The 84,602-nt window shown below is 63.2% G+C and carries 75 protein-coding genes, 1 tRNA gene and 3 pseudogenes (1 of these 79 cut by a window edge); 36 read left to right on the forward strand and 43 right to left on the reverse strand.

The features are described from left to right. Window positions 1-196, reverse strand: partial view of a 30S ribosomal protein S4 gene (gene rpsD, locus FOY53_RS05410; RefSeq protein ID WP_146586499.1) — the beginning only. Its footprint begins 425 nt before the window's first position; 196 of the gene's 621 nt are visible here — the first part of the coding sequence; its start codon is at window positions 194-196; its stop codon lies beyond the left edge, outside the window. Between the two features lie 267 nt (window positions 197-463). Here rpsD and FOY53_RS05415 point away from each other — a divergent pair, with 267 nt between their 5' ends. The 5 genes from FOY53_RS05415 to FOY53_RS05435 all read left to right on the forward strand — a co-directional run bounded on the left by FOY53_RS05415 (window position 464) and on the right by FOY53_RS05435 (window position 5,174). Then, a complete protein-coding gene (locus tag FOY53_RS05415) occupies window positions 464-1,285 on the forward strand; it encodes an EAL domain-containing protein (protein ID WP_146586672.1) in 822 nt (273 codons plus the stop codon). A gap of 125 nt (window positions 1,286-1,410) precedes the next feature. Continuing rightward, a complete protein-coding gene (locus FOY53_RS05420) occupies window positions 1,411-2,586 on the forward strand; it encodes an acetyl-CoA C-acetyltransferase (RefSeq protein WP_146586501.1) in 1,176 nt (391 codons plus the stop codon). A 173-nt stretch (window positions 2,587-2,759) separates the two neighbouring features. Then, window positions 2,760-3,482 carry an acetoacetyl-CoA reductase gene (gene phbB / locus FOY53_RS05425; protein ID WP_146586503.1) on the forward strand — a complete coding sequence of 241 codons (723 nt, stop codon included), beginning with the start codon at window positions 2,760-2,762 and terminating at the stop codon, window positions 3,480-3,482. 164 nt (window positions 3,483-3,646) lie between these two features. Next, window positions 3,647-4,579: a VOC family protein gene (locus FOY53_RS05430; RefSeq protein WP_146586505.1), complete on the forward strand. Its 933-nt coding sequence runs from the start codon at window positions 3,647-3,649 to the stop codon at window positions 4,577-4,579. Next, window positions 4,572-5,174, forward strand: coding sequence for an alpha/beta hydrolase (locus FOY53_RS05435; protein WP_146586507.1), 603 nt, complete (start codon window positions 4,572-4,574; stop codon window positions 5,172-5,174). Before FOY53_RS05430 ends, FOY53_RS05435 begins: the two co-directional genes overlap by 8 nt. Window positions 5,175-5,288: 114 nt before the next feature. On the opposite strand, the gene FOY53_RS05440 is transcribed toward FOY53_RS05435, so the two are convergent. The 3 genes from FOY53_RS05440 to FOY53_RS05450 form a co-directional block, all read right to left on the reverse strand. After that, window positions 5,289-5,465, reverse strand: a complete 177-nt coding sequence (locus FOY53_RS05440) for a YdcH family protein (protein WP_146586509.1) — start codon at window positions 5,463-5,465, stop codon at window positions 5,289-5,291. Between the two features lie 117 nt (window positions 5,466-5,582). Next, the gene (locus tag FOY53_RS05445) at window positions 5,583-6,353 is read right to left on the reverse strand and encodes a tRNA1(Val) (adenine(37)-N6)-methyltransferase (protein ID WP_146586511.1); all 771 of its coding nucleotides are present in this window, start codon (window positions 6,351-6,353) and stop codon (window positions 5,583-5,585) included. A gap of 3 nt (window positions 6,354-6,356) precedes the next feature. After that, entirely contained in the window at window positions 6,357-6,575 is a 219-nt protein-coding gene (locus tag FOY53_RS05450; protein ID WP_146586513.1) for a putative signal transducing protein, read from the reverse strand. A gap of 54 nt (window positions 6,576-6,629) precedes the next feature. On the opposite strand from FOY53_RS05450, the gene FOY53_RS05455 reads away from it, so the two are divergent. After that, window positions 6,630-7,631 (forward strand): polyprenyl synthetase family protein, encoded by a 1,002-nt coding sequence (locus FOY53_RS05455; protein ID WP_146586515.1) that lies wholly within the window; start codon window positions 6,630-6,632, stop codon window positions 7,629-7,631. A 34-nt stretch (window positions 7,632-7,665) separates the two neighbouring features. Here FOY53_RS05455 and FOY53_RS05460 read toward each other — a convergent pair whose 3' ends face one another. From FOY53_RS05460 to FOY53_RS05470, 3 genes are all read right to left on the reverse strand, one after another. Further along, window positions 7,666-8,517, reverse strand: coding sequence for a 4-(cytidine 5'-diphospho)-2-C-methyl-D-erythritol kinase (locus FOY53_RS05460; protein WP_146586517.1), 852 nt, complete (start codon window positions 8,515-8,517; stop codon window positions 7,666-7,668). Further along, window positions 8,507-10,234: a tetratricopeptide repeat protein gene (locus FOY53_RS05465; protein ID WP_146586519.1), complete on the reverse strand. Its 1,728-nt coding sequence runs from the start codon at window positions 10,232-10,234 to the stop codon at window positions 8,507-8,509. Before FOY53_RS05465 ends, FOY53_RS05460 begins: the two co-directional genes overlap by 11 nt. 162 nt (window positions 10,235-10,396) lie before the next feature. Beyond that, entirely contained in the window at window positions 10,397-12,046 is a 1,650-nt protein-coding gene (locus FOY53_RS05470; RefSeq protein ID WP_146586521.1) for an electron transfer flavoprotein-ubiquinone oxidoreductase, read from the reverse strand. A gap of 319 nt (window positions 12,047-12,365) precedes the next feature. Between FOY53_RS05470 and greA the strand changes: the two genes are divergently transcribed. After that, on the forward strand, window positions 12,366-12,836 hold the full coding sequence (greA, locus tag FOY53_RS05475; protein WP_146586523.1) for a transcription elongation factor GreA: 471 nt from the start codon (window positions 12,366-12,368) through the stop codon (window positions 12,834-12,836). A 16-nt stretch (window positions 12,837-12,852) separates the two neighbouring features. Continuing rightward, window positions 12,853-13,863, forward strand: coding sequence for a hypothetical protein (locus FOY53_RS05480; protein WP_146586525.1), 1,011 nt, complete (start codon window positions 12,853-12,855; stop codon window positions 13,861-13,863). Between the two features lie 133 nt (window positions 13,864-13,996). On the opposite strand, the gene FOY53_RS05485 is transcribed toward FOY53_RS05480, so the two are convergent. From FOY53_RS05485 to FOY53_RS05500, 4 genes are all read right to left on the reverse strand, one after another. Further along, window positions 13,997-16,096, reverse strand: coding sequence for a molybdopterin-binding protein (locus FOY53_RS05485; protein ID WP_146586527.1), 2,100 nt, complete (start codon window positions 16,094-16,096; stop codon window positions 13,997-13,999). Continuing rightward, on the reverse strand, window positions 16,093-16,584 hold the full coding sequence (mobB, locus tag FOY53_RS05490) for a molybdopterin-guanine dinucleotide biosynthesis protein B (protein WP_146586529.1): 492 nt from the start codon (window positions 16,582-16,584) through the stop codon (window positions 16,093-16,095). Before mobB ends, FOY53_RS05485 begins: the two co-directional genes overlap by 4 nt. Then, window positions 16,581-17,192: a molybdenum cofactor guanylyltransferase MobA gene (gene mobA / locus FOY53_RS05495; protein WP_146586531.1), complete on the reverse strand. Its 612-nt coding sequence runs from the start codon at window positions 17,190-17,192 to the stop codon at window positions 16,581-16,583. The genes mobB and mobA overlap by 4 nt, the downstream gene beginning before the upstream one ends. Before the next feature lie 79 nt (window positions 17,193-17,271). Further along, window positions 17,272-18,162, reverse strand: coding sequence for a formate dehydrogenase accessory sulfurtransferase FdhD (locus FOY53_RS05500; protein WP_146586533.1), 891 nt, complete (start codon window positions 18,160-18,162; stop codon window positions 17,272-17,274). Between the two features lie 52 nt (window positions 18,163-18,214). Between FOY53_RS05500 and FOY53_RS05505 the strand changes: the two genes are divergently transcribed. Both FOY53_RS05505 and FOY53_RS05510 read left to right on the forward strand, forming a co-directional pair. Beyond that, on the forward strand, window positions 18,215-18,928 hold the full coding sequence (locus FOY53_RS05505; RefSeq protein ID WP_146586535.1) for an AzlC family ABC transporter permease: 714 nt from the start codon (window positions 18,215-18,217) through the stop codon (window positions 18,926-18,928). Then, on the forward strand, window positions 18,925-19,251 hold the full coding sequence (locus FOY53_RS05510) for an AzlD domain-containing protein (protein WP_146586537.1): 327 nt from the start codon (window positions 18,925-18,927) through the stop codon (window positions 19,249-19,251). Before FOY53_RS05505 ends, FOY53_RS05510 begins: the two co-directional genes overlap by 4 nt. Here the strand turns inward: FOY53_RS05510 and FOY53_RS05515 are convergent. The 4 genes from FOY53_RS05515 to FOY53_RS05530 form a co-directional block, all read right to left on the reverse strand. After that, window positions 19,244-19,900 carry a hypothetical protein gene (locus tag FOY53_RS05515; RefSeq protein ID WP_246107289.1) on the reverse strand — a complete coding sequence of 219 codons (657 nt, stop codon included), beginning with the start codon at window positions 19,898-19,900 and terminating at the stop codon, window positions 19,244-19,246. The two genes, FOY53_RS05510 and FOY53_RS05515, sit on opposite strands and share 8 nt — an antisense overlap. Window positions 19,901-19,917: 17 nt before the next feature. Further along, window positions 19,918-20,052: an aa3-type cytochrome c oxidase subunit IV gene (locus FOY53_RS05520; protein ID WP_146586539.1), complete on the reverse strand. Its 135-nt coding sequence runs from the start codon at window positions 20,050-20,052 to the stop codon at window positions 19,918-19,920. Window positions 20,053-20,154: 102 nt separating this feature from the next. Then, complete coding sequence (locus tag FOY53_RS05525) at window positions 20,155-20,604, reverse strand: DUF6173 family protein (protein ID WP_146586676.1); 450 nt, start codon at window positions 20,602-20,604, stop codon at window positions 20,155-20,157. Window positions 20,605-20,612: 8 nt separating this feature from the next. After that, window positions 20,613-21,074, reverse strand: coding sequence for an Lrp/AsnC family transcriptional regulator (locus FOY53_RS05530; RefSeq protein WP_146586541.1), 462 nt, complete (start codon window positions 21,072-21,074; stop codon window positions 20,613-20,615). A 102-nt stretch (window positions 21,075-21,176) separates the two neighbouring features. Here FOY53_RS05530 and FOY53_RS05535 point away from each other — a divergent pair, with 102 nt between their 5' ends. Then, the gene (locus tag FOY53_RS05535) at window positions 21,177-21,404 is read left to right on the forward strand and encodes a DUF6356 family protein (RefSeq protein ID WP_146586544.1); all 228 of its coding nucleotides are present in this window, start codon (window positions 21,177-21,179) and stop codon (window positions 21,402-21,404) included. Window positions 21,405-21,521: 117 nt separating this feature from the next. On the opposite strand, the gene FOY53_RS05540 is transcribed toward FOY53_RS05535, so the two are convergent. The 3 genes from FOY53_RS05540 to FOY53_RS05550 all read right to left on the reverse strand — a co-directional run bounded on the left by FOY53_RS05540 (window position 21,522) and on the right by FOY53_RS05550 (window position 24,981). Beyond that, the gene (locus FOY53_RS05540; protein ID WP_146586546.1) at window positions 21,522-22,562 is read right to left on the reverse strand and encodes an MBL fold metallo-hydrolase; all 1,041 of its coding nucleotides are present in this window, start codon (window positions 22,560-22,562) and stop codon (window positions 21,522-21,524) included. Next, on the reverse strand, window positions 22,559-24,274 hold the full coding sequence (locus FOY53_RS05545; RefSeq protein ID WP_146586547.1) for an acyl-CoA dehydrogenase: 1,716 nt from the start codon (window positions 24,272-24,274) through the stop codon (window positions 22,559-22,561). Before FOY53_RS05545 ends, FOY53_RS05540 begins: the two co-directional genes overlap by 4 nt. A 134-nt stretch (window positions 24,275-24,408) precedes the next feature. Continuing rightward, a complete protein-coding gene (locus FOY53_RS05550; RefSeq protein WP_146586549.1) occupies window positions 24,409-24,981 on the reverse strand; it encodes a YqgE/AlgH family protein in 573 nt (190 codons plus the stop codon). 141 nt (window positions 24,982-25,122) lie between these two features. Between FOY53_RS05550 and FOY53_RS05555 the strand changes: the two genes are divergently transcribed. The 3 genes from FOY53_RS05555 (at window position 25,123) to FOY53_RS05565 (ending at window position 28,646) form a co-directional block, all read left to right on the forward strand. After that, a complete protein-coding gene (locus tag FOY53_RS05555; RefSeq protein WP_146586551.1) occupies window positions 25,123-25,926 on the forward strand; it encodes a protein-disulfide reductase DsbD domain-containing protein in 804 nt (267 codons plus the stop codon). Between the two features lie 100 nt (window positions 25,927-26,026). After that, on the forward strand, window positions 26,027-27,415 hold the full coding sequence (locus FOY53_RS05560) for a DUF1800 domain-containing protein (protein ID WP_146586553.1): 1,389 nt from the start codon (window positions 26,027-26,029) through the stop codon (window positions 27,413-27,415). Window positions 27,416-27,419: 4 nt separating this feature from the next. Further along, entirely contained in the window at window positions 27,420-28,646 is a 1,227-nt protein-coding gene (locus FOY53_RS05565; protein WP_146586556.1) for a DUF1501 domain-containing protein, read from the forward strand. A 6-nt stretch (window positions 28,647-28,652) separates the two neighbouring features. Here the strand turns inward: FOY53_RS05565 and FOY53_RS05570 are convergent, their stop codons facing one another. Next, window positions 28,653-29,369 carry a response regulator gene (locus tag FOY53_RS05570; RefSeq protein ID WP_146586558.1) on the reverse strand — a complete coding sequence of 239 codons (717 nt, stop codon included), beginning with the start codon at window positions 29,367-29,369 and terminating at the stop codon, window positions 28,653-28,655. A gap of 133 nt (window positions 29,370-29,502) precedes the next feature. On the opposite strand from FOY53_RS05570, the gene mce reads away from it, so the two are divergent. Both mce and FOY53_RS05580 read left to right on the forward strand, forming a co-directional pair. Beyond that, the gene (mce, locus tag FOY53_RS05575) at window positions 29,503-29,907 is read left to right on the forward strand and encodes a methylmalonyl-CoA epimerase (protein ID WP_146586560.1); all 405 of its coding nucleotides are present in this window, start codon (window positions 29,503-29,505) and stop codon (window positions 29,905-29,907) included. A 41-nt stretch (window positions 29,908-29,948) separates the two neighbouring features. Next, the gene (locus FOY53_RS05580) at window positions 29,949-30,245 is read left to right on the forward strand and encodes a DUF1467 family protein (RefSeq protein ID WP_146586562.1); all 297 of its coding nucleotides are present in this window, start codon (window positions 29,949-29,951) and stop codon (window positions 30,243-30,245) included. Here the strand turns inward: FOY53_RS05580 and FOY53_RS05585 are convergent. The 3 genes from FOY53_RS05585 to FOY53_RS05595 all read right to left on the reverse strand — a co-directional run bounded on the left by FOY53_RS05585 (window position 30,199) and on the right by FOY53_RS05595 (window position 31,929). Continuing rightward, the gene (locus tag FOY53_RS05585) at window positions 30,199-30,900 is read right to left on the reverse strand and encodes an EI24 domain-containing protein (RefSeq protein WP_146586564.1); all 702 of its coding nucleotides are present in this window, start codon (window positions 30,898-30,900) and stop codon (window positions 30,199-30,201) included. The two genes, FOY53_RS05580 and FOY53_RS05585, sit on opposite strands and share 47 nt — an antisense overlap. Beyond that, window positions 30,897-31,475, reverse strand: coding sequence for a nitroreductase family protein (locus FOY53_RS05590; protein ID WP_146586566.1), 579 nt, complete (start codon window positions 31,473-31,475; stop codon window positions 30,897-30,899). Before FOY53_RS05590 ends, FOY53_RS05585 begins: the two co-directional genes overlap by 4 nt. A gap of 223 nt (window positions 31,476-31,698) precedes the next feature. Beyond that, window positions 31,699-31,929 carry a DUF8831 family protein gene (locus FOY53_RS05595; RefSeq protein WP_146586568.1) on the reverse strand — a complete coding sequence of 77 codons (231 nt, stop codon included), beginning with the start codon at window positions 31,927-31,929 and terminating at the stop codon, window positions 31,699-31,701. A 223-nt stretch (window positions 31,930-32,152) separates the two neighbouring features. On the opposite strand from FOY53_RS05595, the gene FOY53_RS05600 reads away from it, so the two are divergent. After that, on the forward strand, window positions 32,153-32,890 hold the full coding sequence (locus FOY53_RS05600) for a M48 family metallopeptidase (protein ID WP_146586570.1): 738 nt from the start codon (window positions 32,153-32,155) through the stop codon (window positions 32,888-32,890). Window positions 32,891-33,155: 265 nt separating this feature from the next. Continuing rightward, window positions 33,156-38,276, forward strand: a complete 5,121-nt coding sequence (locus FOY53_RS23955; protein WP_146586572.1) for a S8 family serine peptidase — start codon at window positions 33,156-33,158, stop codon at window positions 38,274-38,276. Window positions 38,277-38,528: 252 nt separating this feature from the next. On the opposite strand, the gene FOY53_RS05610 is transcribed toward FOY53_RS23955, so the two are convergent. Then, window positions 38,529-39,515 carry a complex I NDUFA9 subunit family protein gene (locus FOY53_RS05610; protein ID WP_186766519.1) on the reverse strand — a complete coding sequence of 329 codons (987 nt, stop codon included), beginning with the start codon at window positions 39,513-39,515 and terminating at the stop codon, window positions 38,529-38,531. Window positions 39,516-39,653: 138 nt separating this feature from the next. Here FOY53_RS05610 and FOY53_RS05615 point away from each other — a divergent pair. Further along, window positions 39,654-39,739: transfer RNA gene (locus FOY53_RS05615), tRNA-Leu, on the forward strand. Window positions 39,740-40,179: 440 nt separating this feature from the next. Further along, window positions 40,180-40,371 (forward strand): hypothetical protein, encoded by a 192-nt coding sequence (locus FOY53_RS05620; protein WP_146586577.1) that lies wholly within the window; start codon window positions 40,180-40,182, stop codon window positions 40,369-40,371. A gap of 163 nt (window positions 40,372-40,534) precedes the next feature. On the opposite strand, the gene FOY53_RS05625 is transcribed toward FOY53_RS05620, so the two are convergent. The 5 genes from FOY53_RS05625 to FOY53_RS05645 form a co-directional block, all read right to left on the reverse strand. Beyond that, the gene (locus FOY53_RS05625) at window positions 40,535-42,922 is read right to left on the reverse strand and encodes a trimethylamine N-oxide demethylase (protein WP_146586579.1); all 2,388 of its coding nucleotides are present in this window, start codon (window positions 42,920-42,922) and stop codon (window positions 40,535-40,537) included. After that, entirely contained in the window at window positions 42,904-43,302 is a 399-nt protein-coding gene (locus tag FOY53_RS05630) for a cupin domain-containing protein (RefSeq protein WP_186766520.1), read from the reverse strand. Before FOY53_RS05630 ends, FOY53_RS05625 begins: the two co-directional genes overlap by 19 nt. A gap of 4 nt (window positions 43,303-43,306) precedes the next feature. Then, complete coding sequence (locus FOY53_RS05635; protein WP_146586583.1) at window positions 43,307-45,277, reverse strand: ABC transporter permease; 1,971 nt, start codon at window positions 45,275-45,277, stop codon at window positions 43,307-43,309. Next, window positions 45,277-46,305: a quaternary amine ABC transporter ATP-binding protein gene (locus FOY53_RS05640; protein WP_146586585.1), complete on the reverse strand. Its 1,029-nt coding sequence runs from the start codon at window positions 46,303-46,305 to the stop codon at window positions 45,277-45,279. Before FOY53_RS05640 ends, FOY53_RS05635 begins: the two co-directional genes overlap by 1 nt. 78 nt (window positions 46,306-46,383) lie before the next feature. Beyond that, window positions 46,384-47,325, reverse strand: a complete 942-nt coding sequence (locus tag FOY53_RS05645; RefSeq protein WP_146586587.1) for an ABC transporter substrate-binding protein — start codon at window positions 47,323-47,325, stop codon at window positions 46,384-46,386. Between the two features lie 259 nt (window positions 47,326-47,584). Here FOY53_RS05645 and FOY53_RS05650 point away from each other — a divergent pair, with 259 nt between their 5' ends. The 5 genes from FOY53_RS05650 to FOY53_RS05670 all read left to right on the forward strand — a co-directional run bounded on the left by FOY53_RS05650 (window position 47,585) and on the right by FOY53_RS05670 (window position 53,642). After that, complete coding sequence (locus tag FOY53_RS05650; RefSeq protein WP_246107290.1) at window positions 47,585-48,478, forward strand: LysR substrate-binding domain-containing protein; 894 nt, start codon at window positions 47,585-47,587, stop codon at window positions 48,476-48,478. A 106-nt stretch (window positions 48,479-48,584) separates the two neighbouring features. Then, window positions 48,585-49,835 (forward strand): sarcosine oxidase subunit beta family protein, encoded by a 1,251-nt coding sequence (locus tag FOY53_RS05655; protein WP_146586591.1) that lies wholly within the window; start codon window positions 48,585-48,587, stop codon window positions 49,833-49,835. Window positions 49,836-49,847: 12 nt separating this feature from the next. Next, entirely contained in the window at window positions 49,848-50,135 is a 288-nt protein-coding gene (locus FOY53_RS05660; RefSeq protein WP_146586593.1) for a sarcosine oxidase subunit delta, read from the forward strand. Further along, window positions 50,132-53,086, forward strand: coding sequence for a sarcosine oxidase subunit alpha family protein (locus FOY53_RS05665; protein ID WP_146586595.1), 2,955 nt, complete (start codon window positions 50,132-50,134; stop codon window positions 53,084-53,086). Before FOY53_RS05660 ends, FOY53_RS05665 begins: the two co-directional genes overlap by 4 nt. 1 nt (window position 53,087) lies before the next feature. Beyond that, window positions 53,088-53,642, forward strand: a complete 555-nt coding sequence (locus tag FOY53_RS05670; RefSeq protein WP_146586597.1) for a sarcosine oxidase subunit gamma — start codon at window positions 53,088-53,090, stop codon at window positions 53,640-53,642. Between the two features lie 23 nt (window positions 53,643-53,665). On the opposite strand, the gene FOY53_RS05675 is transcribed toward FOY53_RS05670, so the two are convergent. Then, window positions 53,666-54,670 carry a GlxA family transcriptional regulator gene (locus FOY53_RS05675; protein ID WP_246107291.1) on the reverse strand — a complete coding sequence of 335 codons (1,005 nt, stop codon included), beginning with the start codon at window positions 54,668-54,670 and terminating at the stop codon, window positions 53,666-53,668. A 93-nt stretch (window positions 54,671-54,763) separates the two neighbouring features. On the opposite strand from FOY53_RS05675, the gene FOY53_RS05680 reads away from it, so the two are divergent. After that, window positions 54,764-55,417: a helix-turn-helix domain-containing protein gene (locus tag FOY53_RS05680; protein WP_146586680.1), complete on the forward strand. Its 654-nt coding sequence runs from the start codon at window positions 54,764-54,766 to the stop codon at window positions 55,415-55,417. On the opposite strand, the gene FOY53_RS05685 is transcribed toward FOY53_RS05680, so the two are convergent. From FOY53_RS05685 to FOY53_RS05700, 4 genes are all read right to left on the reverse strand, one after another. Next, a complete protein-coding gene (locus FOY53_RS05685; protein ID WP_146586599.1) occupies window positions 55,414-56,484 on the reverse strand; it encodes a heme-dependent oxidative N-demethylase family protein in 1,071 nt (356 codons plus the stop codon). The two genes, FOY53_RS05680 and FOY53_RS05685, sit on opposite strands and share 4 nt — an antisense overlap. 15 nt (window positions 56,485-56,499) lie before the next feature. Beyond that, window positions 56,500-57,465, reverse strand: a complete 966-nt coding sequence (locus FOY53_RS05690; RefSeq protein WP_146586601.1) for a PDR/VanB family oxidoreductase — start codon at window positions 57,463-57,465, stop codon at window positions 56,500-56,502. Continuing rightward, window positions 57,462-58,070 carry a dimethylamine monooxygenase subunit DmmA gene (dmmA, locus tag FOY53_RS05695; RefSeq protein WP_146586603.1) on the reverse strand — a complete coding sequence of 203 codons (609 nt, stop codon included), beginning with the start codon at window positions 58,068-58,070 and terminating at the stop codon, window positions 57,462-57,464. The genes FOY53_RS05690 and dmmA overlap by 4 nt, the downstream gene beginning before the upstream one ends. Before the next feature lie 66 nt (window positions 58,071-58,136). Next, a complete protein-coding gene (locus FOY53_RS05700; RefSeq protein ID WP_146586605.1) occupies window positions 58,137-59,273 on the reverse strand; it encodes an aminomethyl transferase family protein in 1,137 nt (378 codons plus the stop codon). Between the two features lie 279 nt (window positions 59,274-59,552). Here FOY53_RS05700 and FOY53_RS05705 point away from each other — a divergent pair, with 279 nt between their 5' ends. From FOY53_RS05705 to FOY53_RS05735, 7 genes are all read left to right on the forward strand, one after another. Next, window positions 59,553-60,911, forward strand: a complete 1,359-nt coding sequence (locus FOY53_RS05705) for an ammonium transporter (protein WP_146586607.1) — start codon at window positions 59,553-59,555, stop codon at window positions 60,909-60,911. A 14-nt stretch (window positions 60,912-60,925) separates the two neighbouring features. Further along, entirely contained in the window at window positions 60,926-61,141 is a 216-nt protein-coding gene (locus tag FOY53_RS05710) for a hypothetical protein (RefSeq protein ID WP_146586609.1), read from the forward strand. A gap of 152 nt (window positions 61,142-61,293) precedes the next feature. Continuing rightward, entirely contained in the window at window positions 61,294-62,190 is an 897-nt protein-coding gene (locus tag FOY53_RS05715; protein WP_146586611.1) for a class II glutamine amidotransferase, read from the forward strand. 1 nt (window position 62,191) lies between these two features. After that, window positions 62,192-62,875: a GltB/FmdC/FwdC-like GXGXG domain-containing protein gene (locus FOY53_RS05720; RefSeq protein WP_146586612.1), complete on the forward strand. Its 684-nt coding sequence runs from the start codon at window positions 62,192-62,194 to the stop codon at window positions 62,873-62,875. Window positions 62,876-62,885: 10 nt separating this feature from the next. Continuing rightward, entirely contained in the window at window positions 62,886-64,226 is a 1,341-nt protein-coding gene (locus FOY53_RS05725; protein WP_146586614.1) for an FMN-binding glutamate synthase family protein, read from the forward strand. Window positions 64,227-64,295: 69 nt separating this feature from the next. Further along, window positions 64,296-65,627 carry a type III glutamate--ammonia ligase gene (glnT, locus tag FOY53_RS05730; protein ID WP_146586616.1) on the forward strand — a complete coding sequence of 444 codons (1,332 nt, stop codon included), beginning with the start codon at window positions 64,296-64,298 and terminating at the stop codon, window positions 65,625-65,627. 205 nt (window positions 65,628-65,832) lie between these two features. Then, complete coding sequence (locus tag FOY53_RS05735; RefSeq protein WP_146586618.1) at window positions 65,833-66,672, forward strand: DMT family transporter; 840 nt, start codon at window positions 65,833-65,835, stop codon at window positions 66,670-66,672. On the opposite strand, the gene FOY53_RS05740 is transcribed toward FOY53_RS05735, so the two are convergent. The 6 genes and pseudogenes from FOY53_RS05740 to FOY53_RS05770 all read right to left on the reverse strand — a co-directional run. Continuing rightward, window positions 66,669-67,553 (reverse strand): bifunctional 5,10-methylenetetrahydrofolate dehydrogenase/5,10-methenyltetrahydrofolate cyclohydrolase, encoded by an 885-nt coding sequence (locus FOY53_RS05740; protein ID WP_146586620.1) that lies wholly within the window; start codon window positions 67,551-67,553, stop codon window positions 66,669-66,671. The two genes, FOY53_RS05735 and FOY53_RS05740, sit on opposite strands and share 4 nt — an antisense overlap. After that, window positions 67,550-68,440: a bifunctional methylenetetrahydrofolate dehydrogenase/methenyltetrahydrofolate cyclohydrolase FolD gene (gene folD, locus FOY53_RS05745; protein ID WP_146586622.1), complete on the reverse strand. Its 891-nt coding sequence runs from the start codon at window positions 68,438-68,440 to the stop codon at window positions 67,550-67,552. Before folD ends, FOY53_RS05740 begins: the two co-directional genes overlap by 4 nt. 161 nt (window positions 68,441-68,601) lie before the next feature. Then, window positions 68,602-70,278: a formate--tetrahydrofolate ligase gene (locus tag FOY53_RS05750; protein WP_146586624.1), complete on the reverse strand. Its 1,677-nt coding sequence runs from the start codon at window positions 70,276-70,278 to the stop codon at window positions 68,602-68,604. 48 nt (window positions 70,279-70,326) lie between these two features. Further along, the gene (fdhF, locus tag FOY53_RS05755; protein ID WP_281289551.1) at window positions 70,327-73,098 is read right to left on the reverse strand and encodes a formate dehydrogenase subunit alpha; all 2,772 of its coding nucleotides are present in this window, start codon (window positions 73,096-73,098) and stop codon (window positions 70,327-70,329) included. Between the two features lie 19 nt (window positions 73,099-73,117). After that, complete coding sequence (locus tag FOY53_RS05760; RefSeq protein ID WP_146586628.1) at window positions 73,118-74,875, reverse strand: NAD(P)H-dependent oxidoreductase subunit E; 1,758 nt, start codon at window positions 74,873-74,875, stop codon at window positions 73,118-73,120. Between the two features lie 407 nt (window positions 74,876-75,282). Beyond that, a pseudogene (locus FOY53_RS05770) lies at window positions 75,283-75,639 on the reverse strand (IS481 family transposase); the annotation flags it as partial. 205 nt (window positions 75,640-75,844) lie between these two features. Between FOY53_RS05770 and FOY53_RS05775 the strand changes: the two are divergent. After that, entirely contained in the window at window positions 75,845-77,635 is a 1,791-nt protein-coding gene (locus FOY53_RS05775) for an SLC13 family permease (protein WP_146586630.1), read from the forward strand. 70 nt (window positions 77,636-77,705) lie between these two features. On the opposite strand, the gene FOY53_RS05780 is transcribed toward FOY53_RS05775, so the two are convergent. Further along, a complete protein-coding gene (locus FOY53_RS05780; RefSeq protein WP_186766521.1) occupies window positions 77,706-78,848 on the reverse strand; it encodes a patatin-like phospholipase family protein in 1,143 nt (380 codons plus the stop codon). 347 nt (window positions 78,849-79,195) lie between these two features. On the opposite strand from FOY53_RS05780, the pseudogene FOY53_RS05785 reads away from it, so the two are divergent. Continuing rightward, a pseudogene (locus tag FOY53_RS05785) lies at window positions 79,196-80,234 on the forward strand (IS481 family transposase). 123 nt (window positions 80,235-80,357) lie between these two features. Next, window positions 80,358-81,081 (forward strand): annotated as a pseudogene (locus FOY53_RS05790) (IS5 family transposase). 2 nt (window positions 81,082-81,083) lie between these two features. Here FOY53_RS05790 and FOY53_RS05795 read toward each other — a convergent pair. From FOY53_RS05795 to FOY53_RS05805, 3 genes are read right to left on the reverse strand one after another with little or no spacing between them, the layout of a single operon-like run. After that, on the reverse strand, window positions 81,084-82,388 hold the full coding sequence (locus tag FOY53_RS05795) for a TRAP transporter large permease (RefSeq protein ID WP_146586635.1): 1,305 nt from the start codon (window positions 82,386-82,388) through the stop codon (window positions 81,084-81,086). Then, a complete protein-coding gene (locus FOY53_RS05800) occupies window positions 82,388-82,987 on the reverse strand; it encodes a TRAP transporter small permease subunit (protein WP_146586637.1) in 600 nt (199 codons plus the stop codon). The genes FOY53_RS05795 and FOY53_RS05800 overlap by 1 nt, the downstream gene beginning before the upstream one ends. Before the next feature lie 25 nt (window positions 82,988-83,012). Next, the gene (locus FOY53_RS05805; protein ID WP_146586640.1) at window positions 83,013-84,053 is read right to left on the reverse strand and encodes a TRAP transporter substrate-binding protein; all 1,041 of its coding nucleotides are present in this window, start codon (window positions 84,051-84,053) and stop codon (window positions 83,013-83,015) included. Between the last annotated feature and the right edge of the window lie 549 nt (window positions 84,054-84,602).

Here is an 84,602-nt window from a genome sequence, read left to right on the forward strand (position 1 = left end):
TCAGGTCGCCGTAATATCCCTTCAGTTTCTGCTTGGCGCGCAGCTGCAGGCCAAAGTCGGAAATCTTGCCTTTGCGGCGCTGACCGTGCTGGCCGGGGCCATATTCGCGGCGGTTAACCGGCGACTTCGGGCGGCCCCAGATGTTTTCGCCCATGCGGCGGTCAATTTTGTACTTGGCAGAGGTGCGTTTTGTCACCGTCTGATCTCCTTCAGTTGGGTGCCGGATACGCCCGGGTGGACGAGTTCGGCGCGGGAAGGGCGTTGTCCTCTGGGCCGGAGCCCTGACAGGTTCTCCCTTGCGGGAGCCACCAACACCAATGAAAGCGCGCTTATAGGCTTGCCTGCGGCAGAGTCAACCATTCCGCAAGCGCCCGGTCCGGACTTTGTGACCGGGGCGGAAGTTTACCGGACCTTAAAGACTCGCGCGCCAATGTATGACCGAGTTCTAGTGGGGCGACGAGCGATGCGAAGACCGATCCACACCGGCGGCGGGCCACGGAATGCACTGGATGCAGCGGTCGAGACCCGCGACAGGAATATCCTTAACATGGTGCAGGAAGCCGTGAGGCACCGGCAGGTCATGCTGGCCTACCAGCCCGTGGTTCAGGCGCGCCACCCGGAGCGCATCGCCTATTACGAGGGCTTGATTCGGGTGCTGGACGAAACCGGCCGGATCATTCCCGCAAACGAGTTCATCGGCGTTGTCGAAGACACCGAAACTGGACGAATCCTGGATTGCCTCGCGCTGGAAAAAGGGCTCGGCACCCTCGCCCGGCACCCCGGTCTGAGGCTGGCCGTAAACATGTCGGCCCGTTCGATCGGGTATCGGAAGTGGATGCGGATTCTGAACCGCGGGCTTGAGGGCAACCCGACGGTTGCGGAACGCCTCATCCTGGAAATCACTGAAAGTTCGGCCATGCTGGTGCCGGAACTGGTGGCGACATTCATGTCCGGCCTGCAGTCCAAGGGCATTTCCTTTGCCCTGGATGATTTCGGCGCCGGCTTCACGGCCTTCCGTCACTTCAAGCAGTTCAACTTTGACTTGTTGAAGATCGATGGCCAGTTCATCCGCGGCATCGCACAGGATGCTGACAATCAGGTCATTACCCGTGCGCTGCTGTCCGTCGCTCAGCAATTCGACATGTTCACCGTTGCCGAATTTGTCGAACGTGCGGACGACTCCGCATATCTGAGCGACATCGGCATCGACTGCCTGCAAGGTTATTATTACGGCGCACCGACCGTGGCACCATATTGGGAAAATGAATTGCGACATCGCGCCTGACAGGCACTCCCCCTTGTCCAACCGTGACGCAATGGCCTATTGACGGTAGGGAAGGGCAGAGGAATCTTGGGGCCGCAAGGCACGGCAACCAAGCCCTCTGCCAATGACCTGGTGGAGGACACATATTGACGAACGTAGTAATCGCATCCGCAGCCCGAACTGCCGTTGGCAGCTTTGGCGGCTCATTTGCAAACACTCCGGCACATGACCTGGGTGCTGCGGTGCTTGAAGCGCTGGTGGAGCGTGCCGGTATCGACAAGAGCGAAGTTTCCGAAACCATCCTCGGTCAGGTGCTGACCGCCGCCCAGGGCCAGAACCCGGCGCGTCAGGCACATATCAACGCCGGGCTGCCGCAGGAAAGCGCCGCCTGGAGCATCAACCAGGTCTGCGGGTCCGGCCTGCGCGCCGTCGCACTGGCGGCACAGCACATTCAACTGGGCGATGCGGCGATCATCTGCGCCGGCGGCCAGGAAAACATGTCGATGTCGCCACATGCCGCGAATCTGCGTCAGGGTCACAAGATGGGCGACATGACCTATATCGACACCATGATCCGCGACGGCCTCTGGGACGCGTTCAACGGCTACCACATGGGCCAGACGGCTGAAAATGTCGCCGAAAAGTGGCAGATCAGCCGCGAGATGCAGGACCAGTTCGCTGTCGCCAGCCAGAACAAGGCCGAAGCAGCGCAAAAGGCTGGCAAATTTGACGACGAGGTGATCGCCTTTACCATCAAGACCCGCAAGGGTGACATCGTGGTCGACAAGGATGAATACATCCGCCACGGCGCAACAATGGAAGCGATGCAGAAGCTGCGCCCCGCGTTCACCAAGGACGGATCCGTCACCGCGGCAAATGCCAGCGGCCTGAACGACGGCGCTGCCGGCACGCTGCTGATGACCGCGGCCGATGCCGAAAAGCGGGGAATCGACCCACTTGCGCGGATTGTGTCCTACGCAACTGCCGGTCTCGATCCGTCGATCATGGGTGTCGGGCCGATCTATGCCTCGCGCAAGGCGCTGGAAAAGGCCGGCTGGAAACCCGAAGACCTGGATCTGGTCGAAGCGAACGAAGCTTTTGCCGCACAGGCCTGTGCCGTGAACAAGGACATGGGCTGGGATCCGGCCATCGTGAATGTCAACGGCGGCGCCATCGCCATCGGCCACCCCATCGGGGCCTCCGGGGCCCGGGTTCTCAACACCCTGTTGTTCGAGATGAAGCGCCGGGGCGCGAAAAAGGGTCTCGCCACACTGTGCATCGGCGGCGGCATGGGTGTCGCCATGTGTGTCGAACGTCCGTAACTCATTGAACCACGGATCGTAATCGGGGCGCTTTTTGGGGCGCCCCGTTTCATGTCAGGCTGACAGCCCCGAGAAAAACCGGGACTTTCTGCAGCGCAGCGTTGTAATATTATTGCGCACGACACCCCAACCCGATAGCAAAGTTACCAAGAAGCACGCAACTGGAGGATAGAATGGCAAGAGTAGCACTGGTCACCGGCGGCAGCCGTGGCATTGGCGAAGCAATTTCCAAGGCCCTGAAGGCCGCTGGCTACAGCGTGGCAGCGACCTATGCCGGCAATGACGAGGCCGCTGCGGCCTTTACCGAGGCCACCGGAATCAAGACCTACAAGTGGAACGTCGCCGACTACGACTCCAGCGCCGAAGGCATTGCCAAGGTCGAAGCCGATCTAGGCCCGATTGACGTGGTTGTCGCCAACGCCGGCATCACCCGCGATGCCCCGTTTCACAAGATGACGCCGACACAGTGGAAGGAAGTCATCGACACCAACCTGACCGGCGTGTTCAACACCGTACACCCAATCTGGCCGGGAATGCGCGAGCGCAAGTTTGGCCGTGTCATCGTGATCAGTTCGATCAATGGCCAGAAAGGACAGTTCGCGCAGGTCAACTATGCCGCGACCAAGGCCGGTGATCTGGGCATCGTGAAAAGCCTCGCCCAGGAGGGCGCGCGCGCGGGCATTACCGCCAATGCGATCTGCCCCGGCTATATCGCGACTGAAATGGTCATGGCCGTTCCGGAAAAGGTCCGCGAGTCGATTATTTCTCAGATTCCCGCCGGTCGCCTGGGTGAGCCCGAGGAAATCGCCCGCTGTGTGGTGTTTCTCGCGTCGGACGACTCGGGCTTCGTCAACGGCTCGACCATCTCGGCCAACGGCGCGCAGTTTTTCGTCTGACGCACTCGCACGTCATGCGCTGAAACTCGACAGACACAGCCCCCGGCCCGCATTGGGTCGGGGGCTTTTATGTGCAACAACGCACCGATGCCGCGCAAATTCTGCGATTTGTGCACGCCCTCCGAAGCTCTATATCCATAAGCAACCGGATGGGAGTTTCCAAAATGCTCAATCAGATTCAAGGCCTGCACCACGTCACCTCGCTCGCGAGTGCCGCGCAGGAAAACAACGATTTCTTTACCAAGGTGCTGGGTCTGCGGCGGGTCAAAAAGACCGTCAACTTTGACGCACCCGAGGTCTATCATCTCTACTACGGTGACGAGACGGGCAGCCCCGGCACCGTGATGACCTACTTTCCGTTTCCACGCGCTGCCCGGGGCCGTCCGGGGACCGGTGAGGTCGGAACGACCGCGTTCAGCGTCCCCAAGGGTGCCCTGGACTGGTGGCAGGACCGCCTTCCCACGTTCGATGTGAAAGGCCTGCACCGGGAAACCCGTTTCGGCGACAGCCGACTGCGGTTTGACGGACCCGATGGCGACGGCTTTGCACTGGTCGAGGTTGATGGCGATGCCCGCACCCCCTGGACCGGCGGGGGCGTGCCCGAGGCGGTGGCAATCCGGGGGTTCCACTCGACTGACATGCGGCTGCGGGACATCGGGGCCAGCACCGAGCTGCTGCGCTTCATGGGCTATGAGACGCTGGAAACCGAGGGCAACATCACCCGCCTGCACGTTCCCGGCGGCAACCAGGCGAATGTGATCGATCTGACCGAGGTCAGTGCCGGTCCTGCCGCGCAGGGGGCCGGTTCTGTCCATCACGTCGCCTTTGCGGTGGAAAACCGGGCCAAGCAGCTTGAGGTCCGCAAGGCCCTGATGGACACCGGCTATCAGGTCACACCGGTGATTGACCGCGACTATTTCTGGGCGATCTACTTCCGCAGCCCCGGTGGCGTTCTTTTTGAAGTGGCGACAAACGAACCCGGCTTTGACCGTGACGAGGACACTGCACATCTTGGCCAGGCGCTCAGACTGCCAAGCCAGCACGAGCATCTGCGCGATGTTCTGGTCAAACAGTATCTGGAACCACTCGATGACTGACTACGTCACCGCAGAAACCCGTGGCACGCCCGGCGCGCCCCTGGTCTTTACGTTCCACGGTACGGGCGGATCCGAAACCCAGTTTCACGGGCTTGCCAGCCAGATTCTGCCGACCGCACATGTCATCTCGCCGCGCGGCGATGTGCTGGAAGGCGGCATGGCACGTTATTTCCGCCGCACCGGTGAAGGTGTGTACGACATGCCGGATCTGGCACGCCGCACCACCGCCATGGCCACGTTTCTGCGGGCGGCCAAAGACCGGGTCGGGGCGGATCGGGTGGTTGCGATCGGCTATTCCAACGGCGCGAATATCGCGGCGTCTGTCGCCCTCGCCCAGCCGGATATCTTTACTGACCTCGTGCTTTTGCACCCGCTGATTCCCTGGCAGCCCGCGGCCCAGCCCGGGCTCGCTCGTCGGCGCGTCCTGATCACGGCCGGTGAAAATGATCCGATCTGCCCGCCGACGCTGACCAGAGCGCTGGTCCGGTATCTTGGTGCTCAGGGTGCCGATGTGACGGAGCACTGGCATTCAGGTGGGCACGAGGTCGTGCAGAGTGAGCTTGAGGCGATGAAGACGTTCCTGACAACGGCCTGACCTGACCACGCCAATCCTCAAAGAAAAACGCCCGATCAGGTGAACGGGCGTTTCGAACGATCATTTAGCGTCGGTGTCGGGACCCCGTACATCAGCACGCAGGTCCCGGCGGGATCAGTGCATCGTCTGTGGCGACAAGCGCGTGATCTCTTCCTTCAGTCGCAATTTCTGTTTCTTCAGATCCGCTATTCGCAGGTCATCCACACCGGGGGATCGTTGCGCCGCCTCCACGGCCTCCGAAAGGGACTGGTGCTTTTTCTTCAGTTCCTGCAAGTGCGAACTCAAGCTCATGTGGACCTCCTGTGAGTGGTTGGATCTACAGTGCAGCACAGATTTTGCCGTCTGTCACGCATTCGTCGCGTCGAGTGCCTAACAGAGCGTTTATTTGCCGTCCCCGGGTCAACCACGTCAGGGAAAGGGCAATGCACCGGCGTTTCGCAGCACAGCGCGCACCTGTGGCTGGTAATGTTCCAGATCCCCCGGGTGCTGGTCACCCGTGTGCAGGATCAGCGGGGCGTGCAGCCGAAACACAGCCCTGCCCGCCTTGCGCCCGCGCATGAGAATCAGTCTCGGGTCACGCCCCGGACGCGGCGCCAGTGGCCAGAGTTGCACCGAACCGAGATGAGCGGTCATCGCGGCGGCCAGGTCGGGCAGACGCTCGGCACTTTGTACAAACGTGACCGTGCCGCCGGGGGCCGTGCGCCGCGCCGCGATTCGCACCCAGTCCGCCAGGTCCAGCCCGCCGGATAGGCCGGTCTCGCGTCCGGAATTGTTGGCCGAGGTGCGTCGCGCCGTTTCGAAATACGGCGGGTTGGCCATGACGTGCTGCATCTGCATCTGCGACAGCGGAGCCGGAAGCGACATCAGATCCGCCGTCACGATGTCAGCCGACAGATCATTCAAAGTCGCGTTGCGACGCGCCAGTTCGGCATAGCCGGGTTGCAGTTCGGCCCCCCACAGCCGCAGTCCCGGCACCCGCGCCCCAAGACAGAGCAACGCCACCCCGGCCCCACAGCCGAGATCGAGCACCGAATCGCCCGGTCGCGCAGGCACGGTGGCCGCGAGCAATACCGGATCAATGCCGGCGCGGTATCCCTGCCTGGGTTGAAACAGGCGCAGCCGCCCGCCCAAAAAGGCGTCGCAGCTCAGTGCTTCGTCGGGAAAGGACCGGATCTGCACGCCTCAACCCCTTTCGAAGGAGACTCCGTTGATCCGCAGGATGCGCATCGCATCGTTGAGATCGTCGCTGCGCACCATCAGTCGGCGCGGCAATATGCCGATGGATCCCTCGAGGACGCTCATGTTTACGTCCAATTCAAAGCTGTCTATACCCTCGTCTTCAAGAAGGGCGCGGGCGCGCGGGATCAGTGTGATGTCATTTGTGCGTAAGAGCTCTTCCATGAATCCGATGTAGTTGCGGCCCGGCGCGATGTCGAGCCTGTGCGGGAGAGATTGATGAGCCTGGATGATGCTGTCGCAAAGCCGCACGAACGGCTGGCCAAGGCCCTGGCCGGGGATCTGGATGCAGTCAATGCGCTGATTCGGACCCGGATGGCATCGAGGCATGCGCCGCGCATCCCGGAAGTCACCGCGCATCTGGTCGAAGCCGGGGGCAAGCGTCTGCGCCCGATGCTGACGCTCGCGGCAGCGCGGATGTGTGGCTATGACGGACCCTACCACGTACATCTGGCGGCGACCGTCGAATTCATCCACACCGCGACCCTGCTGCATGACGATGTGGTCGACGAATCGGGCCAGCGGCGCGGGCGCCCCACTGCGAACCTGCTCTGGGACAACAAATCCAGCGTTCTGGTGGGCGATTACCTGTTCGCCCGCTCGTTCCAGCTGATGACCGAGACCGGCAACATGCGTGTGCTGAGCATCCTGTCGGATGCGGCGGCGACCATTGCCGAAGGTGAGGTGTTGCAGCTGACGGCGGCGCAGGATCTGCGCACCACCGAAGCGGTTTACCTGCAGGTGGTGCGTGGCAAGACGGCAGCGTTGTTCTCGGCGGCCACGCAGGTGGGTGGCGTTATCGCCGGCATGGACGAAGACACGATCGCCGCGCTGCATGCCTATGGCGATGCGCTGGGAATTGCGTTTCAGATCGTCGATGACCTGCTGGATTATCAGGGTGACACCAAAGCGACGGGCAAGAATGTCGGCGATGATTTCCGCGAGCGCAAGCTGACCCTGCCGGTCATCAAGGCTGTCGCACTTGCCGATGCGACCGAACGGGCCTTCTGGGCCCGGGTGATCGAAAAGGGTGACCAGCGGGACGGCGATCTAGAACACGCCATAGACCTGCTCAATGGCCACGGCACCTTGGCGACGACACGCCAGGAGGCGCTGGACTGGGCTGCCACGGCACGTGCGGCAATGCAGCGGCTGCCCGCGTCGGACTTGCGCGACATGCTGACTGGCCTGTCAGACTACGTGGTGGCGCGGATCAACTGACGCCGCGGGCCCGTCGGGTGGGGCAATGGCCCCGCTACTGCGCCGGGCGCGAGAGCTGACCAAGAAGTCGGCCGGACCGCACCCACCATCCCGGGTACTGCGACTGTACCTTCGCCGCCGCCGCTGCGGCGCCGGTGTCCGGGGCGAACAGGGCAAAGCACGTTGCGCCGGAACCGGACATCGCGTGGTGCAGGGCGCCGGTTTGCGAAAGGGCCCTCAGCACCTCGGCGATCCGGGGCTGTAGGGACATCGCCGCCGCCTGCAGGTCGTTGCGCTGCCCGCTCAGCCAGGTTGTCAGGGCCTCGGTCGTGGGCCAGTCGGGAAACTCCGGCGGCATCGGCGGATTGCACGGATCCTGCAGCGCGCGGAACACCTGCGGCGTCGCGACAGAGACCCCGGGATTGACGAGAAGGATGTCACAGTCGGGCAGCCCTGGCACCGGGGTCAGGACGTCACCCACACCGGCCAGCCGCTGAGGCCCGGGCGCCATGCAGACCGGCAGATCCGCGCCCAGCGCCAGCACATCCCGTGGGACAGGAACGCCCCAAAGCTCGGACAGGGCGCGCAGTGTCGCCGCGGCATCGGAAGACCCGCCGCCAATGCCCGAGGCGGCAGGCAGGTGTTTGGTCAGCAGGATTGCGGCGCCCCGCTCCGGGTTCAGAAACCGCGCCGCCCGCAACACCAGGTTGCTGTCGTCCACCGGCACCCCGACCGCCATCGGACCGTCGACGGCCAGACTCAGCCGATCTGAGGCTTCGACCGAGACGGTATCGCCGATGTCGGCAAACACCACGAGAGAATCCAGCAGGTGGTAGCCATCCGCCCGGCGTCCGGTCACATGCAGCGTGAGATTGACCTTTGCCGGGGCAAAGACCTCAGTTGCCATCCGTTTCGGTCGCAACCTTCAGCGGCGGCGCACCCTCTTCTGACAGGACCAGATCAAGCCCGACCTCGAGCTTGCGGCGGATCCGTTTCGGGTCGGCCTCTTCGGTCATCTGTTCCAGATCGACAAAGGACAGTGCCCGGCGCCACTGGAACCGCGCTTCCAGCTTGCGCCCGACCGCCCAGTACACATCGCCCAGGTGATCGTTGACCACGGGATCCACCGCCATCAGCTCGGCCGCGTGTTCCATGTGGCCCACTGCCTCGTCGTAGCGGCCCAACCGGTACAATGCCCACCCCAGAGAATCGACAATATAGCCCTGGTCCGGCTGTGCCGCGACGGCCCGCTCGATCATGGTCAGCGCCTCGTCCAGCTTTTCCTGCTTTTCCACCAGTGAATAGCCCAGGTAGTTCAATACCTGCGGCTGTTCCGGGTTCAGCTCCAGCGCCTTGCGGAAATCCGCCTCGGAGAGCTCCCATCTGTCGAGCCGTTCGTGGGCGATCCCGCGGGCGTAATACAGGAACCACTGCGCCTGATCCGGAGTATCAAAGGTGTCAATGGCGGCGCTATAGGCTGTGACCGCATCATCAAACCGTTCAAGCTGGCGCATCACATCGCCCAGCGTCGACTGCACCACCGGCAGATCGCCGTGGGTCTCGGCCAGCTGTTCCAGCACTTCGACGGCGGCATCCACCTTGCCGCTCAGCCGCAGTGCCCCGGCGCGGCCCAGTTCTGCGGCGTAATAGGTCGGCACGTCGCGGGGCACTTTCTTGAAAGTCTGCACCGCCAGATCATACTGCTCCAGCTTTTCCAGCAGTTCCGCCGAAAGCAGAAGCGCGTCCACATGGTCCGGGCGCAGATACTCGGCCACCCGCGCGTACATCAGGGTGAAATCGTCGTTCTGTTCGTTGGATAGCGCCCCCGCCAGAGTATAGAACACCTCGGCCAACCCGTCGCGGGCGCTGCGCACGTGGGTAAAGGTCAGCGTCTCGCCCGCCACAAGCCTTGCGCGCATCTCGCTCAGACCGGGGTCGATATCGGCGCTGAAGGACTCTTCGATCAGGGTGACCGCATTCGGGTTTTGCTCAAGCTGACTGAGGATTTCCGCCCGGGCCATCACACCACGCCGGGTCAGTTGCATCCCGCCAGCGGCATTGGCGGCAAAGATCGCCTCGGCCCCCTCGAAATCCCCGACAGAGGCCAGCGCCAGAGCTTTGTGATAGGCCGCAAAGGCCGCCAGACCATCGGATTTTGCAACCTCGTCGAACTGCACAAGGGCCGCACTCATGTCGCCCCGTCCCAGCTCGGCCCAGGCCTTGGCCAGCCCGTCAACCAGCGGCCCGACGCCCTTGCTGTCCGAGATCTGCTTGAGAACGTCGGTATAGTTCTCGGCCTTGGCGTGGCCGGCCATCTGCGCCATATACGCGATCTGGCTGGCCATGCCCTGTTCGGTCATCCGGTCAGCCAGCGGCACCGCGCGTTCGAATTCGCCAAGCGAGATGTTGGACAGCACCGCCCGTTCCAGCAGCTCGCCGTTGGACGGATCGAACATGATCACTTTGCCATAATATTCGGCCGCGGCCTTGTAGTCACCGGAATATGTCGCCTGCCGGGCGGCCAGATAATCCCCGGCCAGACTGTTTGCCTGTCCCGAAGCCGGGAGCCCCAGCGCAACCGCCAGGACCACGCCCCGCAGCCTGTGATGTGCCTTACTGCTCAACTGCTTCACTCCGCGATGATATTGGTTTTGCGCAAGCGTAACGTTTGTGACGGTGCCACGCAATGCAGGCAGCCCGCTTCACGCTTCACAGTTTGGAACATCGCGCCGGGCCGCAAGCGTCCCCGAATGGTCCCGCCAGCACACTGGCAGGACCAAGCCCGATCACATGTTCGGATAGTTCGGACCGTCCCCGCCCTGCGGCACTGTCCAGAGGATGTTCTGGCTGGGATCCTTGATGTCGCACGTCTTGCAATGCACGCAGTTCTGAAAGTTGATCACAAAGCGCGGGTCCTTGCCGTCTTCGCGCACCACTTCGTAAACGCCGGCCGGGCAGTAACGCTGTGCCGGCTCGTCGAACTTGGGCAGGTTCACTGTCACCGGCACCGACGGATCCAGCAGCCTGAGATGCGCGGGCTGGCTTTCTTCGTGATTGGTAAAGCTGAAAGAGACGTTGGTCAGCCGGTCGAACGACAGCTTTCCATCCGGCTTGGGGTAGTCGATTTCCTTGAAATCCTTGGCCAGACCGGTCGCCTCTGCATCGTTCTTGCCGTGCTTCAGCGTGCCGAGAACCGAAAAGCCCAGGGTGTTGGTCCACATGTCGAACCCGCCCACCGCAAGCGAGGCCGCCAGCCCGTACTTCGACCACAGCGGCTTGACGTTGCGCACCTTGAAAAGGTCCTTGCCGATGGCGCCGTCGCGCACCTCGGTCTCGTAGGCCGACAGCTCGTCGCCGGACCGGTCCGCCCTGATCGCCGCGAACGCCGCCTCGGCCGCGGCCTTGCCAGACAACATCGCGTTGTGGTTGCCCTTGATGCGGGGCACGTTGACCATGCCGACGGAACATCCCAGCAGGGCCACACCCGGCGCCACCATCTTGGGCATCGACTGATACCCGCCCTCGGAGATGGCGCGAGCACCATAGGCGATGCGTTTGCCGCCCTTCAGCAGTTCAGCCACCATCGGGTGATGCTTGAAACGCTGGAACTCCATGTAGGGGTAGAGATGCGGGTTCTTGTAGTTGAGGTGCACCACAAAGCCGACGTAGACCTGGTTGTTCTCAAGATGGTAGATGAACGACCCGCCACCGGCATTGCTGCCCAAGGGCCAGCCCATGGTGTGCGTGACCGACCCTTCGCGATGCTTTTCCGGGTCGATCTCCCAGATTTCCTTCATGCCGAGGCCGAATTTCTGCGGCTCTTTGCCCTTGCTCAGATCGTATTTTCCGATGACCTCCTTGGCCAGTGACCCGCGCACGCCTTCCCCCAGGAAGACGTATTTGCCGTGCAGTTCCATACCCGGCTCATAGCCCGGACCCTCGGTGCCATCGGGATTCCTGCCAAATTCGCCGGCAACCACGCCTTTGACTTCGCCGTGTTCGCCGTAGACGATCTCGGAACAGGCCATGCCGGGGAAAATCTCGACACCCAGGGCCTCGGCCTGTTCGGCCATCCAGCGGCAGACATTGCCCATCGAGACAATGTAGTTGCCGTGGTTGCTCATCAGCGGTGGCATGGGAAAGTTCGGAATCCGCACCTTCCCCGCTTCGCCCAGCATGAAGAAGTTGTCGTCCTTCACCGGCACATTCAGCGGCGCGCCCTTTTCTTTCCAGTCCGGAATTAACGCATCAAGGCCAACCGGGTCCAGCACCGCGCCTGAAAGGATATGTGCTCCGACTTCCGAGCCCTTCTCCAGAACGACGACGTTGAGCTCCGCGTCCAGCTGTTTCAGGCGGATCGCCGCTGACAGGCCCGCAGGTCCCGCCCCAACGATCACCACATCGTATTCCATTGCTTCGCGCGTGACTTCGCTCATGTCGCTTCCTTTGTTCAAGGGGTGCCCGAACCGTCATTCCGGCAACAATCTTTCGCACTGACCTAACGCGGCAGTGCGGCACAGGTCAATTGCGACACGACGTTTCAGGCCGCGGATGTCTCGGAAATACGGCCCCCTGGCCGGCGGCGCCGTGGATCGGCGCAATAACGCAGCCTGACACGGCACGGCCCTTGCAAATGGGGCACCGTCCGGTTCAGTCTTGCAACGCTGCGGGACACATGCCAGTGACGTTGGCCAGAGAACCCGCCAAATCAAAACCGGCCCGCTCCGCGGGCCGACCCCAAGCGCCGGAAAGACCATGGAAAAGATACCGATGACCCGCGCGGGCCACACCGCGCTTGAAACCGAACTGAAAACGCTCAAATCCATCGAGCGTCCCGCCATCATCCGCGCCATCGCCGAAGCCCGCGAACACGGCGACCTGTCCGAAAACGCCGAGTATCATTCGGCGCGTGAAAAACAGTCGTTTATCGAAGGCCGGATCAAGGAGCTTGAAGGAATCATCGGCCTGGCCGAAGTGATTGATCCCAAGACCCTGTCCGGTACGATCAAGTTCGGCGCGACGGTGACACTGGTCGACGAGGATACCGACGAGGAAAAGACCTGGCAGATTGTCGGCGAACAGGAAGCCAATGTGGAAAAGGGTCTGCTCAACATCCGCTCGCCGATTGCCCGGGCGCTGATTGGCAAGGACGAAGGCGACAGCGTCGAAGTCCGGACACCCGGCGGCGAAAAATCCTACGAAGTGCTCAAGATCTCCTACATCTGACGGATTGGGCGCCAACATGGCCGAAAGCAACGACGTCCGCACCACGCCCCTTGGCCTCTACGACCGCCACGACAGTGGCAGCGTCACTGGCATCGAGATGGCAGCCCTCGCGCTCAGCATCTTCTGGTTGCTGCTGGCAGGCGGATATTTTCTGTTTGCCGGCGCCGATGGCAGCGACGGCATCCGCTTCCTGTTGACGTTGATGACGCTGTTCTTGCCGGTTGCGATGATCTGGGTCGCAGCCACTGCTGCCCGTGCGTCCCGTGTGATGCGCGAGGAAAGCGCGCGGCTCCAGACAGCGATCGACGCGATACGGCATGCCTATGTTGCCCAGGCCCAGGCCCAGGCCGGCAAGCCCGACGCGCCGAGCCAGACCATCGCCAAAAAGCTCGACGACATCGCGGCGGCGCAGAAAAAGACCGAAACCGCGCTGGCGATGTTCACCTCCACCCGGGTGCCGCATCCCAATACCGCGCCCCAGCAGCCGACCTCGGTGGCGACCGGCAACGATCAGCCTGCCCTGGCACTGGGCACGCCCGCGGATGCCCTCAGCCCGCCGATCTCCAACGCCGATCTGATACGGGCGCTGAATTTTCCGGAAACCGCAGATGATCAGGCCGGGTTCGCGGCCCTGCGCCGCGCCCTGAAGGATCGCCCCTCCGCACAACTGGTGCAGGCGGCGCAGGACGTGCTGACCCTGCTCAGCCAGGACGGAATCTACATGGACGATCTGCGCCCGGACATGGCGCGCCCGGAAGTCTGGCGCAGTTTTGCCGCGGGCGAGCGTGGCCGCGCCATCGCCCCGCTTGGCGGCATCCGCGACCGCTCGAGCCTTGCACTGACAGCCGGCCGCATGAAGCAAGACCCGATTTTCCGCGACGCCGCGCACCACTTCCTGCGGTTGTACGACAAGAACTTTGCCCGATTCGAGCCCGGCGCCAGCGATGCCGACATCTCGGATTACGCCAACACCCGCACGTCGCGCGCCTTCATGCTGCTGGGGCGTGTCGCCGGGACCTTCGACTAGACCATCGGTCCGCGTCAGACCTGCCCCCTGCCGAACCTGCACACCCGCGCCTGCGTCGGGCACCGGGCTCGCGTCACGACAGGCGCCAGAAATCTGTGCGCGCGGCCCGCGCGCTCCGCGGGATCACCGGCGCTCAGATCCCGAAGGATCCGTACGGAATATAGCGCACCCTGTCGCCGGGCCGGATGTCCTGTGCGCCGTCGGCGATCTCGACCAGACCTTCGGCCCAGGACAACCCCGAGATCCGCCCCGAGCCTTCCGAGGCAAAAATCTCGACGGCGCCATGCCGCACGCGGGCGCGAAGATACTCGCGCCGGCCGGGTTTTTTCCGCTTTTCAAACGCCGCCGGCAGGTCGAACCCCTGCGGCTCCGACCAGCCGGCCCCGGACAGCAGCCCCATCGCCGGGCGTGCGAACACCAGTGCGCAGACCAGGGCCGCGACCGGGTTCCCCGGCAGTCCGAACACCGGCACGCCGTTCCACATCCCCAAGGCCAGAGGCCGACCCGGCTTGAGCGCGATTCGCCAGGCCTGCAGCGCTCCGGATTCGCGCAGCAGGGCCGAGACGTGATCCTCGTCACCGGCAGACGCGCCCCCCGACGTCAGGATCACATCTGCCTTGCGCGCTGCCCGGTCCAGCGTCCGCCGCAACGCCGCACGGTCGTCCGCCACCCTGCCCATGTCGACCGGGACATAGCCCCACCGCTCTGCCATCCGCAAAAGCATCGGCCGGTTGGCGTCGAAAATCTGTCCCGGGCCGGCAGCCGCACCCGCCTCGACCAACTCGTCCCCGGTGGACACAACCGCCACCCTCAGCGGTTCGAACACCGGCAGCATGCCGTGTCCGACCGCTGCCGCCAGCGCCAGATCAGCCGCGGTCAGGACCCGGCCCGCCGCCAGCGCCACGGCGCCGATACCGACATCCTCGCCGGCGCGCCGGGTGTTCGCGCCGGGCTTCAGCGGCCCGTGAAAGGCAATCATCCCCGCGCCGACCGTGACATCCTCATCCAGCACGACGGTATTCACACCGGTGGGCAGCTCCGCGCCGGTCAGCACCCGGATCGCGCTGCCCCTGGGCACCGTCCCGGCAAAGGGACGGCCCGCTGCGGACCGCCCTTCCAGCACCGGCAACCGCTGCGGCCCGGCACCGCAGGCCGCAGCGTCGAACCCCCAGCCGTCCACCGCCGTATTGGGTTGCGGCGGGTTCGAGCGACGCGCCAGGACGTCTGTCGCCAGCACCAGGCCGCCTGCCTGAAGTACCGGCACCTCGGTCCGCGCCGTCACCGGTCTCAGCCGCGCCTGCAACAGGCCAAGCGCCGTGTCCACCGGAGTCCAGTCGACACCGGCAGGCAGTGCAAAACAGTCGTTGCGCAACGGTGGCGGCTGCAGCGACTCGGCGGCGCGCTGCAGGGTCTGCTCGTGACCAAGCCCCAGAATCCAGCCCTCGGTCGCGGCCTCGGGGCCGACCTCCGCCAGCATCCTGGCCAGAACCTCCGGTGCCAGTTGCGCAAGTGCCTGTGACAGCAACCGGACCTGGTGCGCGTCGCGAATGCCGCCTCTGCCCTCGGCCCGCCGGACCACGTCGTTGATCAGACCGGGCCAGATTTCGGCGAGGACAACCGCAGCCTCGGGCGCCTCAAACGGCCACACCGAAATTCTGCTGCCAAACCGACTGCGCAACCGGTGCAGCACCGGCACCCCGGTCAGAACCTGCCCGCCCACCGCGCCGCGCCCGCCCAGCTGCCAGCAGGAAAACGCCCCCGCGGCCCGCTGTTCCGCGCGCCTCGTCTCGGGCAGGCCATGTCCGGTGCGGGTGTCGCGGCGCGGCAGCCCGGGCAGGTCCTTCCGGGTGCCGTTGAACCAGAACGGTCCGGTCCCGGGAAAGCGGTCGTTGATCTCTGCCGCCAGTTCAAAGCGGTTGTTGCTCTGCGGCGAATCCTTCAGGCGCTCGGCGATCCATGCCCAGACCGCGAACGGGTCGCGGCCGCCGGTCAGACGCTCCGCAAAACCTTCCGGATATGCGAACGGAAAATCGAACCCGATGAACAGCCGCTCCCCCGCCGCTTCTGCGGCCATGATCCGGGCCGAAAGCGCGTCTTCCGCGGCCATCCGGTTGCGCAGGTATTGCGGGGCCTTCCCCGCTTCGCCGATCCAGATCGCGTCTTTTCGCGCCCGCGGACCGGTGTCGTTTCCACCCGACCAGTCCACGACCAGAAACCGGTCGAAACCGCTCACAGCCCGACTTCCGCCAGAATGAAATCCGCAATCGCAGCGGTGTCGTCCAGGTCGAACACCCGCCGGTCGCTGTCCAGCGGCGTGTCGCTGGCGATGGCGCGGATGGTCGGGTCTCCGGGCGCGATCAGCGGCTGGCCGGTCACCGCGCGGTGTGCCTCGATCTTGGGATGGCGGTCGCGCTTGTAGCCCTCGATCAGCACCAGATCGACCGGCGCCAGCCGTCGCAGCAGATCGCCGAGCACCGGCTCCTGCAGGCCGCGCAGTTCGGTCATCAGCGCCACCCGGTTGCGCGAGGCCAGCAGCACTTCGCTGGCCCCCGCCACACGGTGGCGATGGCTGTCCTTGCCCGCATGGTCGACGTCAAAGCTGTGATGCGCGTGTTTCACCGTCGATACGGAAAAGCCACGGGACGTGATGTCCGCGACCAGTCGCTCCATCAGGCCGGTCTTGCCGGCATTTTTCCACCCGGTGACGCCATAGACCCTCATGTGATCAGGGCCTCGGCCCGGGCGAGATCCTGCGGGGTATTGACGTTGAAGAAAGGATCGAAACCCTCGGCGGGGAACAGCGCCTCGCGGGCCCCGTGCCGGTCTGTCCACATCACGACCTTGCGAATCCCGTCCGCCAGGGCATGGCGCAGATCGTCGCGCAGCGACACGGACCACAGGCCAAAGGTCGGATGCCGCAGCCGTCCACGCTGCGGATCCGGCGTGGCGGCCAGAACCAACGGCACTGCCATGCCTTCCGACGCCAGCAAGAGCCGGGGAACCAGATCACAGGGAAAGAACGGCGTGTCGGCCGCCATGGTGACGATGCTGTCCGCCCCCCGTTCGGCCGCCCAGTCCATGCCGGCCAGAACACCCGCCAGCGGGCCGGGAAAGCCGGTCACCGAATCCGGCAGCACCGGCAGATCAAAGGCGCGAAACCGACTGGGGTCGCCATTGGCATTCAACGCCAGCGCCGCCACCTGCGGCGCAGCGCGCGCGATCACATGTGCCAGCAGCGGTTGCCCGGCAAGATCCAGCAGGCCCTTGTCGCCACCGCCCATCCGACGGGCCTGCCCCCCGGCCAGAATGACACCCAGCGGCTGCTTCATTGCCGGACCGTGGCGGCCGGCGCCAAAGAAAATTGCGAATTTTCTTGGCAAATTTCTTCGCAAGAAATTTGGGTCCGGCTCATGATGTCGCTCCCTTGCGGCCGGACTTGCGTGCCTCGTCGGGCACCTGGTCCGGGTCGATGTCGCGCACGAGGCGATCCTCGCCGCTGAGACACACGAACCTTTTGCCGCGCATCCGGCCGATGCAGGTCAGCCCCACCTGCCGCGCGATTTCCACGCCCCAGGCGGTAAAGCCCGACCGTGATGCCAGCACAGGGATGCCCATCAGGGCCGTCTTGATCACCATTTCCGAAGTCAGCCGTCCGGTGGTGTAAAGGATCTTGTCGTCTGCGCCGACCTGGTTCTGGAACATCCAGCCTGCAATCTTGTCGACGGCATTATGGCGCCCGACATCCTCCATATAAACCAGCGGACGGTTCTGCTGGCACAGAACCGTGCCGTGGATGGCCCCGGCCTCGAGGTACAGCGACGGCGTGGTATTGATGCGGGCCGCCAGCGCATATAGCCACGAGGTGCGCAACTCGGTCTGCGGCAGTCGCACCTTGTCCAGTCCTTCCATCATATCGCCGAACACCGTGCCGACGGCACAGCCGCTGGTGCGGGTCTTCTTCTTGACCTTTTCCTCATAGGTGGTCCGGGACGCCGTGCGCACCACCACCACCTCGAGATCCGCGTCATAATCAATTCCTGTCACCCTGTCGCCGTCGTGCAGCATGCCCTGGTTGCGCAAAAATCCCACAGCAAGGTATTCCGGGTAGTCGCCAATCGTCATCGCTGTCACGATTTCCTGGGCATTCAGGAAGATCGTCAGCGGCCGCTCTTCAACCACGGACAGACTGACGGCGGCCCCGGTCTGGTCCGTGCCCAGCACCGTGCGGGTGAGGCGCGGCGCCGCCGGATCGGGGGCGATCAGATAATCGGAGGGTTCTGTCGGCAGCGGCAATTGCATCTTTCCCGGCGGTTGGTTAGGGCAGGGTTCATCAGGCGGATCAGGGACAGTCATGGCGGGTGCATCAGCAATGTCAAGCTACCGGCGGGGTCTGCGTGACGGCCTGCCCTTCCTGCTGATGGTATTCCCGTTCGGCATGCTGTGGGGCGTTGTCGCGACCGAGGCCGGTCTGACCCTGACCGAAACAGTGTCATTCAGCGTGGTGGTGATCGCCGGGGCAGCGCAGTTCACCGCCCTGCAGTTGATGAGCGAAAACGCCCCGACCGCGGTCGTGCTGGCCTCGGCGCTTGCGGTCAACCTGCGCATGGCGATGTACTCCGCCTCGCTCACTCCGCACCTTGGGCCCGCGCGGCTGTGGCAGCGGATGCTGATCTCGTATTTTCTGGTCGACCAGACCTACGCCGGCACGATCCTGGAATTCGAAAAACGCCCGCACCTGACCCTTGCGGAAAAGACCGCCTACTTCTTTGGCCTGGCCACACCGGTCTGCCCGCCATGGTATCTCACCACATTGCTGGGCGCCTGGCTGGGGGCGGCCATCCCGACGGAACTGGGGCTGGACTTTGCGGTGCCGATCGCCTTTCTGGCGATGATCGCACCGATGCTGCGCACCCCGGCCCACAAGGTCGCCGCGGTGACCGCAACCGTGCTGGCACTGGGATTTGCCTGGCTTCCCTATAATTTCGGACTGATTTTCGGCGGCGTTGGCGGCATGATGGCCGGGGCACGCGCAGAGCTCTACTTTGAAGCAAAGCGGGCGAGATGATCGACAGGACCACCCTCTGGATCGTGATCCTCGGCCTCGGCTTCGGCAGCTTCGCACTGCGCTTTGTGTTCCTGGGATTCATCGGCAACCGGCCGCTGCCGGACTGGTTGCTGCGCCACCTGCGCTATACGGCGGTGGCCGTCCTGCCTGCCCTGATCGCGCCCCTGGTCCTGTGGCCGACCGCCACCGACGGGCAACCAGACCTCACCCGTCTGCTGGCCGCGGCCGTCACCTTCGGTGTCGGCTATGCCAGCAAGAATGTCATTGCCGCGATGATTTCCGGTGCGCTTGTCATGATCGCCGGCGGCTACCTGCTCATCTGAGAGCTTCGCGCGCCTCGTCCTGCGCCAGCGAGAACTGCTCGATCGCGACACGCTTGTCGTCTTCGTCATCTTCGTAGAGTTCGCGTGTGCGCACCCCGGGCAGTTCGCCGAACTGTTTGCTCAGCGCCTTGGGAAAGAACGTCGGGCGCAGGCTCTCGAACCCGGGCAATTCCCGCAGCAGCGTCGAGGTGCTCTGCGTGCAATACATCTGCCCCACCGGGCCGCGCCGCTGTGCCAGTTGCAGCGCCTGCTCCGCCACCGCCGCCGACACTTCGATTTCCTGGATCACCACATGATAGGTGGTGCGGGCGTGCGCGCTCTCGTAGAACTTCTCGATCCGCGGCGTGATACCATAGAGCACATCCCGCACCTCGGGCACGGCGGAATGGCGCACCGATCCGGCGGGATCAAAGATCACCCGCTGCGAGGCGTTGATCATGATGCTGGAATGCGCCCCGGCGCCGGAACTGTTGGACACCATGGTGAACAGCGTGAGTTTCGGCGGACCGTCATGACGGTAAGCCGCGCGTGCCACCACATCCGGAGCGGCATCCGTCGTGGTGGTATCCGCCGCACATCCGGCAAGAACAAGCCCGGCCATCAAGGCCAGAGCACAGGTGCGCTGCCGCATCGCGGAACTCCCGGACATGATCGGCCCCAGGGGGCTCAGGCGTTGAAGATCGCCAGCAGGACCACCAGGAACAGGATGACAATGACCGACTTGGCCACAAAGCTCATGAACCCGTCAAAGGTCTGTTCCTGCGTCGTGATGTCCATGCTGCCGTGTTTGTGCTCTGCCATGTCTCTGTACCCTGAGTGATGTGTGCGTTTGCCGTTGGTTAGCGTATTTGATCTGCCCTGTCACGACGCTTGTCCTGCGCATTCTGACGCGGGGCGCCCGGTTCAGGCGGCATCCAGCGCCCGGGCCAACCGAAAGCCGATGCGCCGCGGCTCTGCGTCCGCCGGGCGTTTGGGCAGTGCGCGCAGCACGACGCTCAACTGCGTCACATGCTGAATCAGCTGCATCTTGGCACCGGTTTCATCGGCGCCATAAAACGTCACGATGTCCGGGTCAAAGTACCCCATCCCCTCGATCCGCAACACGCCGGCGTCGCTGCCTGCGAACCCCATCGCGACTTGATGCTCATTGTCCAGCTTTTCCTCGAACGCCTGAATATAGAGAATCAGCCGCTCATAGGCCCATTCCGCCGGACTCTTGGACTGCACCGGCTTGCGCGTCACGGCGTCCGGCAACGGCGCGTCCGACGCCTGCTCCTCGGCATGTACCTCGAACCGGCGCGGCATGGCATCGGCTTCGTACACTTCGGCGGTGGTGCTGATGTCGTTGTCCATGGCGTCGCTCACAACGGCAATGCCGTTGTCTCCTTGATTTCTTCCATAACAAAGCTTGCGGATATGTCCGACAGGGCGACCTGCGCGATCACCCGTTTGTAAAACCGGTCGTAGGCAGGCACATCGGCGACCCGAACGCGCAGCAGATAGTCGAGATCGCCGGTCATGCGATACGCGCCCATCACCTCCGGCATGCCGCGGATCACCTTTTGAAACGCCTCCATCCAGCCGGTGTCATGCGCCGAGGTGCGCACAAGCACCATGACTTCCAGCGGACAGCCCACCGCTGCGGCATCGGCCAGAACCACGCGCCCCCGGATCACGCCAGAGTTTTCCATCTGGCGGATGCGCCGCCAGCAGGCATTGCGCGACAGGTTCACCCGCTCGGAAATCTCATCCGCACTCAGACTGGCATCCTGCTGCAGCAGGCCCAGAATGCGTCGATCCATATCATCAAGTCTGGCGCTCATGTTGGGATAGTATCCCAACCATGCAGCCAGACAAGCGACACTTTGGGATCTTCTCTTGCGCCGACTGTGGCAATCTCCCCCCGAAGAAAAAGGAGTTCTGATATGCCAAGCCTCACTGCCCCGCTCGACCGGCTGTTCCGCGACCACCCGGCGCGGGTGAACGAAACCTACGCCACACATATGCGCTTTGCGCTGGGGTTTTCCTTCTGGCTTGCACTGGCAGCCGGCGCCGCTTTGGTGCACGCGCTGGTTCCGGCCCTGTGCGAAACTACGGCCAGCCGGATCCTGCGCCGCCTGCACGACCGTATCAGCAACCGCCATACCGGCTGACCGGTGCCCCGAGCCGCACCGCCGCCGCCAGATCCGGCTTCTCGGTTTCTCCGCAGCGGAAATATCCCGGGGGAGACCGCCAGGCGGCGGACGGGGGCAGTGCCCGCGAATTTCCCCTCAGAGTGCCTGGAACACCCAGGCGCCATCGTCGCGCAACGCGCGGCTTGCGCGGCCCGCGTGCCACAGGTGCAGGCAATGGGCCATCGCCTCGACCAGTGCCAGCCCATATTCGGCTTCGCCGATCCGGCGCTTGAATAGCGGCGCAAAGCAGTCCCCCGCCGCCATCGGTGTCGCGAGATGGGTCTCGAGCCGCGCCAGCGCGCCATGGTGGTTGTCGATCAGCTGCCGCATGCGCAGCGGCAGCCCGGTGAAGGGCAGCTTGTGCCCCCCGAGCACCAGCAGCTCCGGCCGTGACAGAGTTGCCAGTCGCTCGCACGCTTCCAGCCAGTCCGCCACCGGATCTGCCCCGGGCTCGGTCGCATAGACACCGATATTCGGGCTGATCGACGGCAGGATCTGATCGCCGCCAAGCACAAGATTGTCGTCGCGCGACCACAGCGTCGCATGTTCGGGCGCATGGCCGTTGCCGATATGCACGTCCCAGTCGCGCCCGCCGATGCGGATGCAGTCCCCCTGCCCGATCCGCGAATACCCCAACGGCATCGGAAACACCACGTCGGCAAAATTGAACGGCCGTTCAGCCGCGCGTTTTGCCAGGATTTCGGGGGCCATGCCGCAGCCGCGCCAGTAGGCCAGCGTCTCTGCGGCAGGAAGGTCCTGCACATCCAGTGTCAGCATCCGGGCGAACAACCAGGCGGTGCGGGTGGTCACCAGCTCGGCGCCGCGCTGCTGGAACCAGCCGGCCATGCCGATGTGATCGGGGTGGTGATGGGTGACCAGCACCCGGTTGACGGGCCGCCCCTGCAACGGTCCCGCCAGCAGCGAGGTCCAAAGGGCCTCCATCCGCCGCGAGTGGAAGCCGGTGTCGACCAGTGTCCAGCCGTCGCCATCATCCAGCGCATAGACATTGACGTGGTCCAGCTTCATCGGCAGCGGCAGGCGCATCCAAAGCACTCCGGGCGCCACCTCGATGGCTTCGCCCGTACCCGGGGCATCCGCCCAGGGGTAGTGGATGTGGGCTGCCGCGCCGTCCATCATGCCGCCAGATCGCCGGGGGTGAGCGCATAGAGATCCTCGGCGCCCGCGCGGGCGTGGACCAGCAGGCTCTGATGTTCGGGCAGCAGGCGCAGGATGTAGAACCGCGCCAGCCGGGCGCGCGCGCTTTCGGGATCCGCCACTGCCGCGCGCAGGTGGTAATAGCCCCCCAGCACGCGGGCAAAGGCCCGCAGAAAAGGCACTGCGCCGGCAAAGCGGGCATTCATGTCGCCCTGCGTCACCAGCCACTCGACACTTTCGCGCAGCGTCTCGGCGGCATTCCAGACCGGCATCGCCAGATCCGGCAGCCGCGCCTTCGCCGCTTCGGCGGCTTCCTCGATCTCGTCCAGCAGGCCAAAGGCCGCCTCGCCGCCGTCCATCATCTTGCGCGCCACAAGGTCCATCGACTGAATGCCGTTGGTGCCCTCGTAGATCGCCGTGACGCGGACATCGCGGGAAAACTGCGCCGCGCCGGTTTCCTCGATGAAGCCCATGCCGCCATGCACCTGCACCCCCATGTCGGAAACAGCAATGCCGGTGTCGGTGCCAAACGCCTTGGTGATCGGTGTCAGCAGCGCCGCCCGTGCGGCCCAGTCGGCCGCCCCGGTGGCACGCGCCATGTCGATGGCCACGCCGCAGGACAGGGCGATGGCCCGGGCGGCAAAGATCTCGGCCTTCATGGTGGCCAGCATCCGGCGCACGTCGGCATGATCGACAATCGCGCCGCCTGCCCCCTCGACCAGGGTCTTGCCCTGCCTGCGTTCGGTGGCATAGGCCAGCGCGTGCTGGTAGGCGCCTTCGGCGACGCCGATGCCCTGCCCGCCCACACCCAGACGCGCGTTGTTCATCATGGTGAACATGCACTTCATGCCGCCATGTTCGGGACCGATCAGCCAGCCGGTCGCGCCGCTGTATTCCATCACCGCGGTGGGCGAGCCGTGCAGGCCCATCTTGTGTTCCAGACTCACCACCCGCAGGTCATTGGCCTGACCGGGCGCACCGCTGTCGTCCGGCAGGTACTTGGGCACCAGAAACAGCGAGATCCCCTTGGTCCCTTCCGCCGCCCCCGGCAGACGCGCCAGCACCAGATGGCAGATGTTGCCGGTAAAATCGTTGTCGCCCCAGGAGATATAGATCTTCTGCCCGGTGATGCTGTAGGAGCCGTCGCCATTGGGCTCGGCCTTTGTGCGCAGGGCGCCCACGTCCGACCCGGCCTGCGGTTCGGTCAGGTTCATCGTGCCGGACCATTCGCCGGTGATCAGCTTTGGCAGATAGAGCGCCTTGAGCGCATCGCTGGCGTGATGTTCCAGCGCCTCGATCTGGCCCTGCGTCATCAGCGGGTTGAGCTGCAGTGACAGGCAGGCGGCGGACATCATCTCGTTCACCGCGGTGGTCACCGCCATCGGCAAGCCCATGCCGCCATGATCGGGATCGGCCGCAATCGCCACCCAGCCGCCATCGGCAATGGCACGATACCCCTCGGCAAACCCGGGCGAAGTGCGCACAACGCCGTTTTCCAGCCTGGCGGGGTGCAGATCGCCGCTGCGCTGCAACGGCGCGAGCACCTCTTCGCTCATCTTGCCGGCCTCGGTCAGGATGGCTTCGACCACGTCGGGGGTCGCTTCAGAGAATCTTGGTGTATCCGTGACCTGCTGCAGGTCGACTACGTGATCGAACAGAAACCGGTAGTCAGAAATGGGGGCGCGATATGGCATGAATGTCTCCAATCCGTCTGGCTTGGCAATAGCGCGGGCACCGTGCATTCGGAACCCCGACTTGTGGGCAGGATTATCCCGCTGTGCTCTGGCATCAACCGGAACGCGGCGTCACGGCCTGCGCACTCGCCACATCAGGCGCGCCCCCCCTCGGAAGACAGCGCCAGAGGCGAAACCCCGATGGATTTCAGCGCCGCCTCCCACTTGTCGCCATCGTCGACCCCGAACACCAGGTCCGGAGTGGCGTCGCAGATCAGCCAGCCATTCGCCGCCAGTTCGCCCTCGAGCTGCCCCGGCCCCCAACCGGCGTACCCCAGCAGCATCAGCCGGGTGTCGGGCCCGGTGCCCTGACCGATGCTTTCCAGAATGTCGAGCGTGGCGGTCATGTGAAACCAGTCATCGACCTCGAGCGTGGCCACCACCGATTCGTAGTCCGGTGAATGCAGGACAAACCCGCGCGACATTTCCACCGGTCCGCCGTAATGCACCTGCTGCCCCTCGACATCCGCCACAACCTCTATGGACAGCTGTTCCAACAGCATCCGCAGACTGACATCGGCTGTCGGCTTGTTGACGATCAGGCCCATCGCGCCGTCGTCGGAATGCGCGCACATGAAGATCACCGCCTGATCAAAGCGCGGATCCCCCATGCCGGGCATGGCAATCAACATCTTGCCAGTCAGTCCGGTCGCATCAAGCTGTGCCATTGTGTTGCCTTGCTGCCAGTTCCTCAGACCCAACATGTACCCGCACCCCGGGGGGTGCAAGGGTGCGCGCATCCGGTCACACACGCGAGTATCGCCGGAACGTGACTTTTCATTTCAGTACAAACTTGCCATTCCCAACCCATGAAATATGTCCTTGCAGCGCTGCTTTGCGTCCTTTCCCTGTCCTCGGCCGCGCGGGCGCAGGACACCGGCCCCATCGTCAGGGCCGAGCTTCGCCCCGGTTGGCGGCAGGCGGACGGCAGCCATATGGCGGCACTGCACCTGACGCTCGCCCCGGGCTGGAAGACCTACTGGCGAAGCCCGGGCGACGCCGGGATTCCCCCCGAATTCCACTGGCAGGGATCGGAAAACGTCGCCGCCGTCGGGGTGATCTGGCCGACGCCCAAGGTGTTTTATCAAAGCGGCATGCGCTCGATCGGTTACGTTGGTGAAATGGTGTTGCCGTTGCGCGTGACCGGCCGGACCGCCGGTCAGAGCATGCGGTTGCAGGGCACCATTGATCTGGGTGTGTGCAGCGACATCTGCGTGCCGCAGTCTGTTGACGTCGGTGTCGTGCTGCCCTCAGAGGCCACGACCCGCGACCCGCTGATCGCCGGTGCATTGGCCGACGTGCCGTTTTCGCGGAGCGAAGCCGGTGTGAAATCGGTGCGCTGCACGGTCGGCGTGGATTCCCGTGGCATGACGCTGCGCACCGACATCGACCTGCCGACCGGCAAGAGCACGGAGACCACGGTGATCGAGACCGCGAATCCGCTGGTCTGGGTGGCGGAACCGAAGACGCACCGGGCCGAAAACGGCCACCTCATCAGCGAAACCAGGCTGAGCCATGTCGAAGGCAGCGCCTTTGCGCTGGACCGCTCCGGCGTGCGGATCACAGTGCTGCGCAAGGGCCATTCGGTCGATATACTTGGCTGCGACAACTGAACCGCCCCTGATTCCAGCGAAAACGTGAACGCATGGGGCCGTGCAATGCGGGTCGTTGTCCGGTAGTGTACATGCTTCGCGTGGCAGAAGGTGCCGTAGAATGCGATTTGACCCGGTCCTTGCAGATATCCGTTTCGGCTGCGGCCTGTCGCCCGGCATTCCGCCTGCGACCCATGCCAAGGTGATGCTGGCGACACTGGATGGCCCCGACATGGCCGCGCAGCAGTTTCCGATCCCGCAGTTCAGCGACATCCTGACCCGGATGGAAGCCCGGCAGGCCCTGCGCAAGGCGCGCCGCGATGTGCGCGGCACCCCGGAAGGCGACGCCCTGGCCAAAGACATCCGGCAACTCGACAAGCAGGGACGCGCAGATCAGCTCACATGGTTCGGCCATCACCTGATGCGGCGGACCTGGACTCGCCAGCCGCTGCGCGAACGGCTGGCCTCCTTCTGGGCCGACCACTTCACGGCCGCAGGAAAGGCCGGCGTGATCAAGCGCGGCGGATCTCCCTACGTGGAAAGCGCGCTGCGCCCCCATATCTCGGGTCTGTTCGAGGACTTGCTGATTGCGGCAGTCCAGCACCCGCTGATGCTGCATTATCTGGATCAGGCCAATTCTGTCGGCCCCGACAGCAGTTTTGCCAGAAAGAAGGTCCAGAAGGGGTTTGGCCTGAACGAGAACCTCGCGCGCGAAGTTCTGGAACTGCACACGCTGGGGGCTGGCGGCCCCTATACGCAGGATGATGTGCGCGAACTGGCCGAACTTTTCACCGGCATGACCGTCAACACCCGCAAAGGCTTTGTGTTCCGCAAGGATTTCGCCCAGCCGGGCGCCGAGACCGTTCTGAATCGCAGTTATGGTGGGACGCGCGCCACCTTGCGTGACGTGCAGGATGTGTTGCGAGATCTGGCCCGGCATCCCGCCACAGCGCGCAACATCGCACGCAAACTTGCGGTGCATTTTGTCTCCGACGCTCCTGACCCCGGACTGATTGCCGCGCTCGAGGCGCGCTATCTCGAGACCGCAGGAAACCTGCGCGCGGTCTACGCGGCTCTGCTCGACCATCCGGCAAGCTGGTCGGACGACGGCGCAAACGTCAAACGGCCGATGGATTTCATCGGGTCGGCCCTGCGGGCGCTGGCGGTGCCGCCGGAACGGTTGCTCAAGCTCAAGCTGGCGGGAGTGAGCAGACATCTGTTGCAACCGCTGGGGCAGATGGGACAGATCTGGGAACAGCCCGACGGCCCGGACGGTCTGCCCGAAGAGGATGGCAACTGGATCACGCCACAGTCGCTGGCGGCGCGTCTGCAATGGGCCGTGACGGTGCCGCAGCTGCTGCGTCCCGACCTGCCGGATCCGCGGGAGTTCGTGCGCACCGCGCTTGGCGACCGCGCCACCCCCGCAGTGCGTTTTGTTGCCGAAGCCGCCGAGAGCCGCTGGGACGGCGTCGGCCTTGTCCTTGCGTCACCCGCCTTTCAGAGGATGTGATCCGATGTTCAGCCGCCGTGCCTTTCTGTCCCGCTCCGCCCTGATTGGCTGTTCGCTCGCAGCCAGCCCGCTGGTGACCCCGATCAGTTTTGCCGCCACTCCGGGTGAAAACCGGCTGGTGGTGATCATCCTGCGCGGCGGGATGGACGGACTGGACGTGGTGCAGCCCTATGGCGATCCCGACTTTGCCCGGCTGCGCGGCGCGCCCGGCGTGGCAGACCCGGATGGCCCGGTGGATCTTGACGGATTTTATGCGCTGCACCCGGCCCTGCGCCCGCTGCTGCCACTGTGGCAGCAGGGCCAGCTGGGATTCGTTCAGGCGGTGTCGACGCCCTATCGTGACAAGCGCAGCCATTTCGACGGGCAGGATCTGCTTGAGGCGGGGATCACCGACCTGTCCCGCGGATTGAGCCGGGATGGCTGGCTGAACCGGTTGCTTCAGCATGTTCCGGGGGCCGGGGCCGAAACCGCCTATGCCATCGGGCGGGACTCCATGGCCATTCTCAACGGTCCGGCGCCGGTGTCGGGCTGGTCTCCGGATGCCGACCTCGCGCTGAGCCCACAGGCCATGCGGCTGGCGGCTCTGGTGATGAAGGATGACCCGCTGTTCGAAACCGCGATGGCGCGGGCCTTCGCCCTGGCCGACAGCGACGGGGATCCGGTGGCCATCGACGGCGGCACCGACGAAATGATGTCGATGATCGAATCCGACCGCAAGGCGTCACGCGGGGCGGGTGCCGAAAGCCGGATCGCGAGATTCGCTGCCGAGCGTTTGCGGGCCGATACCCGCATCGCGTCGTTTTCGATCAATGGCTGGGACACACACGAGGCACAGGCGAGACCGCTGGGTCGTGCCCTGGCGCGGTTGTCCGACACCATTCTGGCCCTGCGCGACGCACTGGGCGCACCTGTCTGGGGCAAGACCACCGTGGTAGCCATGACGGAATTCGGGCGCACCGTGCGGTTGAACGGCACACGCGGGACCGACCATGGCACCGGCGGACTGATGATCCTTGCTGGCGGCGCGGTGCGCGGCGGGCGTGTCTTTGGCGACTGGCCGGGCCTGACCGAAGCGGCGCTGTATCAGGGCCGCGATCTGATGCCGACCCGGGATGTACGCGCCCATGCCGGCTGGTTGCTGCACGGCCTGTTCGGGCTGGAGCGGTCGCTGGTCGAACGGGTGGTTTTCCCCGGCGTGGACCTTGGCGCCGATCCGGGGCTGCTGCTGTAGCGCGGCTCAGATCGCGATGCGGGCGCTCAGCCGTTCCTGCACCAGTCCGGCCACCCGGGCAAGAGTTGCCCCGACGGGCAGGCCCTGGGTGCGCGAGCGCACCAGTTCCTGTGCCGCCGAACAGAGCGGCCCGTCCCCGGCGATCTGCGCCACGCCTGTCAGGAAGGCGGCCACGTAATCCAGCGCCTTGTCGTCAGCATCGCCGCCAAGGATGTCAGCGGCATGCGCCATGTCGTCGCGGTAGGCGATGGGATCGGGGCTGATCGGTTCGGTCTGTACCGCGCGCAGCCCCTGCGGACGACGCTCGGGCGGAAGGCGGGCGAGGATCACGTTCTGGAACTGGCTCAGGTTGGCCACCGGCTTGGCCAGAAAATCGTCAGCCCCCGCCGCCATGGCCTCGGGTTCGGAACAGTCATCGCCACTGGTGCCGAGGATCACCGACACACGCGGTGCGCAAACCGCAAGTTCGGCGATCAGATCCGCGCCGGAGCCGTCCGGCAGCCCCAAATCGATGATGATCACCGTGGGGCGGTACACCTGAAGATGGCGGCGCGCCGACCGCAGGCAATCCGCCCGCCGGATCCGCGCCCCGCTGCGCAGACACATCAGCCGGATCGCCTCACAGGCATAGCGGCTGTCTTCGACGACAAGAACGGTCAGTCCCAGCAAGGGGCGCGATGCGGTTGGCGTACAGAGCCGATCAAAGTGTTCGATATCACCCATGTCGGCCTCCTGGCAGTGTCACGGACGAGCATCGCGCAGCATACCTAACAGCGCGTTAATGACGCCGGAGATCTTGCAGCCACGCCGCCTCGCGGGCCATAAGCCGTAAACAGCTGTTTGGAAGGAACTTGAGATGATCGGTCGCCTGAACCACGTTGCCATCGCCGTGCCGGATCTGACTGCCGCCGCGAATCAGTACCGCGACGCCCTGGGAGCAAAGGTCGGTGCACCACAGGACGAACCCGAACACGGGGTCACCGTGATCTTCATCGAACTGCCCAACACAAAGATCGAACTGCTGTATCCGCTGGGCGACGACAGCCCGATCAATGGCTTTCTCGAAAAGAATCCGGCAGGCGGCATCCACCATATCTGCTATGAAGTCGACGATATCCTTGCTGCGCGCGACCATCTGAAATCTACTGGTGCGCGGGTGCTTGGCAGCGGCGAGCCGAAGATCGGAGCCCACGGCAAGCCGGTTCTGTTCCTGCACCCCAAGGATTTCAACGGCTGCCTGGTCGAACTGGAACAGGTCTGAAATCCGGGCTAGGTTAACGCAAAACATGAAAGGGTCCGGAAATGGCCATCACCTCTGCCATCGTCCTGTTCGCCGTGCTGTGGTTCCTGACCTTCCTCGTGGTGATTCCGATCCGGTTGCAGACCCAGGGTGACGTCGGCACAGTGGTGCCGGGCACCCATGCCGGATCGCCCGAAGTGCACAACCTGAAGAAAAAAGCCTGGATCACCACCGGGATCACGGCGGTCCTCTGGGCCATCATCGCCGGGATCATTCTGTCGGGAATGGTGACGATCCGCGATATCGACCTGTTCAACCGGATGGGGCCCGCTGCCACAACTGATGGAACAGATGGGTAAAGGTCGCCGCGCCCAGAATGGGGATCACCAGATTCATCAGCGGCACCGATAGCGGCATCGCCATCAGCACGCCTGCGATCCAGATCGTCAGCATATGTTTGCGGCGCAGCTGCTTTGCGCCCTCGCGACCGACCCTGCGCATCGCAGCCAGGGTAAAATATTCGCGGCCCAGCAGGAACCCGTTCAAACCCCAGAAGATGAACAGCGCTGCCGGTGCAAAGAACACGTAGAGGATCAGCGCCAGCACGTTGGCCCCGATCAACACGCCGAGAAAGCTCACCGTGTCGCGCAGCGCTTCCCGGAACGGCACCCGCGTGACCGGTGGCAGGTTCGGATAATGGCGATCCTCGACCGCGTCGGCGACGTCTTCCAGAAACATCGAGGTTATGGCCGAGGCCACCGGCACCATCAGGAAAACCGACAGGAACAGCATGAAGAACAGCGACCCCCAGCTGAGCAGATCATTCAGCCAGGTCACCGGCCCCAGGATCGGCAGGGTCGCATCCTCGCCCACCAGCCAATGGATCAGCCCGATAAAGCCGGCATAGGCGCCGACGAGCAGCGCCAGCGTCAGCGCGATCCCCAGCATCAGCACCCGGCGGAAACGCGGATCGTCGATCTGGCCGACCGCCTTGAAGAACGCGCCCAGGATCATGTCGAAACCCAGGTGACGATGGCATCCAGATCCGGTCGCGGGCGCTCTGGCGGTTCGGAGGTTTCCGTGCCCAGATGGATGAAGCCCGCCACCCGTTCGTTTTCGGCAAGATCAAAGGCCGCCGTGACAAACCCGCGGTCGTGCCCGACCCAGCCCGAAAGCCAGTTCGCGCCCCAGCCTGCTGCCAGCGCCGCGTTCAGCAGCGCCAGACAGACAGCCCCGGCAGAATAGGACTGCTCGATCACCGGAACCTTGTCTGATGCACGCTGAACTTCGATCACCGCAACGCACAGCGGCGAGTCGGCGAACTGCCTGCGGCCCTTTTCGGTCTGATCGTGATCAAACCCCAGCTTCTCGCCCTGACGTGTGGCAAGACCGGCCAACCTGTCCAGCGCGGCGCGTTCCAGAACAATCAACCGCCAGGGTTCGAGTTTGCCGTGATCCGGGGTGCGGGTGGCCGCCGTAAGGATCGGCATCAGCGCCGCACGGTCGGGCGCCGGCTGGCGCAGCGTCTTGGACGGGCGGGACCGGCGGGTCAGCAGGAACTCCAGGGCGGCAGGATTTGGGGTTGGCATGGCTGTCTCCTAGGTGTTTCTGCCTATCTCATTGCGATGCCGCCCACATTCAACTGCCAATCGCATCGCCGCGGCTGCAAATCGCCCTTCGGACCGGCGCTGGCAGACAGGAGTGCCCAATTGATACCTCGTGCACCACGCTCTGTCCGGCGGCGGCGGCGCGCACACAGTCCTATCCGGAATTCGAAAAGATGAGGGACGCCGGGCAGACACGGGCAGCGGCCTAATCCTTGCGGGAGTAGACGCCCTCGGGCAGTGAAATCGCCGCCGCCAGATCATGCATCTGCGCGATCGACATGGTGATCTTCTGAACTGTGTCCGTGCGCGGATCATATTGTTCGATGGTGATGCATTCCTCGAAAGAATTCACCACGACATCTTCCTGCAAGGGCGTTTCGCCCTCGTCCACCAGTGTCACGACCGTGGCATCAAATTCGTGTTCGATACTAAACATATCGACAGGTTAGCGCCGTCCAGGCGCCTTGCCCAGAGCCTCGCGTGCCGGGACGCGAGGATTTTTGCCGCCCGGCAGCACGGCGGGCCGCGCGCGCCCGTGTCCTCGCTACGTCGGCGGTTTTCCGGCACGGGTCCGGGCTGTCCGCCAGACAATGAGCAAAAAGTGACTGGTCCCCGGCGCGGCGCCCCGATACGCTGCGAGTGTAAAATTCGGAGCCATAATGCGCTGGTTGATCCCCGTTCTTCTTTTCGCCCTGTCGGCCTGCGAGGTCGTGCCCACCGTGCAACCCGCGCCCGGACCGGCGCCATCTCCCCAACGCAGCGAAAGCCAGTCGTCCGGCGTATTGCGCGGACGGGCGGAACAGGCGGCACGCACCTTTGTACAGGTGGTGCAGACGGTCGAACCCGTCGCTGAAAGCGAATGCCGTCGGGTTGCGCCCCGAATGAACTGCGATTTCCAGATCCTGGTGGACGACCGCCCGGGCCAGGCGCCCAATGCCTTTCAGACCATTGGACCGGACGGCCGGCCGATCATCGCCTTCAACCTTGCGCTGATCGCGTCGGTCGAAAACGCCGATGAGCTGGCCTTTGTAATGGGTCATGAGTCTGCGCATCACATCATGGGCCATCTTGCGCGGACGCAGCAGAATGCGGCCGTCGGCGCCGTGATCTTTTCCGGCCTCGCGGCGATGAGTGGCGCCAATGCCGACAGTGTCCGTTCGGCCGAGGAATTCGGCGCCGCAGTGGGGGCACGCTCCTATTCCAAGGATTTCGAGCTTGAGGCCGACCGTCTTGGCACCATTGTCACCATGCGGGCGGGCTTCAATGCCGTGCGCGGGGCGGCGTTCTTTACCCGCATTCCGGATCCCGGCAACCGGTTTCTGGGAACCCACCCCCCCAATGCGCAACGCATTGACGTGGTCCGCCGCACTGCCCAAGACCTGTCGTCCGGGATGTAAAGCCGCCAGAATGGCGCGCGAATGACCGGGGTTTTCTGCTGCGTCGCCCCTGAAATCAGGGCGACGCCCAGCAACCATGGCGACATCAGTCCACTTCCATTTCACGCAAAGATATAATTATTTCTCAAGCCAAAGGCGCTTGAAGCCGTTATCCTGACAAAACATTTGCGGGAATGACGGGCGTTCCGTACAAATATTAACACATAGTTTACGACATACTGCTTTGGCCCGCCCTTCGACGGCATCATTACAGCGGAGAAATTTTATGGCTGATCCTCAAACGAATGCCTATTCTGCCTATGCTCAGATTGCGCAAAAGCTTGGAAATGACCTGGCTCTTCTGGCGCTGGGACTGAGTGAAGCTCCCAGCAGGCCATCGACAGGGGCCTCGACCAACGGACCCGAAGCTGATTTTGTCGCAACCCAGGTCCCAAGCGCCTCGAACCCGTTCAGCTCTGCTCTTGCCGCCCCGAGGGTGGTCGACGGGATGGTCGCAATCGACGCGTCTTCTGTGGACGGTGACATCACCGGCCTGCTGGGCGAACTCGAGGCCCTCGGGCTCGAGAACGGATCGACCTGGGGCAATACGCTTTCTGGCCTGATGCCGGTTGATCTGCTCTACAAAGCTGCGGGAGTTGCGAACCTCAACCAGGCGCGCGGCGTGATGGCGCAGACAAATGTCGGCCTCGTGGACAGCCAGGCCGACGCCTCGATGGGCACAGATGTTCTGCGCGGTCTCGAAGGCCTGGACGGAACCGGGGTCTCAATCGGGGTGCTGTCAGACAGCTTTGACACCAATGGCACGCAGCAGGCCGTGGACATAGCCTCTGGCGACCTGCCGTCGGGCGGCGTGACGGTTCTGACCGATTTGCTCGGCGGCTCCGACGAAGGCCGGGCGATGCTGCAACTGATCCACGATGTGGCACCGGGATCCGATCTGCTGTTTCGCACCGCGTTTCTGGGACAGGCGGATTTCGCCAACGGCATCCAGGAACTGTTCACCGCCGGGTCCGACATCATCGTCGACGATATATTTTATTTCGCCGAACCTTTTTTCATGGATGGGGTCATTGCCCAGTCCGCGGACCTGGCGGTGCAGAATGGCGCCATGTATTTCACTGCGGCCGGCAATTCCGCCAACAATTCCTATGAGTCAGCGTTCAACGATTCCGGCCTCACCGTGAGCTATGCCAACAATCTGGCTGTGCCGGTGGTTGGCAAGGTGCATGACTTCGACCCCGGTGCCGGTGTCGATGTCACCCAGCAGATAACCATTCCTGGATTCTCGACGTTCTCTTTGGGCCTGCAATGGGATGATCCGTTTTCGTCGGTCAACGCCGCCAGTGGCGGTGCGGTCAGCGACTATGACATTCTGTTGACGAGTACTTTGCCGAGTACAATATTCGTCAACGTCTCCAGCTCGGTCATCGGCGGTGATCCGGTCGAGGTAACATCCATTACGAACAACGGCGCGAGCGCAGCCGTCGCCAACCTTGTCATCACACATGTCAGTGGTCCGGCGACGAACCAGCTGAAATATGTGATGTTCCGCACGGGCGGCACCACGATTGACGAGTTCAGGACGGATTCGAGCACTGTCGTCGGTCATTCGAATGCGAACTCGGCGATCAGCACCGGCGCCGCCTATTATGCGCAGACGCCAAACTTCGGCGTCACGCCACCTTTGCTCGAAAGCTTTTCCTCTGTCGGGAACACACCGATCTATTTTGACGATCTCGGCAACCGTCTGGCTTCGCCCGAGATGCGCCAGGGCGTCGATCTGGTCGCCCCGGACGGGGTCGACAACACCTTCTTTGGCAGTGACAGCGACGGCACCGGCTTTCCCAACTTCTTCGGCACCTCGGCCGCCGCGCCGAACGCTGCGGCCATGGCGGCGCTGCTGATGCAAGGCTCGCCGTCCGCCACCCCGGGCGATATCTTTACCGCCATGCGCGAGACGGCGATCGACATGGGCCCGGCGGGTCTGGATTCCCTGTCCGGCGCGGGTCTGGTCGATGCCCTTGCCGCCTTTTCTGCGCTGAACCCGGGCATTGCACTCGATGGCACCCCAGGACCGAACCGGTTGATCGGCACCAACCTGAACGACACTCTCAACGGTCTTGGTGGCAATGACATCCTGATCGGACTGGGCGGCGCGGATGACCTGAACGGCGGCGATGATGTGGACACCGCAGATTACAGCGCCTCGCCGGGCGGCGTCACGGTCCTGCTGGACGGCGGCACCGGGCTGGGCGGCGATGCAGAGGGGGACACCCTGATCGGCATAGAACGCGCCATAGGCTCGATCCATGACGATGTGTTGACAGGCGACAGCAACGCAAATCTTCTGAGTGGCGGCGGCGGCGACGACATCATCGACGGCAATGCCGGCACGGATCTGCTGCGCGGCGGCCCCGGCAGCGACACGATCCGCGGCGGCATCGGCAACGACACCCTGGACGGCGGCGCCGACGGTGACGATCTGGACGGCGGCCCGGGAATGGACGAGCTGGATTATCGTGGTTCGCCCGATCCCGTACAGATCGACCTCGGCCTGGGCGCGGCGTCCGGCGGCTTTGCCCAGAACGACACCATTTCGGGTTTCGAGTACATTCTCGGATCCGCCTTTGGCGACATCCTGAACGGCGACTCGGGCATCAACCGTCTGGTCGGCCTGGGCGGTGACGACACCATGAACGGCGGTCCGGGCGACGACCTGCTGCGCGGCGGTGTCGGCGCCGACGATCTGGATGGCGGCGACGGCACTGCGGATGTGGTCGACTACTCTGATTCCAACGCCGGCGTTTCTGTCGATCTCGGGCTGAACACCGCAAGCGGCGCGGGCAGCACGGCCGACGGCGATACGATCTTCGGCTTCGAGCGGATCTATGGTTCCCGCCACAATGACAGCCTGACCGGGAACGACGGCGACAATATCCTCAAGGGCGTTACCGGCGACGACACGATGAACGGCGGTCTGGGCAACGATCTTCTGCGCGGCGGCCGCGGAATCGACAATCTGTTTGGCGGCGGCGACAACGATACGCTGGATGGCGGCCGCGGTGGCGATCTGCTGGATGGCGGCGACGGGGCCGGTGACGTTCTGGATTACCGCGCTTCGGCGGCCGCCGTCACCGTGAACCTGGCGCTGAACACGGCCAGCGGTGCCGGCAGCGATGCCGCAGGCGACACCATCTCGAACTTTGAGGCCGTGTTCGGATCGGCCTTCGGCGACACACTGACAGGCATCGACGGCGGCACGACGCTGCTTGGCTTTGGCGGTTCGGATGTGCTGATTGGCGGGAACAGCAGTGACTTGCTGCGCGGCCATACCGGCAACGACACGATGACCGGCGGTCTGGGCAATGACACGCTTGACGGCATGGGTGGTACGGATGTCGCGGTCATTGCCGGTTCGGTCCTGGATTTCTCGTTCGTTCTGGGCACCCTGATGACGGTGACCGACACCAACCCCGCCGATGGCGATCAGGGGACGGATCAGGTCGACAATGTCGAACTGCTGCGCTTTGACGATCTGGATGTCACTGTCCTCACCAACAACGCGCCTCTGGTCCTGAACCAAACGACAACGCGCAACGAAGCGGATGGTCTGATGACCATAGACCTGCGCACGCAGGTGCGCGATCTGGATGGCGATGCCCTGTCGTTCAGCGGCATCACGCTGGGGCGCGATTCCGCGCTGATCCCCTTTGGCACACCTGCGGACGGCGTGATCAGCATCGACCCTGCCACGCTGGGGCTGAACCTGGGCGATGACCTGACAGTCAATTTCCAGTACCAGGTCACCGACGACAGCGGCAGCCTGGCGAACAACTCCGCGATGGGCAGCTTTGACCTGCACATCATCGGCGCGGATGACCCGCTGCCGGATCCGCCGGAAGCAAATGTGGCCCCTGTCGCCACACCTGTCACGCTTTCCGCCAACGAAGTGGATGGCGATGTCTCGATCCTGCTCGACACCTTTGTATCGGACCCGAATACCGGGGACGTGCTGACAATCACCGGTCTGACCACGGATTTTTACTCTGGTGTTCCGACTAGCTTAGCCATGCCCTTCAGTTCCGGCAGCACCACGGAACCGGGCGCAGCGCTGACCTTCGCCACAGCCGGCTTCGGACTGGACACCGGCGATGTCCAGCTGGTCAACCTGACCTACACGGTCGAGGATGCCCTGGGCCTGACCGACACAGGCACCATTGCCCTGACGCTGACCGGCGATACCCAAAACCTGCCGCCGGTCCCGACGAGCACCGAGATCCCCCTTACGGTGATCACCGACCTTGTCGGCACACTGACCTTCGAAATCGACATGAACACGCTGGCAACCGACCCGGAATCGGACCCGCTGATGTTCACTCCCGGCGATTTTGTCATTGGAAACGATGAGGCCACCGGCACTCCGATCACGATCCCCTATACCTATGATGCACCGACATCCGTGGTGACGGTAACCTTTGCGGATCTGGGCCTGACAGATGGTCAGAGCCTGCCCGCAACGCTGCATTATGTGGTCGGAGATGGCACCACATCGGTCAACGGCTCGGTCGGGTACATCTTCGAAGATCCGCTGGATACCCCCGTGGCACCGCAGGACACTGTGCATACCTTCGACTTTGAAGGCTATTCCGATGCAGAGACGTCAAGTATCCCGGTTACCGAACTGATCCCATTCAGGATCGACGGGGTGGCCGCCGTGATAGAAACCGATGAACTGGCGACTGATCCCGATCGGCGCATCGATCCCGCCGGCGTCCTCGCCGGGCAAACCACCCCGGCAGGCGACAATGTTCTGCTGACGTCGTCCGAAGTTATCACCACGACAACCCAGCCCCCCAGCGAGACTCCGGGCGTACGCCCGGATCCGGTGACAACCACAACGATCGGTGATCCTTTCACGTTGTTGGCACCGGATTCGACGGTGGGAGTGTCCACAGTTGTTTCCATCTTCAACACTGTACCCGGGGTTGGGTCGGCGTTTGACCCCGCAGATTATGGTTTCGGGACACCGTTCAATGTCGACAGCACCTCGCTTGGCATCGCCAGCGGAACGGATGTGCCTGTGACCCTGGCGGTCTACAGAGCCGAAATTGTCGAGACTCCGCTGGGCAACGGTACCAGCGACTACTCAGCCGAAGCTGTCCTGGTTGACACATTCGAATTTGTGCGCACTGCCGGCACCGCGCCGCTGCTGCTTGATTTCAATGATCCGGCGACGTTCGCAGCCTTCGATACCACCCCCGGCGACCTCGCCACGGTGGATGTGTTCGACAATATCTTTGCCTTCACCCTCAGCACACCGGACAACACACCGGTGCTGCTGGATGATCTTGTCCTGACCCAGCCTGCCGACGATTTGCCGATCTGATCTGCGAAGATCAAGCCGGACTGGCCAGGTGCGCCCCTGGCCAGCAAGTGCCCCAAGCAGCCCGAGACCTTCGCCGCCGGGACTGCGCGACTTGATGCGCAGCTTTCGGCGGCCGACGCGGCAACCTCCACACAAGGTCACGCCCACGCCGACCCGTCAGGTCCGCATGGGCTGCAGCCGTGAATGCCGACGCAATTCAAAGGGGGATGCGGGGATGCCACCCCGCAACCACTCGACCGTCTCGGACGGGTCTCAGCGGGCGCGCAGGTTCCGGGCCGAATTCTTGATCTCGGCATACTGGCCCGACGGCCTGTAGGGCCAGAGGTACTCGGGCAGCACCGATTGCAGCGCTGTCGGTTGCAGACCGAGATCCGCAAACCCCTTTGCGCCCTCCGACACAATATTGTCGTGCCGCAGGTTGCGCACCTGATCACGCGTGATCATCTTGTTGGATATCAGCCCCAGCGACATGGTCTGCAGCAGATCGAAACCGGCTCCCATCAGGCGGGCGACCGGAAACGGGATGTTGAGCACGAGTTTGCGCCGCTGGATCACCTCCAGCATTTGCCGCATGAGATCACGGAAGCTCGCGACATCCGGCCCCCCCAGTTCATAGATCCCCGGCGCCGCAGCACCCGTGACCCCAAGAACCGCAGCCCTGGCCACATCGTCCACATAGACCGGCTGGAACCTTGTCGCCGCGCCGACCACGGGCAGCACCGGCCCCAGACGCGACATCGCCGCGAACCGGTTGAAAAATCCATCCTCAGGCCCGAAAATGACCGAGGGACGCAGGATCACCGCGGTTGGAAAATGCTCCAGGACCGCCGCTTCACCACGGGCCTTGCTGCGGGCATATGCGCTGTCGGAGTCGGGATCGGCGCCGATCGCAGAGATCTGGACCAGCCGCCCGACACCGGCTTCGGCGGCGAGCCGCGCCACACGCGCCGCCCCCTCTGCCTGCACCGAGTCAAATCCATTCTTGCCGCTTTCGGCAAGGATGCCGACGCAGTTCACGACAGCGTCCGCCCCGGCCAGGGCAAGAGCCACCGACGCGTCGTCCCGGATATTGCAGAGAACAGGTTCAACCTGCCCCACCACACCGTAAGGGCGCACAAAGATCGCCTCGTTCGGGCGCCGGACGGCGACACGGACCCGCCAGCCTTCTTTCGCCATGCGCCGGGCAATATAGCGCCCGACAAAACCGGATCCGCCATAAATGGTGACGAGTTTGGACATCGGCTCACTCCATGCATGCTTGCCCCTGCTTAACGCTCCGGGCGAGGTCAGGCAAGATGCTGCATCGCCGCGCATATTTCCTGATTCACCCCGTTGACAGTGCTGCGCGGCATCAGTAAATGAGCGCTCACGACACCTGCCCAGGTGGCGGAATGGTAGACGCGCTGGCTTCAGGTGCCAGTGGCCGCAAGGCCGTGGAGGTTCGAGTCCTCTCCTGGGCACCAAAATCCCCCCCAAAAATCAATATCTTGTGATTATAAGGGGGGTTTTTTGATATTTTGATCTCTCAAACTGCCACGGAAACCGCTCCACTCTGCCCCCGGCCGGCATCCCGACCAGATTTCACGCGCTGAAGCTGTGACAACGGAGAGCGGAAGATCGTATCTGCGGGCAAAAAGTGCGTCCCAACGGGCTGTTTCTTGATGAAGCGCTCCTCTCGACGAAAGCTTGCCAAACCCAAGCCACCTTCGACAACAGCACTGGCCCGCTTCAGACCTGATCTTTCCGATTTCTATACGCTGCCTTCTGTCAAAAGGCGCGCCGACGCTTGAGCCGCAGAAGAAATTGGCGTCGGCACGCTTTCAATTGGATGTCTACGCCAGTCCCCGGGCATTTCAGCCCTCAAGATGACGGCGCGGATGGTAAGCGCCGCCCTGGATCTACATTGAAGAAGGTCGTCGATCAGGCGCTCGGCTTCCGCAACGTCGATGACTTCGGTGGCGGCGCGGATGTCAGCGACGATGGCCGCCGTGCAAATAGTGCTCATCCGCAACCCAAACTCGTCTTAATACCCTCTCCGATTTCCACCCGCATGAAATCGATGAGGATCTCCAGGTCACGCAAAATGGCGCGGTGAGCTAAGCATCCGCATGCAAGTGGGGTTTCACTGCATCGGCAAGCGCACGTCGTTGCGGTGGCAGTGACGGGGTGAAGACATCATGGAGCTGGTCACGCGCGATGCGCGCCGGGGGTAACCCCCCGATAAGCCGCGCGGCAACTTGCCGCCGCGCAGCTTCGTGTCAGCTGGGGTAATTGCCCTTCACCCGCTCTTTCGTCGGATCAAAATGCGGGAAGCGGGAAACCGTCGCCTTCAGGCGCTTCTGGTCCCCATCGAGCCGGCCGATTTCCAGCGGGGTGCCGAGTTCGGCTTGGGTCACATCGACCCGCGCCAGCGCGATGACCTTGCCCAGGATCGGTGACTTCATGGCCGAGGTGACGACGCCGATCTGGGGTTTGCCGACATGCACGCAATCGCCCGGGGTCGGGACGATGCCACCCTCCAGGTCCAGGCCCACGAGCTTCCTCTGCGGGTTGGCCTTGCGCTGTTCCAGCGCCGCGCGCCCGATGAAATCATCCTGCTTCGACTTCAGCGGCACGGCAAAGCCGATGCCTGCCTCCATCGGATCAGTCTGGTCGTCGAATTCCGACCCGGCAAAGATCAGTCCGGCCTCGATGCGCAGCATGTTCAGCGCGGCCAGACCCAGCGGAATCATCCCCATCGGCGCGCCCACATCCCAGATCGCATCAAACACCTTTTCAGCGTCCTTGGGATGGCAGAACACCTCATAGCCCAATTCACCGGAATAGCCGGTGCGGCTGACCACCACGGATGGCCCGTGAAAATCGCCGATCCGTGCAATCGCCAGTCGGAACCACGGCAGTTCCTCGACCGTGGGCTGCTGCGGCGGGGTCCAGATCACCTGCTTGAGGATGTCGCGCGAAAGCGGGCCCTGGACGGCGATATTGCAGTGATGCTCGGTCGAGGAACGGACCCAGGCATTCAATCCCCGCTCCTGCGCCTGCTTGCGCAGCCAGAGGCCGGACTGGTCGTTGCCGCCGATCCAGCGAAAGTTCGTTTCGCCCAGACGATAAACTGTGCCATCGTCGATCATGCCGCCGTGAGCATAGCACATGGCGGTATAGACGATGCCCCCTACCGCCAGTTTCTTGATGTCGCGGGTCACGCAAAGCTGCATCAGCTCTTCTGCGTCCGGCCCCGTCACCTCGTATTTGCGAAGCGGCGAAAGATCCATGACAACGGCCTTTTCGCGTGCCGCCCAGTATTCCTCGATCGCGCCGTGATTGGTCATCTGGTTTGGCAGCCAATAGCCGGCATACTCGACAAAATCACGGGTATGCCGGGCAAAGCAGTCGTGAAATCCGGTCTTCCTGGTGTCTTCCACGTCAGCCTCCGGTGTCTTGCGCCAGCCAATCGAGCGCTTGAAGTCTTCGTTTTCGCCGTAGACCCGGACCTGAATGTCCGTCGGGTTCCAGCCGTTTGCCGGGTCGACATCGCAGGGGCACGCGGTCGATACACAGACCAGATCGGTGAGCGCCCGAAGCAGAACGTAATCGCCGGGGCGCGAATAGGGATCGTCCATGCCGATGGCGTTGGTGTCGTCGAGCATGGTGTTGAAGAAGAAGTTGATCGCCGGCCAACCGCCGCGCGGACGGATGCCCAAAGCGCCGAGTTCGTGGTTGATGTTGTCCGAACAATTGACGTGGCCAGGATAGCCCAGGTCTTCGTAATAGCGCGCCGTGCAGGCCAGCCCGAAGGTGTCGTGCCGCCCGACAGTGTCCTGCACGATCTCGACCAGCGGCTCCTGGTCCACCGAGAAGTATTTGCTGAACAACCCCGGCAGCGGATACAGCGACCCCATCAGCGAGCGGGTGGTGGTCGGGTCAATCTCGCGTTCGATGCCCCGGTCCAGGGCGCGCAGCGAGAACGCCTGGAAGTCCGAGCATTCGCGGCCCTGCACGTCGAGGATCTGGATGAACTGCCCGGCCTTGACTTGATAGGGGTGCGCCTCGCCCGGCAGGATGTTGAAATCGATCAGCGGGTCGGCCATCGGATCGGGCGCTTTCCGCGTCTCGGCCGGGTCGGCGGGGTTTGCACGACGGACGTACAGCACCACTTCGGTCGGGGCCCATTGTTCGTGCGGTTCCATCGCGCTGCCCGGGGCACAGACGATCAGCAGCCCGTCGCGCGAGGCGATGAAATGGGCGGTATCGCCGGGGTGCGAGCCTTCGGGAAAGACGATGGCGCCGTCGGCGCGACCGATGTCGAACCCGGATTTATCAAGCGCTTGCAGCACTTTACGCCCCGAATAATCGCCCGACAGTGCGGCCTTGAGGCCCTGTGGATCGCGCCCGCCCCTTGCGCCGATCATACCGGCATCGGAGGTGCCATCGGGGGCAAAGAAGACCAGTTCTATCGGTTGCAGGCCTTCGCGGTCCTGGACCGTGATCTGGTCGCCCTTGTCGATCCGCACCGCGCGGCTGCCCCCGCCCGGCACCGGGTGCCGCTCGACGCCGTGGGGCAGGATCGGCAGGCCAGGGGTAATGACGCCCGCCCGCTCGTATGGCGTCGGAAACACCGGATGGAAATTCACGTCTCTGCCGTCCATTCGACCTCTGCCCATTCTTCCTGTGTGAGAGTTCTTGTCCGCCCGTGATGTGTCACGATCAGCTTGCACCCGCCCGGCGAGGTCGAGAAATGCTGCGATCCGGCGCGCAGGCTGACGAAATCGCCCGCCGCATAGACCTGGCCATCGCAATCCACCAACTCGCCTTCAAGCACGTAGAATTCCTCCATGCCAAGGTGGCGGTGCGGATTGCTGCAGGCCCCGGCGGCAAACATCATCAGGTAGCTGCCCTTCCCGGTTTCCTCGTCGAAAGAAATGTTGTGCCACCAGGCGTCGTCACAGACCCGATTTTCGATCGTCATCGGCTCGAAGGCCACGCCCGCGATCCTGGCAATCGTCCTGTGGTCTGCAATTGAAGCCACGTCCTCAGCCCAGTCCCAGCGCCTTGCGGCGGTCATTGGACCACCGCATGATGATATGATTGAAGGTCAGCGCCATCAGCGCAACGCACATGCCCAGCACGAAGTTTTTGCCCAACTCATTGCCGGCCAAGGTCTTTTGCAGCTCTTGCCCCAAGTCCTGGGTGCCGATGAACGCGGCGATAATGACCATGAAGAAGGCGAACATGATGGCCTGGTTGAACCCCACGGCCATGGTAGGAAGGGCCAGCGGCAGTTGCACCTTCATCAGTTTCTGATGTCGGGAGGACCCGGCCATATCGGCGGCTTCCAGCAGTTCCGCCGGCACGGCGCGCATGCCTTCGATGGTGTACCGGGTCAGCGGAACGGTGGCAAAGATCAGGATGGCAAAGACCACCGCCACGTCATTGACCGAGAACAGCATGATTGCCGGAATGAGGTAGATGAAGCTGGGAAAGGTCTGCATCGTGTCGCAGGCCAGCAGGATCGGTTCGGCCCATTTCGGATTGCGCGCCGCGGCAATGCCCAGCGGAATCCCGATCAGAACCGCCAGGACCACTGCCGAGATCACCGCGTACAGCGTGATGATCGAACGGTCCCACCATCCGGTCAGAGCGATGAACCCGAAGAATGCCACCACCAGCAGCGCCGACTTGCGCCCTCCCACCGCATAGCCCGCGGCGGCGAGCGCAAGCAGCACGCTGGGCGTCGGAAGCCACAACAAGGCGTTGCGAAACGGGATCAGCACCCACGTGATCAGGAACCAGCGCATCCATTCGGTGATCGCCGTCACAGTGTCGTTGGCCAGGGCGGCACGGATCACCGTGTCGATCTCGTTGCCCATCGACAATTCCTGCTGGCGGGTGATGTGGTCGGCGACCTGCACAAACCGGGCGATGATCAGGAAGCCGACAAAAACGGCAATGCCTGTGACAAGGTATTTGTGCCGGGTGAACCACGACGCGCCACGCTCGAAATGTTCGGGCTGCTTGACCACCCATGCCTTGGACAGCCGGTCCAGAGTCACCGCGATCAGGACAATCGTGATACCGATCTCGAAGCTGCGGCCAAGCTTGAGCGAATTCATCAGCGCCAGCAGCTTTGCGCCCAGTCCCGGCATCCCGATAAAGGCGGTCAGAACGACCATGGCGAGGCACAGCATGATGACCTGGTTCACGCCGACGAGGATCTCGGTCCGGGCGGCAGGCAGGTAGACATGGCGCAACATCTGCCAGCGGGTTGATCCGGCCATGTTCCCGGCCTCGACGACTTCGGGCGAAACCTTCTTCAGACCCAGGGAAGTCATCAGCACCATCGGCGGGATGGCATAGATGATGGTGGCGACACAGCCTGCCGTCGGGCCAACCTTGAAGAAGATCACCGCAGGCAGCAGGTAGGTGAAGAAAGGCAGCGTCTGCAGGATGCTCAGCACCGGCATCAGGAAGCGCTCGAACCGGGGGAATTTCCAGGCGAGAATGCCCAGCACCAGCCCCAGAAAGAATGCCACGGGCGCGGCGACGACGATCACCGACATGGTCTGCATCGCCAGCTTCCACTGGCCGATCAGCGCCACCCAGACAAAGGTGCCTCCTGCCAGAACAGCCAGCCGCCAGCCGCCCAGCCAATAGCCGATGACCGCGGCGACGCCCGCGATGGCGGTCCAGGGGATCGGCTCGAAATTGGGCCAGCGGCGCTTGCCGTAAAGCAGATTCGCAGTGATATCGAGAAGGGACTCCAGCCCTGCAGCAATGCCCCGCGTCAGGTGGATCAGGCCAAGGTCGTCCTTGACGAAATCGAACAGCGCCTGAAGCCAGAGGTCGTAAGGCAACACAGCCCATTCCGGTACGCGGATCAGGTCATCGGGCAGGACCGGCCGCGCCACGGCCAGCAGCACGGCGGCCAGCAACAGCATCTGTGCCACCCGAAGCTTGCTCCACCTGGCCGATGTCACCGGGATGTTGGTCTGCGCTATGGCCATCAGCTGTCACCCAGCAGGACGTCCAGCGCTTCCTGCCGGTTCATGATGCCGATCAGCTCGCCGTTCTTGTTGGCAACGGGCAGTTCGTCGCGGGTCTCGTTCACCAACTGACGCGCCAGTTGCAGGATGGTGGCGCCGGCGCGGATCGGCTCGCCTTCGGGCACATGGCCGTTGATCGGGGTAGCCAGGACGCGCGCGTGAACGACGCGGGATTTTTCGATGTCTTCGGTGAACTTCTTGACATAGGGCGTGGCCGGATGCAGCACGATCTGGTCGGGCGTGTCGCATTGCTCGATCGCACCATCCTTCATGATGGCGATGCGGTCGGCAAGCCGCAGCGCCTCGTCGAAATCGTGGGTGATGAACACGATCGTCTTGCCCAGCAGTTCCTGCAGACGCAGGAACTCGTCCTGCATCTCGCGGCGGATCAGCGGGTCGAGTGCCGAGAACGGCTCATCCAGGAACCAGATGTCGGGCTCGATCGCCAAGCTGCGGGCAATTCCCACCCTCTGCTGCTGGCCGCCGGACAGTTCGCGCGGAAAATACTCTTCCCGCCCCTCCAGCCCGACAAGCTTGATCACCTCGAGCGCACGTTCGCGACGGTCGTGGCGGTCCTGTCCGCGCATCTCAAGCGGGAAGGCGACGTTATCCAGCACCGTGCGGTGCGGCAACAGACCAAAGCTCTGGAATACCATGCCCATCTTGTTGCGGCGCAACTCGATCAGGTCCTTGTCCTTCATCGTCACGATGTCCTGACCGTCGACATCGATCTTGCCTGCGGTGATCTCGTGAAGCCGAGAGAAACAGCGCACCAGGGTCGACTTGCCGGAGCCGGAAAGCCCCATGATCACAAGCATTTCGCCACGGTGGATGTCGAGCGTCACGTCGCGCACACCGGCGATGTAACCGTCTGAGCGCATCTCGTCGAAAGTGCGGCCCTTCGCCATGCCGGCCAGGTACCTTTCAGGGTTGGCCCCGAAAATCTTCCAAACATTCCTGCACGAGATCACTGGCTGTTGCGACGTCATCTAAGCGCTCCTGAGAAGAATACCCGCCAGACATCCGCCCGGCGGGTTCGTTTTGCATGCCTGATCAGTCTGACGAGATCAGCTGGCCCAGTCTTCCCAGACATCCGGGTTCGCTTCCAGCCATGCCGCGGCAGCCTCTTCCGGCTCCAGCTCGTCGACGTCGACCAGCTTGGCCATTTCCGCGATCTGCGGATTGGTAAAGGAGATCTGGGTCAGCGTGTTGTAGGCGCCCGGCCACTTGTCCTTCATCCCGTCCCATGCGGCGATCTTGAGATATCCGGTGGCAGGGTTGCCGCAATCGTAGGTGGCATCCGGGTTCGGTCCGACCGACGCATCCTCGTTGCAGCCTGCGACCCACTCGGGGAACTCGACAAACTCGCCCGGCCAGACGGCTTCGGCAAAGTTCGGCGTCCAGTTGAACACGACAACCGGCTTCTTGTCCTTTTCGGCGGCGCCGATTTCAGCCCAAAGCGCGGCAGCAGAACCCGCATTGACCACAACGAAGTCCATCCCAAGCGCATCGACACGCTCCTGGTCATGCTTCAACCAGTCGACCGGTCCACCCAGGAAACGGCCCTTGTCGCCGGTTTCAGGTGTGGCGAAAACGGCGGAACAGGCATTCAACGCTTCCCAATCGGGCAGGCCGGGGCAGCTTTCCTTGGTCCAGGCCGGATACCACCAGTCTTCGCGGGTCACAGCGTTGTGTTCGCCCGCGGCGTGGATGCCACCCTTTTCGACCGCGGCGTCGAAGGACGCGCCAAAGGCCCCTTCCCAGACTTCCAGTTCCAGCGTCACATCGCCAAGCCGTACCGATTCATAAACCGCCTGGCTGTCGGTTGTGACGTACTCGACATGATTGCCCATCCCTTCAAGGATCTGGCCGACCACGTGGCTCATCACAATCTGCGAGGACCAGTTGTGAATCGGAATGATGATCGGATCGTCGCTGTCGGCGGCCATCGCGCCGCTGGACATGGTGGCCAGTGCGGCCGCAAGAGGCAGTGCAAGATATGGTTTCATGAGAGCTCCCTGAGTGCATGGTCTTTGGTGTCGCCGAGTCGTCCTGCCCGGCCTGATGCGTATATTGCGAGGGCGCGCACCTTTCTCTGAATAGATTTATTGCGCGCTTAGCCCCAAGAAATTGCTGGCCACACCCCGCCACATCATCCAGACTGACGGCACGACCGGGATTGGTGCTCGCTTCGCTGTGTCCACCCTCGGCGTCAAACAACAGTAAAAAGTGGAAAAAATGTCGACCCGCTCGTCTTCCCTCCCGCCCTTGGACTACCTTCTGGCGTTCGAGGCAACGGCGGAGACGCACAGCTTCGTCGCTGCCTCGAAAGTGCTGAATATCAGCGAGACAGCGATCAGCCGAAAGGTGAGATTGCTGGAGATGCACTACGGCGTGCCGTTCTTTCTGCGCGGACACCGATCAATAAGCATCACGCCACAAGGCGAGAAGTTCCTGTCGCGTATCAAGCCAGCGCTGATGATGCTTCGCGAGACGTCGCGAGAAACGATCAGCGACCACCAGGAAAGGCCTGTCACACTGGCCGCGACGAACTCGGTCGCCGCGCTGTGGCTGATGCCACGCCTACAAAAGTTCAATCGCCAGAACAAACACCTGAAGATCAAGCTGGTCTCATCCGACGACGACATGGAATGTCTGGCCGACAATGTCGATCTGGCCATTCTGCGCGGCGACGGAAACTGGATCGGGTTCAACGCAGTGAAGCTGTTCGGTGAAACCGTTTTCCCGGTCTGCTCACCGGAGTTTCTCCAGGAAAACCCGACAGCATCAGAGATTTCGATGCTTCATCGCCATGACTTGATCGAAGTGTCCTCCACACATCGGGAATGGATGAACTGGCGCACCTGGTTCGAGCAGATGGGCCAAGAGGCTGGAGAATTGCAGCAGGGGGCGATCTTCAACACCTACCCCCTCTCGGTTCATGCCGCCGTCGAGGGGCTCGGCATCGCGCTCGGCTGGGGGCACCTGGTCGATCCGCTGTTGCAGCAAGGCAGGCTGGTCCGGCCCCTGGGCCCCGCCAAGGTGCGCACCGATCACGGGTATTACCTGCTGAAGCGGGAGAACAAGAAGATGTTCGACGAATGCAGGTTGGTCGAGGAGATGCTTCTGGGGTTCAGCGCCGAACGCACCCGGTACGAATAGGATCGTTTGCGCCCGATGTCGGATTTGGACAGGTTCATGTCCGTTCCCAGCACCTTGTCCGACACGATTCTGAGGCACCGTGGTGTCGGAATCGAACGGGTGCGCAATGAGATATTCAGGTTTTCGCGTCATCAAGGAGGCCCTGACCGGCCACAGGGGCTGGGGCCCGGCGTGGCGCGATCCCGAGCCGCAGCCAAGCTATGATTACGTCATCATTGGCGGCGGCGGGCATGGGCTGGCCACGGCCTACTACCTGGCCAGGCACTTCGGCAAAAAGCGCATCGCAGTGCTGGAGAAGGGCTGGATCGGCGGCGGCAACGTCGGCCGCAACACCACGATCATCCGCTCCAACTACCTGCTCGACGGCAACGAGCCGTTCTATGAATACTCGCTGAAGCTCTGGGAGGGGCTGGAGCAGGAGCTGAACTACAATGCGATGGTCTCGCAGCGCGGCATCCTGAACCTCTATCACAACGACGCGCAGCGCGACGCCTTTGTGCGGCGCGGCAATGCGATGATCCTCAGTGGGGCCGACGCCGAACTGCTGAGTGTCGAGCAGATCCGCGCGCGATACCCTTTCCTCGATTTCGCCAACGCCCGCTTTCCGATCCGGGGCGGGCTGGCCCAGCATCGCGGCGGCACGGTGCGCCATGACGCGGTCGCCTGGGGCTATGCGCGCGGGGCCGACAGCCACGGCGTCGACATCATCCAGAACTGCGAAGTCACCGGTTTCCGGATCGAGAACGGCGTGTGCAAGGGGGTCGAGACCTCGCGCGGGTATATCGGTGCGGGCAAGGTGGCGTCCTGCGTCGCCGGGTCGTCGAGCCGGGTGATGGCGCTGGCGGGGATGCGGCTGCCGATCGAAAGCCACGTGTTGCAGGCGTTCGTGTCCGAAGGTCTGAAGCCGCTGCTGCCCGGGGTCATCACCTTTGGCGCCGGACATTTCTATTGCAGCCAGTCCGACAAGGGCGGGCTGGTCTTCGGCGGCGACATCGACGGGTACAACTCTTACGCCCAACGCGGCAATCTGCCCACGGTCGAGGACGTCTGCGAAAGCGGCATGGCCCTGATCCCGGCCCTGGGCCGGGCGCGGCTGCTGCGCATGTGGGGCGGGGTCATGGACATGTCGATGGACGGCTCGCCGATCATCGACCGGACCCACGTCGACGGGCTCTACTTCAACGGCGGCTGGTGCTACGGCGGGTTCAAGGCGACACCCGCTTCGGGAATGGCCTACGCGCATCTTCTGGCCACCGACACACCGCACGAGACCGCCACAGCCTATCGCTTCGACCGCTTCCGCCGCGGGCTGATGATCGACGAAAAAGGCATGGGCGCACAGCCCAACCTGCATTGAGGATTTGAACCCGTGATCATCCATCACCCCCTCCTCGGCCCCCGCGACGCGCAGGAATTCACCTATCTGGGCGATGCGTCCCTGATCGACCGGCCCGACTGGCAGGCCGAGCATGCCGTCGACCGGTTCCACGACTATCTGTACCTGCGTGACAATCCGGCGGGCGAGCACCGCGAACTGTGGTTTCACGAGGTCGGCGACCGCAGCTGGCTGGTCGTGACCCGCAACACCCTGACTCACGAAATCACATCGGTTGAATTGGCCCGCGACGTGGCCCGCAGCCGGGGGCGCAGCAAATGACGCAATCCAACCGACTTGAAGGCGGCCAGATCGACCGGTCGCGCAGCTTCGACTTCACCTTCGACGGCAAACGTTTCAAGGGTCATCCCGGTGACACGCTGGCCTCGGCCCTGATGGCCAATGGTGTGCGACTTATGGGCCGGTCGTTCAAGTATCACCGGCCGCGCGGGGTGCTGAGCGCGGGCAGCGAAGAGCCCAATGCGCTGGTCGAGCTGCGATCGGGCGCGCGGCAGGAGCCGAACACCCGCGCCACCACGGCCGAGCTTTTCGACGGGCTGGAGGCAAAGAGCCAGAACCGCTGGCCCTCGCTCAGGTTCGATGCGATGGCGATCAACGACAGGTTTTCGAACTTCCTGACGGCCGGGTTCTATTACAAGACCTTCATGTGGCCCGCCGCCTTCTGGGAAAAGCTGTACGAGCCGATGATTCGCAAGGCCGCCGGGCTGGGGTCGCTGTCGTTGCAGGACGACCCGGACGCCTATGACAAAGGATTCCTGCACTGCGATCTGCTGATCGTCGGTGGCGGTCCCTCCGGTCTGGCCGCCGCCCTGACCGCCGGTCGAGCCGGAGCGCGGGTGATCCTCGCCGATGAGGACTTCGCCTTTGGCGGTCGCCTGAATGCCGAGACCTTCACGCTGGGCGATGCCTCCGGTCCTGATTGGGTTGCAGCGACGGTTGAGGAACTAAGGTCGCTGCCCAATGTGCGCTGCATGTCGCGCACCACGGTGATCGGCGGCTTTGATCACGGCATCCACGGCGCGGTCGAGCGGGTCTCGGACCACCTCGCCACCCCTGCCCCCGGCAAGCCGCGCCAGATCCTCTGGCGGATCTACGCCAGGCGCACGCTGCTTTGCGCCGGGGCCATCGAGCGCCCGATTGCCTTTGCCAACAACGACCGCCCCGGCATCATGCTGGGCGGCGCGATGCGCGCCTATGCCAACCGCTGGGCCGCGACACCGGCACAGAAGGTCGCGGTGTTCACCAACAACGATGACGGCCACCGCACCGCCATCGACCTGATCGCAAAGGGCGTTCGCGTCGCAGCGGTGATCGACGTGCGCGCCGATGCGCCGCGTCTGGCCGACTGTGAATTGCTGGCGGGCGCACAGGTGATCGACACCGACGGACGGCTTGGCCTGAACTTCATAAAGTTGCGGCTGGCCGACGGCAGTGAACGCACCATCGAATGCGGCGCGCTTGGTGTCTCGGGCGGCTGGAACCCCAACGTCCACCTGACCTGCCACCAACGCGGCCGTCCCGTCTGGAACGAGGCCATTGCGGCCTTTGTCCCCGGCACGCTGCCGCAGGGCCAGAGCGTCGCCGGGGCCGCAACGGGTGACTTCTCGACCTACGCCGTGCTGCGTTCGGGCACAGATCAGGCGGTCGTCGCGCTGTCGGACATCGGCCTTGAAGCGAAAGCCATCGACCTGCCACAGGCCGAGGACGCGCCGGTCAACCTCACGCCGTTCTGGCACGTCGCCGAAGGCAAGGGCCGGGCATGGCTCGACCAACAAAACGACGTGACGGTCAAGGACGTGAAGCTGGCGCATCAGGAGAACTTCCGCTCGGTCGAACATCTCAAGCGCTATACCACGCTGGGAATGGCCACCGACCAGGGCAAGACCTCGAACATGGGCGGGCTGGCGATCATGGCCGAACTGGCGGGCAAGACGATCCCCGGCGTCGGCACCACGATCTTTCGCCCACCGTATACGCCGGTTGCGATGGGCACGCTCGGCGGCCGGTCGCGCGGCCAGCATTTCCATCCGGTGCGCGAAACCCCCAGCCATAAATGGGCCAAGGAGCAAGGCGCGGTGTTCATCGAGACCGGCAACTGGCTGCGGGCGCAATGGTTCCCCCGCCCCGGCGAAACCACCTGGCGCGAGAGCGTCGACCGCGAGGTGCGCGCGGTGCGCGGCTCGGTCGGTGTCTGCGATGTGACAACGCTGGGCAAGATCGACGTGCAGGGCACAGACGCGGCCGAGTTCCTGAACCGGATCTACGCCAATGCCTTTGCCAAGCTGCCCGTGGGCAAGACCCGCTATGGCCTGATGCTGCGCGAGGACGGGATCGCGATGGACGACGGCACCACGGCGCGGCTGGCCGAGGATCATTTCGTGATGACGACGACCACCGCCAATGCCGTCACGGTCTATCGCCACATGGAGTTCGCGCGCCAGTGCCTGTGGCCCGACATGGACGTGCAGCTGATCTCCACGACCGAAGCCTGGGCGCAATATGCCGTGGCAGGTCCAAACTCCCGCAAGCTGCTGCAAAGGATTGTCGATCCGGAGTTCGACATTTCCAACGAGGGCTTCCCCTTCATGGCCTGCGGCGAAATCACCGTCTGCGGCGGTCTCAGGGCACGCCTCTTCCGCATCTCCTTCTCCGGCGAACTGGCCTTCGAGATCGCGGTGCCGACGCGGTATGGCGATGCGCTGATCCGGCGGATCATGGCGGCGGGCGAGGAATTCGCCGTGGTGCCCTATGGCACCGAGGCGCTTGGCGTGATGCGGATCGAAAAGGGCCACGCGGCAGGCAATGAGCTCAACGGCACCACCACCGCGCTCAACCTCGGGATGGGGCGGATGGTGTCGAAGAAGAAGGATGCCATCGGCTCGACTCTCTCGGAGCGCGAGGGGCTGAACCAGGAGGATGCGCTGGCGCTGGTCGGATTCCGCCCCAAGGTGGCCGAGGAGAAAGTCACCGCCGGAGGCCACCTGATGACCACCACCGGCCCGGTCGATGCGGCGCATGACCAGGGGTATGTGACCTCAGCGGCGTATTCGCCGATCCTCGAGAGCTACATTGGCATCGGCTTTCTGAAACGCGGTGCCGAGCGGATGGGCGAGACCCTGAGATTGGTCAGCCCGCTCACCGGCACAGATACCGAGGTCGAAGTGGTCTCGGCGCATTTCGTCGATCCAGAGGGGGACCGTCTTCGTGCATGACATGATCGCACTCACCGCGCTTGGCGCCGCCTCGGCGCAGGTCGACACCTTCGACGGGCTGCGGATTGCCGAATGCCCCTACTGGGCGCTGGCCAGCCTTGCCACGCGCTCGGGACACGGGGCAGAGATTGCGGACGCGGCCCAGACCTTTCTGGGCGCCCCCCTGCCCGGGGTCGGCCTGTGCGCCGACGCCGTGCCGTTCCACGCCTTCTGGACCGGCCCGGATCGATGGATGATCGAAGCGCCGCACGACAGCCACGAAGACCTCGCCGCGCGGCTCAAGGCGGCAGTGGGCGACGCCGGGTCCGTCACCGAACAGACCGATGGCTGGGTGCGGTTCGATGCGACCGGCGCGCGCTGTCACGATGTGCTGGAACGGCTGTGCAACGCCGACACCCGCCGGATGAACCCCGGCACCGTGACGCAGAGCCGGATAGAACATCTGGGCTGCTTCCTGATCTGCCGTGCCAGCGAGCATTTCAGCCTCTACGGCCCCCGCTCGTCAGCCCACAGCCTGCATCATGCGCTGGTCACCGCCGCCACAAGCGCGCTCTGAGCCGAGCGCCGCAGCCCGGACCCTCAGGACGGGATCGGCCGGTTCTTTTCGACCCGGAACAGGTTGATCTTCTGGCGATCCTGCTGCGGCGTTGTGCCAAAGGCCTCGCGATACTGCCGCGCCATCGGTGCGGTCGCGCCATAGCCGACGGCCATCGCGATGCTGGTCATGCTGTCGTTGCTGTACAGCACCAGTTGGCGGGCGGCGTTCAGGCGAAGACTGCGGTAATAGCGCGACGGGCTCTGCCCGGTCGCCGCCTTGAAGTTGCGTTCAAGCTGGCGCGGCGAAAGCTCCACCATCCGGGCCACGTCGTCGACGTTGACCGGATCGCAGATGTGTTCGCCAAACACCTTGATCGCCTGGCGGACCGAGGGCGGCAGCATGTCCGAGGTGCTTTCCCGGTGCAGGGTCGGCACCTTCTGGCGCACCCCCTGCCCGCGCACCAGCGGATGCTGGAACCAGCAGGCGACTTCGGTGGTCACATCCTCGCCCAGCCGCTGTTCGATCAGATTCAGCATCAGGTCAAAGACCGCCGCCGCGCCCGACACCGTCAGCCGGTCGCGGTCGATGATGATGACATCGCTTTCCAGCCGGTGACGGGGAAATTCGGCGGCAAAGGCGGCCTCGTAACACCAATGGACCGAGCAGACATGCCCATCCAGAAGCCCTGACCGGGCCAGCGGAAACACCCCGCCGCTGATGCCGCCGATGCGCACGCCATGGCGCGACAGGGACCGCAACCGACCATTGCCATGTTTCGGATTCTCAAACTCCGCCAGTGGCCCGGACAGCAGGAACAGGTAATCCAGGTCCTGCGCTGCGTGCAGCGACACGTCCGGGTCGAACCAGACACCCGCGCTCGACTGCACGCGAGCGCCCGTCTCGCCGATCACTTTCCAGGAGAACGCCGTCTCGCCCGAGATTTCGTTGGCGGCGCGCAAGGGTTCGATGGCCGAGGAGAGACAGGACATCGGAAACCCGGGGAAGATCAAAAAGCCCAAAGTGATTGAAGTTTTACTCTCGATCATTATTACCTTCCTAACAGGAAACAAAAATTGGCGTCATGGCTGTCTGCAGGGATGGAATTCAGGGTCAGCGAACCCGATGAGGTAGTTTACAAGATGAACAAGAACACGGATGCAGCCAAGACTGCCAAAGCCCTGTCGCAGGACCCGCACCGGGTCCGCGACGAACGCGAGAAAAATCTCGAGGTTGCCATCGGCCGCGAGGTGCGCGCATTCCGCAAACAGCAGAACATGACCGTCGCGGATCTGGCCAAGGCCAGCGGCCTGTCGATCGGCATGCTGTCGAAAATCGAAAACGGCAATACCTCGCCCTCGCTGACCACCCTGCAAACGCTGGCCCACGTGCTGAGCGTGCCGCTGACCGCCTTCATGCGCCGGTTCGAAGAAACACGCGGTGCGGTCCATACGAAATCCGGCAAGGGCGTCGAGATGGAGCGCGAGGGCACGCGCGCCGGACACCAGTACAACCTGCTGGGCCATATCGGCTCGAACGCAAGCGGCGTTGTGGTCGAGCCCTATCTGATCACCCTGTCCGAGACGTCGGACATCTTTCCCACCTTCCAGCACGACGGCATCGAAACGATCTATATGCTGGAAGGCAAGGTGGATTACCGGCATGGCAATGAAGTCTATCGACTGGAACCCGGCGATACGCTGTTCTTCGATGCTGATGCGCCGCACGGCCCCGAGGTGCTTGTCAGCCTGCCGATCCGGTATCTGTCGATCATCTCGTATGCGCAGGCCGACTAAGAGGGGCTCAGCGGCGGTTCGGTTGCTAGGTCGGGCCAGATGCCGTCCGAGGTAGGCAACCCGTCGTCGTGCTGCGCAAGATAGTCGAGGATCATCGGGCGGTTGTCGATGAAGCCCTTGTAGGTTGCCAGTTCGACCGGCAGATCGCGGATCACCCGATGCAGGCGCCGGCCCCATTTCGGCACCGTCACCAGGTCTTCCAGTGAAATCAGGTAGCAGCGGATCGGAAAGACCAGCGCGTTCGACCGCGGCAGACGGAAGAAGGTCTGCAGCTCGACCCGCAGGTGCTGTTTCGCGCCCAGGTTTTCCGGCGTCAGCGTCGTCTTCTGCACGCCCCACTTGTGGTAGTTCTCGGGGCTGGTGTCGAGCAGCGGATTGACCGTCATCGTCCAGTTCAGCCGCCGTGCGGGCATCCCTTGCTGGATGTTGAGCAGGAACTTCAGGGCGCGGACAAAGATGCCCATCTCGTGCGCCTTGGGCACCGGCGCGTGCCATTCGAAGAAGTTCATGCCGATGTCGAAATCAAGCGACCAGTCGGCCTGGGTGGTCACCATGCCGGCATCCATCCACAGGTTGTCGTCGCGCTGGTCGAGCACGCAGAAATCGCCCTGCGCCTGCCGGGTGATGTATTCCATCGGGCCGTAGGGCAGCGTCGATTCGTCCATGAAGACGAACTTCTGCTCGATGCCCATCGGCCTGTTGATCCAGTGCCAGTTGTTGCCGTCGCGGTGCAATTCGAAGAGGTCGGGGTAATCCTCGGACTTCGACACCATGATCAGCTCGAGCAGGTCCCAGCCTGCCAGCGTCATATGCGGCAGCGACTGGCAGCGCAGCGGATCCTCGGCGAGCACCAGCGCCCGGTCCTTCATCTCGGCCACGTAATGTTCGTCCACGTCGAAGCGTTTTTCGAACACCGACCCGGCCGGGCCGCCCTGGTGTTGCTCCATGTTCACCGAATACATGTAGCTGTCTTCGTGGAACGGGAAGGGGAAGCGCTTGATCGCCCAGTCCGAGTTGCGGAACGTGTAGTCGTCGCGGAAGGTTTCTTCGTTGAACTGAATGGTCATCTGGTTTCTCCTGACCTACCGGTCGAGCACGAGGGTCTTGCCCTCGAAGCGGCTGACGCAAGGCATGATCTTCCGGCCGCCGGCCTTCTGGTCGTCTTCCAGCCAGTGGTCGCGGTGAATGAACTTGCCGTCATAGCCGATCACATCGGTTTCACACTGGCCGCAGGCGCCGCCCCGGCAGAGATAGGGCGCATCGACGCCTGCCGCCTCGATGGCTTCCAGCAGGCTCTGGTTCTCGCCGACCTGGATCACCTTGTTCGATACCGCCAGCTTGACCTCGAAGGGCTTGCCCGGCTGCGGCGCGAGGAACTCCTCGTAATGAACCGCCTCGCGCGGCCAGCCCAGCTCGGCCGCCTTGCCACGCACCCAGCCGATCATGCCCTTGGGTCCGCAGACATAGATATGCGTGCCCAGCGGCTGACCGTCGAGCAGATGCTCGAGGTCGATCACCTGGCCCTGATCGTCGTAATAGACATGCACATTGTTCGGGTGCTTGGCGGTCAGCTCGTCGACGTAGGAGCCCAGCGCCGGGGTGCGGCAGGCGTAATGCAGTTCGAACCGGCCGTTCATGGCCGTCAACTGCTTGATCTGCGCCAGGAACGGCGTGATGCCGATGCCGCCAGCGATCATCAGGTGTTTCCTGGCCCTCAGGTCGAGCGAGAACAGATTGACCGGGTAGCTGATCGTCATCGCGTCGCCCGGCCGCACCTTGTTGTGCATGAAAAGCGACCCACCCCGTCCCTGATCGTCGCGCCGCACCGAAATGGTATAGGCGCTTTGATCCATCGGGTCGGACATCAGCGAATAGGGGTTGAGCCGCTGCGTATCGCCATCGCGCATCTCCACCACGGTATGTGCGCCGCCCGAAAAGGTCGGCAACTGGCCGCCATCGGCCCGCACAAAGCGGAACCGCTTGACCAGTTCGTTCACCGGCACGACGTCGGTGACGGTCACGGCGATTTTGTTGGTGCCGGCGCTCATGAATACAGCCTCACGGGTTCGGGCACATTGCCGGGATCCTCGGCGTCGATGCAGACGCCCTGATAGGCCGCATGTCGGCGCGAATAGTGATCGCGCACGAAGAGGTTCAGCCCGCAATGGGCGCAAACGAAGGGGTCGGTGATCACATCATCGGTGATGCCCTTGCAATGCACGCATTGCATCCGCCGTGCGATCGAGCCGCGATGCTCGGTCTGGATGGCGGAGTGCGGAATGCCGGCCTCGATGGCTTCGCGCATCGCCTGGCCCATCAGCCCCTCGGTGCCGGTCAGATAGACCTGAAGGCCCATGTGCGCATCGCTGAGCGTGCGGCGCAGGCGCGGCACGGCGGCCTCGTAGCTGGGACCGACGTAGAACTGCGCCGCGCCAAGTTCCTTCAGGCGGACGGTATAGCTCTCGCCGGTCTCACGCGGGATATAGATGACATGCGCGCGGGCCATCAACGTCGCGTCGGCCTGCGCCAGGTCAAGCAGCGCCTCGGCGCCCTCGGAATCGGCGACCATCAGATGCGCCTTGCCGGCGCGCGGTTCCAGGGTGCCCCAGACGGGGCGGCTCTTGATCGATTCTGGAAACTGGAATTTGGACATGTGCCCACTTCTCTTCGTAGCCTGTGGATCGGCGCGCGGAGGAGGTCCCGCCGCGCGCGCCTCGTCTCAGCCCTTGGCGGTGCGGCGCTTCTTGTCGGGATCGTGGAACGGCATCGAATGCGCGACGCACTTGATCTCGCCGGTCGAGTTCTTGACCGTCATCTGGGTGCCGTCCCTGGCGCAATCGACCGGCATGCGCGCAATGCCCACGTTCCATTCGTTGAGCGGCGAATACATCCCGATGGTCACGACGCCGACCTGTTTGCCGTCCTTCATCAGCGGCGCGCCCTCTTCGGCAGGCTCTTCGCCTTCCAGCTTCACGCCGTAGATCCTGAAGCGCTCCTTGCCCTTCAGGCGATAGTGTTCCTCGGCGCCCCGGAACCCGGTCTTGCCCGGCGAGACGGTGAAATCGAGGCCCAGCTCCCAGAGCGTGTCACCCGCCTTTTCGTTCTCGTAGGGATACATCTCGGAGTTGTCGAAGGGAAAGAACAGCAGATAGCTTTCGGCGCGCAGCAGGTCGAGCGTGGTGAACCGTGTCGGGATGATGCCCTTCGGCGCACCCTTTTCGACCAGCGTATCCCAGATATGCGGCGCGTCCTGCCCCCGGCAAAAAATCTCGTAGCCGCGTTCGCCGGTATAGCCGGTGCGCGAAATCGTCACCGGCTTGTCAAACAACGTCGTGTGCTGATGGCTGAAATAAACCTGGTCGCGGATCCCCGGCACACCCTGTTCGTGCAGGAAATCGACGGCCTTCGGGCCCTGGAGGGAAATGTCATGCAGGTTGTCGTCGAACCGCACATCCACATCGCGCCCCGTCGCCGCCATCGTCAGCTGTTCGTGCCCGCCGCCGGTGCCGTGAACCACCATCCACGAGTTCGGACCCATGCGGTAGATCACGCAGTCGTCGATGAACTTGCCTTCATCGTTCAGCATGGTGGCATAGGAGGACCGGCCGGGCTTGATCTTTTCGACGTTGCGGGTGGTGGCGCGGTCGATGACATGGGCGGCGTGCGGGCCGACAACATGCACCTTGTGCAAGCCGGAAACGTCCATGAACCCGGCGTTCGTGCGCATTGCCATGTACTCTTCGGTCTGGTCCTTGTCGTAAGACCAGGCGGTGCCCATCCCCCCCCAATCTTCAAGGTTGGAACCCATTGCGCGGTGCCGGTCGGCCAGCGCCGAGTATCTCCAGATTGAAGTCATCGTTATCTCCCCATCCCCTCCGATTCCCTGTGTCGGATCGGATTTTATTTCGCTGTTTCAAGTGCTTCCCGCAGGCAGTCCTGCGGATTGCTCTGATCGCATCTTGCCCAGTCCGCCCCCCGTATCTGAGAAGAATTTTGCGCGGCGCTGCCTGCAAAAATCTGGGCCATTTACAGTTTAAGTTGACACAGCCCCATCAAAAGACGCAAGCCTTATATGAAAAAAAGTTTACTGTCAGGCAAAATGCAAACGCTTGGCACAGCAAGGGGAGACAGAAAATTGGATGGCAATCTCAACGCTTTGACGACGGTTTTCACCGAGTTTTACTACTGGGTGACGGTGGTGTTCATGTTCCTGATCCACGTCGGATTCTGCATGTACGAAGTCGGCGCCAGCCGGAACCGTAACCACATGCACACGCTGATGAAAAACATCATGATCATTCCGCTGGTGACGGTGACGTTCTTTCTCTTTGGTTGGTGGATCTACTGGGCTTTCCCGGACTTCCCGTTCTTTGGCGGGCTGAACCACGATGCCGGCAACGCCAACCTGCCTTGGTCCGAAACGATGGCCACCAATCTGGGTGACCGAATCACCGGGGTATTCTGGGCGGCCTTCCTGCTGTTCTCCTGGACAGCGGCATCGATCGTATCGGGCGCGGTGATCGAGCGCATCCGCTCGTCGGCGCTTTGGGTTCATGCGGTGCTGATCGGATCTGTGTTCTGGATCATCGACGCCGCCTGGGGCTGGCACTATGCGGGCTGGATGGTGAAGTACCTGGGCTATCACGATGCCTATGCCTCGGGCGTGATCCACGCCATCGCAGGCGGATATGCATTGGGTGTGATCTGCGTGCTGGGCCCGCGTCTGGGAAAATTCGCCGCGGACGGATCCCCGCGCGATATCCCGCCGCACAATCCGTGGATGCTGACCATCGGGATTTTCCTGATCTATACCGGCTTCTGGGGCTTCTACGCGGCCTGCAACGTGCCCGTTATCTCGCCCGAAGTGATCGGCGGCCAGATCACCGGCACCACCTGGACGGCGACCAACATCTACCTCGCGCCGACCTCGCTTTCCGCGATCACCTTCAACTTCCTGATGTCACTGTCGGGCGGGTTGATGGCGGCCTACCTGGTCAGCAAGGGAGACGCCTTCTGGACCTTCTCGGGCGGTCTGGCCGGGATCATAACCGCTTCTGCCGGCAATGATCTCTATCACCCGATCCAGGCAATGCTGGTTGCCGCGGTCGGCGTGGTGATTGTCTACAACCTGCACTTCTGGGTCGAGCGGCGCTTCAAGCTGGACGATGCGGTGGGTGCGGTTGCGGTGCACGGCTATGCCGGGGTTGTCGGGCTGATCATCTCGGGCTTCGTGCTTTGGGGGGCGCCGTCGTCGCCTTTCGAAGGTTATGCCTCGGTCACGCCCTGGGGACAGACCATCGGCGCGGTTATCATGTTCTTCGTTCTGGGTTTCCTGCCGGCGTTCATCGTCAGCAAGATCCAGGCCGCGCTGGGTGTGCTTCGCATCCCGCGCGAGGTGGAACTGCGCGGCCTCGATTACGCAGAGCATCATGCCTACGAGGACGCCAAGGCCGCGATCATCGAAGCTGACAAAGCCATCCTGGCGCAACACTGAAAAGGGGATCCGACATGTCTACCATTGGCTATGAAAACTGGGCCGTCGATCTTGCCGAGGTTGGAGCGATCTATCCCTTCCAGGGGTCGGAAGTTCTGATGACCGTGCTGTGTGTCGTGTTCTGGATTGGCTGGCACTACATCCAGTTCAAGCGGGAATCCGAGCACCTGGAAAACGCGCGTGACATCGGGGACAAGTCCCTGGTGACCAAATCGGTCGAAAGGTACTGATCGAACCGCCGAAAGACACTGATCCACGAAGAGGCGCTGGCGAAGGTCGGCGCCTCTTTTTATTCCCTTAATGCAAAAAAGTTTCTTACGAGTTGAATACTGGGACGTTCGGTGCTAGCTTCCGACTCGAGTTAACCGAGAGGGTCTGCGCCATGTGCGGAATCGTTGGATTATTTATCAAGGACAAGTCGCTGGAGCCGCAACTTGGCGCGCTTCTGACAGACATGCTGGTCACCATGACGGACCGGGGCCCCGACAGCGCAGGCATCGCGATCTACGGCGGCCAGAGCGAAAACGGTGCAAAGCTGACATTGCAGTCCGACAATCCGGAAGTCGACTTCGCCTCGTTGGCCGAGGATTTGGGCAAGGCCATCGACGCCAGCGTCACCGGCAGGATCATCGACACCCATATCGTGCTGTCCCTGCCCGCCGACAAGATCGCCCAAGCGCGCCTGACCCTGCCTGATCTGCGCCCAAGCGTGAAGTTCATGAGCACCGGCGAAACGATGGAAATCTACAAGGAGGTCGGCCTTCCGAAAGACGTCGCCGCGCGGTTCGAGCTGTCCGGGATGAGCGGCAGCCACGGCATCGGCCACACCCGCATGGCCACGGAATCCGCCGTCACCACCTTGGGCGCACACCCGTTTTCCACCGGACTGGATCAATGCCTGGTCCACAACGGCTCGCTTTCGAACCACAATTCCTTGCGCCGCAAGTTGCGTCGCGAAGGCATCCAGATCGAAACAGAGAACGACACCGAGGTTGGCGCCGCCTATCTGACATGGAAGATGCAGACCGGCAGCAGCCTTGGCGAGGCGCTGGAAAGCAGCCTGACGGATCTGGACGGCTTCTTCACCTTTGTTGTCGGCACCAAAGACGGCTTCGGCGTTGTGCGCGACCCGATCGCCTGCAAGCCAGCGGTCATGGCCGAGACCGATCAATATGTCGCCTTCGGCAGCGAATACCGCGCGCTGGTCAACCTGCCCGGAATCGAGGGGGCCCGCGTCTGGGAACCCGAACCTGCAACCGTTTACTTCTGGAACCACTGAGATGCAGACATTTGATTTGGAAGTCCGGGGGCTTCGCGCCCTGAACGAGACGTTGCACGCACAGGCCGGAAACACCAACCAGACGGTTTGGGAGGTCATCAACGCCAAGGGAAGCCACGCGATTGCCGTGGGTCTCGACGCGCCGATCGAAGTGAACGTCAAAGGGTCGACCGGATACTACTGCGCCGGGATGAACAGCCAGGCGACCGTTCATGTCCACGGTTCTGCCGGGCCGGGGGTCGCCGAGAACATGATGTCCGGCACGGTGATCATCGAGGGTGATGCCAGCCAGTATGCCGGGGCCACCGGGCATGGCGGTCTGCTCGTGATCAAGGGCAACGCCTCCTCGCGCTGCGGCATCTCGATGAAGGGCATCGACATCGTCGTGCATGGCAATATCGGCCACATGTCGGCTTTCATGGCGCAGTCCGGCAATCTGGTCGTTCTGGGAAATGCGGGCGACGCCCTGGGCGATTCACTTTACGAAGCGCGGTTGTTTGTGCGCGGCAGCGTGAAAAGCCTGGGTGCCGACTGCATCGAAAAGGAAATGCGCCCCGAGCACATCGAGATCCTTCGTGACCTGCTGGAACGCGCTGACGCCGATGCCAGGCCGGAAGAATTCAAACGTTATGGTTCGGCCCGGAAACTTTACAACTTCGACGTCGACAATGCAGCGGCGTACTGAGGAGATGGACATGAAAGACAAGAGCGCCCCCGCCATCCCCCGCACCGAGCCGATCCAGTCGGCGACTTTCAGCAATCCGGTCAACGCCGAGATCCGCCGCGCGGCGGCGACCGGCATCTATGACATCCGCGGCGGCGGCGCCAAGCGCCGGGTGCCGCATTTCGATGACCTGCTGTTCCTCGGAGCGTCGATCTCGCGCTATCCGCTCGAAGGTTACCGCGAGAAATGCGACACCCGCGTTACGCTGGGAACCCGTTTTGCCAAGAACCCCATCAAGTTGGACATCCCCGTGACAATCGCCGGCATGAGCTTTGGCGCATTGTCCAGCCCGGCCAAGGAAGCGCTCGGGCGCGGCGCCTCGGCCGCAGGAACGTCGACCACAACCGGCGATGGCGGCATGACAGAGGAAGAGCGCGGCCATTCCACAAAGCTGGTCTATCAATACCTGCCGTCTCGCTATGGCATGAACCCGACCGATCTGCGCCGCGCCGATGCGATTGAAATCGTTGTCGGTCAGGGCGCGAAGCCCGGCGGCGGCGGCATGCTGCTGGGCCAGAAGATCAGCGATCGGGTCGCGGGCATGCGCAACCTGCCCAAGGGCATCGATCAGCGTTCGGCCTGCCGGCACCCGGACTGGACCGGGCCGGACGACCTCGAGATCAAGATCCTCGAAATCCGCGAGATCACCGGCTGGAAGGTGCCGATCTATGTCAAGATCGGTGGCACCCGGCCCTATTACGACACCACGCTGGCGGTCAAGGCTGGGGCCGATGTGGTCGTGCTCGACGGCATGCAGGGCGGCACGGCGGCGACGCAGGACGTGTTCATCGAAAATGTGGGCCTGCCGACGCTGGCCTGTATCCGCCCCGCCGTTCAGGCGCTGCAGGATCTGGGGTTGCACCGCGAGGTGCAGCTGATCGTCTCTGGCGGCATCCGTACCGGCGCCGATGTGGCCAAGGCGATTGCGCTGGGGGCCGATGCGGTGGCCATCGGTACCGCCGCGCTGGTGGCGCTGGGCGACAATGATCCGAAGTGGGAGGCCGAGTACCAGAAGCTGGGCACCACCACCGGTGCCTATGACGACTGGCACGAGGGTCGCGATCCGGCGGGCATCACCACGCAGGATCCCGAGCTCATGGCGCGGTTTGACCCAATCGAGGGCGGCCGACGGCTCAGGAACTACCTCAAGGTGCTGACGCTCGAGGCACAGACCATCGCGCGGGCCTGCGGTCACAACCATCTGCACAACCTCGAACCCGAGGACCTTTGCGCGCTGACCATGGAGGCCGCCGCCATGGCGCGGGTGCCGCTGGCCGGCACCGACTGGTACCCGGGCAAGGCAGGGTTCTGAGAGACATTTCAAGGCGCGGGGTGACAGCCGCGCCATTTTCACAGCTCAACAGGGAAAGGACGTGGAACCATGACGACAGATCTGGCCACCTTCGCCAAGAAACACGACATCAAGTATTTCATGATCTCCTACACCGATCTGTTCGGCGGCCAGCGCGCCAAGCTGGTGCCGGCGCAGGCGATTGCCGGAATGCAGAAGGACGGCGCCGGGTTTGCCGGCTTTGCGACGCATCTCGATCTGACACCGGCGCACCCCGACATGCTTGCGGTGCCGGACCCGTCCTCGGTGATCCAGCTGCCCTGGCAGCCCGATGTTGCCTGGGTCGCCAGCAACTGTGTCATGGAAGGCAAGGACGTCGCGCAGGCCCCGCGCAACGTGCTGCGACGCCTGATCGACGCGGCCGCCAACGAAGGTATGCACGTCAAGACCGGGATCGAAGCCGAATTCTTTCTGCTGACGCCGGACGGCAGCCAGATCAGCGACCCGTTCGATACCGCGGACAAGCCCTGCTATGACCAGCAGGCGGTGATGCGGCGCTATGACGTCGTGCGCGAAATCTGCGACTACATGCTCGGTATGGGCTGGGAACCCTATCAGAACGACCACGAGGACGCCAACGGCCAGTTCGAAATGAACTGGGCGTTTGACGACGCGCTGAAGACCGCCGACAGGCACAGCTTCTTCAAGTTCATGACCAAATCCGTGGCCGAAAAGCACGGCTTTCGCGCCACCTTCATGCCCAAGCCGATCGAGGGCCTGACCGGCAATGGCTGCCACGCGCATATCTCGGTCTGGGACGCGCCCGGCGACAAGGCCAAGGTCAATGTCTTTGCCGGCGAAAAGGGCGACAGCCCTACAGCGGAACTGGGGCTGTCGGACAAGGGCTCGCATTTCCTCGGCGGGATCATGCTGCATGCCAGCGCGCTGGCCGCGATCACCAACCCGACGGTCAACAGCTACAAGCGGATCAATGCCCCCCGCACCATGTCCGGCGCCACCTGGGCGCCCAACACCGTCACCTGGACCGGCAACAACCGCACCCACATGGTGCGTGTCCCCGGCCCCGGACGGTTCGAACTGCGCCTGCCCGATGGCGCGGTGAACCCCTATCTGTTGCAAGCCGTCATCATCGCGGCGGGTCTCAGCGGCGTGCGCAGCAAGGCCGACCCCGGCAAACGCTGGGACATCGACATGTATGCCGAGGGCCACAAGGTAAAGGACGCGCCGAAACTGCCGCTGAACATGCTTGACGCGCTGCGCTATTATGACAGCGACAGCGAGTTGAAGGCGATGATGGGCGACGAATTCTCGGCCGCGTTCCTGAAGCTGAAGCGTGAAGAGTGGAATTCCTTCGTCTCGCATTTCTCGCGCTGGGAAAAGAGGCACACGCTGGACATCTGAACCGCTTCACCGCGTGAACCGGCCGCCCCGACCGTGTCGGCGGTGGCCGGTTGCGACGATCCGGACCGACCGTCCGGTGCCGCATTGTCGGGATGCCGTTGCCCAAAGCGTCCTGACGCCGGTGGGTCACGGGCCGGGTGCGGCAGCTTGCAGCCCGGTCGCGAACCGCCTGTCCTCTTTGCCAAGGCCGAAGTAACACAACAGCATGTCACTGGTTCTCGGATTGCTCGCGGCGCTGGCCTGGGCGTTGCACGACATCTGTGTGCGGGCCGTCAGCCAGCGTGCGGCCATTTTGCCAAGCCTGCTGACCGTTCTGGTGGCCGGGGCGATCGCGCTTGTCCCGCTGGTGGCGCTCGATGGCGCATGGTCCGCGATGACACCGCCTGCCCTCGCGCTGTCCGGATTGTCCGGCCTCGCCTTCGCGGCGGCCAGCCTCGGGCTTTATGGCGCATTCCGGATCGGTCCCGTGCGACTGGTGGCGCCGATCATCGGGGCCTACCCGGTGGTCTCGGTCGGCTGGGCGGCGCTGACCGGGTCACCCGTCAGCGGTCTGCAATGGGGCGCGCTGCTGGTGGTGATGCTGGGCGTGGCGCTGGTGGCCATCCTGTCGGACAGCGACAGGGGCAACGGCAACGCAGGTCGCGCGGTGCTGCTGGCGCTGCTGTCGAGCGGCGGTTTCGCTCTGACCTTCGCCGCCGGCCAGGCGGCCGTGCGCGCGGGCGCCGAGCTGCCGGTGACACTGTTCAGCCGGGTCGTGGCGGCGTCGGTCGTGGGGGCGATGATGCTGCTGGCCCGCCAGCGCTGGCAGGTGGCGCCCCGGACGCTGCCGCTGCTGGTCCTCATGGGACTGCTCGACGCAAGTGCGCTGGCCAGCGTCATGGCGGCCGGCACCCTGCCCCACCCGGAATTCGCAGCCGTCGCCGCGTCGCTGTTCGGCCTGCTGACCGTGGTGCTGGCCTGGGCGGTGCTGAAGGAACCGATGCGGCCCGCGCAATGGGGCGCTGTGGTGCTGGTGTTCTGCGGGATCGGGTATCTGGGGCTTTAAACGATCCAGCCGGCCGCCAGTTGTCTCTGGTGCGCCACGGACGCGTTTCGCATCAGGATCGCCACCGTTACCGGCCCGACCCCACCGGGAACTGGCGTGATCCAGCCCGCCACCTCCAGCACTGCGGCCGTGTCCACGTCTCCGACGATGCGGGTCTGGCCCGCCGCGTCGGTGATCTGGTTGATGCCGATGTCGATAACCGCGGCGCCCGGCTTGATCATCTCCGGCCCGACCAGATGCGCCTTGCCCACCGCCACGACAACCACGTCGGCGCGGCGCGAATGCATCGCCACCGAGCGCGTCATGTGATGGCAGACCGTCACGGTCGCGCCCTCGGCCATCAGCATCATCGCAGCCGGTTTGCCGACGATCTCGGAATGGCCGATCATCACGATCTCGAGCCCCTTCAGATCGAGCCCGGTCTCCTTGATCAGCTCGACCGAGGCGGCAGCAGTACAGGGCGCCAGCGCCACGTCGGAATAGACGATATTGCCGATCGAGGCCGGGTTCATGCCCTCGACATCCTTCAGGGGATGGATCGCCGATTGCAGCGACCGGACATGGATATGCTGCGGCACCGGCCTTTGCAGTATGATGCCCAGAACATCCGGATCGTCGTTCATCTCGAGGATCCGGCGCTTGCACTCGTCCTGCGCGATCTCGCTGTTCCAGGTTTGCTGATCAAAGCGCAAGCCGGCCGCCGCCGCGCCGCGCGCCTGATTGCGGGCATAGATCGCAACCTCGGGGGTGTCACCGATGCTGATCGATACCAGCCGCCCGATTCCGTTGTGCCGGTCAACATACGCGCGCACCTCGTCAAGGATCCGGCCGCGAACTGCCTTGCCGTCAATCAACCGGTGATCTGGCGGCGCATTCCTCACGCCGCCAGCCCCTCCGGTTCGGGCAGGCCATTGGCGCGGCAGCAGGCGGTGACGGTGTTGGCGAGCAGGCAGGCGATGGTCATCGGGCCGACGCCGCCAGGAACCGGGGTGATCGCGCCCGCGACGGCAGAGGCCGAGGCGAAGTCGATATCTCCGACCAGCCGGGTCCTGTCGCCGTCCGCCACGCGGTTGATGCCAACGTCGATCACCGTCGCCCCCGGCTTGATCCAGTCTCCGGGCACCATTTCGGGGCGCCCTACCGCTGCCACCACGATGTCGCCGCTGCGCACCACGCCCGGCAGATCCCTTGTCCTGCTGTGACAGATCGTGACGGTGCAGCTGTCGTTCAGCAACAGTTGCGCCATCGGTTTGCCGACGATGTTCGACCGCCCGATCACCACCGCGTTCATCCCCGACAGCGATCCGTGATGGGCGCGCAGCATCATCAGGCAGCCGAGCGGAGTGCAGGGCACCATGGATTTCTGGCCGGTCCCCAGCAGACCCACGTTCGAGATGTGGAACCCGTCGACATCCTTGGCCGGGTCGATGCTGTTGATCACCAGGTCGGAGTCCAGATGGCCGGGCAGCGGCAGCTGCACCAGGATGCCGTGCACCGTGGGGTCGTTGTTCAGTTTTTCGACGAGCGCCAGCAGGGCGGATTCCGAAGTGTCGGCGTCAAGGCGATGCTCGAAGGACGCCATTCCGACCTCGACCGTCATCTTGCCCTTCGAACGGACATAGACCTGGGACGCCGGATCCTCGCCCACCAGCACCACCGCCAGACCGGGAGTGATCCCGTGGTCGGTTTTCAGGCGGGTCACATGTTCGGCAACCTTGGCGCGGACGGCGGCGGCAAAGGCCTTTCCGTCGAGGATGGTGGCGGTCATCGGCGTCTCCGGAGTGTTCTGAACTTACAGTTTCTTGGCAAAAGGGTTCGTTTTGAGCTGCGGTCCATCAGGGTTGCAACAGACGGTGCCCTGCCCCGGCCGGGGGCGACTCCGCAGGTTTGCCGATGGCAAACCCGCTCGGTCGCCCTGGAGCCATTCTTTCAGAACAGCCCTTCAATTTGCCCCGAGTCGTTCAGCCGGATCGACTCGGCCGAGGGGGCGCGCGGCAGGCCGGGCATGGTCATGATCTCGCCGCAGATCACCACCACGAACCCGGCACCCGCCGAAAGCCGCACCTCGCGCACCGGGACCGAGTGGCCGGTGGGCGCGCCACGACGGTTCGGGTCGGTAGTGAAGGAATACTGGGTCTTGGCCATGCAGATCGGCAGGTGACCATAGCCCTGCGCCTCCCAGGCGTGCAGCTGGTCGCGCACCGACTTGTCGGCCAGAACCTCGTCGGCGTGATAAATCCGCTTGGCGATGGTCTGGATCTTTTCAAACAGGCCCATCTCGTCGGGGTAGAGCGGGGCGAAGTTCGATACGCCGGATTCGGCCAGTTGCACGACCTTTTTCGCCAGTTCCTCGGTCCCCTCCGACCCCTTGGCCCAATGCTTGCACAGGATCGCCTCGGACCCCTGGCCGCTGACATACTCCTTGACCGCCTCGACTTCGGCGTCGGTGTCGGACACGAAGTGGTTGATCGCGACCACCACCGGCACCCCGAAGCCCTTGAGGTTGGACAGGTGGCGGCCCAGGTTGGCACAGCCTTTCTTCACCGCCTCGACGTTCTCGGCACCCAGGTCGGCCTTGGCCACGCCGCCGTTCATCTTCATCGCGCGCACCGTGGCGACCAGCACCACCGCGTCGGGGGCCAGACCCGCCTTGCGGCACTTGATGTTCATGAACTTTTCCGCGCCAAGGTCGGCGCCGAACCCGGCCTCGGTCACAACATAGTCGGCGATCTTCAACGCCGTCGTCGTCGCCGTGACCGAGTTGCAGCCGTGGGCGATGTTGGCAAACGGGCCGCCATGCACGAAGGCGGGGTTGTTTTCCAGGGTCTGCACCAGGTTCGGCTGCATCGCATCCTTCAACAACACGGTCATCGCGCCGTCGGCCTTGATGTCGCGGCAGAACACCGGCGTCTTGTCGCGCCGATAGGCCACGATCATGTCGCCAAGCCGTTTCTGCAGGTCCTCGAGGTTGCGGGCCAGACAGAGGATCGCCATCACCTCGGACGCGACGGTGATGTCGAACCCGGTTTCGCGCGGGAAGCCGTTGGCGACCCCGCCGAGCGACGCCGTGATCTGGCGCAGAGCCCGGTCGTTCATGTCGAGAACCCGCCGCCAGACCACGCGGCGAATGTCGATTTCCAGCTCGTTGCCCCAATAGATGTGGTTGTCGATCATCGCCGACAGCAGGTTGTGGGCACTGGTGATCGCGTGGAAATCGCCGGTGAAGTGCAGGTTCATCTCTTCCATCGGCACGACCTGGGCCATGCCGCCGCCCGCCGCCCCGCCCTTCATCCCGAAATTCGGGCCGAGGCTGGCCTCGCGGATGCACACCGCTGCCTTCTTGCCGATGCGGTTCAGTCCGTCTCCGAGGCCCACGGTCGTGGTCGTCTTGCCTTCGCCCGCCGGGGTCGGGTTGATCGCGGTCACCAGCACCAGCTTGCCGTTCGGGCGGTCCTGCACGGAATCGATGAAGCGCTGGCTGACCTTGGCCTTGTCGTGGCCATAGGGCAGCAGGTCGTCGCTGCCGATCCCGAGCTTGGCACCAATCTCCTGGATCGGCCGCTTCTTCGCTTCACGGGCGATTTCGATGTCGGTCTTGATGGCCATGTCTTTCTCTCCGTTGGTCCCCGCTCTGCGGCGGGATGTGATCATTGATTATTCGGCGGCGTGCGGTTTCGCCGGTTCGACCCGGACGGCGGCGAACTTGAACTCGGGGATCTTGCCATAGGGATCGACCGCCGGGTTGGTCAGGACGTTGGCGGCGGCCTCGACATAGGCGAAGGGCACGAACACCATGTCCGGGCTGATCGCGCGGTCGGCACGGGCCATGATCTCGATCGAGCCGCGCCGGGTGGTCAGCCGGAGCATGTCACCCGGTTCGACCCCGAGCTGGCGCAGGGTGGCGGGATGCAGCGAGCAGTTGGCTTCCGGCTCGAGCCGGTCCAGGACACTGGCGCGGCGCGTCATCGACCCTGTGTGCCAATGTTCCAGCTGCCGCCCGGTGGTCAGGATCATCGGGTATTCCGCATCCGGCACCTCGTCCGGCGCGATGATGCTGGCCGGGGTGAATTTCGCCCGGCCCTCGGGGCGCGGGAAGCCGTCACCAAAGACCACCGCCTGGCCCGGATCGGTGGGCGACAGCGACGGATAGGTCACCGCCTCGGTCTCGAGCCGCTCCCAGGTGATGTTGGCCAGCGACTTCATGTTCAGCGCCATCTCGGCGAAGACCTCGCGCGGGTGGGTATAGGTCCAGTTCAGCCCCAGCCGGATCGCCAGATCGACGGTCACCGCCCAGTCCTCACGCGCTAGGCCCGGGGGGCTGACCGCCGGGCGCACCATCTGCACCTGCCGGTTGGTGTTCGACACAGTGCCCGATTTCTCGTAGAGCGCCGAGGCAGGAAGGATCACATCGGCATAGTTCGCCGTTTCGGTCAGGAAGATGTCCTGCACCACGAGGTGTTCGAGCTTGGCAAAGGCATCGCGGGCGTGGTCGACATCGGGGTCCGACATCGCCGGGTTCTCGCCCTGGATGTACATCGCGCGTGTATTGCCGGCATGGATGTCATCGACGATCTCGGTGACGGTCAGGCCCTTCTCGTTGGAGAAATCTTCCGATCCCCAGACGCTGGTGAAAGCCTTGCGGACGCTGTCATCGGTGACCGACTGGTAATCCGGCAGGAACATCGGAATCAGCCCGGCATCGGACGCGCCCTGCACGTTGTTCTGGCCGCGCAACGGGTGCAGGCCAGTGCCGGGGCGGCCCACCTGGCCGGTCATCAGGGCCAGAGAGATCAGGCAGCGCGAGTTGTCGGTGCCGTGGATGTGCTGGCTGACGCCCATGCCCCAGAAGATCATCGCCGCTTTCGCACCCGCGAAGGTCCGGGCCACGTCGCGCAAGACGTCTGCTTCGATACCGCAGATCTTGGCCATCTTCTCTGGCGGGAACTGCTTGAGGTGTTCCTTCTCGGCCTCCCAGTTCTCGGTGAAGGCTTCGATGTACTGGCGGTCGTAAAGCCCCTCTTCGACGATCACATGCATGATCGCGTTCAGCATCGACACGTCGGCACCGGGGCGGAACTGCAACCGGTGCGAGGCATGCCGCTTGAGGCCGACGCCGCGCGGATCCATCACGATCAGCTTGCCGCCGCGTTTGGCGAACTGCTTGAAATAGGTCGCGGCAACCGGGTGGTTCTCGATCGGGTTTGCGCCGATGACGATGGCGACGTCGGCGTTCTCGATCTCGTTGAAGGTCGCCGTCACTGCGCCGGATCCGACATTTTCGATCAGCGCCGCCACCGACGAGGCATGGCACAGCCGCGTGCAGTGATCGACGTTGTTGTGGCCAAAGCCCTGACGGATCAGCTTCTGGAACAGGTAGGCTTCTTCGTTGGTGCATTTGGCCGAGCCAAAGCCAGCGACCGCCTTGCCGCCATGCGCCTGCGCCAGCCTTGCGAAGCCACCGGCAGCAGCGTCCAGCGCCTCGTCCCAGGTTGCCTCGCGGAAGTGTGTCATCAGGTTGCCGGGATCGACGTTCAGCCCCTTGGGCGGCGCATCCGCGCGCCGGATCAAAGGCTTGGTCAGCCGGTGCGGGTGGTGGATGTAGTCAAAGCCAAAGCGGCCCTTGACGCAGAGACGGCCTTCGTTTGCCGGGCCGTTGATGCCCTCGACATATTTGACCTTGCCGTCCTTGACCTTGAGCGAGACCTGACAGCCGACGCCGCAGAATGGGCAGACACTGTTGGTTTCGCTGTCGTAATCTTCGCTGTCGCCTATTTGCTGCTCATCAACGACGGTCGCGGGCATCAGCGCCCCGGTCGGACACGCCTGCACACATTCGCCACAGGCGACGCAGGTGCTGTCACCCATCGGATCGGCCAGATCGAATGTCGGATAGGCATCGTGCCCCCGCCCCGCCATCCCGATCACGTCGTTGACCTGAACCTCGCGGCAGGCACGCACACACAGCCCGCACTGGATGCAGGCATCCAGGTTGACCGACATCGCCACGTGGCTGTCGTCGAGCAGCGGGATGCGGCCCTCTTCAAGCTTCGGGAACCGGCTTTCGGTGACGCCCTGCGCCCCGGCCATGTCCCAGAGGTGAGACGACTTGTCATGCGCCACCTCCTGTGCGGGCTGGTCGGTGACCAGCATCTCCATCACCATCTTGCGTGCATTGGTGGCGCGGGCATTGTTAGTGGTGACTTTCATGCCCTCGGCAGGCTCACGAATACAGGACGCCGCCAGCACCCGCTCGCCCTCGATCTCGACCATGCAGGCGCGGCAATTGCCATCGGGGCGATAACCCGGCGCAGGCTTGTGGCAGAGGTGCGGGATGACGAGGCCGCGACCGTTGGCGACCTCCCAGATGGTCATGCCGGGCTGGGCCTGAACCTCTTGCCCGTCCAGCGTGAAGGTGACCGTATTCACTTGCGATCCGTCCGGCATCTCAGCTCTCCCCGCCTTCTAGTCCCTGTTGGGTCCCGTAGCCGTCCGTGGCCGTTGCGCCCGGTGCGGAACATCCGACTTCGTCGCCAAAATGCTTCATCGTCAGGCGGATCGGATTCGGCGCGGCCTGCCCCAACCCGCAGATGCTGGCGTCGCCCATCGCGGTGCAAAGCTCTTCCAGCAGCGGCGCGTCCCAGCGGTCGGCCTGCATCAGCTTGACCGCCTTTTCGCAGCCGACCCGGCAGGGGGTGCACTGCCCACAGCTTTCATCCTCGAAAAACCGCAGCATGTTGAGGGCGGCGTCACGCGCCTTGTCGTGATCCGACAGCACAACGACGGCGGCAGACCCGATGAAGGAGCCATGCGGTTGCAGCGTGTCGAAATCCAGCGGCACGTCATCCATCGACGCCGGCAAGAGCCCAGAGGACGGACCTCCCGGCTGGTAGGCCTTGAAGCTGTGGCCCTCGGCCATGCCGCCGCAGGCGTCGATGATATCGGTGATGGTGGACCCGGCGGGCAGCAGGTAGACGCCCGGCTTGGCCACACGCCCCGAGACCGAGTAGCTGCGCAACCCCTTGCGGCCATTCTTCTCGGTCGTGTTCAGGCACTCAGGCCCTTCGCGACAGACCCGCGCGACCCAGAGCAGGGTTTCAACATTGTGCACCAGCGTCGGGCGGTTAAAGATCCCCACCTGCGCCACATAAGGCGGGCGGTGCCGCGGCATTCCGCGCTTGCCCTCAATCGACTCGATCATCGCGCTTTCTTCGCCGCAGATATAAGCGCCCGCGCCACGGCGCAGATCAATGTACCCCGGCGCCACCAGTCCGGCCTGTTCCAGCGCCGCAATCTCAAGGCGGAGGATTTCCAGCACCGCCGGGTATTCGTCGCGCATGTAGATGAAACAGGTGTCGGCCTCGACCGCCCAGGCTGCGATCAGCATGCCTTCGAGGAACAGATGCGGCGTGCGCTCGAGATAGTATCGGTCCTTGAATGTCCCCGGCTCGCCCTCGTCGCCATTGACGGCAAGGTACCGCTGGCCGGTAGCGCCGCGCACAAAGCCCCATTTGGTGCCAGACGGGAACCCGGCGCCGCCAAGCCCGCGCAGACCGCTTTCCTTGATCCTGGCCTGTACTTCTTGCCAGTCGCCGTTGTCGCGCAGATCGCCCAGCGTCTCGTATCCGCCCTCGGCACGGTAGCCACCGAGCCCCTCGTAGTCGGGCAGATGCGCATGCGTGTCACCCGCCTCGATCGCCGCCTTTACCTTTTCCGGCGTGGCGTGATCGATGTGGTTGTGGCCCAGTTCCAGCACCGGCGCAGTATCGCAGCGCCCCATGCAAGGCGCGCGCAGAACGCGGACGTCCGCGGCGGACAACCCGTCCTCAAGCGCCTTTTGCAACTGTTGCGCACCTGCCATTTCGCACGACAGGGAATCGCAGACCCGGATGGTCAAGGCAGGGGGCGCACTCTCGCCCTCACGCACCACGTCAAAATGCGCGTAGAAACTTGCGACCTCATAGGCCTCGGCCTGCGAGATACGCAGTTCTTCCGCCAATGCCCGCAAATGCACCGCGCTCAGATGGCCGTAATGGTCCTGGATCAGATGCAGAAATTCGATCAGCAGATCGCGGCGTCGCGGGCGCGCACCCAGCAGCGCCTGCACCTCGGCCAGCGCCGTATCGTCGAACTGGCGCCCCTTTGGCGTCCGCCTGCCACGGCCCTTGCCCGATTTCCAGACACCTTTTCGGTCATCCAACGCCATGGCGGTCTCCACCCTATAATTATTCATGGTATGAATGTTATTTTCCCATTGGTCAACACTTCCCAGCCTCTAATGTGGCGGGTCGTTTGTGACGCGCGCACGCCGGACGTCGAAACTTCCATCCATGCTATGAGTAGGAAATCATTGGTTTTCAGAACATTGCGCTGCAGAGGACAGGAAACCCCTGGACTGCCAAACTATCGGGTTGGCATCAAAAACCTGAGGCTGATCGAAACTTGTCTTCGTTCAGTGCGCAACCAACGCTCGCACCGCACAGCGAAATCGCCGACGTCGTCGAGGAATATGGAGCGCGCCGGGCTAGAGCGCAGCCCGAGCCCCACCACGGCACGGCTCTTTATGACTTGCTGGACCGAGCAATGCCGGATTGGGAGCACCGGAAGCACCGCTTAGATGTTCACTCCCGGCCTCTGGTGGATCGGGTCGAGGATGAAACGTTCTGACTCTGCAGTCCGGATTTTGCAGATGTACCCGCAGGGGATGAGGCCGCCGAGGGTTTTGAGCCTGCGGGCGAAGTTGCAGGCTGCCATGAAGTTGGCGAGATGCGTGCGCAGCTGATCGTTGCTGTCGTACTGGTAGCGCTTTGGTCTGGAATGGAGGGTGCTCCGGTTCCGGGGCTGCTCGGCGAACTGGATGCTGTTATCTGTGAGAGTGGTGTGGAGTTCGTAAGGCACGGCTTCGAGCATGTGCTGCAGGTACTCCCAGGCCGTGCGCCGGTCGGCCTTTTCAACGAGTTGGGTCACGGCATCAAGCCGTGGGATCAAACACATAAGTGCCGCGCGGCGGGACTTACCGCTCTTCCCCGGCGAAGACTATCGCCGATGGTCGCGGAAGCAACTTCCCACTGACCGTCTTCTGAAAGCCAATGTAATCTCCGGACATCAGGGATCTGTTCGATTCGACACTTCCCGAATCCCCGCCATCGGCGGATCACCGGAGCGTCAACAGATCATGCCAATCGACATTGCAACTCTGGCACCTTTTGGCGCCATTCTCTTGTTCGTCGGCGTTTTTACGGCCTTTGTACTCGAACTGCGGTCTCCGGATGTCGTGGCCTTTTGCGGCGCGGCAGCGGCGCTCGCCATCGGTCTTGTGGGGCCGAAAGACGTCACCGCCGCGCTCGCCAACCCTGCGCCGGCCACGATCGGCGCGATGTTCATCCTCAGCGCGGCATTGGTGCGCACCGGTGTGCTCGAGGCGCTGAGCGGTCTGCTGGGGCGATACGCATCGGCCCGTCCGGCCCTGACCCTCGGACTGTTTTTCAGCGCAGCGGCGGGGGCTTCGGTCTTCATGAACAATACCCCGGTGGTCATCGTGCTGATCCCGGTGGTGATCACCCTGGCGCGTCAGATGAGGATGGCGGCATCCCACCTGCTGATCCCACTGTCCTACATGGTCATTCTGGGTGGCACCTGCTCGCTGATCGGCACTTCGACCAACCTGCTGGTCGACGGTATCGCGCGCGACCTTGGGATGGCACCGTTCAGCCTGTTCGAGATCGCCCCGGTCGGCATCGCGGTCACGCTCATCGGGGGCGCTTTTCTGGCCGTGGCGGCGCCACGCCTGCTTCCCCGGCGGCACACGGTTGGGGAGGTGCAATCGAAGCGGGATCAACGGACCTGGCTGGTGGAACTGTTCATCCCCGCAGGATCGCCGCTCATCGGCAGGACCGTGCAGGAAATCGACGCCTTCAATACCGCCGGCAACCGCGTCGTCGATCTGGTGTCGGGCGATCTGTCCCGGCGCGATGCGCTGGCAACGGCAACCATGGCGACGGGCGATGTCGTGGTCATCAAGACCACGGATACCGAGATCATGGGGTTTCGCGACGGCGCGGCGGTCGGCACCGCCGTTCTGGGCACCGAGCCGTCGACCGCACGACCCACATCCGTGATCGAGGTGCTGATCGGCCCGGAGTCCAAGGCACTGCACAGGCTGGTCGGTCGGCTGCACTGGCGTCGCCGCTTCGGCGTCTATCCGATTGCCCTGCACCGCAACGGAACCGCGGTCGACATGCGCCTTGCACTGGTCAGGCTGGCGGTCGGGGACACGCTGCTGCTGGACGGAGCACCGGATGACATCGCGCGCCTGGCCGAGGAAGAGCGGCTGATCATGCTGTCCTCGGTGACCTCGCGTGGCTTTCGCCGCAGCAAGGCGCCGATTGCGATTGCCACCATGGTCGGCGTCGTCGCTCTGGCGGCCCTGGATGTGGCCCCGATCCTGACGCTCGCCCTGATCGGCGTGGCCGTCGTCCTGCTGACGAACTGCATCGACGCAGAGGAAGGCGTGGGGGCCATCGACGGGCGATTACTGTTGCTGATCGTCTCGATGCTCACACTGGGCAGTGCGCTGGACAACTCCGGTGCGCTGGGGATGATCGTGGCCAAGGCATCGCCGGTGCTTGCCATGGTCCCGCCGATCGTTGCCCTTGCGCTGGTCTATGCGCTGACGTCGACCCTGACGGAACTGGCCACCAACAACGCAGTTGCCGTGCTGCTGACACCGATCGCCACTGGCGTGGCCGTCCAGCTTGGCCTCGATCCGCGTCCCTTCATCGTCGCCGTGATGTTCGGCGCAAGCGCCAGCTTTGCAACGCCCATCGGCTACCAGACCAACACGCTGGTCTACAACGCCGGGGGCTACCGGTTCACTGACTTCCTGCGGATCGGCCTGCCGATGAACATCATCATCGGAGCCGCCACGGTGTTCCTTATCCCGATGATCTGGCCATTGGCGGGATAGGGCACAACGGTTTAAGCCACTCATCGCTGAGGGCCCCAACGCCGCGGGACGAGCCCGAACCCAAGCCGCGCTATGCCAAGTTCCGTTCACACGGCGCCAGGAAGGCCATAACTTCTTCCGCGCGTCCGATCGTATCGGCGTAGCCGAGATCGATCAGTTCGCCGATGTAAGCAGGCTCGAACATCAGATAGCTTTCCAGCCGCCCGTCGCTGTGCCAGGCCCCGACCGCCTTCATCAGGATGCGTATCGTGCGCGGCAGGTCTTCCGAATGGGTGCGCGCAACGTCCCGCAGGTCTTTCGAAGGTGCAAGAAGGAGCGAGGAGATCAGGCGCAGTCGGGATTTCCCGCGCGCTTCCACTGGCATGATGGTCAGCGTTTCGTTGATCCGCAACATCCGCTCATAGTCGGCTTCGAGATTGTCGTTGAACAGGATATCTAGCGCGTGGCCTGCGATGTCACCGAAGGTCGGCGGAGATGTCGGCAGGTCCAGTGGCAAAATCTGATGCCAAGGGTCTCGCGTGATGATTGCCAATACCCGATCCGCGCCTGTGCGGATTGCCGGAGACAGCGGAGAAGTGGATCTCAGCGACCCATCGCCGTAGTATTCGCCATCAATTTCCATGGGAGCAAAGGCAAAGGACAGCGCAGACGAGGCCAGCAGGTGCGTAGGGCCTACCTGCACACGCCGTCCGATCCGACGTGCCCGCTGCCATTCGGCGATTCCCTCCGCTCCTTCAAAGAACGTGACCGCGACTCCCTGGCTGTAGCTCGACGCGGTGACGCAGAGGGCATGAAGCGCTCCGCTCGAAATCGCCTGGTTCAGTCTTTCCCGATTAAATTCATTTTCTAGCAGGCGGCGAAGAGGCGCGTAGTCAAGCAGGCCGCCTCCCGCCTGCAAGCCCGCAAACCGAAACACAAATGTCCCAGCCCAGCGGGAGCCGCTGAGCAGAACCTTGAGCGGCCGGGTCTCGTAGATCGAGGTGCAGCGCAGGCCCCTCCAAAGCCTTTCGAGATGCCGAACCGCCACCTGGAAGTCCTGCGCCATAACCGCGACCGGGGCCGCGTTGATTGCCCCCGCAGAGGCACCGCAGACGATCTGGAAGGGCGACTGCCGTGCACCGGTGATCTCGGCAATGGCCTTGAGAACGCCGACCTGGTATGCGCCGCGTGCGCCGCCGCCCTGGAGCACCACGGCGGTCTTTCCGCTATCCATACTTTGTCTATCCATACTACCATCCAGTGACTGCAGACCGGCCCTTCGCGGGCCACTTTCCAACGACAACTCGCGCTGCTGTCGCAAGTATGACGAATGCACTGTCGATCACAAAGAACCGCGTCGCCCGGAACGGTTGCCGCGACGGGCAGTTGCCGACAATCCGCCGGTGGAGGCCGACGGGCAGGAATGTTCCGCACTGGCGATGTTCGCCAGCGCGTTGCGCTCGCAAATGCGGCCCATGATCAATTCGGGGAAGCAGCGCCTCGGCGTGAATCTCCGCAGTCTAGGTGTTCGATCCCACGGTTTGATGGTGCGATCCTTTCTATGGAATGGAAGGAAACCATATGGGACAAGTTCGTCACGGCAGCGCCACGACAACGCACGCCGTCAGAGCAGCAATACAGCGATCGCAAGCTTCGCTCTCGGACTTGAGCCAAGAGCTGGGCATCAACCCCAAAACGGTGGCCAAATGGCGCAAGCGTGCGACTGTAGAGGACCAGAAGACCGGGCCGAAAGAGCCGCGTTCAACCGTTCTCACCGAAGCAGAGGAGGCCACTCTCGTCGCATTTCGGCGGCACACGCTATTGCCGCTGGATGATTGCCTCCATGCTCTTCAGCTTTCTGTCCCGCACCTGACACGGTCGGCACTGCATCGTTGCCTTCAGCGGCATGGCATCCCGCGCTTGCCAGATGTCGAGGGTGACAAGCCAAAGCGGCAGAAGTTCAAGCGCTATCCCATCCACTGCCCGGCAGGCGATGCAGGCATCGCCGAGAGGGGGCTTCGTCCACATAGACATCGCCGAGGTTCAGACGGTGGAGGGCAAGCTCTATCTCTTTGTGGGCATTGACCGGACCAGCAAGTTCGCGATCACTCAACTTGTGGACAAGGCGGATCGCAAGACCGCCTGGGAGTTCCTCGAACGTCTGCTCAAGGTTGTCCCATATCGCATCCACACGATCCTTACGGACAACGGCATCCAGTTCGACGAGCAGCCCCGAAACCGGAACACGGAATCTTCCCGGCAGATGCGGTTCGACAGGATCTGCGGAGTGAATGGAAGCGAACATCGACTGACCAAACCTAACCACCCCTGGAGCCACGAGGATCAGAAAACAGTCCGTGGGCATGTTTTCCCGAGGGGCGGCCAGGTCGAACGAATGAACCGCACCATCAGGGAGGCGGCCGTCAAACGCTTCCGTTACGACAGCCACGATCAACTGCAGACGCATCTCACCGACTTCATGGATGCCTACAACTTCGCGCGCAGGCTCACGACGCTCAACGGCCTCACGCCCTACGAATACATCTGCAAAATCTGGACATCAGAGCCAGATCGATTCATCCTCAATCCGATCCACCAAATGCCGGGACTAAACACCTAGGCAGTGTTGACAAAAGTGATTCACACCGTCCTGCCGACATGATCCAAGGTGGTATCCGTAATGGAGACTAGCTTGGCACGAGACCTGATGTCGGACTAAGAATGGAGGTTCTTTGATCACTACATTAAGACGGTCCGCGCCCAGCATGGACGCGATCCAAACAACCATCGTCTCGTTCTTGATGGGATTTTCTGGATCGCACGGACTGGCGCACCGTGGCGGGACTTGCCGGAGGAATTCGGAAAGTGGTCCAGCGTCTACCGACAGTTCCGACGATGGACGCTTGCGGGGCTTTTGGAGCAGATCATGGACGCGCTGAACCAGAGCGGGGCTGTGCCGGACGCGCTGCAAATGATCGACAGCGCTGTGGTTCGCGCTCATCATCAGGCAGCGGACGCTGAAGGGGGACTCCGCGACAGGGTATTGGCCGTTCAAGAGATGGGTTCACGACCAAGATCTACCTCCGCGTCAATGCAGCAGGCTCGCCCATGAGAACCGAAATCACGGCAGGCCAGACATCGGATTATCTGGGGTTCGATCTGGTCATGGCTGATAACCAGCCTGAGCCGAGTGCCCTGCTGGCAGACCGGGGCGTGATGCTGACAATATTCTGGAAAAGATGGATGGGCGGGACGTGCTCACCCAAATTCCCATGCGCAAGTCATGCAAGATGCGTGTCGGCGTGGATCATTCGCTGTATTCCTTGCGCAACCTGGTCTAGCGGTACTTCAATAAACTCAAGAACGCCCGCCGCGTCGTCACTCACTACGACAAAACCGCCGAGAGCTTCCTGGGATTCACAGGCATCACGTCCGTCCGCCTCTGGGCCCGGATATTGTCAACATGACGCTAGTCCAAAGCCTCCGGCAACCAAGTCACAATTTGCGGGAACAATGTGATCAGCGCAACCAGAACCAGGATGCCAATGAAGAACGGCAGCACCCCGGTGATCACGTCCGTGATCTGGCCACGGTTCCGAACGCCCTGCACGATGTAAAGGTTCATCCCGACCGGAGGTGTCAGCAAGGCAAGCTCGCACATGATGACGATGAACACGCCAAACCAGACCGGATCGAACCCGACCGCAACGACGACAGGAAACAGCACCGGAATGGTGGTGATCATCATGGCCAAGGCATCGAGAAAGCAGCCAAGAACAAGATAGAGCAATACCAGGCACAACACGAAGACCGTCGGTGACACATTCAACGAAGAGATGAACGCTGCAACTTGATCGGGGATGCCCAAGATACCCATCGCGAAATTCAGGAAATACGCGCCCATCAACACAAAGAGAATCATGGCGGTGATCCGGATGGTGGCCAGCAAGCTGTCGTTGAGCATCGCAAAGGTAAGCTTGCGGTAGTAGGTTGCCAACCCAAGCGAGGCCACAACTCCAACCGCTGCAGCTTCGGTCGGTGTGGCCCATCCGCCGTAGATGCTGCCGATAATCAGTGCGAAGATCACCACCGGCCCGACCAGGTCGATCAGCCGCTTCCAGCGTCCGGACCGGTCGGCCTCGGGGCCGGTGCCGTCACCGGCGATTGACGGCCAGATCGTTGCCGCCACCGCGATGATGATCACGAAGAAGCTGGCCAGCAGCAAGCCGGGAATGATGCCGGCTATGAAAAGCGCGCCGATCGAGGTGTCGGTGATCGCGCCGTAAATGATCAGATTGATCGAGGGCGGGATCAGGATGCCGAGCGTGGCGCCACTGGCGATCGAACCCGCAACCCATCTCTCGTTATAGCCATGTTCCCGGAACGTGGGGAAAGCTACCGTGCTGATCGTTGCGGCCGTCGCGACCGAACTACCCGAAATGGCGGAAAACATCGTGGAAGACGCGATGTTCGAATGCAGCAACTTGCCAGGCAGCCACTGAACCCAATCCGAGAGCGAGCGGTACATCCGCTCGGCGATCTGTGAATTGACCAGGATTTCGCCCATCAGGATATACAGCGGGATTGCGGTCAGAACAAAGCTGTTCATCTGCCCCCACATTAGGTTGCCCATGGAGTTGAGCAACATCGGACCGACACCGTAGATCACGCCGACAAGTGCGGTCAGCGCCATGACGGTTCCGACGTGCAGGCCGAGCAAGAGCAGGCCGATGACACAGAGAAAGCCGACCGCGATAATTCCGATACTGACCATCAGTCGGCTCCATCCAATTTGCCGCCGAAACCGGCCGCTTCAAGTTCTTGTTGTTCTTGACTTTTTGCCTTCATCTGCATTTCAATCGCGGCAAAATCGCGACGGCTGAAGAGGATTACACATCGCCCGGCAATGACGACCGTGATCAGCAGAAACAGGGCCAATCCGGTCACCCATATCCCTTGCGGTATCCAAAGCGGAGTCTGAAGCGGCGTGGTGGAGATCGCACCAAAACTGATGGATTGGCGCAGCGACCGCAGCCCGTACCAAAACATCCCCGATGCCACGATCATCAGGACGAACGCCGCAAGCACGTGCAGCACGGCGCGTCCTGCCAATGGCAGCTTGGACAACAGCAGGTCGATGCGAGTGTGCGCGCAGGTGATGGCGGCGTAGCCGAACCCCACTGCGCCGGCGATGGCCAGGGCATATCCCCCCAGTTCGTCCACGCCCTGAAAGGAGTGGTTGAACAATTTGCGGGACACGATTTCGAACGCGGTAACGACCGCCTGTATCAACAGGACGTACCCCGCGCCCAACGCAAGCCACTTCAAGATGCGCTCTTCTATTCTCATCGGAGGGTTTGATTGTTGGGACACGGGGTAGATCCTTGGTTCTGTCAGGTCACTTTGGCGCTTTGGCCGCAAAACCGCGCGCTGCGCCTACGGTCTCATTCCAGACTTGTGTGCAGCCTGAATAGGTCGCCTCGCAGCGGTTGATCCAGTCGGGGATGACGACAGCGGCGGCGGCGGCACTGACGGCCGCGCGATCATCGTCGGAGACCTCGACCAGTTTCATCTCGAACGGCGAGTGTTGCGTGCAGTTGTCGGCTCCTGTGTTGCAGGAGATCGCATCATCGTTGACCGTGCTGGCAAGCTCCCACTGTGCCTCTTCAAGACCGGAATAGGCTTCGGAAATCGCAGTGCGCTCTTCTTCTGTCAGGCCGTTCCACCAACCGAGGTTGGCGAAGATCCCCTGTACGGAACCAGACACCGACAGCGGCAATTGGTGCGAGGTAACTTCAGGCCAGGCACCCGAGTTGCCCGAGGTCGGCGAGGTCACGCCGCAGTCTGCAACGCCGCGCTGCAGGGCGGGGTAGACTTCACCGAAGTTCAACGTCACTGGCGTTGCGCCAAATGAGTCCAGAAGAGCTGACATCGACGGGGTGAAGCTGCGGATCTTCAAGCCCTTCAGGTCCGAAACCGACGCGATGTCGGCATTGCAATAAAACACCTGCGGGCCAAAGGGCCACAAAGCCAGAACCGTCGCGCCGAACCGCTCGCGCAGTCGCGCGTCAAAGACATCTCGATAGGAATCGACGGCGGTCTTGAGGCTTTCCATGTCGGGCGAAACGCCGATCAGGTCGAGCCCTTCGAAAAAAGCGTCATCGCGCGCCGCGGTACCGATCTGAACCGACACGATGTCGAACGCATTGTCGGACACCAGGCGCAGGCCATCGGCAGTGCTCAGCCCGAGACCTTCATAGTTGTTGTACCGAACATTGAGGTTGCCGTCGTTCAGCGTCTCGATCGCAGCTGCTTCGTTCGGATACTGCATTGCGGTCGGCAGGATCTGCGTCAGGACGCGGACGGGCGTTTCGGCCATCACGCTGGTCGCCATCAGCGACACGGCAAGTCCTGCGAGGGCGGTTGCTTGGTTCTTCATGGATTTTCCTCCGGTTGGTCAGTGAATTGCTTTTGAAACAGTCGTTGGGCGGCGTTCCATTGTTCGGCCCGGGACTTTTTCGAACTGGGTTGTGGCGACGCCAGCACCAGGCGTCATTGCGGTTCCGCCTGCGAACCGCATGCCATCCAAAGTCTGCCTTTGTTGATTCTCTGGCACCGTAACGCGACGTTAGGTAAATAAAAATTCTAATAAACTCAGCTTACCATACGCAAAATGTGTACGCTAAAATCGAAAAGAGAGTGCGTGGCACCGTTTGCCACGCTGCTCCGGCCGTTGCGCCGTAATCGCTATTTTGAGGAGGGCCTCACCTGGGCCATGGTGTCTTTCGCACAATTCTTCAGTATCTCGAGTACGTTCTGAGCCACCGTCGAAAAGCCCCGTGTCGCGCTGGCAATCAGGGAAATTGACTGTGCCAAGTCCTTTGCATCGGAAATCGGCACAAAACTCAACTTGTCAATCGGCAGGCAATCTTGACCCCCTATCGGCATCCAAAAATGACCCCCTTGGGGCGCTCGGGTAGCTGGCCCG

It is taken from the genome of Puniceibacterium confluentis (assembly GCF_007923445.1).
Taxonomy (GTDB): Bacteria; Pseudomonadota; Alphaproteobacteria; order Rhodobacterales; family Rhodobacteraceae; genus Puniceibacterium; species Puniceibacterium confluentis.

Coding starts and splice junctions, on each gene's coding strand:
- FOY53_RS05415 (WP_146586672.1), top strand. CDS start 464: ATGCGAAGACCGATCCACACCGGCGGCGGGCCACGGAATGCACTGGAT.
- phbB (WP_146586503.1), top strand. CDS start 2,760: ATGGCAAGAGTAGCACTGGTCACCGGCGGCAGCCGTGGCATTGGCGAA.
- FOY53_RS05430 (WP_146586505.1), top strand. CDS start 3,647: ATGCTCAATCAGATTCAAGGCCTGCACCACGTCACCTCGCTCGCGAGT.
- FOY53_RS05435 (WP_146586507.1), top strand. CDS start 4,572: ATGACTGACTACGTCACCGCAGAAACCCGTGGCACGCCCGGCGCGCCC.
- FOY53_RS05440 (WP_146586509.1), bottom strand. CDS start 5,465: ATGAGCTTGAGTTCGCACTTGCAGGAACTGAAGAAAAAGCACCAGTCC.
- FOY53_RS05450 (WP_146586513.1), bottom strand. CDS start 6,575: ATGGAAGAGCTCTTACGCACAAATGACATCACACTGATCCCGCGCGCC.
- FOY53_RS05455 (WP_146586515.1), top strand. CDS start 6,630: ATGAGCCTGGATGATGCTGTCGCAAAGCCGCACGAACGGCTGGCCAAG.
- FOY53_RS05460 (WP_146586517.1), bottom strand. CDS start 8,517: ATGGCAACTGAGGTCTTTGCCCCGGCAAAGGTCAATCTCACGCTGCAT.
- FOY53_RS05470 (WP_146586521.1), bottom strand. CDS start 12,046: ATGAGCGAAGTCACGCGCGAAGCAATGGAATACGATGTGGTGATCGTT.
- greA (WP_146586523.1), top strand. CDS start 12,366: ATGGAAAAGATACCGATGACCCGCGCGGGCCACACCGCGCTTGAAACC.
- FOY53_RS05480 (WP_146586525.1), top strand. CDS start 12,853: ATGGCCGAAAGCAACGACGTCCGCACCACGCCCCTTGGCCTCTACGAC.
- mobB (WP_146586529.1), bottom strand. CDS start 16,584: ATGAGGGTCTATGGCGTCACCGGGTGGAAAAATGCCGGCAAGACCGGC.
- mobA (WP_146586531.1), bottom strand. CDS start 17,192: ATGAAGCAGCCGCTGGGTGTCATTCTGGCCGGGGGGCAGGCCCGTCGG.
- FOY53_RS05500 (WP_146586533.1), bottom strand. CDS start 18,162: ATGCAATTGCCGCTGCCGACAGAACCCTCCGATTATCTGATCGCCCCC.
- FOY53_RS05505 (WP_146586535.1), top strand. CDS start 18,215: ATGGCGGGTGCATCAGCAATGTCAAGCTACCGGCGGGGTCTGCGTGAC.
- FOY53_RS05510 (WP_146586537.1), top strand. CDS start 18,925: ATGATCGACAGGACCACCCTCTGGATCGTGATCCTCGGCCTCGGCTTC.
- FOY53_RS05515 (WP_246107289.1), bottom strand. CDS start 19,900: ATGTCCGGGAGTTCCGCGATGCGGCAGCGCACCTGTGCTCTGGCCTTG.
- FOY53_RS05520 (WP_146586539.1), bottom strand. CDS start 20,052: ATGGCAGAGCACAAACACGGCAGCATGGACATCACGACGCAGGAACAG.
- FOY53_RS05525 (WP_146586676.1), bottom strand. CDS start 20,604: ATGGACAACGACATCAGCACCACCGCCGAAGTGTACGAAGCCGATGCC.
- FOY53_RS05530 (WP_146586541.1), bottom strand. CDS start 21,074: ATGAGCGCCAGACTTGATGATATGGATCGACGCATTCTGGGCCTGCTG.
- FOY53_RS05535 (WP_146586544.1), top strand. CDS start 21,177: ATGCCAAGCCTCACTGCCCCGCTCGACCGGCTGTTCCGCGACCACCCG.
- FOY53_RS05540 (WP_146586546.1), bottom strand. CDS start 22,562: ATGATGGACGGCGCGGCAGCCCACATCCACTACCCCTGGGCGGATGCC.
- FOY53_RS05545 (WP_146586547.1), bottom strand. CDS start 24,274: ATGCCATATCGCGCCCCCATTTCTGACTACCGGTTTCTGTTCGATCAC.
- FOY53_RS05550 (WP_146586549.1), bottom strand. CDS start 24,981: ATGGCACAGCTTGATGCGACCGGACTGACTGGCAAGATGTTGATTGCC.
- FOY53_RS05555 (WP_146586551.1), top strand. CDS start 25,123: ATGAAATATGTCCTTGCAGCGCTGCTTTGCGTCCTTTCCCTGTCCTCG.
- FOY53_RS05560 (WP_146586553.1), top strand. CDS start 26,027: ATGCGATTTGACCCGGTCCTTGCAGATATCCGTTTCGGCTGCGGCCTG.
- FOY53_RS05565 (WP_146586556.1), top strand. CDS start 27,420: ATGTTCAGCCGCCGTGCCTTTCTGTCCCGCTCCGCCCTGATTGGCTGT.
- FOY53_RS05570 (WP_146586558.1), bottom strand. CDS start 29,369: ATGGGTGATATCGAACACTTTGATCGGCTCTGTACGCCAACCGCATCG.
- mce (WP_146586560.1), top strand. CDS start 29,503: ATGATCGGTCGCCTGAACCACGTTGCCATCGCCGTGCCGGATCTGACT.
- FOY53_RS05580 (WP_146586562.1), top strand. CDS start 29,949: ATGGCCATCACCTCTGCCATCGTCCTGTTCGCCGTGCTGTGGTTCCTG.
- FOY53_RS05585 (WP_146586564.1), bottom strand. CDS start 30,900: ATGATCCTGGGCGCGTTCTTCAAGGCGGTCGGCCAGATCGACGATCCG.
- FOY53_RS05590 (WP_146586566.1), bottom strand. CDS start 31,475: ATGCCAACCCCAAATCCTGCCGCCCTGGAGTTCCTGCTGACCCGCCGG.
- FOY53_RS05595 (WP_146586568.1), bottom strand. CDS start 31,929: ATGTTTAGTATCGAACACGAATTTGATGCCACGGTCGTGACACTGGTG.
- FOY53_RS05600 (WP_146586570.1), top strand. CDS start 32,153: ATGCGCTGGTTGATCCCCGTTCTTCTTTTCGCCCTGTCGGCCTGCGAG.
- FOY53_RS23955 (WP_146586572.1), top strand. CDS start 33,156: ATGGCTGATCCTCAAACGAATGCCTATTCTGCCTATGCTCAGATTGCG.
- FOY53_RS05610 (WP_186766519.1), bottom strand. CDS start 39,515: ATGTCCAAACTCGTCACCATTTATGGCGGATCCGGTTTTGTCGGGCGC.
- FOY53_RS05625 (WP_146586579.1), bottom strand. CDS start 42,922: ATGGACGGCAGAGACGTGAATTTCCATCCGGTGTTTCCGACGCCATAC.
- FOY53_RS05635 (WP_146586583.1), bottom strand. CDS start 45,277: ATGGCCATAGCGCAGACCAACATCCCGGTGACATCGGCCAGGTGGAGC.
- FOY53_RS05640 (WP_146586585.1), bottom strand. CDS start 46,305: ATGACGTCGCAACAGCCAGTGATCTCGTGCAGGAATGTTTGGAAGATT.
- FOY53_RS05645 (WP_146586587.1), bottom strand. CDS start 47,325: ATGAAACCATATCTTGCACTGCCTCTTGCGGCCGCACTGGCCACCATG.
- FOY53_RS05655 (WP_146586591.1), top strand. CDS start 48,585: ATGAGATATTCAGGTTTTCGCGTCATCAAGGAGGCCCTGACCGGCCAC.
- FOY53_RS05665 (WP_146586595.1), top strand. CDS start 50,132: ATGACGCAATCCAACCGACTTGAAGGCGGCCAGATCGACCGGTCGCGC.
- FOY53_RS05670 (WP_146586597.1), top strand. CDS start 53,088: ATGATCGCACTCACCGCGCTTGGCGCCGCCTCGGCGCAGGTCGACACC.
- FOY53_RS05675 (WP_246107291.1), bottom strand. CDS start 54,670: ATGATCGAGAGTAAAACTTCAATCACTTTGGGCTTTTTGATCTTCCCC.
- FOY53_RS05680 (WP_146586680.1), top strand. CDS start 54,764: ATGAACAAGAACACGGATGCAGCCAAGACTGCCAAAGCCCTGTCGCAG.
- FOY53_RS05685 (WP_146586599.1), bottom strand. CDS start 56,484: ATGACCATTCAGTTCAACGAAGAAACCTTCCGCGACGACTACACGTTC.
- FOY53_RS05690 (WP_146586601.1), bottom strand. CDS start 57,465: ATGAGCGCCGGCACCAACAAAATCGCCGTGACCGTCACCGACGTCGTG.
- dmmA (WP_146586603.1), bottom strand. CDS start 58,070: ATGTCCAAATTCCAGTTTCCAGAATCGATCAAGAGCCGCCCCGTCTGG.
- FOY53_RS05700 (WP_146586605.1), bottom strand. CDS start 59,273: ATGACTTCAATCTGGAGATACTCGGCGCTGGCCGACCGGCACCGCGCA.
- FOY53_RS05710 (WP_146586609.1), top strand. CDS start 60,926: ATGTCTACCATTGGCTATGAAAACTGGGCCGTCGATCTTGCCGAGGTT.
- FOY53_RS05715 (WP_146586611.1), top strand. CDS start 61,294: ATGTGCGGAATCGTTGGATTATTTATCAAGGACAAGTCGCTGGAGCCG.
- FOY53_RS05720 (WP_146586612.1), top strand. CDS start 62,192: ATGCAGACATTTGATTTGGAAGTCCGGGGGCTTCGCGCCCTGAACGAG.
- FOY53_RS05725 (WP_146586614.1), top strand. CDS start 62,886: ATGAAAGACAAGAGCGCCCCCGCCATCCCCCGCACCGAGCCGATCCAG.
- glnT (WP_146586616.1), top strand. CDS start 64,296: ATGACGACAGATCTGGCCACCTTCGCCAAGAAACACGACATCAAGTAT.
- FOY53_RS05735 (WP_146586618.1), top strand. CDS start 65,833: ATGTCACTGGTTCTCGGATTGCTCGCGGCGCTGGCCTGGGCGTTGCAC.
- folD (WP_146586622.1), bottom strand. CDS start 68,440: ATGACCGCCACCATCCTCGACGGAAAGGCCTTTGCCGCCGCCGTCCGC.
- FOY53_RS05750 (WP_146586624.1), bottom strand. CDS start 70,278: ATGGCCATCAAGACCGACATCGAAATCGCCCGTGAAGCGAAGAAGCGG.
- FOY53_RS05760 (WP_146586628.1), bottom strand. CDS start 74,875: ATGGCGTTGGATGACCGAAAAGGTGTCTGGAAATCGGGCAAGGGCCGT.
- FOY53_RS05775 (WP_146586630.1), top strand. CDS start 75,845: ATGCCAATCGACATTGCAACTCTGGCACCTTTTGGCGCCATTCTCTTG.
- FOY53_RS05780 (WP_186766521.1), bottom strand. CDS start 78,848: ATGGATAGCGGAAAGACCGCCGTGGTGCTCCAGGGCGGCGGCGCACGC.
- FOY53_RS05795 (WP_146586635.1), bottom strand. CDS start 82,388: ATGGTCAGTATCGGAATTATCGCGGTCGGCTTTCTCTGTGTCATCGGC.
- FOY53_RS05805 (WP_146586640.1), bottom strand. CDS start 84,053: ATGAAGAACCAAGCAACCGCCCTCGCAGGACTTGCCGTGTCGCTGATG.